Source organism: Shewanella colwelliana ATCC 39565 (assembly GCF_000518705.1).
GTDB lineage: Bacteria > Pseudomonadota > Gammaproteobacteria > Enterobacterales > Shewanellaceae > Shewanella > Shewanella colwelliana.
The window spans coordinates 115,343-230,685 of record NZ_JAEC01000006.1; the positions used below are offsets into that span (position 1 = coordinate 115,343).

General features: G+C 45.6%; 108 protein-coding genes and 1 pseudogene (1 of these 109 cut by a window edge). 64 read left to right on the top strand and 45 right to left on the bottom strand.

The features are described 5' to 3' along the window. Nucleotides 1–247: 247 nt before the first annotated feature. From L876_RS0103825 to L876_RS21035, 9 genes are all read left to right on the top strand, one after another. Entirely contained in the window at nucleotides 248–634 is a 387-nt protein-coding gene (locus L876_RS0103825) for a hypothetical protein (RefSeq protein WP_028762584.1), read from the top strand. A gap of 15 nt (nucleotides 635–649) precedes the next feature. Continuing rightward, nucleotides 650–1,024 (top strand): hypothetical protein, encoded by a 375-nt coding sequence (locus tag L876_RS0103830; RefSeq protein WP_028762585.1) that lies wholly within the window; start codon nucleotides 650–652, stop codon nucleotides 1,022–1,024. 532 nt (nucleotides 1,025–1,556) lie between these two features. Beyond that, nucleotides 1,557–3,299: a hypothetical protein gene (locus L876_RS0103840; RefSeq protein ID WP_081730624.1), complete on the top strand. Its 1,743-nt coding sequence runs from the start codon at nucleotides 1,557–1,559 to the stop codon at nucleotides 3,297–3,299. Between the two features lie 69 nt (nucleotides 3,300–3,368). Next, the gene (locus L876_RS0103845; RefSeq protein WP_028762587.1) at nucleotides 3,369–5,267 is read left to right on the top strand and encodes a S8 family peptidase; all 1,899 of its coding nucleotides are present in this window, start codon (nucleotides 3,369–3,371) and stop codon (nucleotides 5,265–5,267) included. Nucleotides 5,268–5,423: 156 nt separating this feature from the next. Continuing rightward, nucleotides 5,424–5,819, top strand: a complete 396-nt coding sequence (locus L876_RS0103850; RefSeq protein ID WP_028762588.1) for a hypothetical protein — start codon at nucleotides 5,424–5,426, stop codon at nucleotides 5,817–5,819. 427 nt (nucleotides 5,820–6,246) lie between these two features. Continuing rightward, complete coding sequence (locus L876_RS21030) at nucleotides 6,247–6,954, top strand: hypothetical protein (protein ID WP_156029372.1); 708 nt, start codon at nucleotides 6,247–6,249, stop codon at nucleotides 6,952–6,954. Between the two features lie 207 nt (nucleotides 6,955–7,161). Next, on the top strand, nucleotides 7,162–7,740 hold the full coding sequence (locus L876_RS0103860; RefSeq protein WP_028762589.1) for an LON peptidase substrate-binding domain-containing protein: 579 nt from the start codon (nucleotides 7,162–7,164) through the stop codon (nucleotides 7,738–7,740). A gap of 114 nt (nucleotides 7,741–7,854) precedes the next feature. Then, nucleotides 7,855–8,763: a pseudouridine synthase gene (locus L876_RS0103865; protein ID WP_028762590.1), complete on the top strand. Its 909-nt coding sequence runs from the start codon at nucleotides 7,855–7,857 to the stop codon at nucleotides 8,761–8,763. An 85-nt stretch (nucleotides 8,764–8,848) separates the two neighbouring features. Continuing rightward, nucleotides 8,849–9,268, top strand: coding sequence for a hypothetical protein (locus L876_RS21035; protein WP_037427931.1), 420 nt, complete (start codon nucleotides 8,849–8,851; stop codon nucleotides 9,266–9,268). Nucleotides 9,269–9,280: 12 nt separating this feature from the next. Here the strand turns inward: L876_RS21035 and L876_RS0103875 are convergent, their stop codons facing one another. Both L876_RS0103875 and L876_RS21040 read right to left on the bottom strand, forming a co-directional pair. After that, nucleotides 9,281–11,161 (bottom strand): alkaline phosphatase D family protein, encoded by a 1,881-nt coding sequence (locus tag L876_RS0103875; protein ID WP_028762591.1) that lies wholly within the window; start codon nucleotides 11,159–11,161, stop codon nucleotides 9,281–9,283. 31 nt (nucleotides 11,162–11,192) lie between these two features. Then, on the bottom strand, nucleotides 11,193–11,843 hold the full coding sequence (locus tag L876_RS21040) for an MliC family protein (protein WP_081730625.1): 651 nt from the start codon (nucleotides 11,841–11,843) through the stop codon (nucleotides 11,193–11,195). A gap of 144 nt (nucleotides 11,844–11,987) precedes the next feature. Here L876_RS21040 and yegS point away from each other — a divergent pair, with 144 nt between their 5' ends. The 5 genes and pseudogenes from yegS to L876_RS0103905 all read left to right on the top strand — a co-directional run bounded on the left by yegS (nucleotide 11,988) and on the right by L876_RS0103905 (nucleotide 16,880). Then, nucleotides 11,988–12,923, top strand: a complete 936-nt coding sequence (gene yegS, locus L876_RS0103885) for a lipid kinase YegS (protein WP_248674464.1) — start codon at nucleotides 11,988–11,990, stop codon at nucleotides 12,921–12,923. A 15-nt stretch (nucleotides 12,924–12,938) separates the two neighbouring features. Then, nucleotides 12,939–13,868 carry a dTDP-4-dehydrorhamnose reductase family protein gene (locus L876_RS0103890; protein ID WP_037427933.1) on the top strand — a complete coding sequence of 310 codons (930 nt, stop codon included), beginning with the start codon at nucleotides 12,939–12,941 and terminating at the stop codon, nucleotides 13,866–13,868. Nucleotides 13,869–13,877: 9 nt separating this feature from the next. Next, nucleotides 13,878–15,128: pseudogene (locus L876_RS21045) on the top strand (sensor histidine kinase). Further along, nucleotides 15,128–15,655, top strand: coding sequence for a response regulator transcription factor (locus L876_RS0103900; protein WP_028762594.1), 528 nt, complete (start codon nucleotides 15,128–15,130; stop codon nucleotides 15,653–15,655). Before L876_RS21045 ends, L876_RS0103900 begins: the two are co-directional and overlap by 1 nt. Before the next feature lie 247 nt (nucleotides 15,656–15,902). Beyond that, nucleotides 15,903–16,880, top strand: coding sequence for a sensor domain-containing diguanylate cyclase (locus L876_RS0103905; protein ID WP_028762595.1), 978 nt, complete (start codon nucleotides 15,903–15,905; stop codon nucleotides 16,878–16,880). A 93-nt stretch (nucleotides 16,881–16,973) separates the two neighbouring features. Here the strand turns inward: L876_RS0103905 and L876_RS0103910 are convergent, their stop codons facing one another. Continuing rightward, nucleotides 16,974–19,028, bottom strand: a complete 2,055-nt coding sequence (locus L876_RS0103910) for a TonB-dependent receptor (RefSeq protein ID WP_028762596.1) — start codon at nucleotides 19,026–19,028, stop codon at nucleotides 16,974–16,976. Between the two features lie 134 nt (nucleotides 19,029–19,162). Then, nucleotides 19,163–19,750 (bottom strand): response regulator transcription factor, encoded by a 588-nt coding sequence (locus L876_RS0103915; RefSeq protein WP_028762597.1) that lies wholly within the window; start codon nucleotides 19,748–19,750, stop codon nucleotides 19,163–19,165. Nucleotides 19,751–20,058: 308 nt separating this feature from the next. Between L876_RS0103915 and L876_RS0103925 the strand changes: the two genes are divergently transcribed. Then, nucleotides 20,059–21,795, top strand: coding sequence for a sensor histidine kinase (locus tag L876_RS0103925; RefSeq protein WP_156029376.1), 1,737 nt, complete (start codon nucleotides 20,059–20,061; stop codon nucleotides 21,793–21,795). Nucleotides 21,796–22,193: 398 nt separating this feature from the next. Continuing rightward, entirely contained in the window at nucleotides 22,194–22,355 is a 162-nt protein-coding gene (locus L876_RS22680; RefSeq protein ID WP_156029373.1) for a hypothetical protein, read from the top strand. A gap of 161 nt (nucleotides 22,356–22,516) precedes the next feature. On the opposite strand, the gene L876_RS0103935 is transcribed toward L876_RS22680, so the two are convergent. Next, nucleotides 22,517–23,407, bottom strand: coding sequence for a DMT family transporter (locus L876_RS0103935; protein ID WP_028762599.1), 891 nt, complete (start codon nucleotides 23,405–23,407; stop codon nucleotides 22,517–22,519). Between the two features lie 232 nt (nucleotides 23,408–23,639). Between L876_RS0103935 and L876_RS0103940 the strand changes: the two genes are divergently transcribed. Beyond that, a complete protein-coding gene (locus L876_RS0103940) occupies nucleotides 23,640–24,134 on the top strand; it encodes a MarR family winged helix-turn-helix transcriptional regulator (protein ID WP_028762600.1) in 495 nt (164 codons plus the stop codon). Nucleotides 24,135–24,226: 92 nt separating this feature from the next. Here the strand turns inward: L876_RS0103940 and L876_RS0103945 are convergent, their stop codons facing one another. Beyond that, nucleotides 24,227–25,318, bottom strand: coding sequence for a GGDEF domain-containing protein (locus tag L876_RS0103945; protein ID WP_248674466.1), 1,092 nt, complete (start codon nucleotides 25,316–25,318; stop codon nucleotides 24,227–24,229). Nucleotides 25,319–25,520: 202 nt separating this feature from the next. Then, nucleotides 25,521–27,455, bottom strand: coding sequence for a bifunctional diguanylate cyclase/phosphodiesterase (locus tag L876_RS0103950; RefSeq protein WP_028762602.1), 1,935 nt, complete (start codon nucleotides 27,453–27,455; stop codon nucleotides 25,521–25,523). Nucleotides 27,456–27,727: 272 nt separating this feature from the next. Here L876_RS0103950 and L876_RS0103955 point away from each other — a divergent pair, with 272 nt between their 5' ends. Both L876_RS0103955 and L876_RS0103960 read left to right on the top strand, forming a co-directional pair. Then, nucleotides 27,728–29,176, top strand: coding sequence for an MBL fold metallo-hydrolase RNA specificity domain-containing protein (locus L876_RS0103955; protein ID WP_028762603.1), 1,449 nt, complete (start codon nucleotides 27,728–27,730; stop codon nucleotides 29,174–29,176). 125 nt (nucleotides 29,177–29,301) lie between these two features. Continuing rightward, a complete protein-coding gene (locus L876_RS0103960) occupies nucleotides 29,302–30,525 on the top strand; it encodes a cation:proton antiporter (protein ID WP_028762604.1) in 1,224 nt (407 codons plus the stop codon). An 89-nt stretch (nucleotides 30,526–30,614) separates the two neighbouring features. Here the strand turns inward: L876_RS0103960 and L876_RS0103965 are convergent, their stop codons facing one another. Both L876_RS0103965 and L876_RS0103970 read right to left on the bottom strand, forming a co-directional pair. Continuing rightward, entirely contained in the window at nucleotides 30,615–31,784 is a 1,170-nt protein-coding gene (locus tag L876_RS0103965; RefSeq protein ID WP_028762605.1) for an MFS transporter, read from the bottom strand. 347 nt (nucleotides 31,785–32,131) lie between these two features. Continuing rightward, nucleotides 32,132–33,139, bottom strand: a complete 1,008-nt coding sequence (locus L876_RS0103970; protein WP_028762606.1) for a class I SAM-dependent rRNA methyltransferase — start codon at nucleotides 33,137–33,139, stop codon at nucleotides 32,132–32,134. Between the two features lie 115 nt (nucleotides 33,140–33,254). Here L876_RS0103970 and L876_RS21050 point away from each other — a divergent pair, with 115 nt between their 5' ends. Next, on the top strand, nucleotides 33,255–33,845 hold the full coding sequence (locus L876_RS21050) for an esterase/lipase family protein (RefSeq protein ID WP_037427936.1): 591 nt from the start codon (nucleotides 33,255–33,257) through the stop codon (nucleotides 33,843–33,845). On the opposite strand, the gene rarD is transcribed toward L876_RS21050, so the two are convergent. Next, a complete protein-coding gene (gene rarD, locus L876_RS21055; protein ID WP_037427938.1) occupies nucleotides 33,810–34,724 on the bottom strand; it encodes an EamA family transporter RarD in 915 nt (304 codons plus the stop codon). The genes L876_RS21050 and rarD overlap by 36 nt on opposite strands. 301 nt (nucleotides 34,725–35,025) lie before the next feature. Here rarD and L876_RS0103985 point away from each other — a divergent pair, with 301 nt between their 5' ends. Further along, on the top strand, nucleotides 35,026–36,567 hold the full coding sequence (locus tag L876_RS0103985) for an FG-GAP repeat domain-containing protein (RefSeq protein WP_028762607.1): 1,542 nt from the start codon (nucleotides 35,026–35,028) through the stop codon (nucleotides 36,565–36,567). A gap of 222 nt (nucleotides 36,568–36,789) precedes the next feature. Continuing rightward, a complete protein-coding gene (locus L876_RS0103990; protein ID WP_028762608.1) occupies nucleotides 36,790–37,002 on the top strand; it encodes a hypothetical protein in 213 nt (70 codons plus the stop codon). An 11-nt stretch (nucleotides 37,003–37,013) separates the two neighbouring features. Here the strand turns inward: L876_RS0103990 and L876_RS0103995 are convergent, their stop codons facing one another. From L876_RS0103995 to L876_RS22935, 14 genes are all read right to left on the bottom strand, one after another. Next, nucleotides 37,014–38,294, bottom strand: coding sequence for a sensor histidine kinase (locus L876_RS0103995; protein ID WP_248674468.1), 1,281 nt, complete (start codon nucleotides 38,292–38,294; stop codon nucleotides 37,014–37,016). After that, nucleotides 38,269–38,961, bottom strand: a complete 693-nt coding sequence (locus L876_RS0104000) for a response regulator transcription factor (protein WP_028762610.1) — start codon at nucleotides 38,959–38,961, stop codon at nucleotides 38,269–38,271. Before L876_RS0104000 ends, L876_RS0103995 begins: the two co-directional genes overlap by 26 nt. A gap of 141 nt (nucleotides 38,962–39,102) precedes the next feature. Further along, nucleotides 39,103–40,470, bottom strand: coding sequence for a magnesium transporter (gene mgtE / locus L876_RS0104005; protein ID WP_028762611.1), 1,368 nt, complete (start codon nucleotides 40,468–40,470; stop codon nucleotides 39,103–39,105). Between the two features lie 75 nt (nucleotides 40,471–40,545). Continuing rightward, nucleotides 40,546–40,821 (bottom strand): HPr family phosphocarrier protein, encoded by a 276-nt coding sequence (locus L876_RS0104010; RefSeq protein WP_028762612.1) that lies wholly within the window; start codon nucleotides 40,819–40,821, stop codon nucleotides 40,546–40,548. Then, entirely contained in the window at nucleotides 40,814–41,662 is an 849-nt protein-coding gene (gene rapZ, locus L876_RS0104015) for an RNase adapter RapZ (protein ID WP_028762613.1), read from the bottom strand. The genes L876_RS0104010 and rapZ overlap by 8 nt, the downstream gene beginning before the upstream one ends. After that, complete coding sequence (gene ptsN / locus L876_RS0104020) at nucleotides 41,659–42,102, bottom strand: PTS IIA-like nitrogen regulatory protein PtsN (protein WP_028762614.1); 444 nt, start codon at nucleotides 42,100–42,102, stop codon at nucleotides 41,659–41,661. The genes rapZ and ptsN overlap by 4 nt, the downstream gene beginning before the upstream one ends. 2 nt (nucleotides 42,103–42,104) lie before the next feature. Next, nucleotides 42,105–42,392, bottom strand: coding sequence for a ribosome hibernation promoting factor (gene hpf / locus L876_RS0104025; RefSeq protein ID WP_028762615.1), 288 nt, complete (start codon nucleotides 42,390–42,392; stop codon nucleotides 42,105–42,107). Nucleotides 42,393–42,422: 30 nt separating this feature from the next. Further along, nucleotides 42,423–43,907: an RNA polymerase factor sigma-54 gene (locus L876_RS0104030; protein WP_028762616.1), complete on the bottom strand. Its 1,485-nt coding sequence runs from the start codon at nucleotides 43,905–43,907 to the stop codon at nucleotides 42,423–42,425. Nucleotides 43,908–44,033: 126 nt separating this feature from the next. Continuing rightward, nucleotides 44,034–44,765, bottom strand: coding sequence for an LPS export ABC transporter ATP-binding protein (gene lptB, locus L876_RS0104035; protein ID WP_028762617.1), 732 nt, complete (start codon nucleotides 44,763–44,765; stop codon nucleotides 44,034–44,036). Further along, nucleotides 44,762–45,304: a lipopolysaccharide transport periplasmic protein LptA gene (lptA, locus tag L876_RS0104040; protein WP_028762618.1), complete on the bottom strand. Its 543-nt coding sequence runs from the start codon at nucleotides 45,302–45,304 to the stop codon at nucleotides 44,762–44,764. Before lptA ends, lptB begins: the two co-directional genes overlap by 4 nt. Continuing rightward, the gene (gene lptC / locus L876_RS0104045) at nucleotides 45,291–45,848 is read right to left on the bottom strand and encodes an LPS export ABC transporter periplasmic protein LptC (protein ID WP_028762619.1); all 558 of its coding nucleotides are present in this window, start codon (nucleotides 45,846–45,848) and stop codon (nucleotides 45,291–45,293) included. Before lptC ends, lptA begins: the two co-directional genes overlap by 14 nt. Continuing rightward, nucleotides 45,845–46,396: a 3-deoxy-manno-octulosonate-8-phosphatase KdsC gene (gene kdsC / locus L876_RS0104050; protein WP_028762620.1), complete on the bottom strand. Its 552-nt coding sequence runs from the start codon at nucleotides 46,394–46,396 to the stop codon at nucleotides 45,845–45,847. The genes lptC and kdsC overlap by 4 nt, the downstream gene beginning before the upstream one ends. 1 nt (nucleotide 46,397) lies before the next feature. After that, nucleotides 46,398–47,375, bottom strand: a complete 978-nt coding sequence (locus L876_RS22930) for a KpsF/GutQ family sugar-phosphate isomerase (protein ID WP_028762621.1) — start codon at nucleotides 47,373–47,375, stop codon at nucleotides 46,398–46,400. 39 nt (nucleotides 47,376–47,414) lie between these two features. Beyond that, nucleotides 47,415–48,374, bottom strand: a complete 960-nt coding sequence (locus tag L876_RS22935; RefSeq protein WP_028762622.1) for a calcium/sodium antiporter — start codon at nucleotides 48,372–48,374, stop codon at nucleotides 47,415–47,417. 181 nt (nucleotides 48,375–48,555) lie between these two features. On the opposite strand from L876_RS22935, the gene L876_RS0104065 reads away from it, so the two are divergent. The 11 genes from L876_RS0104065 (at nucleotide 48,556) to L876_RS22685 (ending at nucleotide 57,767) form a co-directional block, all read left to right on the top strand. After that, entirely contained in the window at nucleotides 48,556–49,368 is an 813-nt protein-coding gene (locus L876_RS0104065) for an ATP-binding cassette domain-containing protein (protein WP_028762623.1), read from the top strand. Beyond that, entirely contained in the window at nucleotides 49,355–50,140 is a 786-nt protein-coding gene (mlaE, locus tag L876_RS0104070) for a lipid asymmetry maintenance ABC transporter permease subunit MlaE (protein ID WP_028762624.1), read from the top strand. The genes L876_RS0104065 and mlaE overlap by 14 nt, the downstream gene beginning before the upstream one ends. 73 nt (nucleotides 50,141–50,213) lie before the next feature. After that, on the top strand, nucleotides 50,214–50,687 hold the full coding sequence (gene mlaD / locus L876_RS0104075) for an outer membrane lipid asymmetry maintenance protein MlaD (protein ID WP_028762625.1): 474 nt from the start codon (nucleotides 50,214–50,216) through the stop codon (nucleotides 50,685–50,687). 11 nt (nucleotides 50,688–50,698) lie between these two features. Next, nucleotides 50,699–51,355: an MlaC/ttg2D family ABC transporter substrate-binding protein gene (locus L876_RS0104080; RefSeq protein WP_028762626.1), complete on the top strand. Its 657-nt coding sequence runs from the start codon at nucleotides 50,699–50,701 to the stop codon at nucleotides 51,353–51,355. 38 nt (nucleotides 51,356–51,393) lie between these two features. Then, nucleotides 51,394–51,648 carry an STAS domain-containing protein gene (locus L876_RS0104085; protein ID WP_308444924.1) on the top strand — a complete coding sequence of 85 codons (255 nt, stop codon included), beginning with the start codon at nucleotides 51,394–51,396 and terminating at the stop codon, nucleotides 51,646–51,648. A gap of 13 nt (nucleotides 51,649–51,661) precedes the next feature. Beyond that, on the top strand, nucleotides 51,662–51,919 hold the full coding sequence (locus L876_RS0104090; protein ID WP_028762628.1) for a BolA family protein: 258 nt from the start codon (nucleotides 51,662–51,664) through the stop codon (nucleotides 51,917–51,919). 9 nt (nucleotides 51,920–51,928) lie between these two features. Then, nucleotides 51,929–53,188 (top strand): UDP-N-acetylglucosamine 1-carboxyvinyltransferase, encoded by a 1,260-nt coding sequence (murA, locus tag L876_RS0104095; protein WP_028762629.1) that lies wholly within the window; start codon nucleotides 51,929–51,931, stop codon nucleotides 53,186–53,188. 142 nt (nucleotides 53,189–53,330) lie between these two features. Then, nucleotides 53,331–54,734: a sensor histidine kinase gene (locus L876_RS0104100; RefSeq protein WP_028762630.1), complete on the top strand. Its 1,404-nt coding sequence runs from the start codon at nucleotides 53,331–53,333 to the stop codon at nucleotides 54,732–54,734. Then, complete coding sequence (locus L876_RS0104105; RefSeq protein ID WP_028762631.1) at nucleotides 54,712–55,359, top strand: response regulator; 648 nt, start codon at nucleotides 54,712–54,714, stop codon at nucleotides 55,357–55,359. Before L876_RS0104100 ends, L876_RS0104105 begins: the two co-directional genes overlap by 23 nt. 193 nt (nucleotides 55,360–55,552) lie before the next feature. Continuing rightward, on the top strand, nucleotides 55,553–57,232 hold the full coding sequence (locus L876_RS0104110; protein ID WP_028762632.1) for an Ig-like domain-containing protein: 1,680 nt from the start codon (nucleotides 55,553–55,555) through the stop codon (nucleotides 57,230–57,232). A gap of 361 nt (nucleotides 57,233–57,593) precedes the next feature. Further along, nucleotides 57,594–57,767 carry a hypothetical protein gene (locus tag L876_RS22685; protein ID WP_156029374.1) on the top strand — a complete coding sequence of 58 codons (174 nt, stop codon included), beginning with the start codon at nucleotides 57,594–57,596 and terminating at the stop codon, nucleotides 57,765–57,767. A gap of 82 nt (nucleotides 57,768–57,849) precedes the next feature. Here the strand turns inward: L876_RS22685 and degS are convergent, their stop codons facing one another. From degS to L876_RS21060, 3 genes are all read right to left on the bottom strand, one after another. Then, nucleotides 57,850–58,929, bottom strand: coding sequence for an outer membrane-stress sensor serine endopeptidase DegS (gene degS / locus L876_RS0104120; protein ID WP_028762633.1), 1,080 nt, complete (start codon nucleotides 58,927–58,929; stop codon nucleotides 57,850–57,852). 147 nt (nucleotides 58,930–59,076) lie between these two features. Continuing rightward, a complete protein-coding gene (gene degQ / locus L876_RS0104125; RefSeq protein WP_028762634.1) occupies nucleotides 59,077–60,429 on the bottom strand; it encodes a Do family serine endopeptidase DegQ in 1,353 nt (450 codons plus the stop codon). A 159-nt stretch (nucleotides 60,430–60,588) separates the two neighbouring features. Further along, entirely contained in the window at nucleotides 60,589–60,912 is a 324-nt protein-coding gene (locus tag L876_RS21060; RefSeq protein ID WP_037427943.1) for a ZapG family protein, read from the bottom strand. A gap of 114 nt (nucleotides 60,913–61,026) precedes the next feature. On the opposite strand from L876_RS21060, the gene zapE reads away from it, so the two are divergent. From zapE to L876_RS0104205, 14 genes are all read left to right on the top strand, one after another. Then, nucleotides 61,027–62,133 (top strand): cell division protein ZapE, encoded by a 1,107-nt coding sequence (zapE, locus tag L876_RS0104135; RefSeq protein WP_028762635.1) that lies wholly within the window; start codon nucleotides 61,027–61,029, stop codon nucleotides 62,131–62,133. Between the two features lie 274 nt (nucleotides 62,134–62,407). Continuing rightward, nucleotides 62,408–62,839 (top strand): 50S ribosomal protein L13, encoded by a 432-nt coding sequence (gene rplM, locus L876_RS0104140; protein WP_028762636.1) that lies wholly within the window; start codon nucleotides 62,408–62,410, stop codon nucleotides 62,837–62,839. A gap of 14 nt (nucleotides 62,840–62,853) precedes the next feature. Continuing rightward, complete coding sequence (gene rpsI, locus L876_RS0104145) at nucleotides 62,854–63,246, top strand: 30S ribosomal protein S9 (protein WP_028762637.1); 393 nt, start codon at nucleotides 62,854–62,856, stop codon at nucleotides 63,244–63,246. A gap of 245 nt (nucleotides 63,247–63,491) precedes the next feature. Continuing rightward, complete coding sequence (locus L876_RS0104150) at nucleotides 63,492–63,680, top strand: DUF2065 domain-containing protein (protein ID WP_028762638.1); 189 nt, start codon at nucleotides 63,492–63,494, stop codon at nucleotides 63,678–63,680. A 66-nt stretch (nucleotides 63,681–63,746) separates the two neighbouring features. After that, nucleotides 63,747–65,042 (top strand): adenylosuccinate synthase, encoded by a 1,296-nt coding sequence (locus tag L876_RS0104155; RefSeq protein ID WP_028762639.1) that lies wholly within the window; start codon nucleotides 63,747–63,749, stop codon nucleotides 65,040–65,042. A 187-nt stretch (nucleotides 65,043–65,229) separates the two neighbouring features. Next, a complete protein-coding gene (locus tag L876_RS0104165) occupies nucleotides 65,230–65,850 on the top strand; it encodes a tetratricopeptide repeat protein (RefSeq protein WP_028762640.1) in 621 nt (206 codons plus the stop codon). A gap of 43 nt (nucleotides 65,851–65,893) precedes the next feature. Then, the gene (gene rnr, locus L876_RS0104170) at nucleotides 65,894–68,356 is read left to right on the top strand and encodes a ribonuclease R (protein WP_028762641.1); all 2,463 of its coding nucleotides are present in this window, start codon (nucleotides 65,894–65,896) and stop codon (nucleotides 68,354–68,356) included. Between the two features lie 71 nt (nucleotides 68,357–68,427). Beyond that, the gene (gene rlmB / locus L876_RS0104175; protein WP_028762642.1) at nucleotides 68,428–69,168 is read left to right on the top strand and encodes a 23S rRNA (guanosine(2251)-2'-O)-methyltransferase RlmB; all 741 of its coding nucleotides are present in this window, start codon (nucleotides 68,428–68,430) and stop codon (nucleotides 69,166–69,168) included. 478 nt (nucleotides 69,169–69,646) lie between these two features. Beyond that, complete coding sequence (locus L876_RS0104180; RefSeq protein ID WP_028762643.1) at nucleotides 69,647–71,020, top strand: alanine/glycine:cation symporter family protein; 1,374 nt, start codon at nucleotides 69,647–69,649, stop codon at nucleotides 71,018–71,020. Nucleotides 71,021–71,793: 773 nt separating this feature from the next. After that, nucleotides 71,794–72,699, top strand: coding sequence for a hypothetical protein (locus tag L876_RS21065; RefSeq protein WP_037427946.1), 906 nt, complete (start codon nucleotides 71,794–71,796; stop codon nucleotides 72,697–72,699). A gap of 59 nt (nucleotides 72,700–72,758) precedes the next feature. Then, a complete protein-coding gene (locus tag L876_RS0104190; protein ID WP_248674473.1) occupies nucleotides 72,759–73,946 on the top strand; it encodes a DUF5692 family protein in 1,188 nt (395 codons plus the stop codon). 73 nt (nucleotides 73,947–74,019) lie between these two features. After that, nucleotides 74,020–74,880: a hypothetical protein gene (locus L876_RS0104195; RefSeq protein WP_028762645.1), complete on the top strand. Its 861-nt coding sequence runs from the start codon at nucleotides 74,020–74,022 to the stop codon at nucleotides 74,878–74,880. A 130-nt stretch (nucleotides 74,881–75,010) separates the two neighbouring features. After that, complete coding sequence (locus L876_RS0104200; protein WP_028762646.1) at nucleotides 75,011–75,574, top strand: chalcone isomerase family protein; 564 nt, start codon at nucleotides 75,011–75,013, stop codon at nucleotides 75,572–75,574. Nucleotides 75,575–75,799: 225 nt separating this feature from the next. After that, a complete protein-coding gene (locus L876_RS0104205) occupies nucleotides 75,800–77,257 on the top strand; it encodes a methyl-accepting chemotaxis protein (protein WP_028762647.1) in 1,458 nt (485 codons plus the stop codon). Between the two features lie 42 nt (nucleotides 77,258–77,299). Here L876_RS0104205 and L876_RS22885 read toward each other — a convergent pair whose 3' ends face one another. From L876_RS22885 to L876_RS0104230, 5 genes are all read right to left on the bottom strand, one after another. After that, nucleotides 77,300–77,473, bottom strand: coding sequence for a hypothetical protein (locus L876_RS22885; RefSeq protein ID WP_169731089.1), 174 nt, complete (start codon nucleotides 77,471–77,473; stop codon nucleotides 77,300–77,302). A 355-nt stretch (nucleotides 77,474–77,828) separates the two neighbouring features. After that, complete coding sequence (locus L876_RS0104215) at nucleotides 77,829–78,521, bottom strand: TorF family putative porin (RefSeq protein ID WP_028762648.1); 693 nt, start codon at nucleotides 78,519–78,521, stop codon at nucleotides 77,829–77,831. 241 nt (nucleotides 78,522–78,762) lie between these two features. Beyond that, a complete protein-coding gene (locus tag L876_RS0104220) occupies nucleotides 78,763–79,035 on the bottom strand; it encodes an HU family DNA-binding protein (RefSeq protein ID WP_028762649.1) in 273 nt (90 codons plus the stop codon). 147 nt (nucleotides 79,036–79,182) lie between these two features. Further along, the gene (locus L876_RS0104225) at nucleotides 79,183–79,980 is read right to left on the bottom strand and encodes a response regulator (protein WP_028762650.1); all 798 of its coding nucleotides are present in this window, start codon (nucleotides 79,978–79,980) and stop codon (nucleotides 79,183–79,185) included. Between the two features lie 88 nt (nucleotides 79,981–80,068). After that, entirely contained in the window at nucleotides 80,069–80,449 is a 381-nt protein-coding gene (locus tag L876_RS0104230; RefSeq protein WP_028762651.1) for a hypothetical protein, read from the bottom strand. Nucleotides 80,450–80,594: 145 nt separating this feature from the next. Between L876_RS0104230 and L876_RS0104235 the strand changes: the two genes are divergently transcribed. After that, entirely contained in the window at nucleotides 80,595–81,104 is a 510-nt protein-coding gene (locus L876_RS0104235) for a DUF4240 domain-containing protein (RefSeq protein WP_028762652.1), read from the top strand. 65 nt (nucleotides 81,105–81,169) lie between these two features. On the opposite strand, the gene L876_RS0104240 is transcribed toward L876_RS0104235, so the two are convergent. Together L876_RS0104240 and L876_RS0104245 are read right to left on the bottom strand one after the other, a co-directional pair. Continuing rightward, nucleotides 81,170–81,481, bottom strand: a complete 312-nt coding sequence (locus L876_RS0104240; RefSeq protein WP_028762653.1) for a hypothetical protein — start codon at nucleotides 81,479–81,481, stop codon at nucleotides 81,170–81,172. A gap of 263 nt (nucleotides 81,482–81,744) precedes the next feature. Then, nucleotides 81,745–82,050: a hypothetical protein gene (locus L876_RS0104245; protein ID WP_028762654.1), complete on the bottom strand. Its 306-nt coding sequence runs from the start codon at nucleotides 82,048–82,050 to the stop codon at nucleotides 81,745–81,747. A 228-nt stretch (nucleotides 82,051–82,278) separates the two neighbouring features. On the opposite strand from L876_RS0104245, the gene L876_RS0104250 reads away from it, so the two are divergent. After that, nucleotides 82,279–82,803, top strand: coding sequence for a DUF3016 domain-containing protein (locus L876_RS0104250; protein WP_028762655.1), 525 nt, complete (start codon nucleotides 82,279–82,281; stop codon nucleotides 82,801–82,803). Here the strand turns inward: L876_RS0104250 and L876_RS21070 are convergent. Together L876_RS21070 and L876_RS0104260 are read right to left on the bottom strand one after the other, a co-directional pair. Then, the gene (locus L876_RS21070; RefSeq protein WP_051412917.1) at nucleotides 82,800–84,566 is read right to left on the bottom strand and encodes a GGDEF domain-containing protein; all 1,767 of its coding nucleotides are present in this window, start codon (nucleotides 84,564–84,566) and stop codon (nucleotides 82,800–82,802) included. The genes L876_RS0104250 and L876_RS21070 overlap by 4 nt on opposite strands. Nucleotides 84,567–84,644: 78 nt before the next feature. Next, nucleotides 84,645–84,956, bottom strand: a complete 312-nt coding sequence (locus L876_RS0104260) for a hypothetical protein (protein WP_028762656.1) — start codon at nucleotides 84,954–84,956, stop codon at nucleotides 84,645–84,647. A gap of 48 nt (nucleotides 84,957–85,004) precedes the next feature. On the opposite strand from L876_RS0104260, the gene L876_RS0104265 reads away from it, so the two are divergent. Beyond that, nucleotides 85,005–85,886, top strand: coding sequence for a TraB/GumN family protein (locus L876_RS0104265; protein ID WP_028762657.1), 882 nt, complete (start codon nucleotides 85,005–85,007; stop codon nucleotides 85,884–85,886). Between the two features lie 10 nt (nucleotides 85,887–85,896). Here the strand turns inward: L876_RS0104265 and L876_RS0104270 are convergent, their stop codons facing one another. Continuing rightward, the gene (locus tag L876_RS0104270) at nucleotides 85,897–86,676 is read right to left on the bottom strand and encodes a methyltransferase domain-containing protein (protein WP_028762658.1); all 780 of its coding nucleotides are present in this window, start codon (nucleotides 86,674–86,676) and stop codon (nucleotides 85,897–85,899) included. A 192-nt stretch (nucleotides 86,677–86,868) separates the two neighbouring features. Between L876_RS0104270 and L876_RS0104275 the strand changes: the two genes are divergently transcribed. Continuing rightward, nucleotides 86,869–87,708: a MaoC/PaaZ C-terminal domain-containing protein gene (locus L876_RS0104275; protein WP_156029377.1), complete on the top strand. Its 840-nt coding sequence runs from the start codon at nucleotides 86,869–86,871 to the stop codon at nucleotides 87,706–87,708. Nucleotides 87,709–87,800: 92 nt separating this feature from the next. Here L876_RS0104275 and L876_RS0104280 read toward each other — a convergent pair whose 3' ends face one another. Continuing rightward, nucleotides 87,801–88,691, bottom strand: coding sequence for an aldo/keto reductase (locus tag L876_RS0104280; protein ID WP_028762660.1), 891 nt, complete (start codon nucleotides 88,689–88,691; stop codon nucleotides 87,801–87,803). A gap of 177 nt (nucleotides 88,692–88,868) precedes the next feature. On the opposite strand from L876_RS0104280, the gene L876_RS0104285 reads away from it, so the two are divergent. After that, nucleotides 88,869–90,575, top strand: coding sequence for a formate--tetrahydrofolate ligase (locus tag L876_RS0104285; RefSeq protein ID WP_028762661.1), 1,707 nt, complete (start codon nucleotides 88,869–88,871; stop codon nucleotides 90,573–90,575). A gap of 96 nt (nucleotides 90,576–90,671) precedes the next feature. On the opposite strand, the gene L876_RS0104290 is transcribed toward L876_RS0104285, so the two are convergent. After that, nucleotides 90,672–92,306, bottom strand: a complete 1,635-nt coding sequence (locus L876_RS0104290) for a mechanosensitive ion channel family protein (protein WP_028762662.1) — start codon at nucleotides 92,304–92,306, stop codon at nucleotides 90,672–90,674. Nucleotides 92,307–92,433: 127 nt separating this feature from the next. On the opposite strand from L876_RS0104290, the gene L876_RS0104295 reads away from it, so the two are divergent. After that, complete coding sequence (locus L876_RS0104295; protein WP_028762663.1) at nucleotides 92,434–92,772, top strand: hypothetical protein; 339 nt, start codon at nucleotides 92,434–92,436, stop codon at nucleotides 92,770–92,772. 64 nt (nucleotides 92,773–92,836) lie between these two features. Here the strand turns inward: L876_RS0104295 and L876_RS23150 are convergent, their stop codons facing one another. Beyond that, on the bottom strand, nucleotides 92,837–92,962 hold the full coding sequence (locus L876_RS23150) for a hypothetical protein (protein ID WP_259650931.1): 126 nt from the start codon (nucleotides 92,960–92,962) through the stop codon (nucleotides 92,837–92,839). A 790-nt stretch (nucleotides 92,963–93,752) separates the two neighbouring features. On the opposite strand from L876_RS23150, the gene L876_RS0104310 reads away from it, so the two are divergent. From L876_RS0104310 to rraB, 5 genes are all read left to right on the top strand, one after another. After that, nucleotides 93,753–94,949, top strand: a complete 1,197-nt coding sequence (locus L876_RS0104310; protein ID WP_028762665.1) for a hypothetical protein — start codon at nucleotides 93,753–93,755, stop codon at nucleotides 94,947–94,949. Next, entirely contained in the window at nucleotides 94,933–95,847 is a 915-nt protein-coding gene (locus tag L876_RS0104315; RefSeq protein ID WP_028762666.1) for a metal ABC transporter solute-binding protein, Zn/Mn family, read from the top strand. Before L876_RS0104310 ends, L876_RS0104315 begins: the two co-directional genes overlap by 17 nt. Nucleotides 95,848–95,909: 62 nt before the next feature. Beyond that, nucleotides 95,910–96,680: a metal ABC transporter permease gene (locus L876_RS0104320; protein WP_028762667.1), complete on the top strand. Its 771-nt coding sequence runs from the start codon at nucleotides 95,910–95,912 to the stop codon at nucleotides 96,678–96,680. Nucleotides 96,681–96,779: 99 nt separating this feature from the next. Next, entirely contained in the window at nucleotides 96,780–97,511 is a 732-nt protein-coding gene (locus L876_RS0104325) for a 1-acylglycerol-3-phosphate O-acyltransferase (protein WP_028762668.1), read from the top strand. A gap of 31 nt (nucleotides 97,512–97,542) precedes the next feature. Next, nucleotides 97,543–97,950: a ribonuclease E inhibitor RraB gene (gene rraB, locus L876_RS0104330; RefSeq protein ID WP_028762669.1), complete on the top strand. Its 408-nt coding sequence runs from the start codon at nucleotides 97,543–97,545 to the stop codon at nucleotides 97,948–97,950. A gap of 68 nt (nucleotides 97,951–98,018) precedes the next feature. On the opposite strand, the gene L876_RS0104335 is transcribed toward rraB, so the two are convergent. Both L876_RS0104335 and L876_RS0104340 read right to left on the bottom strand, forming a co-directional pair. Next, nucleotides 98,019–98,978: a GGDEF domain-containing protein gene (locus L876_RS0104335; protein ID WP_028762670.1), complete on the bottom strand. Its 960-nt coding sequence runs from the start codon at nucleotides 98,976–98,978 to the stop codon at nucleotides 98,019–98,021. Between the two features lie 13 nt (nucleotides 98,979–98,991). Further along, nucleotides 98,992–99,987 carry a response regulator gene (locus L876_RS0104340; RefSeq protein WP_028762671.1) on the bottom strand — a complete coding sequence of 332 codons (996 nt, stop codon included), beginning with the start codon at nucleotides 99,985–99,987 and terminating at the stop codon, nucleotides 98,992–98,994. A gap of 367 nt (nucleotides 99,988–100,354) precedes the next feature. On the opposite strand from L876_RS0104340, the gene L876_RS0104345 reads away from it, so the two are divergent. Continuing rightward, the gene (locus tag L876_RS0104345) at nucleotides 100,355–101,161 is read left to right on the top strand and encodes a crotonase/enoyl-CoA hydratase family protein (RefSeq protein WP_028762672.1); all 807 of its coding nucleotides are present in this window, start codon (nucleotides 100,355–100,357) and stop codon (nucleotides 101,159–101,161) included. A gap of 120 nt (nucleotides 101,162–101,281) precedes the next feature. Further along, nucleotides 101,282–101,779, top strand: a complete 498-nt coding sequence (locus L876_RS0104350; protein WP_028762673.1) for a YqhA family protein — start codon at nucleotides 101,282–101,284, stop codon at nucleotides 101,777–101,779. 26 nt (nucleotides 101,780–101,805) lie between these two features. Here L876_RS0104350 and L876_RS0104355 read toward each other — a convergent pair whose 3' ends face one another. Both L876_RS0104355 and rapA read right to left on the bottom strand, forming a co-directional pair. After that, nucleotides 101,806–102,663 carry a DUF3530 family protein gene (locus L876_RS0104355; protein WP_051412919.1) on the bottom strand — a complete coding sequence of 286 codons (858 nt, stop codon included), beginning with the start codon at nucleotides 102,661–102,663 and terminating at the stop codon, nucleotides 101,806–101,808. A gap of 135 nt (nucleotides 102,664–102,798) precedes the next feature. Then, complete coding sequence (rapA, locus tag L876_RS0104360) at nucleotides 102,799–105,705, bottom strand: RNA polymerase-associated protein RapA (protein WP_028762675.1); 2,907 nt, start codon at nucleotides 105,703–105,705, stop codon at nucleotides 102,799–102,801. Nucleotides 105,706–106,071: 366 nt separating this feature from the next. Here rapA and L876_RS0104370 point away from each other — a divergent pair, with 366 nt between their 5' ends. The 3 genes from L876_RS0104370 to L876_RS0104380 all read left to right on the top strand — a co-directional run bounded on the left by L876_RS0104370 (nucleotide 106,072) and on the right by L876_RS0104380 (nucleotide 114,202). Further along, a complete protein-coding gene (locus tag L876_RS0104370; protein WP_028762677.1) occupies nucleotides 106,072–107,466 on the top strand; it encodes a PhoH family protein in 1,395 nt (464 codons plus the stop codon). 304 nt (nucleotides 107,467–107,770) lie between these two features. After that, a complete protein-coding gene (locus tag L876_RS0104375) occupies nucleotides 107,771–111,478 on the top strand; it encodes a response regulator (protein WP_028762678.1) in 3,708 nt (1,235 codons plus the stop codon). Between the two features lie 321 nt (nucleotides 111,479–111,799). Continuing rightward, the gene (locus L876_RS0104380; RefSeq protein ID WP_028762679.1) at nucleotides 111,800–114,202 is read left to right on the top strand and encodes a zinc-dependent metalloprotease; all 2,403 of its coding nucleotides are present in this window, start codon (nucleotides 111,800–111,802) and stop codon (nucleotides 114,200–114,202) included. 58 nt (nucleotides 114,203–114,260) lie between these two features. Here the strand turns inward: L876_RS0104380 and L876_RS0104385 are convergent, their stop codons facing one another. Beyond that, nucleotides 114,261–114,908: a hypothetical protein gene (locus tag L876_RS0104385; protein ID WP_028762680.1), complete on the bottom strand. Its 648-nt coding sequence runs from the start codon at nucleotides 114,906–114,908 to the stop codon at nucleotides 114,261–114,263. 161 nt (nucleotides 114,909–115,069) lie between these two features. Here L876_RS0104385 and L876_RS0104390 point away from each other — a divergent pair, with 161 nt between their 5' ends. Then, on the top strand, nucleotides 115,070–115,343 hold the 5' portion of the coding sequence (locus L876_RS0104390) for a hypothetical protein (RefSeq protein ID WP_037427952.1). 32 nt of this gene lie beyond the right edge of the window; only the first 274 of its 306 coding nucleotides appear in the window; its start codon is at nucleotides 115,070–115,072; the stop codon falls past the right edge of the window.

The window sequence follows — 115,343 nt, forward strand, 5'->3', positions numbered from 1 at the left end:
ATACTGTGGTCATGTCAAATTTCTTTGATTTTCTGATATATATTTTACGAATTATTTCGATATTTACGTATCTTCTCTTCGTTAACTATTCATATAACCTAGCTTCAACCTTATGTAAAGGAGCCTAAGCATGAGGTATTCTAAAACAAGAACCGAATAGCTCTAAGCTAGGGCATTTTTTCGGGTTTACAGACAGAACTAAGGTAAATATGTATCTGCATACAGCAGGCTTTGAAGGAGATGAATCTTGAAGTTACCCAAATCAATCATATTGTTGTGCTTATTATCAATTGCTTTAGTTGGTTGCTCTGACTATGCGCCTACGACTGAGCAAATTTCTAAAATGACTGAACAAGAAGTAGGAGTCTTTTTTTGTGAGGCAGTTAAGGATGATATTAATTTAGACTTGTTAAAACCATTTTTAGAAGAAAAAAGTTATATATATCTACTTGAACGTAATCTTAGTCCACAGCAAGAGTTTTACTCTAAATCAGATTGTGAATTAGTGGATTATATTGTAGAGGAGGATATGGTTAAGTTTGTATTCAAGAAGTTTGCAAAAAAAAATGTGTTAGCCATGTCTAAAGTAAATGATAAATATACTGCAATCTACCCTTCTACATTCACTAAATAATTAAGCGGTGATTTCATGAGAAACTTATTTATAATATCCTTTATGTTTTTAGGTTTGACAGCGTGTTCCAAACCTGTTGACGAGGCAATTTATGTAGCAGTAGAAGTTTGCGAAAACATTAGAGATGCAGATTTTGATATGTTAGATATCGCAGATGCAGATTTAATACAACAATATAAAGATCTTCGTGAATACGATAAGAAGTTATTTAAGAGAACTGTTCAGGAAAAAATGGATTGCAAGGTCACAGATGTTGAGGCTGGTTCCAATGAAGATTCCTTTAGAGTCAATTTTGTCAACGCCAATTCGCTCAATGTTGCATTGGATCTTTCTAGCGATGATTTTAAGGTGAAATACGAATACAGAGACACATCTAACTTATTTTTTTAAACTGCGGTGTGTGGGGTTAACTGTCCCCCTATCTAGTCGATAGGTTTAACACTTGTGTCACTGCCGATCTTCACAGTTAGCAAGGCTTTACAATTGAAAGCTGCGAGTCACCAGAAAGTGCTTGCAAAGTAGCTAACATGTGACTTTGGCAACATTTTCAAGTTCTGACTTGATTTAAGCTATTGAACCTTATGGAAAGCATGACAATGTTTTTATCTGGACATTATATAAAGGACTAAATAATGAAGCTTAACCCCAGTGGATACAATACCTCCCTTGCAATCAAGCTCTTCGATTTTACTTCGTTCACAAGCCCATTTAACACAATGCTAAATGCACTTAATAGTAACGAACAAAGCGGCAAATCTACTTAGGCTAAAAATAGTAGGGCTAGCTCTCTTATTCTGTTTTTCCCTATGCAAGCTATAGATACTGACTTAAAAAAATGGGCTTTCAAAGAACTATTAAAACCCTTTACCTTAATATTTCATAAGCACAATACATTTGTGTTCTTAACTCGAGAAAAATAAACATGAACAATACTCGTGGATTGTTATCGGCAATTATTCTATCGGTGCTCCTTACTGCATGTGGCGGTGGTGGAGATGATGGTGGTACAACTCCAACAACTCCAACAACTCCAACAACTCCAACAACTCCAACAACTCCAACAACTCCAACAACTCCAGTTAATCATGCCCCCACTATATCTTTGGCTGAATCATCGATCTCTATGATGGGAAGTTCCACCACAGATGTCGCAATTACAGCTACTGATGAGGATGGTGATGAACTGACATACAGCTTTAGCTCCACCTCTCCTGTTCTTTCAGCCAGCGTCAGCGGTGATAGTCTGGTGATCACCGCTAGTGATGTGGAAGCTAGCACCAATGCAACATTGATCGTTACTGTCAGTGATGGCAAAGATAGTGTAGCTGAAGAAATCACAGTCATAGTCACCAAGTATGTTGCCTACTCAGTAACTTGGGTGGATGCGGAATCAGTCAACCTTTCAGTTGCTCAAGCAGCGAAAGCTCGTTTCCCATTTGTTTTAGAACTCGGTTCTCTCAGTGAAGAAAACATTACTTATAGTGTTAGCATGAATGTTGATTCAGGACTTAATCAATCTGCTATTTCCGCTTCTGTCAGCTCTGAGGGAAAGGAAGTTGTTGTTTCTCCATCTAAAGAAAACCAAGGTGATTACACTGGTGTTTTGACTGTCACTGACGGTATTACAACAGAAACATTGAACTTTTCTTTAAATGTTTATTATGCAAATCGTGCTCCTTTTATGGATAGTGAACGCTTTGTTTTCTTGGAAGAAGGTGAAACTAAGACTTTTGAAATGTCGTCTACAGAAATTCTTGATGCTGATAGTTTAGTCATTTTTGAAGATGAACCTTTTGAAGTTCTTGAAGGCGATGCTAGTAAAATTGCTTTCACTTATGACAACACAGCTAAAACTTATTCTTTCACGGCTCTTGAGGGTTCTAAGTTTTCAGGGTTTTTAGTAATGGTTAATACAACTGACTCTTTCAATGGTCGTGCTGGTGCAGGTTATGAAGTTTATGTAAAGGGTGCTACCACTTCTCAGGAACGTGAATTGGAAGAAAAAATTGTACTCGCTCAAAAGTTCGTTAAGCAATCACAAGAAATGGAACGACTTGGTGACTTTTTAATTGATGCTTTAGAAATGCAGGGTGTATTGACTCAACAAGAAGCACTAACTGAGCATTTGCTAATCGCTGATTCTCGCTACTTCTCTGATAATGAATCCACTACTGAGTTAACTTGTATGCTTGGTGCTGCTCAAACTGGCTTTGTTGTAAACAATAACTTTAAGGGTGGTTATATTGACGGTAAATATACTACTCAGCGTGGCTACATTTGTAATGTAGGAGAGGAAGAAACTTACAACAACCATACAGGCAAGGCGAGTTCTCAATTTTACGCTAACACTAAAAATTATGGTATAGCAGTAAGTAATATTCAGCGTATTCGTGCAATTCAAGATAATGATTACTACTCTGCTGCTGGTCAAAATATTATTGAACGCATTAACCGTTTAGCAAACATGCTAAAAGCCGAAGTTTCTGGTTTAGAACTAGGTCGCATTTATTGGGAACAAATGAATGAATTAGGAAATGGTTCTTATAGCAGATTTTTAGGAAATGCTACTTACGGTGCATATCAAGGCGACACTTGGGTATGGAAGCCAGAGTATAAAGTTTTAGGTCTTGCTGCTTCAATGGCAAACGGAACCGTTATTCATTAGCGCATAGAGTAATTGGTAACGCTTATAAAGCAATGACCTCCTTCAAATTCGAATTAAGAGTAAGAACAAATGAAAATTACTAATCTAGCGGCTTCTATCCTGATTACTATGACTTCCATTTCTGTACAATCAGCCGAGTTGATTATCAACTGGGAAGACAATGATCGTGTTCATAGCGTAGACGCTCTTGAACAAATTTCTGCACAAACTGGCTTAGATATTAAGCTGCTAAAACCTCTTCAAAATACTTTTGATTTGGTTGATGTTAGCGGAGATAGCGAAGCAGCTATTAACACTCTTCTAACCACTGGTTACTTCAAGTATGTTGAAAAAAATGGACTTGTTGTTTCACCGAAAGTGAATAGTGAATTGATTGAAGTAAATCGTTTTCAATCACAAGCTCCACAAAAAGGCACTATCGGTACTCGATCTCTTGTAATCAATAAATTTAATGACCCTCTGTATCTAGGTCAGGAATATTTAGATGAACAAGAAGAAACTCGTATGGGACTGTCTAGCATTGCTAAGGCTCGTGACTATGCAGTAAAAAATGCCAAGCTAGATCGCAAGGTTCGTGTTGCTGTACTGGACACAGGAAAATGGGAACATGAAGATGTTGTTTGGTCAGAAGATGAAGCATCTTTTGTGGATTCAGGAATGGGTTGTCTAACTGCTGATCATGAAAATACTGCCACTGATTTAACTTGTTCTTCTGAGAATGTAATTCCTCATTACAATAATAATGATGCAACTGACAAATCTTGGTGGGATCTAGACGGTGATGGTGTTTACAATGTTGTTATTGATGGTCACGGTTTGAGTGTTGCGAGTCAAATTGCAGCTACTGCAAACAATAATCTTGGTATGGTTGGCATTGTTCCAACTAACAGTCTTGAACTTGTTCCTGTACGTGTCCTTGGTGGTTATGGTGGTGGCTCTCACACCATTGCTAACGGTGTTTGGTGGGCTATTAAAAAATACAGCAATGGTTCTTTGAACGAAGGGGATCAAGGTTATGTTCGTCCTATCTCTGAGCCTGTTGATGTTATCAACTTGAGTTTAGGTGGATATTCTGAAATGAGCTGTGAGGCGAACAGCTACATGCAGGATGCAGTTAGCGAAGCGTACAAGATGAATATTAGTGTTGTTATTGCTGCGGGTAACGAAGCAGCAGACACCACGTATGTTACTCCTGCAAACTGCGAAGAAGCACTAGCAGTGGCATCTTCTAAGATGGGCGGTGAAATTAGTAATTTCTCTAACTTCGGACAATTTGCTGACCTTGCAATTCATGGTGAAGAAATCACTGGTGCAACAATTGGTACATTTTATTATGGCACTGGTCGCAATTGTGGTTCATCTGCAAGCTATGACGATTGTTACTCTGAAAAAACAGGTACTTCAATGTCTGCTCCTAATGTTTCAGGCATTCTAGCGTTGCTTAAGCTTACTCACCCTGATTTATCAGCTAAAGAACGTGAAGCAATGATGTTGAATACTGCTGTTCCTTATGAGTTAAATGGTCATGGTCAAGCATCAAGAGCGTCTAAAGTTGGATATGGTGCAGGTGTTGTTAATGCTTACAATGCAATTCGCAATGATGTACTAGCAATTGAAAAAGTAAATGTTCAACATCGTTACGAAGAGTTTGCTTCACCAGTTCAAGAAGCATATTTAACTCAGATGCTAGAAGTTGTCCCTACTGCGTGTTCTATGTATAACGTACAGTTTGGTACACTGCAACATGCTGTGGATGGTGTTAGCTACAAAGTTATGCAAACTAACGCTACTGGCAATATCGACTCTGTTAACTTTGATACAACTGTTGTTACTGATGTTCCTCGTGCTGTTGTAGATAGGTCCACATATTCAAGAGCAGCCGTACAATCTTGTAAAAATGGCACTTGTGGTGACATTGTTGAAGTCGATTTTAGCCATTCTTTATCACCTGGCGTATGTGAGGGCTAAGGTTTGCAATTATAAATACCCTTCCTTTTAAAGAAGGGTATTTATAGCTCAACCTCGTTGGTTTTGTTGTTGAGTTATCAACTCGGTTTAATACCTGAGCTAACATAATTGCGAAGTATCACAAGTCAAAAAATGCTCACAGCATTAAGGGTTCATATGTCATCCATTAAATTTAATATCATCGCTCTCACCCTGATATCTTTGCTGATATCTGGCTGTAGTCAATTTAACGATAAGCCCATTTCTGAATCTGCAGCAAATATTGTGAAAGAGAACAAGGTAACAGAAAGCCTAAATGCTGAAGCGCTGATGAGAAGAAAAGTCAGCATGACCTATATTGTCTACTGGAAAGAAGATCTGATTGAGAACGGATCCAGATTAGAAGCGCTTAGAAAAGCCACTGAATTGAACATTGAGAGTGTTAAAACTAGAAAAAGCATGGATGTCATTATGGTCCAAGACAATCTAAGTCCGCATGACATACTGATGAAAATAGATAGCTCAGGCATGGTTAATCAGGTAGTACAGGAGCAACTTCTTAAAGCGCAGTAGCTAGATTAGGCAGTCAAGTCATCAAGAGTTAAGGTTTTAGGTTCCCCCCTTTAAACCCATTCACCCCCTACTATTTCATATATCTTTATGAAAAACGCTAGATAATTTTAATGATATAAAACAAAAGGTTTGTATCTTATTGAATGTCTGTTTTTAAACATACAAATTTTTCGGTGTTTAGCCATTAAAAACAATAGGGCTTGCAGCCTTAGATCGCCTGCTATTTAGTGAGTTTTTTAAAGATAGAGAGGCGCCACTGCATACTCTAGGTGCCTCATCAGGGGCGTGGCGTTTAGCTTGTTTAGCACAAAATAACCCGCTCAGCGCTTATGATCGGCTTGAGCACGCCTATATTCAGCAGCGGTATGATGTTAAGCCTACGCCTCGTCAAGTTTCGGACCAAGTTAAGGGGATTATTGATGAGATATTGGGGGATAATGCAGGGCGAGACATTCTGGGTAACCCAATCATTAATAGTCACTTTATTGCGTGCAGAGCAAGGCATTTAAGCCGTGTGCCTAGCCGTGTGGCATTAGGGTTAGGGCTTGCAACCACGGCAATAAGTAACCTGTTAAGCCGTAAAACTTTAGGGCTGCATTTTCAACGCTATCTTTTTGGTCGTGATCTCACCCAATCTCCTTTTGCGTCATTGCAAGACCTACCCAGCCATTATGTGGATCTTGAGGCAAACAATATTAAGCAAGTTTTGCTCGCAACAGGATCTATTCCATGGATATTAGCCCCTGTTAAACAGATTTCTGGTGTACCAAAAGGTTATTACTATCATGGCGGCATTACCTATTATCACTTTGACTTGCCGATAGAAGGCAAAGATGGCTTGACCCTCTATCCGCACTTTAATAGCAATATATTACCTGGTTGGTTTGACAAATCACTGTCTTGGCGACGTGCTAAAGCTAACTATCATAACGCGTTAATTTTGGTGCCAAGCGATGAGTACACGGCGGCTTTACCTTATGAGAAATTGCCCGATCGACGGGATTTTTCATGTTTAAGCAGTGATGACAGAATTCGCTACTGGCAGCAAGCGGCAACCATGAGTCAGGCGTTAGCCGATGATTTTTACACGATTTGGCAAGGAGGAGAGATCGCACATTATCTAGAACCGTTTTAGCTGGCGTGCCCACCGCAACAAAAGACCATATTGCAGGGTCTAATAAGATAACGGAGTACAGTTTGATTGGCACGGGTAGCCTATCCAGTATTGAGTTTACAGCAGTAATTTTGCTAGCTGCTACACTTTACTATTATTGCTCCAGGTCAAAATTCAACCGATTTTGAGAGATGTATCAAGCGAGTGACCGCGGAGAAGGAGGTTGCTATGTTAACTCAAGAGATGGCGTTAATCACCCAGGATGACCTGCTTTTGCCTGGCGGCAGAATAGAGATCCGAGTCGCGGGCCCAACAGGCTTAAGCCTAGTAGCACAAGTGCTTAAAGGTCATTACCCTCTTGCATTTGGCATGTCGAAGTCTAATGCAAAACCTCCCTGTTACCCTCTGGCAACCCAATGTGAAATTATTGATTTTAATCAACTTGATGATGACTGCCTTGGCATTGTGTTAGAGGGGCAACAAAGAGTGAAAATTCTCTCTGCGGCGCAACGACGAGATGGTAACTGGATTGCCCGCACATTAGCCTGTAACAATTGGCAAAATGAACCCATTGAGGGGGAGTTTGAATTGATTAGTGCCGCGCTGGAACAGTTTTACCAAGTTAATCCAGCGTTGTTTGACCTCTATTCTGATCTGCATCTTGAAGATGCCACATGGGTGAGTCAGCGTTGGTTAGAGGTGTTGCCGCTGTATAACCGAGATAAACAAGTGCTCGTCAATCAACCCGATTGCCATAAGACAATGAACTTTGTACTCGACCTGATCAAGTCCCACGCAGGGAGCTAGGGCTCAGGCCATATTAAATATCGCCAAGCAGAGAAGTGCCGTCAAAGATAATCTGTTTGACGGCACTTCTCTGCTAACATGTCGCCCAAATTCAACGCTCATGGTTAGGCTTCTATGGTTCGTGCAGCGCAAGCATCTCATATCGTGTTACCAGAAAACCTTACTCAGCATAAAACGGTGCTGAGCTTTTTGGCTGCTCGCTTTCCTCAAATCCCATTGTCTACATGGAAAAGCCGTATGGCCCAGGGAAATGTACATTGGCAGGATGCTAGCCGAATCACCCCCGAATCTCCCTATGTCGGCAAACAGAAGGTGTTTTACTACCGTGAAGTGGTGCAGGAATCTAAGGTACCGTTCGATGAGGAAGTTTTATATGAAGATGCGCAGATCATTATTGCGTACAAGCCCCACTTTTTAGCGCTGCATCCCAGCGGTAATTTCGTCAATGAATGCTTGGTTAATCGCTTGCGGATCAAGACAGGTAACCCTAATCTAGTACCTGCACACCGCCTAGATCGTGCTACGGCAGGCATTGTCATCTTGATTAAAAACCAGTGTGATAGAGATGCTTATCATGCACTTTTTCGCGATGGACACATCACTAAAACTTATCAAGCTGTCGCCTCTTTGACCCCCGAACTTCAACAGCAGTTAGCGTTATCGACGCCAGCAGAGTGGCCTAACTGGACGGTAAAAAACCGTTTGGTTAAAGGCTCGCCTAGTTTAATGATGGCGATCGCGCCTGGCATAGCTAATGCTCATTCAGAAATTCGTCTTATCGGTATTGAAGGCACACTCGGACGATTTGAGCTCTCTCCCGTAACGGGTAAGACTCATCAACTGCGGGTGCACATGAATAGTCTGTCTATGCCAATTCTCAATGACACCTTGTACCCACAACTGTTGCCTAAGGCCGATGATAACTTTGAAAAGCCATTAAAATTGCTTGCTAAAGGTATCATTTTTCGCGACCCCGTTAGTCACCGCGATATCGATATTCAACTTGAAGACTTATCGTTCTAGTTAGCATTTGTTGTATAAAATATTCAAAAGTTGTGTTTTGTTGCACTTAACCTTATGCTGAAGCACTGACTACAGGAGGTGATAGATGAACAAAGCAGTAGGATTAATCGTTGTACTCGGACTCATTGGTGCGGTGTGGTTGATGACCTCAAATAAAGCGGATGAGACCACAGAAACCCAGCCGCTTGAGCAAAATGCAGAGGCTATGCCACAGGTCTCCTCATTGGCTACTGATTCATCGATTTCACAACCAACGACTGAGGCTAAACATCTGATGCAGCCCAGTGCTAACCACGCTGAAGTTTCCGAAAATGGTGATGCTGAGCCTGTTGCTGAGCCTGTTGCTGAGCTGGTGAATCAAGCTCAACCTATACAACAAGCGCCTAATGCACAACGTGCCCCCAGCGCGGGTGGAGTTGAGAGCAATGATCATCGTTTACCAGCTCCCAATGATGCGCCTATTTCCGCCCCGGTCAGTATGCCGTCACCCAAACCTGGTAACTAGTTGACGCCATCGTTAAGCAGTTCTTGGTGGCTTAAAATCGGTTTGCGACATGTCGGCGTGTAACACGGTGATCTGGTTCGGTGCGCCGTTGGCGTCTAATTTCACTAAACCTATGCCGCTGCGATTTATGAGTCGTTGGCTGCGATAACCATTAGGGCGACGACCACGAATTGACATACGTTTGCGCTTGGTGAAAAAGTTAAGCGGCGAAAAGTGCCCGTATAGCCACCCATTAAATTTATCGAAGATAGGCAGCAGTTTTTCAGGAAACTGGTTCTTAATACCGCTACAGGTGATTTGATAAATTTTGGGGCTCATTGACCGAAAACGAATGCCAATGTCGTAGGCAAATGAGTAGTGCACATCGCCCGATAAAATGACAAATTGTTGTGGGGTTTTTCTGTGCTGAAAGATGCTCAACAGAGTATTGGCCGTGCCTGGATGCGCCATCCAGTTTTCGGCATCGACCAATAAGGATGCACCGAAAAAGGTGGCGGTGCGTTGCACCGCTTCAATCATTTTCACCCCAAATATTGGCGCGGCAGAGACGATAATCACTTTGTCTTGTCCCACAAGCTGCTGCTGAAACTCCATCAAGGCTTCCCAGTCCATTAACCCTGAGGGTTTAGCGAGGTTTGATTCGCTTCGCCACCTTTGTGTGCGCGTATCTAACACCACCAATTTGGGACTCGTGTTGAGTGTATAGTGCCAATGATTGAACTCCAACAAGTTGTCGATGAGTTGGTCATGCATGGCTTCATCGGGTTTATCTAAGAACTGTTGCAGCTGGGGGGTGATCTCTGCAGCAAAGCGACTCGGTTGGTTGCCGAGCCCTTGAAACAGGGTGTAGCCGATGAGTGCATTGCCTATAATACGTTTTGAAAAAGGATGGCCATAGGCAGCTTGTTCCCATTTAGCGGTGAGGTTCCAATCATCGGTAATGTCGTGATCGTCAAAAATCATATAGGTTGGCAGATGCGCCATTAGCCGCCTGACTTGGGTTAATCCTGCCTTGAACTCCAGTAGATGAGTCCACTCCCTTTGCCAGCGCAGTGTATTGGCCTTGGATAAACCATTGACTTGTTTGGGGATGTCTATCTGTTGCCATAGCTCTGGCGACCAGTTCAGCAGATAGAGCGCGATGATTTCTGCCAAACTGGTTAGGTGGTTCTCTGCGATTGACGAGGTAAAGATAGGGTGATTAATGTACCAGCGTACTAAGCCTGTCGCGGCGGGATACTCAGTTCTGGGCAGGAGTTTTTTGTGACGCTGATACATTGCCGCAGGGTGGTAGCTGATCTGCTTGCTATGAGTCAAAGCGGTCTGCTGAAACTGTTCATCCCTTAGTCCCAGCAGTTCAATGGTTTTGCCTATGGCGTAGAGCATTGGGCCTGCGATATCGTCGACATAAACCTGATCGCCACTAAGCATTAAGAGTGCCGGTCGAGTGCTTGGCGCGGTATCTTGTGCCAGTAAAGTATCGGCTGCAACGAGTGCATCACCGCTGTGATGATGTGCGTTGCGACAAGAGCCATGCAACAGCTGGTCGATTTCAGTTTTTACCACAAAATGCGGTTGATGTTGCGGCGTGTAAGTGAGTTGCTCAACGTGATCAAACAGCGCGCCATGTTGGCTATCAATCAGTTGGTAACTGATTGCTTCACCCACTTTATTAAGTTGTGGCTCATTAACATGAATCAGGTACTGGAAAGCGCGCTCACCGAGGGCAAAACACTGTCGTTGTGCGCCTTCCAGTGGTGAAATTTTTCGCTCAGCGAGCATCAACGTTAACGAATTTAACGGTTCGCTGGTGACGATCCACAAAGTGAAGTTGTCTTGATCGCAGTGACGCAGTATGGGTCCTGCGAGGACCAATGGTAATGCTGAATTCATGGTGTCCTTAATTTCAACTGACTGCTGTGGCTTAGTCTAGCTTAATGCATTTCATCTGCGGTGCTTGGTATCCCCAGGTGATAAGGGCTTCGCCATGGTGTTCCCATAGCTGTTCATTTTGCCCTTGGTATTTGGCGCCGCTTGCACTGGGTTCACTGACCATTAACGAGACGCTGTCACCGTACTCGGCAATTAAACTTGTAGGGTCGGTGTCGAAATAGGTCACCACCACTTCATTTGCAGCTTGGTTGTCACAACGATAGGAGAAGGGGCCTGAACTCTCCACGAGTCGGTATCTGGCCTGCAGCTCAACTATTCTTGATTGGTAATTAAGTACGACACAGTTAGCTTTATCATCACTTTTCCAGCAATCATTGCGACCCTTGATCCAGCCCCGCTGCTCAGCTTTTAACACCGGAGGATGTTCATTATGGGCTTTTGCGGTGGCAAGGATGTATACGTCCGCAAGCTGTCTATCGAGCATCGCAAGTTGTGGCGTTTGGCAAATAAGGGATTCAATACTGCTTAGCGATGCACTGTTGCAGTGGTAACTTGGGGATGCGTCAGTTTGATTTGGTTGCGTGTTGTCGCGAGGCACATTAGCTTGAGAGGCGCTACTCAGCAATAGGCTGCTGGCGAACAGTAGTGATAGGTGATGAATGCTTGTTGTCGCTTCCAGCATAGGTAGAGCTTCCTTGTTTACGTAATCTAAGGAGCATATCGCGTCATTAATAATGCGGCAAATATTTGTCGCGAATATACCGGAATCGCTAGAGGTGATTTATCGGGGGAAATAGGCTTTAAAAGCGCAACTAAAAGCGGCATCATGAGCAAAATGACTGCCGGAACTGACATGAAAATTCGTCTCATATTAAATGGAAAAAAAGCAGCACTAGAAACGGTTAGGCAAGCAATTACCGCAGTGCGTGGCCTGCATGAGCTTGAGGTGAGGGTGACCTATGAAGCCGGTGATGTTGCTCGCTTGGTGACAGAAGCCATTGCTGAGTCATGTTCGCGTATTGTTGCTGGTGGTGGTGATGGCACGGTAAACGAAGTGGTCGATGCCCTGATGCAGCACCCCAAAGCCGATCGCCCTGAAGTGGCTATTTTTCCGTTGGGTACGGCCAATGATTTTGCTTCGGCTTGCGGCATTTCTGACGATTTAATAGAGGCGCTATCAATAGCGGTAACAGGTAAACCTTATTGGATTGATGTGATTAAGGCTAATGAACGGCATGTCATAAATGTCGCCAGTGGTGGCTTTGGCGCACAGGTGACAACCAATACACCCGTGGCATTGAAAAATTTTCTCGGCGGCGGTGCCTATACATTAACGGGGGTTATTCAAGCGATAAATTTTAAACCCTATGAGGGAGAGTTTATTGTAGAGGGCGAAAGCTCGTCGAGTCAGTTACTTGTGGGGGCAGTGTGTAATGGCCGTCAAGCGGGTGGTGGTCAAATATTGGCACCCAAGGCTTACATCAATGATGGCCTAATGGATCTGGTCGCCTTACATGATTTTCCGATAGAGGCGTTATCTCAAGTGATTAGCGAGTTTTCTGCCCCGAAATTTAGCAATGAATATATTGTTTACACTCAAAACAAATCAGCTACTTGGCGCAGCTCACCAGCGATGCCTATCAATTTGGATGGGGAACCCATTACTGCTAACGAAGTAAACTTTGATGTGATTGCTGAGGCGATAAAAATGATTTTGCCGCCGAGCTGTCCAATGTTAAAACCTGAAAGTAAACCGTTATAGCGAGACCCTCATAGAATGAAGATTAAGGTAATGGTGACTGGGGCGACAGGATTGCTTGGCCGCGCCGTGGTGAAGCAACTTAGGTTGCACAATGACTATCACGTTATTGCATGTGGTTTTTCGCGTGTGCAAGCTGATGTTTATTGTCTCGATCTAACCGATCTGGATGCCCTTGACGCGTTTATTGAAACCCATCGTCCAACAATGATTATTCATTGCGCCGCAGAACGTCGTCCTGATGTTTCAGAGCTTGTGCCCGAGGCGGCATTAGCACTCAATGTGAGTGCATCAAATGGTTTGGCGTTGGCCGCTAAGCGTCATGGCGCATGGCTGCTTTATATCTCTACTGATTATGTGTTTGATGGCACATCTCCTGACTATGCAGAGCAAGATCCCCCTAATCCGGTGAATTTTTATGGTGAATCTAAATGGTTGGGTGAACAAGCTGTATCAGGCTGCAGTGAGGAATTTGCCATACTGCGACTGCCAATACTTTATGGTGCGGTAGAGCGCATAGAAGAGTCAGCTATCTTGGTCATGTTGGCACAGTTGCAAGCAACGACCACTGTGCAGCAAGATGATTGGGCGATTCGTAGTCCAACCTCGACACTGGATATCGCTCAGGCGGTCAGTAAATTAATTGACCATCAGCGACAAAGTAACAATGTACGAGGGGTTTACCACTTTAGCGCAAGCGAGCGCATGACCAAGTATGAAGTGGTGCAAATCATGGCGGAGCTGCTTGGGGTCGCGGGGGATCATATTGAACCCGCTAGCCATCCGATAGATATGGCAAAGCGTCCCAAAGATTGCAGCTTAAGTTGTGGTCGGCTCACATCCTTGGGGATAATAAGTACTATCAAGTTTGAACAAGGCCTAAAATATAGCTTGGGTGAGTCGGCAGTAGCGCTTCAAGGCATTGGGCTGCATTATCAACAAAATTAAGGGGATGATGTGTCTTCTGTTGTCAATTTTAGGTACCAAGCATCTGATCAATTAGCCTTATTGCGCATGATGGGCCTAGTGCTCAAACTATGCCTCACCTTTGCGTTTGCCGAGACGTTTGGCCTTTCGCTGCATAGCCCTGCATTAAACATCGCTTTGATCATTGAAGCCATCTATTTAGGCTTTACCTTTTGGCTAAGAAAACCGCTATTTAACAGTGATAGTGGGCTTTTTATTGCACTATTACTCGATACGCTGTTGTGGATCACTTGGCTCTATTTTTCTGGTGGCGCGACCAATGCGTTTATCTCTTTGTTGCTATTACCCATAGCGATTGCTGCGGTACTCCTGCCTAAGTGGGCGCCTTGGTCGTTAGCGTTGTTATCAAATTTAGCCTACAGCGTGATGCTCTTTACTGTGCCGGATAATGAGATGCAGCATCATGGTATGGATATGCGTTCACATTATCTAGGTATGTGGCTTAACTTTGTTATTTCGTCGCTGGTGTTAACCACGAGTGTTGCCCTAATCGCTAAGCGACTGCGTCGCCAAGAGGCGGAGCTAGGCTATATGCGTGAAGCACAGTTACGACAAGAGAAGTTACTCGCACTCGGCACAGCCTCGGCGCAAATGGCACATCAAATGGCGACGCCTTTAGCCAGCTTACGCTTATTAGTTGATGAGTTAAAAGAGGACGAGGGAGCGCAAAATATCACCCTCGACGAAATGCTATTGGCCTTGAGTGTCTGCGATACCCGCCTTGCTGAGTTACGCTTAGCAACAGAGTCGATTAGAGCCGGTGAGTTTAAGTTTGTCACTCTCACACAACTGCTTGATACCCTAACGCAGCAGGTTAGCCTACTGATGCCCGATATCTCGCTGGAGCTTAAACCAAGTCAACAAGAAGGTGAATTGTGCATAAAATATGATGCTAGCTTACTGCCCGCTTTAGTGGCGTTAATTGAAAATGGTGCTCGAGCGAGTGGTGAGGCGACGGGAGAGCAAAAGGTGACGCTCTCTTTACGACAGGGGTAATACGGTGATGAAATTATCATCGCTGTGCGTGATTATGGCCATGGAATTCCTGACAGCTTGTTGACGCAGCTTGGGCATAAAATTGTCGAAAGCCCTAAAGGGATGGGCGTGGCGCTGATGTTAAGTCATGCGAGTTTTGAACGCCTTGGTGGCAAGTTGATTTTGGGTAGCGATTTAGCGGGAGGCACAGTGGCTCAAGTGCATCTGCCGCTATTGACGTCATGATGAAGCGTTTATTGATTATTGAAGATGATCGCAGTTTTGCGGCGATTGTCATGAGGCGGATGATTAAACATGGTTTTGAATGTCAACTTGCCCATGATGCTACTGAGGCGCTGCTGAGAGCAAGACAATTTAAGCCGACCCACATTTTACTGGATATGAAGTTGGATCAGGACAATGGCCTATTGCTTATTCCACCATTACGGCGTTCGCTACCCGACGTCACCATGGTATTGCTGACGGGATATGCCAGTATAGCGACAGCCGTCGAGGCGATAAGGCTTGGCGCTGATAATTACCTAGCAAAACCTGCCGATACTCAGACATTACTCAATGTATTGAGCGATAGGCCGATTGATTTATCTCAAACGCCGTTGGACGATGCGCCACTGTCTCCTAAGCGGGTAGAGTGGGAACATATTCAGCAGGTATTAATCGCCAATAACGGCAACGTATCAGCCACAGCCAGGCAGCTTGGTATGCATCGGCGAACTCTACAGCGTAAATTGTTAAAAAAACCCATTAAATAAGCGTTCGCTTACTCTTTTGTCTTTTTTAGGCCGCATCCACTCGTTATGAATGACTCTCTGTGGCGGGTCGGTTAGTGTAATCTGCTGTTTAAGTCGATTTATTGTTTGAACTGTCGTCCACACAAACCTATTATGAAGTTAACAAAATGTTAGTCACATCATTATGCTGATTGGTATTGAGTGATTGCCCTAAATATGTCGTTTCTCTAGGAAGGCGAAACAATCTCTTGTTGTACTGGAGGATTCGATGGCTAGCCAAAAACTTTATCATACCAATCGCTTCTTGCTAGATAATCCCAACGACCTAATCTCGATTGATAAATGGCAGAAAACGGTGAATCTACTTGCTCAGTTGTTTGAAGCTCCAGCAGGCTTTTTAGTGCAGCATACCGATAAAGGATTTCAAGTCACCATTGCCAGCCAGCAGGCGTCAAACCCTTATCCTGCCGGTGTGTTCATAGAGCCAGAGGTCAATATCTTTTGCCGAAAAATTGTCGAAACTGGCAAAGAGCTTTATGTTGCTAATGCACATGTTGAACCGTGCTGGGACACCAACCCTGAAGTGAAAAATGATGGCTTTTCTTCCTATTTAGGTGTGCCAGTGTTTTGGCCCGATGGTCGTTGTTTTGGAACATTCTGCGTGATGGATTATCGCAAAACCGATTATCAAAATAGTTATCTAGAGCTGATCCGTCACCTTAAGGAGATTCTTGAGGCAGACTTAAGTTTGCTTGGGCTCTATAGCGAAATGATGCAGCTTGCTAGGCTCGATGACCTATGTGGTATTAATAATCGTCGTGGATTCAGAGCGCTTGCCGAGCAAAGGATAAAGCTGTCACTTCGCAATGGCAGTAACTTGGTGATGCTCTACGTTGATGTTGATGAGTTCAAACGTATCAATGACGAGCATGGGCACTCGCTGGGGGATGAGGTATTAAAACTACTGGCTAAGGTGCTAAAGCAATGCATTCGCGTCACGGATGTGGTGGGTCGAATTGGTGGCGATGAGTTTGTATTGCTGACGTTGTGTCATGCCGAACAAGACTTAATGGTGTTAAAGGCGCGTATTATGCAAGCGCTCAGTGATGCCATCGCTGCAAGTGACCTGCCTCACTTCTCTATTACCATTGGCCATGAAACGGTTAAGCCTAGTGATAGTTTAGAGCGAGTGTTGGCCTGTGCCGATCAGGATATGTTAGCGCGAAAGCCACGGCGAGAGTCCTAGCCACCGGCAAAAAAAATCCCCGAGTACAGAGGTGTTCTCGGGGAAGGGGAAGCGCAGTGGAGTGTTCCCATAAACTGGTTTAGACGCTAGAAATTAGAAACGGTATTCTCCAGTGACCCAGGCATTTAGGCCTGTACCTGGCATACGCTGACCAGGCGCTAGGTCTGTATTCGATACTCGGTTGTAGCCCGCTAAATGGTCTTCGTAGTTGGTATCAAATAGGTTATTTACCCCAGTTTTTACCATCCAGGTATCGGCGTCATAACTCAAGGATAGGTTGACCAAGCCATAACCTGAACTGGCTTGTTCGAGTTGGGTTGTAGAGACTTTATCTTGTGCGGCGACGGCAACGCTTTCTATTCTGGCTAGCCAATTGCCACGCTGATAGTTAAGCCCTAAGTTAAGTTTAGGTGGAGCGATGCGGTAGAGGTTGTCATCAATATCTCGGCGTTCGCCACTGACATAGCTGGCCATCATGTCTAGTTGCCAGTGCGCGCTTAGTTGGTAGGAGGCAGTAATATCCATGCCGAGTAACTGCGCATCCACATTGGCAAACTCCATCGGATTGTCATCGCCCATCATCTTCGCAGCCATTATCACCACGGGATCCGTTGCGGTGACGCCTTGGATATAGTCATCGATGCGGTGCACAAAGATACGAGGGCTCAGGCTAAAGTTGTCTTGGTGGTAATCGGCGCCGAGTTCAAGCTGATAGGCGGTTTCTAACGCTAAATCCATTTTGCCGACATAGGTGCGTCCGTCTGCCAAACCTCCGGTCGATTGCATTGGCACCCACAGATAACGTTGCTGGTAACTGGCACTATCTTGTTTACGAGCCAAGCCGATAACCCAACTTAAGGATGGTGTCACTTGATAGCGGCCATTCATAACTAGATCGACACCAGTTTGTGATTGACTGCGATCGGCGCTGTTGTATCTGTCCATTAAGGTTTTGATTGCAGGCATGCTGCCCGCCATCGAGTGGTTAACTTCGCCAGCATCGGTTTGATAGTGCTTTACGCGCAGACCCAATTGCCAGTTCCAATGGTCTATATCTTGCTGCCACTGAGCGAAGGCACTCAAGGTATTGTCGGTGACATCATTAAAGTTATCGACACGGAACATAGGTTTAGTCGGATCTGTGATGACTGAGTTGTGCTCGCTAAACTGTGCGTTGAGCCCCAACAACCATGCATCTTGCTCAATGGTTATCGCGCTATCGTAGCTCTGGCTCTCGGCATTGTTATAGCGGGCGTTGGCGTTATCATTCTTAACTCGTTCACTAAAATTATCCATGCCATGGCGAGCGTCACTGTAGGCTAAGTGCCAGTTAAGATCCCAATTGCTGAGCTGGTGTTGTCCTTCAAGTTTTACCCTGTCGGTACGAATGAAATCAATATCCATCGGCAATACAGGTGTGCCAGCATTAGTGGTTTCTAGATGCTGATAGCTGATGGCAATCGACGCGTCCTCACTGCTGGTATCACTTAAGTTAAGGAGGTACTGCCCACCAACCATAGATTTGTCGTAGGTGGTCGGTGCTATCGCTTGGCTCGCCCCTGACTCCATATTGCTATTGGCTTGCATCAGATCGCCATAAAGTAACAAGGCATGCTGGTCATTGGCTAGGTTGGTTTGTGCGCCAATGTGAGCCTGATCGCCGTTGCCTTGGTATTGCGCTGCGACTGTTCCACTCACTTCATCAAAACGGGCCTGAGATTCAATCACTTTCAAACTGCCGCCTAGGGTATTCGTGCCCGCAGACACCGGGGCGATACCGCGTGTCATTTCTAATCGCTCTGTGTTGATAAGGCTGGCGTAACTGAGCGGTGTATCCATGGCGTTAGGACCTGCGCCTGCAAGCGACAGACCATTAACTTGGGTGTTCACTCTATCGCCAAATAAACCTCGATATTGGGCGATGCCAGTGAGCGGGCCATTACCGTTCACTGCGGTGCCGGGCAGGTTTGCGAGCAGGGCACTAATGTCGGCGACGGCGGCGCTGGATTCCGTGGTGATAGCACTGTAACTACCTTGGTGCTGGCCGGTGACTTCAATCACCTCAAAGGCTGATTCTTGTGCCAGAATCGTAGAAGACCAGAGAATCGCGGCAATAGAAACGGTTAAATAGGAAAGGCTTAATTTCATGATTAGGTTGTAGTTATGTTTTTGTTTGGTTAATTGTGTCAGCGCAAGGATAGGCTGACAAAGCAAAAGGGTCAGAGTGCGACAAGGTGTCGCAGGGGGAGGTGATTTTACCCTTGGTGTGATTAACGCTTGAGCTAAATATGACTATATTTAGCTAGTTCCGCCATATTGTGTACCTGTAGCTTTTTCATCACGTTGGAGCGATGCACTTCAATGGTTCTTAAAGACAGGAACAGTGCCTCCGATATCTGTTTGTTGGTTTTACCCTGTACCAGCAAGTGTAAGACTTGTCGTTCCCTTTCGCTTAATTTGTTTAAATTAAATCGTAATTGTGTTGATTCATATGCCTGTTGACTGTGAAGCATGCTTTTTTCAATGGCTTCGGCGAGAGCTTTTCCTGATACCGGTTTTTGGAAAAAGTCACAAGCGCCTTGTCTAAAGGCATTAACGGCCATGGGCAGATCACCGTGTCCGGTGAGAAATATTACTCCTAATGGACTGTCGGCATCTAACAAACGTTGCTGGATCTCTTGCCCTGTAACGATAGGCATACGACTGTCTAAAATAACGCAGCCTGGTAGGGTGAGGTTGACCTGATCCAAAAATGTTAGCCCACAGGAAAATGGTTGGAGTGAATAGCCAAACTGACGCAGCATAAAGGTGAGTGAGTCTAAAATGGCGGCATCGTCATCGACCAAGAAAAGGGGCAGTGTTTGCTTCATGCTGTCATGGTGCTCTGCGATTTAACTGATGAGACTAGATTAGGTGTTAGTGGCAATTGGAGCAATCTGTGTGCAATAGCCTTTGAGGCAGATCACCAATCTATCATCTTGTTCGATGATAATGAGGAGAGTTTGTTGCCTCTCACAACAAAAAAAACCACGTTAGCATAATTTAAGTTGAATAGTTTTTAATCGAGTTGACTATGTTGTATCGGGCGTTTTTTTACGTGTGCGTTATCTTGTGTGTCGGGTATTTAACCTTATTACCAGTAGCGGCTTGGGCGGTGGACGATAATGCCCAAAAGGCTATGCCGAGCTCGCAGCCTGTAAGCGAGTTTAAAGTCGGTGTGCTTGCTAACCACGGCGTACAAAAAGGGATTGTTCGCTGGAAGCCGATGATGGACTATCTCACAGCTGCTGTGCCAGGGACCCATTTTGAGGTGGTGCCGTTAGACTTTAATGAAATGAGCCGTCAGCTGTTATCCCATGAAATTCAATTTATTGTGACCAATCCAGGTCAATATCTAAACCTAAGCAGTAATTTCCCACTCTCTTGGTTGGCAACCATGAAGAGCCATCAACATGGCGGTGCCACATTTGCCATTGGTTCAACTATCATAGTGCGGGCCGATAGCGATATTTATACGCTCAAAGACTTAGAAGGCAAACATCTAGTGGCTAGCGATCCTCAAGCTCTTGGGGGCTATCAAGCCGCCATCGGGTTGCTGCATAAAATGGGTTATAACCCTGAAAACTACTTTGGGTCATTGCGGTTTCTTGGTTTTCCATTAGAGCCTATCGTTTACCAAGTTCGAGACGGTACCGTGGATGCCGCGATCACCCCTTTTTGTACCTTAGAGGAGATGATTGAAGATGGATTAGTCCGTAAAGCGGATTTTAGGGTGATTCACCCGACTATGCCGATGGGTTATGACTGTCTAGTGAGCACACAACTTTACCCTAACTGGTCTTTTGCGGCGGCGGAAACCGTACCGCCAGCCATTACTCAAAAAATCACTCAAGCGCTTTATGCGCTCCCCGCTGATCACCCGGCCGCGATTCAGGCGAAAACGCTTGGTTGGACAGCTCCTATTAGCCAGCTAAAGGTGATTAAGCTGTTTAAAGAGTTGCAATTAAAAGCGCCGCAACCTCCTTTGCATCAAACCGTTCTAAAGTGGATCGAGCGTAATAAGGAGTGGGGGCTGGCCTTGATGCTACTGTTTTTGGTATCGACCGTCTACCACCTGTGGTTAGAGTACAAATTTCGCGAGAAAAGCGAATTTCTAGTTGATACAGAGCGGCAACTGAAAGATAAGGCGTTGCAGCTTGAGCGTATGCAAAGTGCCACGATTTTAGGTGAAATAGGCTCAGGTCTTGCCCACGAACTTAATCAGCCGATTGCGGCAATCACTCAATACAGTGAAGGCGGTATGATGCAGTTAAATCATCGTGGTGAAACTGACCCCGAGCTGTATGAGCTACTTGCTAAAATTAATGCACAGTCAGTGAGAGCTGGGGCGGTAGTGCATCGTATAAGAAGTTTACTTAAACGACGTAAAGGCTCTTATGAGCAGGTTAATTTGGATGAGGTTATTAACAATACTTTGGTGTTGTTTAGACGTGAATTTAGCCGTAATGATATTAGCCTTAGTCATCAATTAGGTGGCGAGCCTTATCCAATTATGGCGGATGAAGTGGGATTGAGTCAGGTATTGGCCAATTTGCTAAAAAACAGCCTAGATGCCTTAGCCGAATCTAATGCTGTAACGGAAAAACGGATCATGGTGACCATAGATTACACACCTCAAGGTGTGTGTATTAAGGTTATCGATAATGGCCCCGGCCTGCAGCGCAAGGCGCAAGAGTTGATGGCCTCATTTTGTTCCACAAAAGATGATGGCTTAGGTTTAGGTTTAGCGATTTGTCGTGATGTCATTGGCCAACATGATGGTAGTTTTGGGATTGAAAATTGTAGTGATCAGTTAAATGCACCTTGGAGCAAAGGGTGTATGGTGACGATAAGCATTCCCAATGTGCGAGATTAAGCTTGTGATAGAAGGAGGCTAAATCATCCACAATTTTCGGAAATTCAAACGTCTGTTTGTTTTTCGTACCAGTGGTGGGTGGTCTGTTTTAAGGGGGGGTGATAATTATTTTTAGGGATAATTTGTCTGTGGTTTATTTTTAAATGATATTGAATACAAAATAAAGGCTTTGCAATTTATTGTTTTTATTTGTTTTGTTTGTTTTTCTGTTCATGGTTTTTCTTTGGGCTGGTCTAGTTGTATGACCAATAAAACTTATTGACTTAATTAAGCATGCAGCTTTTAATCAGTATCGGGTGTCGAATAAATCGAACGCCACGTGAGTTTTACTGTGCTGCCAAATGCTTAATTAGCGTTAGGCATATTAATTATTAATAAATGAACATTTGGTATGTATTATGGAAAACAATTTCAATCATGGACACGCGCCATCAGACAGCGAGTCAGACACCTTTAATGCGCACAAGCAACGTCGTATGTTTTTAAAATGGATGCTTGATGGCAATGAGACAGACCTGAAAGATGAGGAGCCTGATTGCTACGTGCTGGGTTACAACTGATTGACCGCATTAGGCACTAACCCACTCTCGACTGAGTCAATAAATTAGCGGCTGATGCATAAGCCGCTAATTTTTTATCTGGCGTTATGGATTTATGGCTTAAGACCTCAGACTTGAAGTTGCTGAAATAGGGAGCTGATGCTCCCTATTTTTTTGCGCTATTAAGAGGTTGTTGCTAGCTGACGCCTTCTCATCAATAAGCTAATTATTTGTGGCATGAGCGAGGCTAATATCATTCCGGCCATTAATAGATATTGGTGGGCAGTGAAACTCTCTCCTAGCAGTATCATTCCAGCCGCGATCCCTGCGACGGGGTTGGCGATGCCACCGAAGGTAAAGTCGACCACGCTCATACGTTGCAGTAACCACACATACATGATGTAACCTAACACGGTATTGAGCAACATTATCCATAGCAGGCCAATGACGTTGCCAAGACTCAACTGCGCGAAAACCTCTTGATACATCACAGGTTCAAATATCGACTGAATGACGGCTGCAATTGCCAGCAGTGCACCGCCAATGATGAGCTGCCAAGTGAGGACTGTCCACCAGGCTATACGGCTACCTGAAGCTTTGGTGATGGTGCTACCAACAATAATGCAGCTGATCGCAGCTAACATGGCCAGCATTCCTATTGGATTGAGACTAATGGCAGTTGGATCGAATAACAGCCAAGCTAAGCCAATCAGTAACGCACCAAAAAAAGCTTGTAACTTAGCTGGTTTTTGTTTGCTAAATAGCCAGTGAAATAGCATAGCAAATACAGGGACTGAGACCATACCTACACCAGAAATTGCCGAAGGTAGGGTTAATGCCATGACAAAGATTAGTGTAAAGAAAGCTGCAATGTTGATACCGCCGAGTTTAAACAGGGTTGGCCACTCTTGAGATGCTGGACGGCTCGGCTTTATGGCCAATAGGATCAGTCCCGCAGGCAGGGCCCTTAGTGCACCAAGTAATAGTGGTGGCCACTCTGGCAAGGTGTATTGGGTGACCGCATAGGTCGTTCCCCAAAAAAATGCAGGGATCATTGCTAGTAAAATATTCATAACATCTCTTAGTACTAAATATCTTTATGTGAAGATAGTTTTGCAGTGTGCACTGTTAGTTTTGGCTTGTAAAGTACCTTTGTGTTAATTATCTTTATGTGAAGTTATATTGCATGTATCATCCAATGCTTAAGTTCAAGAGCCCTAATCGCTGTCGTGCTAGTGATGGCCCGAGTTCGTACTGATACCGCTTTCTATATGCGTATAGTGCAAAAGAGATAGAGATAAAAACATGAAAAATTCAGATGGCGTCGATAAAGTCGTTGCTCAATGGAATAGTGAGAAACCCCATTTAGAGACATTGCCCATGGCGTTATTGGGTCGCATGATGCGCTTATCTAAACATGTGGAAGCTGAGATCGCCGTGTACCATAAAAGCGTTGGACTCACCATGGGAGAGTTTGATGTACTGGCGACATTGCGGCGCAGTGGTGGAGACTTTTGTCTTACACCTTCTGCACTGTTGGCATCAATGATGCTGACCTCTGGTGCCATGACAAATCGCTTGGATAGGTTAACGAGCAAGGGACTTATCAGCAGGCAACATAGTACTGAAGATCGCCGTAGCGTGTCTGTCGCGCTAACTAAGGCTGGTGTCGAGTTGATTGATGTTGCCATAGATAAACATGTTAATGTTCAGCAAGGACTACTCGCTAGCCTTTCTGATGAAGAGCAAAAGAGGATGAATGGGCTATTTAAACAATGGTTACAGCAGTTCGAGGCTTAACCTGAATTCATGACATTAGATGCAAAACAGACCACTAGCAGTTGGCGGGTTAATCGGGAGAGGCTGATGTAGTCTATTCATTTGCTTTGTCATTATGCCGATGATGTGCGGATATTATTTCGTCCAGTTTGCTTGGCTTGGTACATGGCATTATCGGCTCGAGAGAGCAGCGCTTCTAGATTGTCCTCATGCCTGATCGTCGCAATACCGAAACTCGCACTGACGTCTATTGTTTCTCCCTGCCAAGTGAGCGTTGATGCTTGCAACGTTTCTCGAAGTTTTTCGGCGATGATGACAGCAGACTTAGTGTCGGTCACTGGCAGTACGACTAAAAACTCTTCACCGCCAAACCGGCTAAAAATATCTGTGGTTCGCAATACTTTACTCAGGGTGCTAGCGGTATTAACCAGTACTTTGTCACCCGCCTGATGGCCATAGCTATCGTTGATCTGTTTGAAAAAGTCTAGATCAAACAAAATGAGGCTGAACTCTTTGCCTTCTCGTAACCAGAAATGGTGCAATTGCGTCAACTGTTGATGAACCGAACGGCGGTTCCAAAGACCTGTTAGGTAGTCTTTATCGGCTTGCAGGCGAATTTTTTGTACCAAACGAGTTAAGGCATTCCCCATCATAATGACATTGATAAATAATGTGATGATAAGGAAAAACCACAGCATAGGAATCGCTTCGGGCGTCTGAATCGTCGCCAAATGTGTGCCAATCGATGGGATCATCAATAGTGCAACCGCACGGAACAGAAACGTAATACCCAAGATGGCGATAGGGCTGAGTAAAACAATGGCAACATATTTGTTGGCACTGGTACGTAATGCGACAAAGTTGTCTTTTGCTAATAGCAGAAATGTCGCGGATGCCATAAGGGAGAACAGTATACCCAGTGTTGTACTAGACTCGGCACTGGGTGGTGTTGTTAGCATTAGTAGAGCGGTGACTGTGAGCAAGGAGACATCTGATTTTAAGCTGCTTGCGAGGCGAAATAAACGTTGCGTGCCGCGTCTCAACAGGATAAAGCCAGATAGCATGCAGAGATCAGCAATAAACCAGCTGAGATAACTGATCTCATTAGTGCGCAATGAGGTCAAATAGACACCAAATAGCACCAATAAATTAGCGATAGAAAAATAGCTGCAGGCTTTTGGCGCAATCCGTAAAGGATAGGCCATAACACCCCAAGCCACAGTAGCTGTGACGGCGATAAGGCAAATAAAGCGAATAAGAATTTCTGTGTGAAGGTCTATTGGCATGGTCGTGTTTTTATTTTTTCACCAACTATAGAAGAGATCGACAACTGAGGGAATACAAATGTTGCTTTTTTGTGAATCTGATGATTTTAGGCGGCAGTGATTGATGCCGATATCATGGTCATTAATGCGATGCGTTTCGGCTAATATAACGCTGCTCAAACATATCGGCGTCAGCGGGTTTACCATATAGGTAGCCCTGACCATAATCGCAATCTTCATCTCGGATAAACAGATCTTGCGCCTCAGACTCCACACCTTCGGCTATCACATTCATGTTGAGCTTTTTACTCATGGCGATAATGGCCTTAGTTAACTCTCTGTCTTGAATGTTTTTTTCAAGGTTTGTGATAAAACAACGATCAATTTTTAAGGTATTGAAAGCGTATTTTTGTAGGTAACTTAATGAAGAGTAGCCAGTACCAAAATCATCCAGAGAGATGCGAATCCCCAGTCTTTGCAGTTGCGAAATGGTGCGTTTAGCGATCTCTTCATCTTGCAGTAAGATCCCTTCGGTAATTTCTAGCTCTAAGCAGTTAGCTGGTAAGCGATAAAGTGCCAGCAGGTTTGAGATATGCTCGGCAAAATTAGTATCTCTAAATTGCAGCGGTGAGATATTAATGGCAATACGAAAATTACTATTGCATTGCAATCGCCACTGAGCCGCTTGAGAGAGTGCTGTATGCAGTACAAAATTGCCAATATCGATTATTTGACCATTATGCTCGGCTAAACTGATGAACTTGTCTGGCGGCACGCTACCTAGAATTGGGTTATTCCAGCGCAGTAATGCTTCGGCACCAATGATCTCTTTGCTTCTTAGGCTGACTAAGGGTTGATATTGCAGGCTTAACTCTTTGTTTTTGAGTGCATCGACGAGGTGTGACTCTAACAGGTAGCGTTTTTCGATCGTCGACTGTGTTTGCTTAGTGAAAAAACTGTAGGGCGTGCCCTCTGCTTTACTGATACTCATCGCTGCACCAGCCTTTTGAACTAACTCTGAGGGATCATCAGTATCTGTGGGTGCCTGGGCGATACCGATACAGCAGGGGATATTAATTGTAAATTGGCCAATGGTGAAAGGAGTGTTACTGCAACTATTGATTTGATTTATCAGGCTCAAATCACTGTTATTTTCGACTGTCTGCGCGACGATAAACTCGGCCCCCGCTATGCGGGCAAATAAAGTGGTCTTATTTAACAGCCTTTTGATTCGCTGACTGAAAAGCTGCAGAATTTTATCGCCAACCACATAACCATAACTATCATTGACAGATTTAAAGTTACGCAAGCCAAAGTAGATGACATTGATTTCTTGCGGAGTAGGCTGGCTAAGTTGTTGAGTAAGCGAACTAATAAAACCTAATCTATTGGGTAAACCCGTTAAGGCGTCGAAGCTTTTGTGGTATTCGAGTGAGTGCTCAATAGCGGCTCTGCTCTCTATTTCATGAATTAGTTTCTTACTCAATTTGGCAAGATCAGAAGTACGTTGTTGCACATTGTTTTCAAGCACGACATTGAGGTGCTGAAGTTTGGCGTGTTCATAGAGACTAGCTAGATTGGCATTGAGGGCACTTTGGAATCGCTCTAACAGGTGGCGGAATGCTTTACTGTATTCTCGCTCTTTATTGTCGAGCATACATAAGGTGCCAAATGAGCTGTTATCGGGCCAGGTAAGCGGCAGTCCACAGTAGGCAATCATCCCAAGTTTAATATCAGGGTTGTTATCCCAGTCTTTATCTTTTAGGGCATTAGGAACGTGTAGTTCTCGCTGCTCACTGATCACCGTTTCGCAATAGAGGCCGTGGCCTAAGTTTTCGCTGTCGTATTGTTTATAAGGGTTGCCCTGGCTTTGACTACTGGTAAAGACGGAGATCTGTTTGTCGGTGACTCTCATGATTAAAACAGCGGGGGTGTCTACAATTTCAGATAATAAATCAAGGGTTTGCTGCCAACCGTTAAACATCTCTTTAGGCACATCGATTTGAGCCGTATCGATATGGATATGGCTAAACAGGTGCTCATGTTGTAACTGCTGGAGCGTATTACGGTATGGCATGGCGGATCAATCCTTTGAATCGCAGTGATAGTACAATCTACCAACTATAGCGCGTATCTGGCAATAGTGTTATCTAGCTGGCGGGTGGCATTTTGTGTTGGTTGAATATACAAGTTCTCTTTTTGCTGGTTTTGCGCTGACGTTGAACCTTATCATTAAATAATTATTTAATTTTTATACAGATGGTTATTGGGTGGTTTGTGGCCATTAACAAGACTATCTTTTAAGAAGAACCTTTCCACATCTTCCCTCAAGTATTAAGGATGCTTGCCATGCGAATGACGCTTACATTTCTCGGTGCAACCCAAGAGGTGACTGGGTCTTGTCATCTACTTGATATCGATGGGCGGCAGTTGTTACTCGATTGCGGCATGATTCAAGGTGGTAAAGCCGACGCGCTGCGAAATCATGAGCCGTTTGAGTTTGATCCTAAATCTATTCACGCCGTCGTACTTAGCCATGCGCATATCGATCACTCTGGCCGCTTGCCCCTATTGGTTAAGTCGGGTTTTACTGGTCCTATTTATAGCCATAAAGCAACGGTTGAACTGTGTGCGGTTATGCTCAAAGATGCGGCAATGCTGCAGGTTAGAGAGGTGGAGCGGCTTAATAAAAAGCGCATTAAAAACCAATTAGATCCGTTAGAACCACTATTTGATGATGCCGATGTGGATCGGGTGATGCAGCAGTTTGTTGCGCTCGATTATGGGCAGCATTGCCAAGTTGTTCCCAATGTAACCGCATGCCTTAGCGATGCTGGTCATATTTTAGGATCGGCTATCGTTGAGCTATGGCTGGGTGAAAAGGGAGCGACTAAGAAAGTTGTATTTAGTGGTGATCTAGGCCGAGCCGGTATGCCTATTTTGGATGACCCGACTTTTATAGAAGAAGCTGATTTAGTCTTGATGGAGAGTACCTATGGCGATCGCTTACACCGCAGTTGGGAGGATACCTTAACGGAACTCAAATCGATTTTTGCCAGTACCATTAAACAAAGTCGTGGCAATATATTACTACCAGCTTTTTCGGTGGGGCGGGCTCAAGAGTTGCTTTATCTATTTCATCTGTATGCCAAAGAGTGGGATCTCGGTCGCTGGCGTATCTGTCTCGACAGCCCCATGGCGATTAAAGCTACCGCCATCTATGCTGAAAACTACAGTTTAATGGATGAAGACTTTAAGCGATTTACTCGTTTATCACCGGGACAGCACCCATTGCTGTCCAATGTGGATTTTATCGATACCACTGATGAGTCGATGGCGCTTAATCATATCCATCAAGGTTTGATAGTGATTGCGGGTAGCGGCATGTGTAATGGTGGCCGTATTCGCTGCCATTTAGAGCACAATCTAGCTAACCCATTGTCTGATGTGATCATATGTGGCTACCAAGCCATGGGGACCCCAGGGCGTTTGTTAGTCGATGGTGCCGACAGCCTGACTATTCGTGGGAATCCTATTCCAGTCAAGGCTAAGTTGCATACCGTTGGCGGATTGTCAGCGCACGCGGATCAGGCCGAACTGCTGCGTTGGTACCAGCATTTCAACGACTCGCCACCCGTGATCTTGGTGCATGGTGAAGTAGAGGCGCAAAAAACCTTGTTAGCCCAGTTGCAAAACGATGGGGAGGATAGCGGTTGTCATGGTGTGATTGCCGAGCACGGTGATAGGTTGGACTTAAGCGCATTGCCTCACTTAGTGTGGCTGCCAGCGCCAAGTTAATCTGGGGGGGGCGCTACAGTGGCGCATCACCACTAGGACCTAGGGTGATTAAAGGCGAGCCAAATCGAGCGATATTTGCTAGCTTGTGGGTTAAGTTACGTTTTTAACCCAAGGACAAGTTAGGCATGGATGAGCATATCGTCATTTTAGTTATCGCATTGATAGTATTGTTGTATGGCTACATATCAAAAGGCTTATCACGTCTAAATATCTCTGGACCTATGGTGTTTACTGGATTGGGGTTGCTGCTCTCGCCATTAGGTATCAATGTCACACAGGTAGAGGTCGATGCTGAGTTTGTCACTGTGATTGTTGAGATTGCCTTAGTGTTAGTGCTATTTGCTGATGCAGCCTTGCTCGACCTTAAATTGTTGCGTAGCTCTTGGTTAATCCCCGCAAGGTTATTGTTTATCGGCTTACCCATCACTGTGGTAGCAGGCACATTAGCGGCGCAATGGATATTTCCCAATGAGCCTCTGACCTCACTTATCTTATTGGCATTGCTGTTAACGCCCACTGATGCTGCGTTGGGGAAGGCGGTGGTGTCAGATCCAAAAGTCCCAAAATGGGTCCGCTCTAGTATCAATGTGGAAAGTGGCCTCAATGACGGTATTATTTTCCCCATGTTGTTGACGGTCATTGCTCTGATTTTAAGCGATACAGGCAACAGCCAAGACCAACATTGGGTGGTCTATGTTGGCCAGCAGATTGTTTTTGGTGCCATCGTGGGCGCAGTCGTGGGTTATCTTGGTACCAAATTACTGGTATGGGCAGACAGTAAGAACTTGGCTGAAACCAGTTATCAAAACCTCATTCCAATCGCACTGGCTATTTTGGCCTTTTATTTGGCTGAAACACTGTCGGGCAATGGCTTTATCGCTGCCTTTTTTGCCGGTTTGTACGCGGGAAATACCTATGAGAAAACCCGCAGTCATATTGAAGATTTTGCTGAGAGTGAAGGGGAGCTTTTTGTATTGATTAGCTTCTTTGTTTTCGGTCTCGCGTTTGTACCGATAACCTTAGCCTACGTAACTTGGGATGTGGTGCTGTATTCGCTATTGAGTTTAACTGTGCTGCGAATGATTCCCGTTGTTATTTCACTGACGGGTAGCAAACTCGATCTGTCCACTAAACTGTTTATTGCTTGGTTTGGACCTCGTGGCATCGCCTCCATTTTATATGTGTTGATTGTGGTGCATGAGATGGGCAGCATGGCGGGGTTTGAAACTGTTTATGCGGTGGTGACCGTTACTGTTTTGATGAGCATCTTGACCCATGGTCTCAGTGCACAACCATTGGCTAACCGTTATGCGCGTCAGCACAGTGAACAGCCCGCTGATAATGGTTAAGAGTCAACTGTGTAGGTCCATAACCCTATTGTGTTACCGCATGTCATGGGCCATGAATACTCTGCGACTCATGGCCTAGTCGTGAACGATTAGCCTGCAATAGGGTTTTGTCCCGAATGTATCTTGGCAGAGCTACTCATTAACATGTACAAACACGTCGTGAGAAAGCAAAAACCTAAGTACAGAATCACCTGATTAGGTGAGTCAAATAAGTTAACCGCTAGCTGAGGGCCGACCACGGAGCCAACACTATAACTGAGTAGCATAATCTCTGTTGCTGACACTATTTTTGCTATCGGTAGCGTTTCACAGGCCAAGGTGATGGCGATAGGGTACAGCGCAAAACTTGCCGCTCCGATAGTAAAGTAGCTGATGCTTTGCAGTGCAAAAGTTTGCGATTCCAGTATGCCAACAATACCCACTAGACCTAGCAAACAAAATAGTGCCATCAATAGATGTTTACCCATGCGTGTTGAGAGGTAGCTGACTAAGGGCTGCACTAGCATACCGCCCAAAATGATGGTTGCCATCAAGGTGCCCGTTTGTTCAGGGCTACCGATTTTCGCACTAATGTAACTTGGCATAATGCCGTAAATTGGCCCGAGTAATAGCCCTGACACTAGACAGCCGAGAACAGCAGGCTTACTGAGTTTGCTTAACTCATGGATATTAAACTTTTGATGTTTAATCATCACGGGTTGGCCACGTTTGATAAGTAGCGGGGGCATCATGGCTAAGATTAGAAATGCCATCACCGAAAAATAAGGTAACATCCCCACGACGCCCAGTGGTGCAATAGCAAGCTGGCCAATGGCGCTGCCGCCATAGAGCGATGCCATATATAAGCCTAAGCGTTTAGCACGTGCTTTAGCCGTGTCAGCCATCAATAACCATGACTCCACCACAACAAACACGCCTGCCACAGCAATGCCTGCGATAAATCGCATGGCTAACCACATGCCAGCATTTGGCCAAATTAACATGCCTATGATAGTCAGGGTGAGTAGCGCAAGAAAGGCCACTAAAGCCATTCTATGTCCACAGCGTGACACCACCGACTCAACGGTTAAGGTGCCACATAAAATGCCGAGGTAGAAGACACTCGCAAGCCAAGAAACTAAAGATAGTTCAAGTCCAAATGAAGATAATGATAGCGGGATCAAGCTCATTAAAAATCCTGATGCCACAGCAAAAAATGACAATCCTGCGACAGGTGTCAGTGTGCTGTTTTTAGTATCATTAGTGGCGGCTATTTCCACCTTTGTCTCCTAGATAAGTTAACTTTTTAATAGTTTGGTAGTGAATTTTGGAGAGCGGATTTTAAGGCAAAATATTAAAGAGTAAAGTAGATTTTTTATGCAGCAGACTAATTTTAATGTAATTGTGATTTAAGTATCTAATATAAAAGAGGCTTTAATGGTTGGTGATGCAGTGATTATTAAGGTGAGATACTTTTTATACTGACGTTTTAGCGGGTTTGAATTCTCAGGTAAGTATCGACTTAATGATGATATATAGCTTTTATGTTTATTATTTTGGTGGGTTTTGTTTGTATTTGCCATCAAAGTTGATTTTTGTGATGGCAAATACTGATGTGAAAGATGGCTTACCCCAATGTTAAGGCTACCATTTTCAGCGGGTGATTGCCGTCGAATGAGGGAAAGTCTTCATGACACTCTAGCCACTCATAAGCGCTGATACTGCGCCCCTGTTTTGCTACACAACGAGATAAGGCATCATACCAAGTTTGCTTGTCTACCTTTGCCACATTGTTACAACAGACAATGGTTCCGCTGCTTTTAGTCGATAGCATGGCGGGCTTAAAAAGGCTCTGGTAATCGTTAATTAAGTCGACCGTGCCAAAAGGGCTTTTTGCAAATCGAGGTGGGTCGAGAAACACCAAGTCAAATTGGGTGGCGCTCAACTTCGGGTAGCTTGGAAGTTTTTGATTACGACGTCCGCCCACCTTCATACCCGCAAGCTGACGCATGGCTGGAAAAGCGTCGCTTTGGACAAATTCGCAGACAGATTCAACACCGTTAAGTTGGGCATTCTTTTTGCCTGCAGCCAGTGCAAAGGATGAAAAATCTACATTGATCACCTTTTGTGCTCCGCCAACCGCCGCTGCAGTGCCGATACCACAGGTATAGGAGAAGAGATTAAGTACGGTTTTGTCTTGGCTATTGGCACGCACATACTCTCGGCCAACACGCATGTCGAGAAACAGTAGTGGATCTTGCCCCTCATGACGTAGCTGACTCGTAAATTTGATACCATTCTCTTGCATCACTTGTTCAGATTTTGCGAAGCCTTCCAGTTCGTCATCGAGTTGGTTGAGGATACGTGAATTTTTATTGGAACGATCGTTGTATACCACTGGCAGTGTGCATACCGCTTTAAGCGCTTGTTCAATTTCATTGCGCTCATCTTGGGTTAATGTGTGATGGAAGGTTTGCACTAACCAAGCATCGCCATATCGGTCAATATTGAGTCCATTAATCCCTTCAACCGTTCCATGAAATACACGAAAACAGTCGGTATTGTTGGCGTGTACCTGCGCGATGAGCGACGCACGTGCGGTTAATGCGCTAGCTAACAAAGTGGTGATCGACATAGTTTAAGTGTCCGTATTGAATGGTAAGCTGAAATTAAGGGCGCAATCATAGCAAATATTGCCGATGAATTTGCTAAATTTAGATTAGCGTCAAACGCAGACCCATGAGGTGTCGATGAAGCTAGTACTGGTGCACGGTATATTTAACACAGGCCATGTGATGGCGTGGATGAAGAAACGTTTTGAACAACAAGGGCATGAATGTTTCAATCCAACCATAGCACCATTCGATGGACGTCACGGTATAGAGTATGCGGCCAGCGTGTTGAAAAGCGCGATTGACCAACGTTTTGGTAATCATGCTGAGATCGTTTTGGTGGGTTTTAGCATGGGCGGTATCGTAGCGCGCTATTATCTGCAGATGCTTGGCGGCGCTGAGCGTACTCGTTCACTCTACTCAATATCTAGCCCCCACAATGGGAGTTACTTGGCGTATTTGCCCTATCCCTCAAAGGGGGTTAAACAGTTGCGCCCCAATAGCGCGTTATTGCAGGTACTCGATCGCCATGTGGATGGCCTATCTAAGGTTCAGCTTTACTCATTTCGTACACCGATGGACCTCACCATAGTGCCAAGTCGTAGTTCCCATTGGCCTCTGGCTAGCAATAAAGTGTTCATGGTACCACTGCATCTTTCGATGATCTTTAGTCGCCGGATCGTCGATGAAATATCAGTGAGCGCTATGGGTTATCCATCGCTGCCGTAGGCGAGGTAAGGCTTCCAATGAGCAAAATAGCAAGCCGGTCCAGATGAAGCCGAAGCTGACGGCTTTGACTTGATCAAACTGCTCATTAAACAGTGTCACAGCCAAAATAAAGTGAATGCTTGGCTCAATATATTGCATTAATCCAACCATCGAGAGGCTGGTGGCACGGATAGCCAATGCAAAAAAGATCAGTGGCAGTAGCGTCACAGGCGCAGACCCCATATAGAGCAGGATCTGTGTGTTTGAACCTGACAGGGCGACACTTTGGTCGGTAAGAGCAAGCCAAAGCAGGTAACACATGGCCATGGGCGTCAACAACGCCGCTTCTATGGTGACAGAGGTGAGCGAGTCGAACTGAATATACTTTTTACACAGACCATACAGGGCAAAGAACCCGCCCATTAGTAGGGCTAACCAAGGTAAGGCTTGGTATTGATAAATCATGTAACCAATACCTATGGCACCTAAAAACACCGCTAATTTTTGCGCTAAAGTGAGTTTGTCGCCTAAGCACACAACCCCTAATGCGATGGCAAACAGTGGATTGATGAAAAAACCTAAGCTGGCGGCGAGAACCTGACCATGGGTCAGCGCCCAAGTAAAGCTATACCAAGACACGCACATGATGATTGACGCTAAGCCGCATAATGCAACGGAGCGCTTATTGGCACGTAACTGTGCGATAGAGGGTAGTGGTTTGCCCATGACAAAAAACACTAACAACATAAAAGGTACCGAGCATAATAGTCGAAATGCCAACAGTTCATTGATACTGGCATTGGGTAAAAACTGGTAATACAGCGGCATGAGTCCCCAGAGTAAAAATGAGACCGCTGCAAGGGCATTACCTTGAAATGTTGAACGTGCTGAGCTTGGCATAAGGATCCGAAAAAGAAAACTGACGTTGGTATGCTTGATAAAAAGGAGCGCAATTCTCTCACCGAATAAGTGGTGTGACTGTGAGATTAATCACCGAATGATGAAGTTAACCGCTTCTCTGAATGAGGAAAAGTAAGCTGCATTTTGGCTCTAGTTTGCTTTAAGTCATATGAAATGATTAGTGGCATAAAGTGTAATTAGTTTGTAACAATGCATTAACCGAACTTTTCTTTTCGGCAGGAGTCGATAGATTAGACAAAGATAATTTCCCAGTGTGGGAGGTTGAAGGAGATATTTGCAGATGGAAAATGCCAAATTGGCTGTGAGTTCCTTAGTATTAGTACTGACGATGTTGCTGGGATCGGCGCACGCACTGGCTAAGCAAAGTAGTGAACAGATTGAGTTGTTGTCGCATACTGTTGAAACAGAGTTTCGTCTTACGCACCCAATTTTATCTGTTGATCTCACTGCCAGTCCAGGTAAAGAGCTCGTCGCCATTGGTGTTGATGACAATCAGTCTCGTTGGCTGTCGCTGTATGAGTTCAATCAAACCAGTGGTCAATATGGGCAGAAGTTTAAACAGCGCCTCCCCAATGCTTTCTTCTCATTTGATTTAACCAAGCCAAGTGAGCGATTTCCTCAGCAAGCTGCTGCGCTGTACTTTCAATCAAGCGAACAGCTTTTTCAGTTGGTGGTTAGCGATGAGGGACTTGAGTTTGAGCCTAAGCAGAGCATTGCACCGCTCATATTAAAATCAAGAGTCGACTTTATTTCTCGCGGTGACTTTGTCCACGATCTTAATCAAGATGGTCTAGATGACTTTGTTATTAATAGTTTTTCTCAGACGGAATTGTTGCTCGCCCAAGCTGAGGGGGACGTTATCCGACAAATATTGCCGATTAAGCCTCAAGTATTGTTGTACCGTGATGGCGCTCGATATACCCAAGCCATTCTCTATTTTGCCGATATGGATCTCGATGGGCGCAACGATATTGTTAAAATCGCCGAAGGGGAGTTTGAGGTGTATGCACAGCAGGAAAACGGCCAGTTTGATACTGTGGCGCGCTTTGTCCCTGTGAGTCTGGCTATCAGTGGTGTCAATTGGTGGAATAAACGAGATGCCTACGGTGAAGAACTTGATCAAAGCGATCTTATCTATCGCAAAGTCGAACAGCTTAAAGACATTAACAATGATGGTTTAGTCGACATGATAGTGCGTTATACCAAAAGCTCAGGTGTACTGGATAGAGTCAATGACTATGAGATCTACTTGGGTCAGAACACCTTAGCCAAGTTACAGTTCCCCAAAAAACCTGACAGTGTTATTCGAGCCGATGGCACATTAACTGGCTTTGAGTTAGTGGATATAGATGGTGATAAGCGCGATGAAGTGATGGTGTCAGGGTTTGATATTGGCTTATCACAAATTATCGGTGCATTAGTCTCTGGTGGCATAGATCAGGATGTTCACCTGTTTAAGATGAACGCTGAAAGTGGCTATGCTAACAAAGCCAATGTCAGCAAAGAGGTGGAGTTGAGCTTTAGTTTAACCTCAGGCCAGAGTGGTAGCCCAGTGGTTAAGTTAGCCGACTTAAATGGTGATGGTTTACAAGATCTGATGCTTTCTGACGGTGAACAGGCGTTGCGTCTTTATTTAGGTGATGGTAGCAAAGGGTTATTTGATGATGACAGTGATGGCTTTAAGCTACAACTCCCTCAAGAGGGCAGCGCGTTGGTGAGCGATGATCTGAACGCAGACGGAAAAGACGATCTGATTATTAAATATGGCCGACAAGACAGTAAAGCGCTGCAATATAAATTTGTGGTGATCATGGCGCAGTAATGCGTGTTAGTTATGCCTGATACATAGTGTTTCAATAAAGTTTGCCACTAGCCGCCTTAAAAAATATCTATTTTTCAGGCGGCTACAAAAGAATCAGCAAGATTGTCGTTTTGTATCATTGTTCATCACGCTAGCTTAAGATTCAGTTCATCTTCTGTGGATATATTTTGCGCATTGACGGCGGTTTTGCCATCAGGCAATAAAAGGTATTCAGGGGGATTTATGATTGGTATGGGCAGTGCGTCGGCCATGGGGAGTGCGCAAACTGCGATAAATATCGTGACCTATCTTGGCGCGACTTGCTTGACCATAGTGGCTATCGGTTTTGCCATTGCTCTGTATCAAGAGTGGAAAATAGTTCGTGAATACAAGCGACGTAAACAAGATTGCAAATTCTTCGAAAGTCTCGCCGATATATCGCACAAATATCGCTAGTTTGCTTAGCGCTATGCGTGTGGAAAGTGAAGCATGGCAATACAGCCGGGTTCAGTGTCTTGCAGGCTAAACTTCCACTGATAGCGTTGGCATAGCGCGTCCACAATGAGCAGCCCTAATCCATGACCTTGCTGGTCGCGTTCATTGCGAGTTAAACCTCGGCCATGATCAACAACCCAAATAGCTTCTTGATTGACCTTCAATTCAATTTCTCCCCCTTCGCTAGCGTTAATTGCATTACTCAGCAGATTAATCAGTAGCATGCGTAGTACGGCTTCTGATGGGGTAATTAATGGTTCGGCTTGAATGTCTACGTCGATAACAACCGCTTTACTGTCCGCGAGTGGCTGCACGTAACGAATCACCTTGGAGAGTTCGGCCTGGGTCAAGACACGTTGCTGCTCACTGTAGTATTCATCTTCATGGCGTACTAGGCTGAGCAAGGCATCGATTGTATGCTGCATATCGTTGGCAGCATTGACTATTCTATCTCTTTGACGGATTTTAAACGCTTCATTACCTTGTTGTTGCAGCAGCCGGCCTGCGCCTTGAATGACGGTCAAAGGGGTTCTGAGTTCATGGCTGGCGTAGCGCGAGAACGCTTGTTCCTGTTTGATCAACTTATCTATTTGCCGTTGGTATTGATTTAAACTGGCTGCGAGCTCACTAAACTCCAGTGCGGCGCCGCTGGAAACCTTAAATTCACTCGGGGCTTGGACTAATTTCAATTGATCACTGAGTTGACGGACTGGTGACACCAATCGCCGGATTAGCTTTGAGATGGCAAAACCAAACAGAATGAATAGTAGAAAAGTCACCGCCAAGATAGTGATATTGATATTGCGCCATTCTTGGTTACTCAGCTCCACCTGAGCGGCGTTCATGATGATGATAAGCGGTTTAGTCTCGCCCTCTTGCTGATATTCACTGCGCAGAACAAATAGGTCATCCGCAAAAGTGTCATGCAGTTCATCAATAAAGCCCAAGGGGAGCTGCTTGATGAACTGATCTTGCTGCGGGATAGCATTGAGATCGTTATAGGCCTTGATGTTGGTGTTGAGCTGCAAAGGTGATTCGGCCCCAGCGCGAAAGGCATTGATAGCCATGGGCGATGTTTGCACTAAGGTGCGCCGATTTAATTCATCCTCTAACCAATAGAGTGTCGTTAGGCTTAAGCCATATAAAATAGCGCCGACCAAGACTGCAATGGCACTAAAATAGAGGCTCATTTTCCGGGTTAAACTCTTCGCGCTGTGTTGCACCTTGTCACTCACTCTGGATTGGTGATTCAAGCTTAAACCCTATTTTGGGGACGGTAACGATTAATGGGTAATCAAAAGGCTTATCAATCTGGTTGCGCAATTGGTACATGTGGCTACGCAGAATATCGGCACTGGGGGCTTCTTCCCCCCAAAGTTGCTGAATGATCTCTTCGCGCTTTACCACATTAGGCGCGCGAGTCATTAGTAGTTGGATTATTCGATAGCAGGTTGGCGTCACAAACAACTTGATTCCATTGCGATAGACACTATGTTCGGCGCTATTGAGTGTGAGAGGGCCATAGCTAAGACAGGCTTTTGCAACCTTGCCTTGATGACGTTTAATTAGCGCGGCTAGGCGTGCTTGCAGTTCATCGAGATCGAAAGGCTTAGCCAAATAATCATCAGCCCCAGAGTTGAAACCTGCGAGCAGATCTTTTTTTTCGTCCAGCGCGGTTAGCATCAGAATCGGTGTGCTACAGCCATATTCTCGTAGTTGTTTGGCGACAGAGAGTCCATCCAATTTAGGCAGCATGATATCGAGAATGATTGCATCGAAGTTACCGGCCTTGGCGAGGTTATACCCATGTTCGCCATTGGTGGCAAAATCAACGCTAGCCCCTTCTGACTCAAGAAAGTCAGCCAATATCCCAGCAACATCGGGGTTATCTTCGACGATTAATATTTGGGTATTGTGCATAGCCACTCTCTTTATGTAATCGTTGGTATTATGCCTATTTCACGTGAAAAATTTGTCGATGATGCGTTGCGTTAGTCATTCCAAGTTTTGCACTGTGAGCGCTTGCTACCAGTATCGAAAATCATGAACTATTGGCTGTTCTTATTGCAATAAGAACAGGGTCGCTAACCCGAGAAAAGCAAATAAACCTATCACATCTGTGACGGTCGTTAGCACCATACCACCTGCCAGTGCTGGGTCAATATTGAGTTTTTTTAGTAGCAGCGGAATACTGGCGCCTGCGAAGCCTGCAACAGTCATATTGATCAACATGGCACCGCCAATGAGTGCCCCTAATGCAATATCTCCTTTCCACAACCATACCGCAAGGAAGACGAGTATCGACCAGAGTACGCCATTGAGAAAGCCGATCGCCAGCTCCTTACCAATAAGCCAGCGCGAGTTACTTTGACCTATTTGCCCTAAGGCAATACCACGAATAACCAAGGCTAAGGTTTGGTTGCCAGCGACGCCTCCCATGCTGGGGACTATGGTCATTAAAATGGCAATGGTGGCAAATTGCTCCAAAGTGCCTTCGAACATATTACTGACTGAGGCGGCAAGCAGTGCAGCAAAGAGGTTGATGGTTAACCACAGAGAACGCCTAAAGGTACTTTTAAGTACTGGTCCAAAGGTATCGGTATCGTCGTCCATCCCCGCCATACCCATCATAGAGTGCTCAGCGTCTTCACGAATTATATCGACCACATCATCGATGGTGATACGGCCCAGAAGTCTGTTGGTGTCATCATCGACAACAGGGGCTGACAACCAGTCATGGCGTTCGAATAGCTGCGCCACTTCGCCGTCATCCATGCCGACCGGGATCCCCTCTAAGTCGTCATTCATGATCTCACGAATCGAGGCATTTGGGTCGCAGGTCAGCAGATCGGCAATACGCACACCACCGAGTAAACAGTCACTTTTATCGACGACATAGAGCATATCTGTTGCTTGTGGTAGCTCGCCACGAATACGCAGGTAGCGCAGAATTACATCTATGTTGACATCCGGGCGTAGTGTCACCGTATCAGTGTTCATGATACTGCCTGCGGTGTCGTCGGGATAGGAGAGGGCTTGTTCTACTCTGGCTCTATCTTGGGACCTCATTGACTGCAATACTTGGTTAAATACACTGTCTGGCAGGCTACGCAGAATATACGCTAGATCATCGGTATCCATCCCTTCGGCGGCTTTAGCTACGCGCTCGGGACTCATCTGCCTAATCAGATTATCTTTGAGCTCTTCGCCTAATTCGTCAAGGATCTCACCAGTATGCTCTTGGTCAATCAGCTGCCATAACACTTGTCGTGTTCTCGGTGGTGATGACTCTAAGATGAAAGCAATATCTGAGGCTGCCATGTCGTGCAACATACTGCGCACATGGACAAACATCCCACTGCTTAGGGCTTGAGTAAGCTGATTTAGACGTTGATCACTTGTATCACTGTCTAACACTTCGATCGGCATAGCTCCTCCCTAGATGAATGGGGTATTTGATTCTAGCTAATGGTAATGGCTACTGTGGGTTTTATTGGGTGATGATTATACAGCTTCATCAAATTTGGCATCGATAAGCGAGCTGATGGCATCCAATGCCGCTTGGGCATCTTTGCCTTCGCTAATCAGGGTGATGGTTTTACCCATGCCGGTTTCAAGCATCAGCAAGCCTAAAACACTCGCCGCTGACGCTGTTTTATCGCCCTGAATCAGAGTCACTTGCGCATCAAATTTTGCGGCAAGTACCGCCAGTTTCGTGGCGGCACGGGCATGAAGCCCCAACTTATTACAGATTGTCAGCTGACGCTCAAGTTTAGCCATTTTTTAATTCTCGATGGCGCGCCTGAACCTTGTGTTTACTCTTGCTGAAAAGTTTCGCTAATTGATCGGTGACATAGACCGAGCGATGTTGACCGCCAGTACAACCAATGGCAATTGTGAGGTAACTGCGATTGTTGCGTTCAAGATGAGGCAACCAAGTTTCTAACAGATTTTCTATCTGCCAAATAAACTTACTCACTAAGGGTTGTTGGCTTAAAAACAGTTGCACGGGTTCGTCTAGACCTGTGAGTGGTCTTAACTCTGCTTCCCAATGTGGATTAGGTAAGAAGCGCGCATCAAACATGAAGTCAGCTTCACTGGGCATTCCGTATTTGAAGCCGAATGACTCAAAATTGATCACTAACTCTTTATCTACGGTGCCAAGTAAGATCTCGCGTACTTTGTCGCTGAGATCATAAATATTGAGCGTAGAGGTATCAATGTAATGGTCAACGAGCTTAGCGATAGGTTCAAGCATCTTACCTTCAAGCTGAATAGCCTCTTTAAGAGAAACTTTTGAGCGAGAAAGCGGATGAAGACGCCGAGTTTCACTGTAACGCTTGAGCAACACATCGTCAGATGAGTTGAGAAAAAAGCTCAGTAGTTCGGTGTCTTTAGGCAAGTTAGCCAACTGCTTTTCGAGTTGAATATCACCGCTCGGCATATTACGAACATCGACGCTAATGGCGACTAACTCATTGCTGCCTTTTAGCTGGTTTAGTAATGACTCCACCATCTGCAAAGGTAAATTATCAACACAGTAATACCCAAGATCTTCAAGGACCCTTAGTGCAACTGACTTTCCCGAGCCTGATCGGCCGGACACCATAACCAACTTCATTGAGTGATCACCTGATAGAGTTCTGCCTCATCCTGGGTTTTTCTTAGCTGCTTCATGATGGCTTTATCATTGAGCTTTTCAGCCATGGCGGCCAAAGTACTAAGATGTTGCTCGCATTGATCTGCGGGCACCAGTAATGCAAAAAGGATATCGACTGGCTGATTATCTATTGCATCAAATGCAATAGGTTCAGCACACTTTACGAGAACAGCCACTGGTTGCTCTATACTTGAGAGTCGCCCATGGGGAATCGCGATACCATTACCTATACCTGTGCTGCCCATTTTTTCTCTCGCCAGAAGGCTTTCAAATATCTCTTGAGAGGAGAGGGTCGGGTACTGGACAGCGGCTAAGTCGCTGATAAGTTCCAGTACCTTTTTCTTACTGCCCGGGGTCGCGCAGGTAGTGCACTCCGGCTGCAGGATGGTACTAAGTTCCATCGTTAATGTTTAGTAAGCTTCTCTTTGTGTTTAATGACCTGACGATCTAACTTGTCTATCAGGGAGTCTATTGCGGCGTACATATCCGAATGTTCTGATGTTGCGAAGACTTCTCCACCACGGAGACGTAACTTAGCTTCAACTTTTTGCTGCATTTTTTCGACATTTAATACAACGTGGACATTATTGATCTGATCGAAATGTCGTTCAAGTTTTGTAAATTTTTCTTCAACATAGTTCCGTAGAGATTGGGTTATCTCGATGTGGTGCCCAGTCAGGTTTATTTGCATAAATTTACTCCTCCGGTTTCCAGTTGTTGATTATAAACTTTTGCGCTGATTCGACGGCGGGATCAACATCGCCTCTCGATACTTAGCAATGGTGCGTCGAGCGACCTTAATCCCTTGTTCAGCCAATAATTGTGCCATTTTGCTATCGCTTAATGGTTTCTTCTGGTTTTCAGCAGCAACAAGCTTCTTAATAAAGGCGCGTATCGCTGTTGATGAGCATTCTCCACCATCATCGGTACCAACGTGGCTGGAGAAGAAATATTTTAGTTCAAAAATACCGCGTGGGGTGTGCATATATTTTTGGGTGGTCACACGCGAGATAGTGGATTCATGCATTTCAACCGCTTCGGCGATATCATTGAGCACCATGGGCTTCATCGCTTCTTCACCAAATTCAAAGAAACCCTGTTGGAAATCAACGATGCAGTTGGTGACTTTAAGTAGTGTGTCGTTACGGCTTTCTAGACTCTTTAAAAACCACTTTGCTTCTTGAAGGTGACCACGGATAAATTGTCCGTCAGCTTGGCTCTTGGTACTTCGTGCCATTGCCGCATAATGCTGGTTAACATTAATTTTAGGCATACTATCTGGATTTAGCTCAACCACCCAGCGGCCTTTTTTCTTGGTCACTGTAACATCTGGGATCACGTACTCATCACGACTGGCTGTAATGGCTAATCCTGGGCGTGGATTCAGAGTCTGAATCAGCGCAATTGCATCACGCAGATCATCTTCTTTTAGCTTAGTTTTGCGCATCAATAAGCGGAAATCACGCCCTGCGATCAGGTCTAAGTGTTCGCTGATAAGCATTCTTGCATTGTCGATGTGTGGCGTGTCATTACTGTATTGTGTTAGCTGAATCGTGAGGCATTCACTTAAGTCCCTAGCGGCTACGCCTATGGGGTCGAAGTGTTGCACACGTTTTAAAACTGCTTCAACTTCATCGAGCTCTATTTCAGGGTCGCCCATAGCTTCAAGAATATCATCACAGTTTTGGGTGAGATATCCACGCTCATCAATAGCGTCAATAATTGCGGTGGCGATGGCCAAGTCATTGTCTGAAAAAGGGGTGAGATTTTTTTGCCACTCTAAGTGTTCGTAGAGGCCCTCGGTAGTTTCACCTTGGAAAGGCATATCGTCATCACGCATTGCGCCAGAACTTGAGTTGGGGGAAGCGGTATACATCTCATCCCAAGTGGTATCTACGGGCAACTCATCGGGCATGGAATCTTGAGTCAGGGCGTCAGACGTCTCTAAACTCGAATTATCTTGGCTGGAATCAACTTCAATCTTGTTATCGTAGTTAGTATCAAAGTTATCGCCGTCATCTTGCTGTGATTCGGTGTTGGCACCCTCTTGCTCTTCATCTAACTCGAGTAACGGATTAGATTCTAATGCTTGTTGGATCTCTTGTTGCAGTTCCAGTGACGACAATTGCAACAGACGAATCGCCTGCTGTAACTGTGGAGTCATGGTTAAATGCTGACCCATTTTGAGCTGAAGTGACGCTTTCATCGTACTGCTATTCCCTTGATTGTAATTTTTTAAATGAGAAAGCTTGATTATTCCTTGAGGTAAGCGGGTAACCCATACTCCGCTTTGGTCAAGGAGATACGCTTTGTTATAGCGCTTCTAAATTAACTATAGCTTGAATTGTTCGCCTAAGTACACCGCTCGCACTTGTTGGTTATCCAAGATCTCTGCAGGTGTGCCTTCAGCGATTAAGTTGCCATGGCTAACGATATAGGCCTTTTCACACACATCTAATGTTTCTCGTACATTATGGTCGGTGATTAACACACCCAGTCCACGGTTTTTGAGCTGTTCAATGATTTTTTTGATGTCGATAACCGAGATTGGGTCAACCCCCGCAAACGGCTCATCTAGCAAAATAAATTTAGGGTTAGCGGCCAGAGCGCGTGCAATTTCAACTCGGCGACGTTCGCCTCCAGACAGGGCCATGCCTAAGCTGTCTCTGATATGGGTAATATGAAACTCTTCAAGCAGGTGCTCTAGTTGCTCTTCGCGCTCATCATTATTGAGCTCGCTGCGCGTTTGCAGCACCGCCATGATGTTGTCACGCACGGTAAGCTTGCGGAAAATACTGGCTTCCTGTGGTAGGTAACCAATGCCTTTGCGCGCACGTAGGTGCATAGGGTCAAGAGTGAGGTCATCCTCATCAATAAAAATCCGCCCTTTATCACTTTGGACTAAACCAACCACCATATAAAATGTGGTGGTTTTGCCTGCACCATTAGGTCCGAGTAGGCCGACAATTTGGCCGGTTTTAACGGTTAAACTGACATCTTGAACCACGGCACGGCTTTTATAACTCTTGGCTAAGTTAACCGCTTTTAAGGTTTTTTCGCTCATTGCTTTTCCTGCTTTTCAGGCTGCTGTTCATTGCCTGAATCTATCTCTTCTTGGTAATTTTCCGGTTGAATGATGGTGATCACTCGGTCATTGCCAGTACTTTCTGCGATAAGTTGCTGTTGTTCAATGTTGTAACGAATTTGATTGCCTGTGACCTGGCTACCTTCCTGTTCTAGTGTTGCATCGCCTACCAACGTCAAGGTGCGAGTCGATAGCTCATAGCGGATCTCTTTGGCGCTAGCTGAAGCTGGGCGGCCATCTTCCATCACTTGAGAGTAGGTGGCAGGATTACCTGTGGCGACTAAGATTCGGCCAGTGCTATTTTCTTTGCTAAAGGCGCGCAGTTCATCGGCTTTGATCTTGATTGAACCTTGGGTGACTTCAACTGGACCATTAAAAATAATCTGATTGTTTTTGATGTCAGCTTCTTGGCTAGCGGCAGAGATCTTAACTTCTTGCATGAGGTCGTTGACCTTGGCGGCACTGCTGAAGCTAATGAGTGTCAGCATGCTGGCAAGAATAAGGTTATTTAGTTTCATATGTTCCTTCTACCTGACTCGTCAGTCTTACATTTTGTGCATTAAGGTCGGCATATAAGCCTTTGCCCGTAATGAGAAAGTCATTACCAGTGATCCGAATGGTGCGATCAGAGGTCATTATCATGGTGTTGAGATCTAACTCTAGATAGGTTGTTTCTATCGTTTGGATAGGCTCTTCAGGGCTAATGGCATCAATGATAACATTATTTTCTAATTTCACTCGTCCACTGGCTTTATCTAAGGTGCCTTTTGTCGAACGTAGACGCCACTGTGCATTGCCTTCGTCAGGATAGACCAAGTATACCGGTTGGGTAAAATAGGTCATATTCTTATCAGAATAGTGTTCCATGTGGCTGGCTGATACGCGGCTGTTGAGCTGGCCCAGTTCATTGTACTGCACACTTTTTAAATCATTGATGACATAATCTGGGCGATCCGTGACATCTATGTTCAGCGCTTCATTGCCACGCTTGGTTTGCACCTGCCAATAGAGAATTAAGGCCGTACCAAAAAACGCTATAATTGCCAGCGTGACTCTGTTCATATACTCATACCGTGAGCCGATTCAAATTTGCCCTGGCTGACTAAGATGAGGTCGGTCAGTTCTCTGAGGGCACCGTGACCGCCATTGATATGAGTCACCATGTCTGCATGCTGTTTGACATAGGGATGGCCATCGGCCACACACACGGATAAGCCAACTTGCTGCATAACAGGAAGATCGACCATATCATCACCAATATAAGCTACCTGCTCAGGGTTGACTTGATAAAGCTCTAATAGCGCTTCATAAGGCACCATCTTATTATCAACGCCTTGGTAGATATGAGTGATGCCGAGTGCGGTCATGCGATCTTCGACAATTTGTGATTTACGCCCTGTGATGATAGCTACGGGAATATCACTGGTGAGCAGAGACCTCACACCATAGCCATCGCGGGTATGGAAAGTTTTGAGCTCATCACCACTGTTACTCATGTAAACCAAACCATCGGAAAACACACCGTCTACATCGCAAATAAGCAGTTTTATCTGTTTGGCTTTTTGCCATACGGTATCACTAACAGGACCATATAAACCTTGATGCGACATATTAAATCACTCCTGCTTTAACCATATCGAGCATATTTAATGCACCGATGGGCTGTTGTTGCTTGTTAGTCACAATTAGGCCGTTAATCTCTTTCTCATCCATCACTTTCAGTGCTTCGGCGGCCAAGATGCCATCGCTGACAGTAACACAGCCATGGGTCATGACTTCACTGATAGAGGTGGTTCTAAGATTAACTTCGGCATCGATAACGCGGCGTAGATCGCCATCGGTAAAGATACCCGCCAATTGGCCATCATCATTAACGACAGCCGTCATGCCTAAGCCTTTTTTGGATATTTCATAAAGTGCATCGGTGATGCAGATATTTTGCGATACCTGCGGTAGTTCATCACCTTTATGCATCACATCACTAACCTTTAATAATAACTTGCGTCCTAAACTACCGCCTGGATGTGAAAGGGCAAAGTCATCTTTAGTAAAACCTCGAGCCTGCAACAAAGCAACAGCTAGGGCATCACCCATCACTAATGTTGCGGTGGTGCTAGAGGTGGGGGCTAACCCAAGTGGACAGGCTTCTTCAGGCACTTCGATACATAGATGCACCACAGCGTGGTTAGCCATGCTTGATTCGGGTTTGCCTGTGACGGCAATGACGGGTAATCCCATGCGCTTTATTACTGGCATCAAGGTGAGAATTTCACTGGCTTCACCAGAGTTAGAGATTGCCAGGACAATATCATTTTCACTGAGCACGCCGAGATCGCCATGACTGGCTTCACCTGGATGAACAAAGAAGGCTGGCGTACCTGTACTCGCAAGCGTTGCTGATATTTTGTTGCCAATGTGGCCAGATTTCCCCATGCCCATCACAATCACTTTGCCTGTGCACGAGAGGATAAGTTGGCAGGCTTTGACAAATTCTAGCGAATCGACATATTGATACAGGTTATCAAGGGCATTACGCTCAATGTCGATAACATTGCGTCCCCATTGGCGTAATTGATTTGCATCTACCATAGTGTTCTCTCTGTTTAGTCAGTTCGCGTAGTCGAAAAATTAAGATTGAAAAAGTACCACTTGATACGCGATAAATGTCACTAATAACAAGCCGCCATGCCAAGGTTTAAGTTGGCGAGCTTTGCCTGTTAGTAAAATGAGTATGGCTAAGGCACTACTTGTTGCCATTACCATATAGAAATCTCTGCTGCTAGCGGCGGCATCGACAGCGCCGGGCGCAATTAACGCGGGCAGCGCGAGCACAGCAAGAATGTTAAATAAGTTTGAGCCAACAATATTACCTATGGCCAGGTCATCCTCTTTTTTGAGAACGCCAGCGACGCAGGCGGCCAGTTCAGGCAAGCTAGTCCCCACAGCAATAATGGTTAATCCAATCACAAGGTCCGACAGATGGTAAGCTTTGGCGATGCCAACTGCACCCTGTACCATCCAGTCTGCTGACATGGGTAACAGAATGATACCAACTACTAACCACAGCATAGCCTTTAACGTTGGCACATCTTTAGGAATTTCACTGTCAGCATCATCGGCAAGCTTATCGACCTCTTTATTGGTCACGGCATGCCAAATTAGGTAGCCCATTAAGCCAAAAAACAGCGTCATGAGCATCACACCTTCGATACGTGTGAGTTGGCCATCATGCAGGAAATAGCCTGCAATCGCGGTGGCGGCTAACATCATGGGTATTTCACGTTTGAGCGTTTGAGAGCTTACTGAAATGGCACCTAACAATGCAGTGATACCTAAAATCAGGGTGATGTTGGCAACATTTGAGCCCAATACATTACCGATAGCCGTGTCGGTCATCCCCTCCATTGATGCTGTGGCGGCAACAAACATTTCAGGTGCTGAACTGCCCATGGCCACAATGGTTAAGCCAATGAGCATTGGAGGAAGCCCAAGGTTGCGCGCAAAAGCAGCGGCACCATAGACAAACTTGTCGGCGCTCCATACCAAAGCACCCAAACCAGCAATCAGTAGAAATATATTAAATAGCATCAAAGTTCATTTTTGTTTTAGAGTCTGCCGCGCATTTTCGCTGGATTTGAGCAAAATTGAAAGTATTGCGGCAAGATAGTGTCGATTCAGTTGTGCACAATAGGTCAATTACGTACAATTTGTCTCTTTTTCTGTCGCTTTATCATGGATCCGATGAGGTCACGCAATGAGCCACAAACCGATGAATGATGCATCTAAGCCTTTAGTCGAGGTGAATAATCTCGGGTTTAGCCGGGGTAAACATGTCATTTATGAAGATGTTAGTCTGTCTATTCCTCGCGGCAAGGTGACAGCCATCATGGGGCCTAGTGGTATTGGTAAGACAACACTGCTTAAATTAATTGGCGGTCAACTCGTGCCTGATGCGGGTTGGGTCAAGGTGGACGGCGTCAACGTGCACCAGTGTAATCGCACTGAACTATACGCGCTGCGAAAACGTATGAGTATGTTGTTTCAAAGTGGTGCACTGTTTACCGATATGAATGTCTTCGATAATGTCGCGTTTGCTTTGCGCGAACACTCCGGGCTGCCAGAGCCAATTATTAAGCGTATTGTATTGATGAAGCTTGAAGCTGTTGGATTGCGAGGAGCCGCTCAAATGATGCCCAGTGAGTTATCGGGTGGCATGCAACGCCGTGCGGCGTTGGCCAGAGCCATCGCTTTAGAGCCTGAATTGGTGCTTTATGATGAGCCGTTTGCTGGCCAGGACCCAATTTCTATGGGTGTGCTGGTTAAGCTGATTCGTGATCTCAGCGATGCGCTCAATTTAACCTCGGTTGTAGTGTCTCATGATGTACAAGAGGTATTAGGCATTGCCGATTATGTGTATGTATTAGCAGATAAGCGCGTGATCGCCCACGGCACACCAGCCGAATTAAGATTAGCCGATAACCCAAAGCTGAAACAGTTTATTGGTGGCGAGCCTGATGGCCCTGTACCGTTTCATTTTCCGGCGCAAGACTATCAAAAGGAGATGTTAGGTGAGCGTGACTGATTCTATAGCCAGCATCGGCCGCAGTGCCATTGCCACGGTGACGGGACTGGGGCGTGCGGGGCTAATGTTATGGGGCGCGATTGCAAAGGTGCCCAATGTGGCCAAAGGTACGCCGTTACTGATTAAGCAGCTCTATGTGATTGGTGTGCAGTCCATGGTGATAATCTTGGTCTCAGGTCTGTTTATTGGCATGGTGTTGGCGCTGCAGGGCTATAATATTTTGGTGGGTTTTGGCACTGAAGATAGTCTAGGTCCCATGGTGGCGCTGAGTTTACTTCGTGAACTTGGCCCCGTTGTTACGGCATTATTGTTTGCTGGACGGGCGGGATCGGCATTAACCGCTGAGATAGGTTTGATGAAAAGTACTGAGCAGTTGTCGAGTCTAGAGATGATGGCGATTGATCCACTGCGTCAGATCATTGCGCCGCGTTTTTGGGCTGGGGTGATTAGCCTGCCGCTATTGGCGTTGATGTTTACTGCGATCGGTATTTATGGCGGTCATATTGTGGGTGTCGAGTGGAAAGGGATTGATAGCGGTAGCTTTTGGTCGATTTTACAGGCATCGGTTGAGTGGCGACAAGATATCGTCAACTGCTTAATTAAGAGCGTAGTGTTTGCTATCGTGGTGACTTGGATAGCCCTCTATCGTGGCTATCATGTGATCCCGAACCCTGAGGGGATAAGCCGAGCGACGACACAGACCGTGGTGCAATCGAGCTTAGCGGTATTAGCACTAGATTTTCTGCTAACGGCGATGATGTTTGGCCGTTAATTAAATTTTGTTTATGGATGAACTGATACATCACACTTCGTGATATGTATACAACAGAGTGGTAATAGAGCGTATGTTGACTCGAAAAATTGAACTGTTAGTGGGCGTTTTCATTCTGTCTGGATTGGCAGCGTTTCTGATTTTGGTGTTTAACGTTGCCAATGTTGATGTTAAGCCTGGCCAGAGCCATTACACTTTGTACGCCAAATTTACCAATGTCGGCGGCTTAAAAGTACGCTCACCAGTAAAGGTGGGGGGGGTTGTTGTTGGGCGTGTGACTCGCATCAGCTTGGATCCAACAGAGTTGGTGGCGGTAGTCGAGTTAGCCATGGATAAGCAATACGATCAGTTCCCAGAAACCAGTAGCCTGTCGATTCTAACATCTGGGTTGTTGGGCGAGCAGTTTCTTGGGCTTACTCCAGGGTTTGTGCTTGACGATATTGGCATGTTGGCCGATGGAGACAGAATTGATGATACGCACTCGGCACTAGTGCTGGAAGATCTTATTGGTCAGTTTTTATATAGCGTGCAGTCTAAAGACAATTAGTAGTAGGGATGATTATGAAGTATTTATGGAAAGTCTTATTGGTATCATGGGTTATGTCTATCAGTACTATGGCCAGAGCGGCAGAGTCTGATGTCAACGTTACCGATCCCTATGTGATGGTCGAAACTGTGGCCAATAATACTTTTGCCCGTTTTCATCAGGATATTGACACAATTAAGCGCGATCCCGACCATCTTAAGGTGATAGTCTCTCAAGAGTTGATGCCCTACATCGATTATAAGTACGCTTCTTATAAGGTGATGGGCACCTATTTAAGGCAAAGCACGCCAGAACAACGCGAGCGTTTTTCTGAAGCATTTAAAAACTATTTGATTGCAACGTATGCCCAAGCATTTACCGAGTATACCAATCAAGCTGTGGAATTTGCGCCAGCAAAAAGTTTTGCCCAAGAAAAGATGGTTGATGTCAACGTACAGATTATTGAGCAAGGTAGGCCACCGATCAAACTGCAGTTTCGTGTCCGCCGGCTCAAAGATGACACCTGGAAAGCGTTTGATTTAGTGGCTGAAGGCGTTAGCTTACTCTCTTCTAAGGGCGCTGAAATCTCTAACTTAATTCGCCAAAATGGCATTGATTCGGTCATTGAAGAGTTAGAGAACCATATCAGCAGCCACATTAGTTTAGAGAGCCAAGGAACTAAGCGCTAATGTTAGAATTTGTCACGCAGGGTGATAGGTGCAAATTAGTGGGCGAATTATCACAACAGGCGGTCGTACAACATTGGCCAAAGGTTGATGGGCTGATAGGCAATCAGGTTAATAACCTAGATTTATCAGGACTTATTTATAGCGATACCGCAGGGATCGCTTTATTGATACATCTGTGTGGCTTAGCCACGCAAGCTGGCCGCACATTGACACTGCACAGCGCACCAGCGCAATTACAGAAACTTATCGGTTTATATGATTTACAAGACTTCTTCGTCGAAGAAGCCCAATAAAGGTTACAGATCCATGGAATGTAATGAAATTGAACAGCTGCTTAGCGAAGCGTTGTCACTAGAAGAAGTTCATGTGAGCCAAGATGGCACGCATTATAAAATTGTTGCGGTCGGCGAGTGTTTCGATGGCGTAAGCCGTGTGAAGCAGCAACAGATGATATACGCGCCATTGATGGAGCAGGTGACCAGCGGTGCGCTGCATGCCATCACGATTAATGCATTTACTCCAACGCAATGGAAGCGTGAGAAAATTTTCAACATGCCAGGTTAGAGACTCATTGTGGATAAATTAAAAATTCAGGCAAGCGGTAAACTCAGTGGCGAAGTCGTCATTTCTGGTGCTAAAAATGCGGCACTGCCCATTCTTATGGCGGGTGTGTTAGCGGATTCAGATTTTGTGGTCAGTAATGTTCCTAATCTCAGAGACGTGAATACCAGCTGCGAGCTGTTACGTTGTTTAGGCGCTGATGTTCAACGTCATGATGACGGTCAGATCACCATTTCGACCACGCATTTAAACGAATTCTGCGCGCCCTATGAATTGGTTAAAACCATGCGTGCATCAATTCTGATCTTAGGACCATTGCTTGCACGTTACGGTACGGCTGATGTATCACTGCCCGGTGGCTGTGCGATTGGTGCTCGTCCAGTTAACTTGCATCTGCATGGGTTAGAGCAGATGGGCGCAAAGATAGAGGTTAAAGAGGGGTATATCAAGGCGCGAGTCGATGGACGTCTTAAAGGTGCACATATCTTTATGGATATGATCAGCGTTGGCGCCACCGAAAACCTTATTATGGCCGCGGCATTAGCTGATGGTGAAACTGTGATTGAAAACGCCGCGCGTGAACCTGAGGTTATCGATTTAGCCAACTGTTTGATTGCGATGGGGGCAAACATTAAAGGTGCGGGCACCGATACCATTCGTATTCAAGGTGTAGAAAAGCTGAGTGGTTGTCACTATCGCGTCATGCCTGACCGTATTGAAACTGGCAGCTTTTTAGTAGCTGCCGCGGTTACTCGCGGTAAGATTCGTTGTACAGCTGCGGATCCGTCAACGTTAGAGTCAGTGCTAGCTAAGTTAGAAGATGCAGGCGCGCAGATCACAACAGGCGAAGATTGGATTGAGCTTGATATGCAAGATAAGCAGCCCAATGCCGTTAATATCAAAACCATGCCTTATCCAGGTTTTCCTACGGATATGCAGGCACAGTTTTGTGTGCTTAATGCACTAGCGCAAGGGACGGCAACCATTACTGAAACGATTTTTGAAAATCGTTTTATGCATGTGCCTGAGTTGATCCGTATGGGCGCCACAATGGAGCTTGAGGGGAATACTTGCATTATTCAAGGCATCGAAAAATTAAATGGTGCACAGGTGATGGCAACCGATCTGCGTGCGTCAGCGAGTTTGGTTATCGCTGGCCTTGTTGCCGACGGTGTGACGACGGTTGATCGTATCTACCATCTTGATCGTGGATATGAGCATATCGAAGATAAATTTAAAGGCCTAGGCGGAGAAGTTGTTCGTACTCGCTAGCCTTTGAGACGATGATAAAAGCCACTGCACTAGAGTAGTGGCTTTTTTTTTGTGTGTATCAAAAGTCACTTATGCAATTGGAGTGAGGTAAATTGTTGTCGGGGTCACTGTTAACCTAACTTGAACCTGTTACGCTGGTTTTATGTCCACGTTTATTGTGTTTAACATCTATCTCTTCTACGGCTTGGTGTTCTTCTCCATCGGCTGCGTCGTGGTGTTTCGGAATTTCAAGTACAGTCAGCTGTCTATCTCACCGACCCTATGGGCGCTCGCCTTATTTGGTTTCTCCCATGCGTTCCATGAATGGTCAGAACTATATGTCATTCTGTTTGAAGCGGATATTCAGCCTCAATACCAAGTTTTAGTCGAGTGGCTTAGGCTGCTTAAATTGGCGCTCTCTTTTGCCAGCTTAATGATTTTTGCATGGCTGCTATTTGGCATTGTCCCTAACACTGTGGCAAAAGTAGGGCGAGGGTTGGTTGTCACTATTTTGCTGGTTTACTGCATGGCAGTGGTGCATTTTTCTAGCTCGTTCAATCTATCAGAAGATCTGTTTAGAGAAGCGGCTCATTACACGCGGTTGTTACTGGGTTTTGGTAGTGCGTTTCTTGCCGGCTGTGGTATTGCAATTTATGGCTACAGTTTAATGAAGGCTGAGCATGAATACGGGCATTATTTCATCGCTACTGGCATAGGCTTGTGGATTTACGGTGTCATGGCTGGATTGGTCGCAACGGAGCTGCACGTTGGGGTTCCAGTGCTGCGGACACTCGCCAGCGGGCTGGTTTTGTTTACTCTGTTTAAAGCCCTAAAAGTCTTTGACATTGAGCGAGAGAAGCTGACTGAGGCAAAGCTAAAGCGTGCGTTAGAAGCTGATAAATTTAAGGCGATTGGCCGGCTGGCGACTGGGGTGGCTCATGAAATTAATAATCCATTAGCTTCATCTTCATTGGCGTTAGAGCTGCTTGAACGTAAATATCCCATTACCGATAGTGCGCAGCAAGAGTATGTTAACCGAGTGAGAATGGGCATTAGTCGCGCTGCAGACATTAGTAAAGAGCTGTTGGCTTATGCAAGACCTAGGTCGGAGTCATTTTCTACTGTTAATTTTGCTGAGGTTGCACAAGCGGCAATAAGACTCTTGTCTCACAAGCGTCGGGATTATCAAGTTGTGGTTGATTGTGAATCCAATATCCAGATAAATGGGCAGAAGATAAAGCTCGAAGAGTTATTGATAAACCTTTTATCTAATGCGATGGATGCCAGCGACGCTGGCGGGAAGATCCTACTGACCATTAAAAGCCATGCTGGGCAGATCTGCTTATCGCTACAAGACTTTGGCCAAGGTATGGATAGCGAGACCCTCAATCGAGCGACTGAGCTGTTTTTCTCAACTAAACCCATAGGGCAGGGCACGGGCTTGGGCTTGGCTATTTGCGATGCAATTGTGCGCGCTCATCATGGTGAGATGGCAATACGCAGTGAGTTGGGTAAGGGCACACAAATTGATATCCACTTTCCAATTGATAAGGACAGTTACGATTAATATTTTAATTGCTGAAGATGATGCTGACTTACGTATCAATATGGTGGATATATTAGAGTTAGAAGGTCATAAGGTGACGGCGGTTGATTGCGCGGAATTAGCGATAAGTGCCTGTGAGCAAGAGACATTCGACATCGCTTTAATGGATCTACTGATGCCTGGTATGACAGGTGTCGAGGCGATATCAAACTTGCGTCAATTGAACCCATTTTTAGCTATAGTCATCATCACGGCTTATGCAACCGTTGATACGGCGGTCGATGCCATGAAGAAAGGTGCTGACAGTGTGATGACCAAGCCCTTTAATGCGGGTGAACTGTTGATGACGATAAAGCGCAGTATTGCTGAAAAGCAGCTTTTAAAATCGGCCTCAGATATAGACCCTGACAGTGTGTATGCTGCATTGGCTAATCCTTTACGCCGGCGAACCCTTAAACAGTTGGGCACGCATAAACAGTTAAAATTTATGGATCTTTGCCGTTTAGTTGACGTGGAAGACCACACCAAATTTAACTTTCATCTGCGTCAGCTGAAAAAAGCGGGTTTGGTGCAACAAAATGAGAACAAGATCTACCTTTTGACAACGACTGGTCAATTTGTACTACAAAATCATAATTTGTCATAACTCTTAATTGTATGATTATATAGATATTAAATTAAATCTGATAACTAAAGTTCACAAAGTCTGAGTTGTTGTGAAATCGCCTCATCTATCCCTTTAGTGGTAAAGCGCAAATACTGTGAGTATGTCCAAAGAGACATATCAATCGCCCTCCCTGCAAAGTTGGTGATTGTCATAGCCACGAGAGGATGAACAAATGAGCACTCAAATTCCATGTAAAAAGCTACTGCTTGCTAGTATGATTTCTATGCTAGTGGCATGTGGTAGTGATAATGACGAAACCGTAACTCCGCCACCTGTTGATGAGAATAATGCACCGATAGCCGTTGCTGATACGGCAAAAGTGACTGTCTCTGAAATGGTGACAATTGATGTGTTAGCCAATGATACTGATGCTGATGGCGACACCTTAACGCTTGTTTCCGTTGACTCCACAAGCGCCGTAATAAAAGAGGGAAAAGTCGATTTTACTGCAGGAACATCGGCTGGTGAAGTGAAGTTTGGCTACACGATCACAGATGGCACCGATGAGGCGACAGGTGAAGTGACTGTGACGGTTGAGGCGGCCGTGATCCCAGAGCCTGATGTGCTCGCTTATGTTGGTTCAGCGGCATGTGCAGGTTGTCACGCTGATCAGCATGCAACGTTCTCTAAGACGGGTCACAACTTCAAAATTCAGAAAATTAGTGCAGGTGAACAACCAAGCTTCCCTTATACGCCTGAAGCAACCATTACAGGTGCAATAGACTTACTTGTGGATTCGACGCCAAATAACGACCTAGGTGCGCCTACAAGCTATGACGATGTGACTTACGTTGTGGGTGGTTACCACTGGAAAATGCGTTGGTTGGATAAAGATGGATACATAGTTACGGGTAAGAACGTACAGTACAATATTCGTAACGGTAAAGGCGAGCTCAATATTCCTGATAACCATCCTGCCGATGCAAGCGTGATGGGTGATTATAAATCTACAGAGTTTAACTATAAGTATAGCTGCGGTAACTGTCATACTACGGGTTGGAAACGCACAACAGATGTGGCGGGTGGCGATGAGCGTAATCCTAACCGTCAAGACGATCTGCCCGGTATGAACGGTACGTTTGCCGAGCAAGGTATTCAATGTGAGTCTTGCCATGGTGCCGGTAGCTTCCACGTTAAAGCCCCTTCTAAGGACAATATCACTAAAATCGCTGTTGCCCGTACTACTGATCAGTTCTTAGCCGATGATATGGCTTACGGTAAAGCGGTAACTTGTGCCGAGTGTCATACCCGTGATGGCGAGAAAGATTACCCATCCTTTGTGAGTAAATATAATACTTCGTATCCAAATGGCTCTAAAGTCGGTGGTCGTATTATCGCGAAAGGTGGGTTGGCACAGCATCACCAAACCGCTGATGAAATGTTAGGTGTTGTTCCTCAAGATTACGGTATTTATAAAGCCGGTGATGAGATTGGTGCCAAGAAGAGTATGACCTGTATCGATTGCCATGATTCTCATAAGTCGACGAAGAACCAAGATAGCACTGATGGCCTACACATGAATGCAGTGAAAGCGTGTACCGACTGTCACACTATGGCGTTCACGGATGGTGGCGGTTCATACGGACACGGCACATTAGCTGAATGTACAGATTGTCATATGCCTAAACTTGCTAAGAGCGCGGTAACGACAGCACCTAAGATGGGTGGCGCAGATGTGGTGTTTGGTGACATCAAGTCTCATCTATTCACCTTAGACTTGTCAGCAGATGCGAAGCAGTTCAGCGATGATGGCAAGTATCAAATGCCATGGGGTACCGCTAAGTTTACCTGTGGTAACTGTCATGGAGATTATGCGCAGAAGGCGGCAGCGCTCTCCAAGGTACATAAATAACCATCACTAACTGTTAAAAGTGAAAAAGTAATTTGACCCCTAGAAAAGACCATCTCGGACATCGCCAGAGGTGGTCTTTTTTTGTCGCGGCACTGGTGCTTAGGCATGACAATAGTTTATACCAATCCCTTTAAATCCTGTTGCAGCGTTCAGGTTTGCATAGGTCTCTTACGCAAGTGTTATAGGGGCCGAGCGCTATTTTTCCCCCAAACTTGTGATGATTTTATCATCGGGTAACAATTGTTGGCGTATGCCGACGAATATAAGATGAAAAATGTTTAATTGACTTCATTTATTATAAGTAGCGCAACGCTGCTAAGATTAATAACATCAGTGGTTTAAGTTTCTTAAGGGAGGTTTTATGGAACATGGAAAGCGACTCGTTGCTTTGTTCGTTTTACTGCTTGCTGCGCTTGTGTTTTATGGCATAGGGATGCATTACAGTGCGCTGGCGTTTATCTTGGTGGGGGCGTTACTCGAATGCGGTTTCTGGTTGAAACTATTTAAAGGCGGTGAATCACCCAAGCATAAATAGTCGGCAATATAAAAAGCCAGCGTCGATGCTGGCTTTTTGCGGTTAGGAGTGGACGACACAAGTGGCGGCATATCCTTTATGGTTATTCTTCGCCGAAGTTTTCACCAATGGTCACAGGCACATCGTAATATTTCCCCAAGCGAATGATGGTCATAGTGACCACTGTGCCAGGTTGTGCTTCGGCAATTCTATCCATTAGCATTTCGACACCAGGTACGATTTCACCATCAAATTTAGTGATCACATCGCGAGGCCTAAGTTTAGCTTGCGCCGCAGGGCCTTGGGGATCGATACCTGTCACCATGACTCCCGTTAAATCTGGCAAGTTTAAAATTTGCGCCATAACAGGATTGATGGGTTCGCCTGTGATGCCTAATGCCCCTCGGATCACCCGACCATCTTTGATCAGTTTCCCCATGATGCTGTGTGCCAGTTTGATAGGAATGGCAAAGTTGATCCCATGACCACCGCCTTCACCACCAATTTGGAAGGCGGCTGTATTAATACCTATGAGTTGACCACTGGTATCAATGAGGGCCCCGCCAGAGTTGCCCGCATTAATCGCTGCATCAGTTTGTAAGAAGTCTAAGTAACCTGAGCTGAGGCCATTACGACCGGTTGCGCTGATAATGCCTTGAGTAATGGTTTGGCCAAGGTTGTAGGGATTGCCGATGGCTAATACCACGTCACCAACCTGCGCAGGAATCTCAATATTAATGGGTACTATTGGTAGCGCATCACCCTCAATTTTCAGCACCGCAAGATCGGTTACAGAGTCAGAACCCACGACTTCAGAGGTAAATTTACGCCCATCCTGCAGAGCAACAACTATCTCGTCAGCTTTTTTAATGACATGGTAATTGGTAAGAATATAGCCTTCTTTACTCATGATCACGCCTGAGCCAAGTCCTTGCAACGATCCTGAATTAAGCGGTTGGTTTTGATTGATACTCAAGCTGTAGATGTTAACGACTGCTGGTGCTGCGCGCCTAACGGCTTGGGAAAAGGAGAGCTCTATGCCGTTTTGCCCTCTTTGCTGGAAAAAGGTGGAGTGATTACCTTGGCCTGTTATGAGTGGCGTTACGATTAGGAACACTGCAGCCATAATAAGACCAAAAAGGATCGCTTTGCCAATATAGAGTGCAGTGTCTTTTAAAGTCATGAGTCAGAAAAATATGAGAAAAGTTGCGTTAGATTAACATGTTTATTTATGCGGCACTATTGGCTATTTGTTTGTGCTCTTATCCAATGAGGGGCATCAAATAAAAGAGGCCATGCGGTGGCATGGCCTCAATAGGTAAGCGCGGTGCTATCTCAAAACAAGGTATAAACTTGTTTTGCCGCGTAAGATTTTAAGTGCTACTGCGCCTTGTTGCTCTTTAAGTTCAGCTTTTAGCTCTTTAAGATCATCAATGCGTGTGCGGTTAACGCCGACAATGATGTCACCTTTTTGCAGGCCACTCGCTGCTGCAGGAGAGCTCTGGGCAATATCGGTAATTTCTACGCCCTTTTTATCGTTCTCTAGCTTTGCACCATCGAGCATTGGGTGTACTGCACCTGCTGAGGTTTCAGTTGATTGACTGGCTTCACCTAAGGTTACAGTGACCGTTTCTTTATCACCATCACGGATGAGTCCAAGTTTTACCTTAGCTCCAGCGCCCATGGTGGCGACTTTGGCACGCAGTTCTTGGAATGATTTAATGGCACGATCATTCACACTCACAATGATGTCACCAGCTTTGAGGCCCGCTTTATCGGCGGCGCTATCGGGCATGACTTCATTTACGAAACCGCCGTGCTGGGTATCGAGGCCAAAACCTTGGGCTAGTTCGCTGTCGAGATCGCGGCCACTGACACCAAGTACGCCACGGCGCACCTCGCCATGCTCGATGATTTGATCAATCAAGTTATTGACCATATTGGCAGGAATTGCAAAGCCGATACCCACGTTACCACCACCTGGTGCAACGATTGCGGTATTAATACCAATCAGCTCACCATTTAGATTAACTAGCGCACCACCAGAGTTACCGCTATTGATCGCGGCATCAGTTTGAATGAAGTTTTCTAACATCTCGATGCCCAGTCCACTGCGTCCCATGGCACTAACAATACCGGAGGTCACGGTTTGGCCTAATCCAAAGGGATTGCCGATAGCGACGGCGAAATCGCCAACACGTAATTCGTCAGAGTCGGCACGTTTTAATGCGGTGAGGTTTTTAGCCTTAATTTGCAGTAAGGCGATATCGGACTCCGCATCACTGCCTATTAATTTGGCTTCAATCTCTCTGCCATCGTGTAGGCCGATCAAGATCTCGTCAGCACCTTCGATAACATGATTGTTGGTGACGATATAGCCCTCTTCGGCGTTGATAATGACCCCAGAACCCAATCCTTTAAATGGACGCTCCTGCACTTGCTCTCTTGGGGCGTTTGGGCCAAAGAAGTAGCGAAATGCATCAGGTACGCGCTGTTTAGATACATGGGTTCCCGATACCGCAACAGCGACGACGGCTGGCGTGGTCTTCTCTAGCATCGGCGCAAGGCTAGGGACTTGCTGTCCATCTACAGCGAGCGGAATTGCTGCGTGTGATATGGCAGGCATTACCATAAGGCTGGCGCTTAAAACGGCGGCTGAAAGTAGTGATAGTTTTGTTTTCATCAATTCATGACTCCAATGCTGGGATAATGGACTTATGATCGCTTTAGATATAGGGCTGCTTTGCCATAAATCAAGTCGTTAATCTTAAATCTGTTATCCAATCGGACTGTATGCAGCAAAGGAAAGTTCACCTGATTAACAAAGGTTAATATTTTGCTGCTAAACCGGTTTATCTTCCAAGGTTGATGCGGACATCTCTGCAGCCGCTAATGGCTTGTTACTATTTTGTGGTGCGATAATGGCCGAAGAGTCATTCCACTGGCTAGATAGCTTACTGATGGTTTGAGTTAATTCGGCAAGCTGGCGGTGATGCTCTTCAACATGATCGTTAACCTCCTGCTTATATTGGCTTAATTCTAGTTTTGCTTGTTCGGCTAATTTACTACTGCTGGCAGAATTTCCATTGCGACTCAATAATGTGCGTCCGACATAACCTAGCAATAACCCAATAACGAAAGCGGCGACAACTAATGCCCACTCCATAGTAACTCCTTAAACATCTATAAAAACTGATTAACTAAGCTGGCAATATACCCTGTAGAAGTGAGCCATGATACCATCGCCAGGTTGATTTAAGGATAGAAGAGAATAATTCACGTGTCGTACCTCACCCCATGGCAACATTACCAACAAGACTTGCAGCGCGAAGAGTTTTCACATGATCTTGCGCAGGAGCAGGCGGTTAAATCTCTACAAAGAGTGTTTGAAGAACTTATTACTGCGCAGCAAAAGCCTAGCGGAATCGCCAAGCTGTTTAGTTTTATGGGGAAGGGCACGTCACCAGTGAAAGGCTTGTACTTATGGGGAGGGGTAGGTAGAGGTAAAACCTATCTAATGGATACCTTCTTTGATGCACTACCAGGTGAGCGAAAACTCAGGGCGCACTTTCACCGTTTCATGCATCAAATTCATATTGATTTGGATGGGCTCAAAGGTCAAAGAGACCCATTACTGGTTATTGCAAAGCGTATGGCTGAGCGTTATCAGGTGATCTGTTTCGATGAGTTCTTTGTCTCAGATATCACTGACGCCATGTTACTGGGTACGCTTTTTGAAGCCTTATTTGCCGAAGGCGTTGCGCTGGTGGCCACTTCTAATATTATTCCTGACGAGTTATATCGCAATGGCTTGCAGCGAGCGCGCTTTCTGCCGGCAATTGCACTGATTAATAAACATTGTGAAATCCTCAACGTAGATAGTGGTATCGATTATCGTCTGCGCACCCTAGAGCAAGCCGAAATCTACCATTATCCCTTAGATCCTCAAGCTGATGAGAATCTATTAAGCTATTTCGACAAATTGGCACCAGAATCAGAGGTATCAATAGCCGCCATCGATATCGATGGGCGCGATATTGAGATACGTAAGCAGGCTCAAGGTGTACTGCTCATCAATTTTAGAGACCTCTGCGATGGTCCACGTAGTCAACGAGACTATATGGAGATGGCCTGTTTGTACCATACTGTGCTGCTCAGTAATGTGGAGCAGATGGGCAGTCAAACCACTGGTGATGATATCGCACGTCGCTTCTTGGCCATGGTCGATGAGTTCTACGAGCGTAACGTGAAACTCATCATCTCCGCTGACGTCGCATTAGAGGATATTTATACCGATGGCTTACTGTCGTTTGAGTTCAAACGCTGCCGCTCAAGGTTGACTGAGATGCAGTCACATGACTACCTCGCGTTAGAGCATCTGCCTTAATACAAAATGCCAAATGGATAATTGTTGCTTTTGTCTATTTGGCGACTAAAGGAAAGTAAAGCGAAAGAATTCCTGTAAATTAGCTAAAAAATTAGATGATTTTTAACTCAGCTTTGTCTATAATTCGCGACCTGCCCTCGTTACTCCGCTAATAAGGCGGAAGATGTAAAGCCTTATTCTTTGCTCGAAGGGGTAGAGAATGGCACTTTTTGTGTTGTTATTTAATGATGAATGACGGCATGTGAGACAGAATTTTAACATTGGGTTTTTGTAAATGAAGACTACTTTTACTGCTACACCAGAAACCGTTACTCGCGACTGGTATGTTGTTGATGCTGAAGGTAAAACTTTAGGTCGTATCGCGACTGAGATTGCTGCTCGCCTACGTGGTAAGCACAAGCCTGAGTATACTCCTCATGTAGATACTGGCGATTACATCATCGTTATCAACGCTGAGAAAGTTACTGTTACTGGTAATAAAGCGAAAGGCAAAGTGTACTACTCGCACTCTGGTTTCATTGGTGGCATTAAGCAGATCACCTTTGAAAAGCTGCAAGATCATAAGCCTGAAATGATCATCGAGAAAGCAGTTAAGGGTATGTTACCTAAAGGTCCTTTAGGACGTGCCATGTTCCGTAAACTTAAAGTTTACGCTGGTACAGAACATAACCACGCTGCACAACAACCTCAAGTTCTTGATATCTAAACAGGATTAAGCAAATGGCTGCAACTCAGTACTACGGCACTGGCCGTCGCAAAACATCTACTGCTCGCGTATTCGCTAAAGCAGGTAGTGGTAACATCGTCGTGAACCAACGTCCACTTGACGAATACTTTGGTCGTGAAACTGCTCGTATGGTTGTTCGTCAACCACTAGAGCTAGTTGAAATGACTGATAAGCTAGACATCTATGTAACTGTTAAGGGCGGTGGAACCACTGGCCAAGCAGGTGCAATCCGTCACGGTATCACTCGTGCACTGATGGAACTTGATGAAGCTCTACGTCCATCTCTACGCGCTGCTGGTTTTGTTACCCGTGATGCTCGTAAAGTTGAGCGTAAGAAAGTGGGTCTACGTAAAGCACGTCGTAAGCCACAATTCTCAAAGCGTTAATATTTCGCTTCGAAAATTCAAAAACCCAGCTATATGCTGGGTTTTTTTATGGCTGTCATAAAGTGACTCCGAGCTTCAAGAGCGGTAAGCTTGTCGATTTCGCTTAAGTGATTGGTATAATATCAGGGTTATATCCAGTGCATGGGTTACCCAAATATTAGCGATAGCGCCATTTTGGTTTATAGTGGTTTTACTTTGATTTAGCCATTTTTGAACTTAACTGTTCTGGATAGGGAACAATAGATATGTCATTTCAACTAATCATGCTCGCGTTGGCGTTAGTGCTTATTATTGAAGGTGTCGGGCCACTTTTATTTCCCAATCGATGGCAGGCGTATTTGAAAGAAATTTCCAATCAAAATCAGCGGGTTTTACAAAGATTAGGCGGTGCTTTAGTGACGGCTGGCGTGGTCATATTGATTATTTTTTCATAAATTACTTGCAACTTCCCCCCTAAGATCTGCTAAAATCCCGTTTTAACCACTACCTTGCAGCAAATAATGGGCAAAAACGTCGTAGTTCTCGGCACCCAATGGGGTGACGAAGGAAAGGGTAAGATAGTCGATCTACTTACCGAACAGGCCAAATATGTCGTTCGTTATCAAGGTGGCCACAATGCGGGTCACACTCTTGTTATCGATGGTGACAAAACCGTTCTTCATCTAATTCCATCAGGGATCTTACGTGATAATGTAAAATGCATTATCGGTAACGGTGTGGTGCTTGCACCAGATGCGCTGATGAAAGAGATCAACATGCTTAAAGAGCGTGGCGTACCTGTAGAGGAACGTCTACTAATCTCTGAAGCATGTCCTTTGATCCTTCCCTTCCATTGCGCCTTAGATATTGCTCGTGAAAAAGCACGCGGCAATAATGCTATTGGTACAACTGGTCGTGGTATTGGTCCTGCATACGAAGATAAGGTTTCACGCCGTGGTCTTCGTGTTGGTGATCTGTTTGATGCAGAGCTATTTGCAGAGAAACTGAAAGATGTGATGGCTTATCACAACTTCATGTTGACTGAATACTACAAGTGCGAAGCAGTTGATTACGAAGAGACATTGAAAGATGCTCTCGCAATCGCTGATTACCTTAAGAGTATGTGCACCGATGTGACTGAGCTTCTTGATCAGGCACGTAAAGCTGGTGAGCCTATTCTGTTTGAAGGCGCACAAGGTACATTGTTGGATATCGACCACGGTACTTATCCTTTTGTAACCTCTTCTAACACAACCGCTGGTGGTGTTGCGACAGGTTCAGGATTTGGTCCTCGCCATTTAGATTACGTTCTAGGGATCATGAAAGCTTACACCACACGTGTTGGTGCAGGTCCTTTCCCTACAGAGCTTGATTGTGAAATTGGTGATCATCTAGGTACTAAAGGACATGAGTTCGGTGCGACCACTGGTCGTAAGCGTCGTCCTGGTTGGCTAGATATCGTTGCGATGAAGCGTGCAGTACAGATTAACAGCATCAGCGGTTTCTGCTTAACTAAGCTTGACGTATTAGACGGCTTAGAAGAAGTGAAAATCTGTGTTGGTTATGAGTATCCAGATGGCTCAGTTGCAACGGTTACACCGCTTGCAGCAGAAGGTTATGAGCAGGTAACTCCTGTGCTTGAAACCATGCCTGGTTGGAGCGAAACCACATTTGGTGCTACCTCTGTAGCGCAACTGCCACAAGCAGCTTTGGACTACATCAAGCGTATCGAAGAGCTACTAGAAACGCCGGTAGATATTATCTCAACGGGTCCCGATAGAAACGAGACCATGATTCTGGTGAATCCGTTTAGTTAATAGAAAGGGCCGCGTTAAGCGGCCTTTTTATTGAGTGAAGTAAAATAAACAGCTATAACTATGACCGGAGCCTTTAAGGTATCGTCAATACTGCCGATAAGATAAGTTATACCGCCCCTTTTAGATGTGTAATGCGGCTTAGGTAGCGCTGTTACCCTGGGCATAGAACAGATATAGAGAATTTTTTATGTTACGTCTCCTATTCTTTATTGCTTTGCTCTGCTTATCTTCCATTACGTCGGCAGAGCCCAAAGCAGTTGATATTTATAGCCAAGAGCAGTTAATTGACATGATCCGTGATAAGTCTTACCTCACAAGGGTTAAAGGCGATGATTGTCAATTAGTACAAGATATTGAGGCGCGAGCCGAAGTATTGAAACAACCCTTATATCAATACCTTTGGGCAGAAATGCTCAATTATGGAATTTGCGTAAAGGCCAATCCTCCCAGAGGTATCTCTTTGCTACGCAACGCAGCCGAACAAGGTGGCGCTGAAGCGATGGTTCGGATTGCAGAGTATTACCATGATGGTAAGTTTGTGATCCAAGATAAAGAGCGCGCAGTACAATACACGCTGCCCGCGGCCGCCAATGGTGACTTACCCGCACGCATGATGTTGGTAAGACTCTTTGGAGAAGGTTATGGTAGCCCACGAGATTACGAGATGGGTTATCACTGGCTTTATAATGATGTATTTAGTGATGAGGCAACTAAGCAACAAGCCTTAAAATTGTTGAAGGTGCTAGAAGCAAAAATGCCCCCCAGTGCAGTGGACAGGGCGAAGCAGGAGCATCTGAGATCCCTGTAATAGCCCCAAGCGATAGCGCTGGGGTCGACATTTTGGATATTGAATGATCAAAGATCCGCATATAAAGCGTGAACAAGAGAAGTATGAAAACCCCATTCCTAGCCGTGAGTATATTTTAGATTACTTACGTTCAGAGAAATCACCCCTAAATCGTGAAAAAATCGCTAATGCTCTCAAAATAGTTGATGAAGATCAGCTAGAAGCATTGCGTCGCCGCTTACGAGCCATGGAGCGAGACGGTGAGCTAGTTTTCACTCGTGGGCAAGCCTATGGCCTGCCAGAGCGTATGGACTTGCTTAGCGGCACCGTTATCGGTCATCGTGACGGTTTTGGTTTTCTCAAACTCGATGAAGGTGGCGACGACCTCTATATCAATAACCGTGACATGCAGATGTATTTCCACGGTGATAAGGTCCTTGCTCAAAAAGCGGGTGTCGACCGTAAGGGTCGCCGTGAAGCACGTATTGTGCGCTTAACCCATCAACGAACAGCGCCGCTAGTGGGTCGCTTCCATTTAGATTCAGGCATGGCATTTGTTATTGCCGACGATCGCCGCATTACGCAGGAGATCCTGATCCCTGATGAAGACCGCGCTGGTGCACGCCAAGGCGATGTGGTCGTCGTTGAGCTGACTCGCCGTCCTGGTCGATATGTGAAAGCGGCAGGTAAAGTCACCGAAGTCTTAGGGAAAGAGTTAGCACCTGGGATGGAGATTGAGATTGCGCTGCGTAACTACGATCTGCCCCACACTTGGTCAAGCATGATCGAGAAGAAGCTGCGTAAGATCCCTGACGAAGTCACTGAGACTGACAAGCAAGGGCGTGTCGATCTGCGACATTTGCCTCTAGTGACCATTGATGGCGAAGATGCTCGCGATTTTGATGATGCCGTGTATGCAGAAACTAAAAAGAGTGGTGGTTGGCGTTTATGGGTGGCGATTGCCGATGTGAGCCATTATGTGCGCACCGAATCGGCCTTAGATACTGAAGCGCGAGCTCGTGGTAACTCTGTCTATTTCCCATCGCAAGTGATCCCAATGCTGCCAGAGAAGATCTCTAATGGTTTGTGTTCCTTGATGCCAGAGGTTGATCGTCTGTGTATGGTGGCTGAGATGACAATTTCTGCCGCAGGTAAACTATCTGGCTATAAATTTTACCCAGCGGTGATGCATTCTCATGCACGACTAACCTATACCCAAGTTGCCGATATGCTAGAAGGTGGTGAGGTGAGCGATAAGCTCAAACCGATATTCCCGCATCTGCAGACCTTGCAATCCTTGTATCTCACTTTAGATGAGACCCGTGCCCAGCGTGGTGCCATTGCCTTTGAAACCACTGAAACGCAGTTTATCTTTAATGCCGATCGCAAAATTGATCGCATCGAACCAAGGCATCGTAATCAGGCTCATAAGATCATCGAAGAATGTATGATCTTGGCCAACGTTGCGTCAGCAAAATTTGTGCAAAAACATAAAGGCGAAGTGCTGTACCGCGTACATGAGGCACCATCAGAGCAAAAATTAACTAACTTTAAGGATTTTCTTAAAGAACGTGGCCTAACGATGAGTGGTGGTCTAGAACCAACCCCTGCTGATTACCAGGCGATAATGGAAAAGATCGCTGATAGGCCAGACGCTGAATTGATTCAAGTAATGCTACTGCGCTCAATGCGGCAAGCCACCTATACGCCTGATAACGAAGGTCATTTTGGCCTAGCCTTGGAAGAGTACTCCCACTTTACATCGCCAATTCGTCGTTATCCCGATCTGGTATTGCATCGAGTGATTCGTTATTTGTTGGCCAAAGAGCGTGGGGAAAGCGTTGATAAGTGGACCCCAGATGGAGGGTATCACTACAAGATTGAAGAGTTAGATCAACTTGGTGAAGAATGTTCTACGACAGAGCGCCGCGCCGATGAGGCTACCCGCGATGTGAATGACTGGCTTAAGTGCGAGTTTATGCAAGATCATGTCGGCGACACCTTCGAAGCCGTTATCGCTTCAGTGACGCACTTTGGCATGTTTGTACGCCTAAATGATCTATTTATCGATGGATTAGTGCATATTTCAAGCCTAGGCAGTGACTACTATCAATACGATAATATGCGTCAGCGCTTGGTGGGTGAGGCTTCTGGTCAGATTTATCAGTTAGGAGATGCGGTAACCGTAAAGGTTGCGGGCGTAAACCTCGATGATCGCCAAATAGATTTGATGATGGTGGGTGATGATGCTGGCTCCCCAAGACGCACAAAAGGTAAGAAACCTTTAACGGCTCGTGAGCGGGTTAACCTAGAAGGTGCCAAGCAGGGTAAGAGCGACAGTGATAAATCCGGGCGAAAACCACGACGTAGCAGCAGTAAAAGCGGCAGCAGAAAACCCAGTACGGCTAAATCGGGTGTGGCCAAACCGGGCGCTGATAAAGGTAAGTCTGCATCAGCTAAAAGTAGTGCGAGCAAAGCCAAGACTGGTGCTAAAAAGCGTAAGCCGGTTAAGCGTAAAACCAAATAGTAAAGCCCATAGCATTCAGCAATCGATGATTGAGTGCGGTAGGTTGAAGCAGAAATAAGAGAAATCAATAAATGAAAAAACAAGATATCACCTTCGGGATTCATGCACTTGAAGCTGTGTTAAACCATAGTCCAGAGCGTGTGATTGAAATGTGGGTGCTACAGGGGCGTGATGATCAACGTCTTACGCCACTACTTGAGATTGCCGCCCAATATGGCGTATCTATCCAAAAAACGTCCCGCAAAGCTCTCGATGAGAAAGCGGGCAGCACACAACACCAAGGTGTGCTAGCGCGTGTTAAAGCCGTTAAGCAGCTTAACGACAATGACTTGTTAGCGTTATTAGAGAAAACAGAAATGCCATTTTTGTTGATCCTTGACGGCGTTACCGATCCGCATAATCTTGGTGCCTGTTTACGTAACGCCGATGCAGCAGGTGTTCATGGCGTCATTGTACCTCGAGACAACTCTGTAGGCTTAACACCTGTCGTCAGCAAGGTTGCTTGTGGCGCTGCCGAAGTGGTCCCCTTGTTTCAGGTGACCAACCTTGCGCGCACGATGAAAGCACTGCAAGAGAAGGGTGTTTGGATTATCGGTGCAGCGGGTGAAGCAGAGCACGATCTCTACAAAGCCGATTTAAAAGGCCCGATTGCTATTGCTATGGGGGCTGAAGATAAAGGCTTGCGTCGTTTAACGCGTGAGAGTTGTGACTCGCTAGCATCGATTCCTATGTCGGGTAGTGTTTCAAGCTTAAATGTTTCGGTAGCGACCGGGATTTGTTTGTTTGAAGCGGTTCGCCAAAGAATTAGCTAATCGCCAATTCGATTGTTGAATTTGTGTGTTGGCCTTTAGTAAGCCGATAGCTTTTGAGAAATGTCGATGAAGTGTAAATTTCGTCGGCATTTTTGTTTTTGGCGTTTGATCAAGTTATCGACTTAGACTAGAGTCTCGCAGCCTTTACCTTCTTTGTTATCAATCGTCAGCCCGGCGAGTTAAAGCCTAAAGTGTTTTGTTTACTTGGATTGAGAGCTGTGCTCGTACAATTTGTTATTCATACCATTTGAGCAAATTTTCCTCGTCTGTCTAATCGAGGATAAGGCGCTAACCTTAGTCCACTTAGTGCCTCAAGAGCAATACAGTATTTAAGCATCATCGCGAAATCTCCTTTTTTGTTTCAATTCGTTAACAATACTCGCTTTCATTTTGAGCACTTTTCGTTGTACTCTGAGGAGCAATCAACAAATAGTGGCGTAGATCACAAAATTATAAAGATAAAAATGGCGAGGTTTTAATGGAAGGAATCACTGAGTTTGTCAGTATGATCAATGGATTTGTATGGGGCACGCCCATGTTAGTCATGATCTTAGGCGTAGGATTATTTCTCTCTCTTGGTTTGAGATTGATGCCCATTTTAAAATTGGGGACGGGATTTAAGTTACTTTGGTCTGGACGAATTCCTGACAAAGATAAATCAATGAAGGGTGAGATCAGCCCTTTTAATGCCTTAATGACCTCGCTTTCAGCCACTATTGGTACGGGTAACATAGCGGGGGTGGCAACGGCTATCTTTATCGGTGGTCCAGGTGCACTGTTTTGGATGTGGTGTACGGCACTTGTTGGTATGGCCACTAAGTTTGCCGAGGCCGTATTGGCGGTAAAATATCGAGAAGTGGATGACAACGGTAACCACATTGGTGGACCGATGTACTACATTAAAAATGGTTTAGGCAGCAAGTGGGCTTGGCTCGGTACGGCATTTGCTCTATTTGGTTCTTTTGCTGGTTTCGGTATTGGTAATACTGTGCAGGCCAACTCTGTTGCCGATGCACTGAGCAGTAATTTCGGTGTTCCGACTTGGGTGACTGGTGTGGTATTGATGCTGCTGGTTGGCGCGGTATTAATGGGTGGTATCAAGCGTATCGCCGATGTTGCAGGTAAGCTAGTGCCATTGATGACGGTTTTCTATATTGCTGCTGGTCTTGCGGTACTTGTCGTTAATGCTGCAGCGATTCCTGATGCGATAGTGCTTATTGTGCACAGTGCATTTAATCCGGTTGCGGCACAAGGTGGATTTGCTGGTGCAGCGGTGTGGGCTGCGATTCGTTTTGGTGTGGCACGTGGTGTGTTTTCTAACGAAGCGGGTCTAGGTAGTGCGCCAATAGCCCATGCTTCAGCGCAAACCAACAACCCTGTGGCTCAAGGCTTAGTTGCTATGCTTGGCACATTTATCGATACCCTAATTGTTTGTACTATCACAGGCTTAGCTATTGTGGTTTCTGGAGCGTGGACATCGGGTGAAAATGGTGCGGCGTTAACCTCTTATGCCTTCGCCACAGCACTGCCTATGGGTAACTATATCGTAGCGGTGGCACTGTCAGTGTTTGCCTTTACTACCATCTTAGGCTGGAGTGTCTACAGTGAGAAATGTGTGCAGTATCTTTTAGGTGTGCGCGCAGTTAAGCCGTTTAGACTGGTTTGGATTCTAGTGGTGCCACTCGGTGCGATAAGTTCTCTGGACTTTATCTGGTTACTGGCCGATACCTTAAATGCCATGATGGCGATACCGAACTTGATAGCATTGGCACTACTAAGCCCAGTGGTATTTAGCCTAACTCGTGAGTATTTTATTAAGAAACGTCAGCAAGAAGCAGAAGCTAATGCATAACGTGATTTGATGAAAAGCGCCGCAAGGCGCTTTTTTTTATAGCTGTGATTTTACCTGATTGGCCTCACCTTTTAGGCTTCGTTACTTAAGTCTGTTTTCTATTTAGAACAGTTTTCGTGTTAGCTCATCTTTATTCAGGGCATAAGTTTAAGGAAGTTTCGAACCAGCTAAATGGCTGGTTTTACAATTATCTTCAACCTTGACAGACACTGCTGTAAGCCATTTCAATTTTGCCTGTTGTTAACATTCTGCCTAACCACTAAGAGATTTTCATCTCTTTGGCTGCATTGTCGATCGGGTTATTTCATTTAATCTGGTACAGGCAACGATTTTATGTGAGGCAATTGTTAATGCGGGTGTAGCGAATAAGATTCTCTCTTTTTGGTAGAAATATGTTAGACCATATAACAATGGCTAAGTTAAGCTTTTGATTTTAATGCTATTTGTTTTGTTGTTATGTGAGGCGATACTTACCGGCTATTCAAGGTTCTGGCCTTCCCCCTTTCTCAGCTTTACTCAACGCTTGTTTTTGTTACATCTGCTTATCATCAATTAATTATATCTCATCAACTTTGTTACCCAGATCACAATCACTTCCTAAATGTTCACATTTGAGTGGCTCAACTTTATCGCAATGTGACGTGTCTCACATTAAGTGCCTAAAAGAAAAAATAGAGTAAAGACTCTAGATTAGAGTAATTGCTCTATCAATAATTGTTCAGGTCAACGTCAATTTTGTCGCCAACCTGAATTTTGTAAACTCAGGAGGCGTTATGGACATACCTGTCTGGCAATATATTGTTTCGATGAGCGGATATATTGTGTTCTTGCTTGTTTTGGTGGAAGGCATGCGCCGTACACCTCGTTTAACTGCAGCATTTTGGCTGTTGTCACTACTTACTGCTCCATTATGGGCCGACAACTTAGATGGTTGGTTCCGTTGGGTGAAAACGGTGAGCGTATTAATCCCTACAGCGATTGTTGTGGGTGGTGCGCGAATCGCATATCTGTATTACGACAATCCCAACCGAGTATTGGCGTTTTTTAGGGGCGATTGGGTACTTAAAGTCTTGTACGCTGTGCTGTTCCTCAATATTGCGGAAGCCACTGCCAAAGATTTTGCGACGGCTAACTACTTCAATGCGATTTGTGGTGTGATTCTATGTATCACTATTCCATTCCCTCGCTATAAGAATGGTCAGCGCATGTATTGGGTGATTGGTCGTGATAAGCCAAATGACCTGTTGTTCTATTCAACTGCAGCGTGGAACTTTCTGTATACCACATGGAACCTCGCCTTCGTCTTTGGCGAAAACCCAGGATTCTTCGCAAGTTCATTCTGTATCTTAATCGCGGCTGAACTTTACCCCATCATTAAGGGAAGACCTGAGCTCTATATTATCGCTCGAGTGTACACCTTGGCCTTCCACATCTTGGTTCGTGCCAACGCTGATATCTTCACGCCAGTGATGGATTCATCTAGCTGGGCGAATGACACAGTGCTGTGGTACTGGGGGGCGATTAACCTTGCACTGCATATCCCATTTGCAATCTGGTACTTCAATAAGAAACGCACCAGCCCAACAGGCGAGCCACCGACCGGTGACAATGAACCGCCAATGCTGAATGACTACTACAAAGATACGCCGGAAAAACAGCAACAGCTAACTACGGCTTAGTAACAAAGGGGCACCGCGAAGGTGGTGCCCATCACTTAAGCGGCACGATTGAGAGAGTAATGAATATGAAACTCAGGGTGAGAAACATAATCAGCACAATGTTTGCCATGTTACTGATGCTTTGCAGCGCAGCGACTTATGCAGACACACCGCTAGATTCATCGCAGAATCTAGAAAAAATTCAAGGCCAAATTTGGCAAGGCACACGAGATGGTAAACCAGGTGAAGGTAGTCTCTTTTATCGCCTCGAATTTGGTACCGATGACACGGTTGAAGTCACCAAACAGTCTGGTGGTTTTAACCACAGCGAAATTCAGCACTGGGCGTTGGCCGGCAATGAGCTGACAATCACCAGTCAACCAAGCTCGCTAATCAAAGACTTTGATGGCGCTAAAATGAGCTTTGTCGAAGCAGAGACCATGCGTTTTAGCTTAGATGGTGATGGCTTTAATGTTCACAAGTGGTATCAAAACCGTGCCTTTGGCCACGTGCTTTTGGTATTGATTGGTTTGATGATCTTAAACGAGATCTGCCGTCGCTTTAAGTACAGCAACTACCTGCTGTGGTTTATCTTGCCTATCGTATTGATCCCATTGTGGTCTAGCTATGGTGTGACGTACTGGTTTAAGTGGGTCAAGCTCTACTCGGTGGTCGGTGCTGCCGCACTATTTACCCTGATCCGTTTTACCAAAGTCGGTGATATGAAATGGGCCAAATTTGGTGCCGCCGCCTTCTTAGCGATTAATATCTCTGAAGCGGTGATGCAAGATTTCAGTATGGGTAACCTTGCCAACGTGCTGAATGCGATTGGTGGTGTACTGTCAATTATTACCTTGGCGGGTTGGGCACAGATCTTCGCCGACAAATCTAAGCAACAAGATATGATTTGGCCTGCCATGACCACCTTCTGGATCATTGCTTACGATGTGTGGAATATCGTCTTCGTTTACCTCAACTTCCCAGGGTCCGCGACCGCGCAAATGATGGTGCTGATCGCGGCAACATTACCTGCATTATTTATCAAAAAAGGTACCTGGTTACAGGCTCGCGCATTCACGTTAGCGGGTTCATTCATGTACTACTTCAGCTGCCCATTTATGTACGAAAGCAACGTGGTGCCTTTACCACGTAATGATGAACTGATGCTCGCCGCTGGCGCAGCAAGTTTTGTGATTAACAGTGCTTATGCCTATGTGTTCTTCACGGGTAAATGGAAGCGTCGTCAAGCACTGACCACGGCAAGTTAACCGCCGTAAATCGACAAGTGATTTTAATTGGTATTTAAAACAAATAGATAAAATTATGATGATGGAGTCAATTATGAAAAAGCATCTTTTAAGTGTAGCGGTTTTAGCGTCAATGACTTGTGGTTTCAATGCGATGGCGGCTGATGATGCCGATATCGATATGTCCAATCCAACGGATGTGTACACCTCCCTTGGTGCTTCTTATGGTAGCGAAGGCGCTAACATCAAGGGGCAGTTGATGCTGTCAGAGAAAACAGCTACTTCAGGGCAAAAAACGGGGATCATTTTTGAAGCAAAAAACCTGTTTAACGAAGGTGATAAAACGCCACAGTTTACCGGCATGGTTGCTCACCCTGACTACGGCATGGTGCCAACGTTTAATGATGAAACCAGCAAGCGCTCTTTCCGTTTGCGTTACGGCACCATTAACACGACCAACGGCACAGGCTGGTCTGTTGATGCCATATTGGCTGATCACCCCTTCTACGGCAATATGGCTGTGGTTCAAGCGGGTCCGGTGATGACGATTCCGGTTTCAGATAACTTCTATATCTGGCCAATTCTTTATGCAGGTGCGGTTGTCGTTGAAGACAACATGTCGCAAATTTTGCCACCAAATATGGCGGGCAGCACAGCAGTATCGAGCAGTGGTATCGATGTGCCATCGCTTATTATGACGGGTATGGTTTACGCGCGTTATGCCTTTAATGATAACTGGTGGACACTGGTGAGTGCCTCATATACCGAAGAGCTACAAGGTAAAGGCTGGAGCGATGACATCATGGATGGTGGTCTCCAGATGGCCAGCTTCTCTGGCGAAATATCAGTGGCTTATCAGATGAATAAACGTCAAAACGTTCGTGTTAACTATAAAACAGATAACAGCGACAGCACTGATGACAGTTATTGGATTGAATACAACCACGCTTTCTAGGTTGTGATCCTTGCACTAGCGTTTGCTCCCCAGTTCGGCGCTAGTGCTTTTTTATTTGATCTATGTGGCTATGACTAAGGTGCAGTAGTGAGTCACACAGGTCTGCATGTTGATATCGACGGAGTGAAAGATGAAAAAGAATATATTGTTATTAGCCAGCGCGCTGCTGTTGAGTACGTCTACCGCCTCTGCTGCTGAAGTCGGGGGGGTCGACTTGCTCGATACTCTGAATTCGCAAGACCAAGTGCTACAGCTTAATGGCGCAGGGGTGCGTAGTAAGTTTTTTATGGATCTGTATGTTGGCTCTCTCTATACCGTAGAGCAGGCTGAACAAGCATCTAAAGTGGTTAATGGAGATCAAGTGGCGGCGATCAGGCTCAATATTACCTCGGGTATGATCACTTCTGAAAAAATGACTGAAGCGATGCATGATGGCTTTAATCGCGCGACAGATGGCAATACCACGCCGATTGCTGACAGTATTAAATCGTTTATTGCGACGTTTGCAGAGCCGATTCAAGAGGGTGACCAATTCACCTTAGTGAGCATTCCGGGTAAAGGTATTATCAGCTACAAGAACGGCAAAGAATTGTCGATGACCAGTGGTGAAACTTTCCGTAAAGCGGTATTGGCTATCTGGCTTGGCAATAACCCAACCGATAAAGGCCTTAAAAAAGAGATGCTAAAAGGCTAAGCGTTAAGTCAGCTTGTTGGCCTGCAACCAGGTGCGAAGGTCGTCGTGAATGGACTCATTTAGGTCTATCAGCGTGGCCTGATAACGTTTGCTATTTTTGCTCACCCGTTAGTGTACGTTGATGCTCACCAGCGCTGCGGGAAACAGGCTGACTTAATTACTCGGCGTTGTAGTTTGAATGATGAATGCCAAATTTCCGATTGATGTCGGATGGGATAAAAGCCAATGACCCCCTTAGCATTGTGGCGCTATCTGTTTTTCCCGCGAGACCATGTCTGGACGACAGATCAAGTCAGAATGGTCGATACGGTATTGTTTTTTACCTTACTGTGTTTGTTTACCGGACTCTATAGCTTATTTAAATGGACACAACAGGCTCATACCTTGTTGATGATCACCTCAGTCTTTTTGATTGCCATTGAAATTATTGCTGCTGCTTCCATTCGCTTCTTCAAACAGATCACTTTAGCCTTGAATCTTGGCTTTTTAGGCATGGTGTTGCATGCGCTCAATGTGATTTATCAAGGCGGAGGGATCTTACAATCGAGTCAGAGTTTGTGGGTTGCCGTGCTGATAATTGCCTTTTTTCTTACGGCTTCATTAACACTAGCTACGATTTGGAGTGTTGGGGTGATTTTGCTCTCAGCGGTAATGGTGCAGCAAGGCCTAAGTGGTCTAATTGTTGCCACTATTGTGCTGTCCGATACTGGTGCTGCCGTCGAAGCATGGAGTGGTATGGTATTACCTTTAGTGGTGATTGTCGTGGCTCAAGGTTTTACGAGTGCAGCAAGGCAGAAGGCCAACAAGGCGCAAGCGGACGCGCAGCAAGCGATTGAGCAAGGTGCGACTAAGGCATTGGCGGGTGAACAGCGTTTAGGGCAAGTCTTAACCCAAGCTAATCAAGATGCGACAGAACTCAGTGACGTGGCTGTCGACCTTGATATGCAAGCGGTTGCCTTACATAGCCAAGTGAATCAACTCAATGTTAACTGCGAGTCCCAAGCCAGTGCGGCAGAGGAGATGAGTCAGCAGGTTTATCGCATGACGCAAGATATGGCGCAATCGGAGCAGTTTATGGCGGAGTTAAAGCAGCGCTGCCAAACTATTGATAGCCAAGCGCAGGCGAGCGCTCAGTCGTTAGTTGCCTCTACTGATGCGATTGCAGCGATATTACACAGTAATCAGAAAATCGTATCGGTGGCCGATCTCATCACGTCGGTCGCCGATCAGACGAATTTGCTAGCATTGAACGCCGCTATCGAGGCAGCGAGAGCGGGGCAATATGGTCGTGGTTTTGCTGTGGTGGCTGAACAAGTCAGGGAGTTGTCGGCTAAGAGTAATCAGTCTGCGATAGAGATCCGCTTATTGCTGTCAAGCAGTCGCAGTGAAGTGTTACAGGGTCAGCAGACGATAGAACACACCGCGGGCGAACTGACTCAAATCATTGAGCAGGTGGCGAGTGTTGTGCACGATGTTAATCAGCTAGCAGACTTAATGGCCCTGCAAGGGGAAGCATTAGCGCAGCTTAATTGTGCCAGCAGTGAAGTCGCGACCAGTGTAGTAAACACTAATCAAGTTTCTGAGTCGGTGGCGGTAGAGGGCGAGCAACTAGCAAAGCGCGTTGAAAGTTTAAAGGCGCTTGCTAGTAGTTTAACCGCCGTCGTCGCGTGCCAGACAGTTTAAACATATGGGTCGGCTTTATCAGCGACCCTATATGCTTATTGCTTAATAGAAATCACCACCCATTGCACGTTTTAGTGCCGCCGCTTCGAGTCGTTCTTCGAGGCGTTTTTTTACTTCTCGCCTGTGTTGTAATTCACAGGCGGCTTTGGCATTTTTTGGCGCTGTCATCGCTTCGATTTCATAATCATTAGGAATAAAATCAATTAATTGAGCCATAGTGGACTCCTCTTATCTCAAATACAGTGCCCGGTAGCACAGCTTTGGTGCTGGTTGGCACGACAGGCTTTGACAAAAGATAGGTGGTCAAAGCGTTACTGGTGGCGCTACGGAAAATGCTTTCAATTAATCTTCAATTAGTTAGTTTCACATTAGTGAGCGCTAATGAGGAAAATAGCAGGGAGTTAGCAACAAAAGTGAGAGGAGGTTAACAAAATCGAATTTACCCAAATTAGCAGATTAATTGAGGATAAAATGTCGAGAGTTACAGGGTATATTATTGAATATAATGGGTTTTGATTGTCTTGAAAATAGAACTGCCACCTAATTTAGTGGCAGCTCATTTAGATGATGATCACAAATCGAAACTATAGCTATAACCTATAACCACCTTAGGGTCATCATCTTCTAAGTCTGTGTCACTCACCATGAAAGAGATGGTACCAAAATCGGTATCTTTACTGACAGATACTGAGTAGTCCGTATAGTTGTCGGTATCAAACCATGCATTGACCACATCACCAGTGGAGTAACCATAATGAGCTGAAAGTGAAAGGGTGTCGGACAGTGGAAAACTCACTCCTGCATCGATGTAGCTCAAATCTTTATTGTCGTATGGATCGCTGGCGACGTCGCTGCCTGCGTTGACTATGGTTGAGTAACTTAAACTTAGCCACTTCCAACTTACGGCTGCTTTCACTTCGCCAAGGTCGATACTGCCCTCACTATCAGGATAGGCGTAATAGAGGTAACTGACATCGTAGCCAAAGTCATCGCCTATGCTGCCAGCATAACCACCATAGAAATCTATCTCGTAGCTGGTTCCATCACCAAAATCTACATTCGAAGCCCAAGTACCAAGATAGAATCCACTATCGTGTTCGTAATCTAACCCACCTTGAACAGCAACAGCATCGTTGGTTTGGGTGGTGCCGCGCCATAGGTAGTTAGAGGTGGCACCGATGTTACCTGAGACGTTAGCGCTCGCCGGTAAGGCAATCATCATGGTACCTGCAAGAGTGCTAAGGGTGCGAAGTGCTTGTTTCATACTCATTCCTTATGTTGGTCTAGGGGAGCAACCGTACTTTGCTTTTATTAAAATTGCATGGTTGCTTACCAGATAACATAGCGAAGAGTATGCCAACTATTTTATTTATGTTTTTCAGTATCTTATTTATTTGTGTTCGTAAGTGGGTCGTGTGTTTGATTCGTTATGATGCAGTGGTGCACATAATTAGTGCATAAAAAAACCTCCACAGAGGAGGTTTTTTTACGACTTAGGGCAGTGTTTAGTTAACGCTGTCTTTAAGTGTTTTACCTGCTTTAAACTTAGGTACTGTTGCAGCTGGGATTTGGATCTCTTTACCCGTTTGTGGGTTACGACCAGTGCGGGCTGCGCGGCTTGAAGTTTCGAAAGAGCCAAAACCTACAATAGAGATTTTTTCGCCGTTCTTCATCGCTTCAGCTACTGTTTGTTCGAAAGATTTTAATGCACGAGCAGCTTCTGCTTTAGTGAGTTCAGCGCTTTCAGCCATTTTTGCAACAAGTTCAGTTTTATTCATTTGGATAGTCTCTTCTTTCCGTAGATTTAGTAATACCAATTACATTAGATACTTGCAATTGCTGGACTTAACATGCCACAAGCCTCCCTGTTTGGAAAGTGGTTTTATGCGGATAAATGGCGGTTTAAGTCAAAAATCCGCAAAATGTTAGTCATCTAGTAGGGAATAGAGCAGTTGTTTAACCAATTGGGGCTCAAAAGGCTTGTCGCACAGCGCATTAACACCCGCTTGAGAGACGTTACTTAGATGAGCATCATTGGCTTCTGATGAGACCATTAAGATCGGAATATGGGATTGTTGACTGTCTTGACGAATAAACTGGGTTAACGCCAATCCATCTGCATTGGGCATGTTGTAGTCAGTGATAACTAGGTCGTACATGTTAGATTTCATCAGCTCAATCGCCTCGGCACCATCGGTCGCCTCAGTGATCAACTTCAACCCTAAGTTGGTGATGGTGCGACGAATAATATTTCGTGCCATCCGGCTATCATCGACCACTAATACGCGAATGTTGTGCACATCGAAATGATCGAGATCCAGCTCATCATGGCTGAGTAGATCGATCGTTGCGTTAAGTGCGGCACCTAAGTGCTCAGACGAAAAGGGTTTGGGCAAAATTGAAACCACACCAGATTGTCGATATACCTCAAGCTGCTCACGGCGACATTCGCTAGAGACCAACATGAATTGGATGTCGCTGTAGGCTTCGGTCTCTTTCAAGGTTTTAAGCAGATCGAGTGCGGTACCATCATCGAAATGCATGGCGCTGGCAACTAGGTCTGGGTGGTGACGCGAGATAATCGCTAGTGCTTGGGTGAGATTAGCAGCGGTTTGAATATTGCTAATTCCTTCTTGGGCAAGGCGAGCGGAAATAATTTTTCTTTGAGTATCAGAGGGCTCAACGAGCAAAATAGAGAGTTCACTGGGAGATAGATTACCCATAATCATGGTTCTCATATAGTTATTGTTATGATTAAGGTTAGCCAAACTACCCCATGGTTAGTAGTTTGGCAATATCAGTCTTGTCGGATCACTCGCTAAGATAGCGTTTGGTTGAGGCCGTAAATGCCACCCACCATTGAAAGGCTAATAGGCTAACTACCAGTACTGCTATCAATGGCAAGGGGAGTTCTTGGCCATTGAAAACCACTTTTACATCTTCTGGGGTAATTTGGTAAGCGATGATGCCTGTGGTGGCGAGTGCAGTAAAACCTAACGTCTGTATTGCGATATACACTTTTAACACCACACCAGCCCAAGAGGCACGTAGATATAAACCAATGAGCACGGGGATAACGCCCAGCGAAAAGAGATCCATCGCTTGGGTATCAATGGTGCGCCACAGGGCAATCACCGCAATAACTAAGTAGAGTGCGATAAGCAAGCTCAAGGCGAGAGTGGGTCGTTTCATAAACAAGACTCATGATTAATTTGCTAGCGAGTGTAGAAAAATGGCTTCTGTTAGTCCATTGCTTTGCACAAAATCATGCAATTTTACTGTGTCACAAGCTTGTCTAAGGTAATATGTCGCGGTTATTACATTGTCCGAGAGTATGATGACTGAAATAGAGTTTTGGCAACTGGTGACCCGCAGCCATGCCGATCAAAGCCAAGAAACCTTAGCTGAAGCGTTAAAGCAAAAGCTTGAACCGCTGAGCAACGAAGAGTTGGCGGCATTTGATAAGCTATTTTCTCAGCAGATGCGTCGCTGTTATCTTTGGTCTATTTGGGGAGCGGCTTATATTGTTACTGGCTGCGACAGTGAATATGCATTTGCTGAGTTTCGCTGTTTTTTGATCTCTCTAGGGCAGGAGTGGTTTGAAAAAGTCTTGTTAGATCCTGACTGTCTGGGGGCGTTAGTGACCTGGCCAGAGAAAGATGGCTACGCTTATCCTTTTATCGAAGATTACGATCTGATTGCTGGACAAATTTTTGAAGACCGCTGTGGTGATGAGTTGCCATTCGTACCTTCAGGGCAAGCAACGCCTCAGGGGAAGAAGTTTTCTCATAAGAAAAAACAGCTTAAATCGACTTATCCACAGCTCAGTCAGCGTTTTCCTTTCTAATTTTGCTAAAAATAGCAGCAAAAAAAGCGGACACTAGGTCCGCTTTTTATTGATGGATTGGTTTGTTATTCGTAGCAGACTTGCGTCTCGCTATCGTATTGTCTGTCGTGTTCAGCACATGTGGTTTCCATAAACTGCGTTTCGGCCTGCTCCATTTGCTGATCGAGGTTGGCTTGAATATCGTCGATGATCTGCGCTTCACTCGCTTGCTGATGCTGGTCGAGGATCTCAAAGTGCTGTTGAACAGCGGCCTGCTCTGATGGGGTGAGTTCATTGGCTTTTGCTTGAGTGGAGATAGCAAAAGCAACAATAACTGCTGCAATGAGTGCCATCTTTCCTGAGAAATTTACCCGTGTCCTTGTGATTGAGTTGCTCATAATACTTGCTCCAATTTTAATCAATTAGACCTACTATCAGGAACCGTTTGCTTCAACTTGAGCAGACGCGGCTGTCAAATTGAGGGTGTCATCCTCAGGGTCACTAAGCCGTTATCGACTGTATATTCGAGGTGGTGCAGAACTTGTCGGTGCATCGAGTCTCGTTAACTTGGGGGATATAATAGCGGTGATAAACTGAATCCGAGCTGAACAAAAAAGCATCAGTTAAGTTGTGTATATAGGTAAACAATAAATCGGCTTATTTAATGATTTTGCATCGCTTCACATTGGAATCCCTGACGGCTAGCGTCAAATCGACAGCGAAGACCACATTCCCACACGACATTGCCTAATTGCTGGGCCTGCTCTGTTGCAAATGTTTTGCAGCGTAAATAGTCATCAAAGTCATCGGTCTTTTTATAGCGACCAGAGTTATATCCATTGGCGTAAACAAATGCCGACCAAGTTTCTGGTTCATCATGCTGTTGTCCTTGGTTGATCCAAATGATGACTGCGCCAACCACTGAAAATAGCAAGGCAACAAAGAGAATAGGCATAAATTTTTGCATGTATATTTGTCTTAGATGGAGTAAACCTAGAGTCTAACTCAGCAACAAGCAATCAGGATACAGGTGGGAGCGAAAAGGGTGTGATGGAGGTAAAAGGTTAATGAGTTTTTTCAAAAAAGTACCCTAGACAGAGTGCTAGCCAATTAACTTTGCATTAAGCGAATATTCAGGTTAGCTTTTGTACAGTAAGGATGTTGAGTGAAAGTTGTACAGCCGAAGGAGGCTAAGATGAAGTTTAAATCTCTACTAGTAGTGGGGGCGCTAGTTTCCCTAAATGTGGTTGCTGCCGATGAACCCAAAGTCGACCCTGTCACCGAAACTGGTATTGTTAAAATCACCTGGCAGGATGTTGATAGCTATCGGGACGTTAAAGCGGTGAGCGATATTCAATCTCGCTATGAAAAACGTACTTTTGAGACACTCACTAAAAACCTTAATAAAGAAGCGGCCAAACACTTCAAGCCAAATCAAACGTTAGAAATGGTGGTGACCGACGTCGACCTTGCTGGTGATGTCCGCCCGACATTTGGTGCCACCACTAATGATCTTCGCGTGATCAAAGACCTTTATCCGCCTCGTATGACCTTTAGCTACAAGGTCCTTGATGGCGATCAGGTGATTGTGGCTGGCGATGAGAAGCTCACTGACATGAGTTTTATGCACACCACTGGCATCAGAAGCGATAAGCCACTTAGCTACGAGTCAAAAATGCTGGCCGACTGGCTAAAAAAGAGTATTACTCCGCAGCTTTAAGCACGCTTTAATGGATGCGCTTGTATCGGATAGCATTTTGGTAGTTTGAACAGGCTAAAGGCGTTTTCAGCGTCTTTAGCCTGTTTTTTTGCTGCAGCACTATAAGCTGATAGCGCTTGCTCGCTGCAGCTATGAGTGATCTCTGGTGGCAATAATCCAACGCATAGACTGATGAGTGGATGTTCTTTACATACGCCTTGCCTATCTTCAGCAATCATTTTCTGTGCTTGCCAATGCTCCGCGCTATAAAATAGCTGCTTGCTAGCGTTGAACTGAGATAAAACCTGAAAACACTGCTCGATGATGTTGTCATCGGTACTGATAATAACAAAGTCATCCCCGCCAATATGGCCAACAAAATTATCGCCACACAGCTGCAACTGCAGCAGTTTAGCCACCGATTGAATCACTTCATCCCCACGACAAAAGCCGTAGATATCGTTGTAAGGTTTGAAGTTACACAGATCGAAATAGGCTAAGTAGTAGGCGCGGTTATGATCACGTAATCGCTTTAGCTCCTCCTGTATCGGAATATTCCCAGGTAAGCCAGTCAGTGGGTTGGCATGGCGAGCTATTTTGATCCGTTGTTCGGTGATCTGCTGCAGTAGATCTTTGGTGTGGCCGATACCGAGAAAGTGCTTATCGCGCATGATAATAAATTGCTGGGCCACAACGCCGTGATCTGATGCTGTTAATCGCTGGCTTACTTTAGAGATTGGGTCGCTGGCTTGCACTATCAATACCTTATTATCCATCACTTCACTGACGGCTTTATTCTCATGCAGGGCGCGTCCATATGGGGTGCTAAACAGCTCCATCAATTGGGCTCTATCTACAATAGCTAATGGTTTCTTATTGTCGACCACTGCAATGGCTTGCAACGACTGTTGGGTAATAAAGAGTTCACTTAATGCTTTCAGTTTGGTTTGTGGATTGACGGTAATAGCCCGGGCACAGAGTGACTCGGCTGATTCAGCATAGCGTGCTTGTAACGCGATAGGTTCGGCACTGGGCGCATGAGTACAGTGCTGCTTGGGCTCACTTTCTGGGCGGCCAAGCAGATAGCCTTGGCAGTAGATTATCCCCAACTGTTTTAACAGTGCTAGCTCCGCTTGGGTTTCTATCCCCTCGGCAATGACTTTACAGGTGAGGCTTTGGCACAAATCGATAATCGAGCGGACAAACTCCTGTTTGACTGGTGAACTGTCGATATTGTGAATAAAGTGGCGATCAATTTTGACATAATCGGGTGCCAATTCTGACCATAGTCTTAACCCAGAATAACCTGTGCCCAGATCATCAATGGCGGTAAGAAAACCTTGGCTGCGGTAGTGGTTTAGGCAATCTTTCAGTAGATCGATATCATCGGCGGGATATTGCTCAGAGAGCTCTATGACGATTTGGTTGGGCGAAAGCCCTAGCTCTTGCACTAGGCTGAGGGTGAGCCCCTTAGCATGGCTGGGTTCCAACAAGGCTTTGGGCGAAATATTGATAAATAGCTTGCCGGGTAACTCGCTCGTATTAAATCGATGGATGGAGTGACGACGACATATCTCTTCGAGCTCAGCTAGACGGCCTTCATGCTCCGCAGTTTGGAAGAGCGGCACTGGGGAGTGAAGGGCGCTGTGCTGTGGTCCGCGACTCAGGGCTTCAAAGCCATGGATTCTTTGGGTGCTTATATTGAAAATGGGCTGAAACAGGACATGGATCTTTTCCTGAATGATGATCTTATCCAATGTATCGCGCAGATCGATTGCCGTCATATCTAAATCGCCTCAACTAGTAGTGAAGCGATTCTATGACCATCCTATGACAGCTTTATGACGATTAAGCCAGAATGACTATTTTGCTTGGCTCTTAAAGGCTTGTAAGGTTTGTAATAGTACACCCAGTTTCCGCACAAATTTTTCTAATGCGGCAGGCATGCTACTGGCGTCATTGGGGAGTTGAGTTAACTCCAGTGCCAACTCTTGTACGTATGGGCCAAAGCGATTGCTGCGGGCATCAAAGCCTTCATCTTGGGTGAAAATCGTGCTGAACTTGCCATGTCCCGCTTTTTTAAGCTCATCGAGCTTCGCATCTGCATCGATCGCTTGGCGGTAAGCTACTTGAAGATTCTCTTTCAGTTGCTCTACTAGGTGTGTATGTGGCATAACAGCCTCTTATCATAAAATTTAGCCGAATTATAAGGGGCTAGTCTGATGGCAACAAGTCGTGGTTCACTTTTACTGGCGTTGGTGGGGTTATTTTATTTCTTCAGTGGGACTGATGCGAAAGCGGCAGTTACCGACAAACCACCCTTTTATCAGTTAGAGTATCGCGGTAAGACCGCCTATCTTTTGGGGTCCATTCATGTTGGACGTGATGATTTCTATCCGATGGCGCCACAAATTGAGCGTGCTTTCGCTAAGGCGGGGGCCTTAGTGGTTGAAGCGGATATCGACAATGTCGATGTGATGGCGCTTATCCGTCAATATGGGCTGCCCTCCACACCTCAAGGTGCGAATGTCGAACAACGCATGGCGCAATATTGCCAATATCGTGGCACGTTATGTGATTCATTACGGCCCTATTCGGCATGGATGCAAGCGATGCAGCTGAGTGTGATGCGCTTCGATGAGCTGGGTTATCAAGCACAGTTTGGTGTTGACCAGGTGTTGGTACAAAAAAATCGCCCACGGCCATTAATTGAATTAGAAAGCACTGAGTTTCAGTTTAAGTTGCTAGCGTCATTTTCAGCTAAAACCCAATGGGATATGGTGATTGAAGCGATTGATGCGCCCGATGATGAGATGCTTAATTTAATTTACGCTTGGCGTGATGGTGATGAAGAAGCGCTTGATAAGTTAATGCAGGCGCAGATGCCGGGAGAAGATACCGAGTTACTTGAAAAACTACTTTGGCAGCGCAATGTCAACATGAGCAACAAAATAGCTCAGCTGATGGCTGATGATAGCACGCCAGAGCCGTTATTTATTGTTGTTGGCGCTGGGCATGTGGTGGGGGACAAGAGTATCCCCGCAAAGATGCAGCAGTTATTTGATGTTAAAGCCACTAATTGCTGGCAACAGCGTTGTCAGTAACCCGTCGTGGTTAGCGCCATTGACAGATAAAATGCACATAGCGACCCAGCGGCAGATAAGCTGGATGCTGCGAATAACATAGCTCCATCTCAATGAGCTGGTTAAAACTGGAGTTGGCAGGCTGTTGCTGCTTTAAATAGTCGTGGATCACCCGCACTCCTGACTCAGCAATGGTGGTCATGTTCCAGTTATCTAACCAGCCGCGAACTTGTTCGATATAGAGTGGGTGTGTCGGCGTCAAACCCACTTTCTTTTTCACCTTTAATCCTGCGGCAACATAGTCAAAATTACCTGAAACTAGGTTGAAGAAACACATAGCTTCTTTGTTGTAAAACATCAGTGAAAAAAGCCCCCTTGGTTTGACCAAGGTTGTCAGCACGCCCAGAGTTTGCTCGGCATCGCTGAGCCATTCGGCTACCGCATGGCAGAGTATGAGATCAAAATAGCCATGCTCTGCCACATTGAGTGCTTGGATAGGGGCATGGATAAAGTTGATGTCGAGCATCTTTTGATGCTGGTGCTCATAGTCTTTGATTTGGCTTTTGGCGATAGCGAGCATCTCACTCGATATATCACATAGGATCACTTGATGGCCCATCTTCGCGAGCTTTTGGCTGAAAAAGCCAAAGCCGCCGCCAGCATCGAGTATGCGCAGCGGTTTATCACCAAGATGAGTTAAGGCGAGATTAAGATCGCGCCATACTACGGCAGCCCTGACTTCGCCTTTGGGCGTGCCATAGATATTTTTAGCAAATTTTTTGGCCAATGGATCGAAATTTTTATCTTGCACTGAGGCTCAATCCTACAACGTTATCTAAGGGGAAATAGACGATATTTTGCCATAGGCAAGGGCGTGGCACTAAGGATTTTAGGCACAATTGTGCATTTTGAGGTATACTCGCGGGCTTGAAATTTTTTGGCTTGGTAATTTTTGAAGGGTTCCAATAGCGTGAATAAAGAAATTTGTGTTGATTTAAAGGCGATGCCGTCGCTGTTGTCGCTTTATCGCAAGATCTTTTTTGGCCGTAAACCCGGCTGGGATCAGCAGCCATTGCCGCATATTCATGTAAGCTGCCCTAATGTTACCTTGTCTGAGGATAAAGTGCGTCAATACGCTAAGGTCTGCGACTTTGACTTTGATGGACAAATGCTGCCGATCACCTACCTGTATGTGATGGCGTTTAGATTGCACGCATGCATTTTTACCCATAATGCGATCACGTTTCCGTTACTGGGGATGATTCATCTTAAAAACAGCATTAGTCAATATCGACAGGTACGAATTAGTGAGCAGTTTCACATTGAATGTGCTTTGACCAGCAGCCAAGAGACTGACTCAGGGTTAGAGTTTGAGCTAGTGTCGAAAGTCTTTGTTGGTGATGAGCTGGTGTGGGAGTCATTATCAACATACCTGTACCGTATCGAAGGCGCTGGTCGTCGTGTTCGTCCCCCTAAGGCGAGCCAAATGAATTGGGAAAATCCCGTTAATTGGCAGTTAAATGAAGATCTTGGCCGTCGTTACGCTAAGGCATCGGGTGACTATAATTTAATTCACCTGCATCCTGTCTTATCTAAGCGTTTTGGTTTCGATAGAGTTTTGGCTCATGGCATGTGGTCTAAAGCTCGCAGCGTGGCGCAATTGATGCCGCAGATCGGTACTCGTCCCTGTACGGTAGAGGTCGCTTTTAAGCTGCCACTGTTAATGCCAGCAGAAGTGAGCTTTGGTATCGATAGCGAGCATGAAAGTGGATTGGTCTTTGAGCTTAGAGATATTAAGGGGCGTCGTCCTCACTTGAGCGGCAACGTCATCTTCCTCGATTGATTGTTGTGGCTAATCGGTTTCTCTGCTTGAAAAGCCAGCATTATTGCTGGCTTTTTTGATTTTTGGTGGCATGGACTATCAGTACTATAGGGTTAAGGCACGCAGTGTCCGCTAGAGGCTTGCCATATACTAAACCACTGCTGTCTATCTAAATCGATATGTTGAGACGCAACCGCTGACGTTATCCTCGCCAGATCACCACTGCCAATAATCGGTTTTGGCCGGCTAGGAAGGGCAAGCACCCAAGCATAAATGATCTGACTAATATCATCAGTATTGTGCTGCGCGGCAATCTTGTTGAGAGTCGCACGCAGTCGTTTAGCCTTAGCTGATGTGTCTGTAAATATCTCTCCACCGCCAAGGCATGACCACGCCATGGGGGCGCATCGAAACTGCTGGCACTGATCTAAGCTACCATCATGCAGCGCTGACAGTTGCATTGGCGAGATCTCTAATTGATTGGTCGCCAATGGACGATCTAGCCGAGATTGCAGCAGCTCAAACTGCGACGGTGTAAAGTTTGATACGCCAAAGTGCCGTACTTTGCCTGTTTGATATAGTTGCTCGAAAGCACTCGCCACCTCATCGGCATTCAGTAATGGATCGGGACGATGTATCAGTAATAGATCTAAATAGTCGGTTTGTAATGCGCGCAGTGATTGTTCTGCACTGGCAATAATGTGGTTGTAGCTAGTGTCATAATGGTTAACGTAGCGTTTGGGTGTCGATGCAAAAGCGGGTTTGATGCCACATTTACTCACGAGCTGCATCTGTTGTCTCAGTGACGGCTTGAGTGCGAGGGCTTTGCCGAATAGGGCTTCGCAACGATGTTCGCCATAGATATCGGCGTGATCCATGCTGGTGACGCCTAGGCTTAGGTAGTGCTCAATCAAGGCTAACGTCTGCTGCGGTGTATGTTGCCAATCGCAGAGCCGCCAAAATCCGGCGATAAAGGGGGAAAGTTGCAGTTTATGGACACTCATCTTTTTCTCCAATCTCGCTATTTTTTTACCTGGGTCGGTGGTTTTTTTGATTTAGATTCATAAAAGCTTAATTAAAGGCGTTGCCGCAAATGAATAGGTTTGTCTTGGCTGGATTTTCCCCTACTATGCAACACAGCTCATGTTTTCTTTTTCTTTTATGTTTTAGGAGCATTGCCTATGCTGTCTGATATTGAAATCTCCCGCCAAGCGCAGTTGCAGCCCATTGAGACGATTGCTCAAGAATTTGGCATTATCCCTGCCGAACTCACCCTATTTGGTTCGACCAAAGCCAAAATCAACTTATCTATCAAACAACGACTAAAAGATAACAGAGATGGTAAGTTAGTTATAGTCACAGCGGTAACGCCCACGCCTTTTGGTGAGGGAAAAACGGTTACGACTATTGGTTTGACTCAAGGATTACAAGCCATAGGTAAGCAAGCTTGCGCCTGTATTCGTCAGCCAAGTATGGGGCCTGTATTTGGTATTAAGGGCGGGGCTGCTGGAGGGGGGCTCGCACAAGTGGTACCGATGGAGGCGTTAAACCTGCACCTGACCGGTGATATTCATGCCGTGACCAGCGCCCATAATCTCGCTGCCGCTGCCCTCGATGCGCGTCTTTATCATGAAACGCGGCTTGGCGCCGAAGTGTTTACGCAGGAGTCTCTGCTACCAGCGCTAGATATTGACCCTAATAAGATCATGTGGCGTAGGGTGGTGGACCAAAATGAGCGCAGCCTGCGCCAAATTACCTTGGCACAAGGTGCTAGTAATGGCCCTATTCATGACGGCGGGTTTGATATCACCGCCGCGTCTGAGTTGATGGCTATCTTAGCGTTAAGTCGAGATCTGCAAGATATGCGAGCGCGTATCGGTCAGATAGTGTTGGCACTGAGCAAAAGCGGTGAATTCATCACCGCAGAGCAACTTGGTGTTGCGGGTGCAATGACAGTGATCATGAGTGAGGCCATTGAACCGACGCTGATGCAAACCCTGACGGGGGCGCCTTGTCTTATTCATGCTGGCCCATTTGCCAACATTGCTCACGGTAACTCCTCTATCATTGCCGATGATATAGCCCTGAAACTGGCCGATATTGTGGTGACCGAGGGTGGATTTGGCTCTGATATGGGGTTTGAGAAGTTTTGCAATATTAAGGCGAGGCAATCGGGAAAAGCCCCTGATGCAGCGGTCATTGTTGTGACGGTAAAAGCCCTAAAAGCCAACGCCGAGCTTGCCGATGGCGAGGCAAGGGATGAGATGAGCAAGTTACAAGCGGGTTTTGTCAATCTAGCTTGGCATATGCGCAATGTGGCGCAATATGGTGTGCCGGTGGTGGTTGCCATTAATCGTTTTGAGTCTGACTCTTTTGAAGAGTTGGCTTGGCTTAAAGCAGAGGTACTTGAGTTGGGGGCATTTGGTTGTGAGGTGTCAGAAGCTTTCACTCAAGGTAGCCAAGGGGCGACCCAGCTCGCACAAACTGTGGTCCATGCCACTGAAGCAGGTGGTCAGTTCAAGTATCTATATGAATTGGAAGCGAGCATTGAAGCTAAGCTGATGACGATTGCCGAAATTGGCTATGGTGCTTCTGGGGTTAACTTGTCTCCTTTAGCCTGTGCGCAACTGGAAATGCTAAAACAGAAAGGCTTTGAGCATTTACCTTTATGTGTAGCCAAAACACCGTTATCAATTAGCCATGATCCTAAGGTTAAGGGCGCTCCTAGTGGATTTGAGTTGCCGATCACTGAGTTAAAACTCAATGCTGGTGCAGGCTTTATTACGGCGTTAGTGGGGAAAGTCATGACAATGCCTGGGCTCGGGGTTCGCCCTGGTTACCTTAATGTCGATATCAATGAGCATGGCGAAATAGTCGGCTTGGCGTGATCATTTAGCGTTATTGACCTGTAAAAAAATCAAAAGCGCCAAAGGTAATACACCCTTGGCGCTTTTTTCTATCTCAACGATGAAACCGAACTCAGGTTACTTAGTCTGATAGATGTGCACATCGCGTTGTGGGAATGGGATAGAGATATTTTCCTGATCGAAGCGCATTTTCACCTCACGGGTGATATCCCAATATACATCCCAATAATCCGCAGGCTTAGCCCATGGGCGTACCACAAAGTCTACCGATGACTCGCCCAATAGGTGTAGTTTCACTGTTGGCTCAGGGTCTTTGAGTACCTTAGGATGGTTTTCGACGATCGCTTTTAATACTTTCTCTGCTTTTTCAATATCATCACCATAACCGATACCAAATGTCATATCGACGCGGCGCTGATGCTCGACGGTGATGTTGTTGATTGTATCGCCCCATATTTTATTGTTAGGGATGATCAGGCGTTGGTTGTCTAAGGTTTTGATGGTGGTGGAAACCAAACTCATCTGGCTGACTTTACCGGTGACCCCTGCAGCATTGATCAGATCGCCCACATCGTAAGGACGATAAATTAAGATCATCATGCCTGAGGCGAAGTTAGATAAGGTATCTTGCAGCGCGAAACCAATAATCACACCGGCAACACCGAAACCAGCCAACAGTGGGCCAAGTTCAAATCCGAGTTGTGACAGGGCTATCATTAACCCCAGGGCAAAGACAATCTTGCCCGACAAAGAGATAAAGAATTCTTGTAATAGTTTGCTGAATTTTAGTTTTGAGTTACTGACGGTTTTCTTGATCAAACGTTGAGTCGCTTTACCTGCAAGGCTAGCTAGAAAAAGGATTAAAACGAAAATAAACACTTTAAAGGTTAGCCCTGGACCATTGTCGATGGCTTGGTTTTTGGCGGTATCCCACCACTGTTCTAACAGGTTGCTGGCTACATCAATATTAAGTACATCTTGGGTAATATCGCCTGAGATACTAAACAGGGTTTGTTTTAATGCGGAGGTATCTTGCTCTAACTGATCCAGGAGATTGATAGCAACCGTCAAACTGCTGCTCGTCAGATCTAATCGCTCTTTCAAATGCGTGATCAATGCGGTTTGTTCACCAGTGACATCCTTGCCAGCGGTAGCGGCATCAGCGACAGCGGTTTTGAGTTTATCTTGTGTGAAATGCACTAGGCTATTGAGTACATTTGAGCGTTTTAACAAGGCTGCAAGTAGCGTTTGCTTCTGGGCTGTAATGTCGCCGCCGAGTTTCTCTAACCAAGTTAAGGTTTCATATTTTGCCTGTAGCATCTCATCGCGTTCTCGCTCTCGATTGGCAAGATTTAGCATCACTGCAGTATCATTATCTTTACCCAGCTCAGATTTGAAGCTTTCTATATCTTCTGCATAATAGGCCGCGACTTGGTTGATAAAGGCTAGATGGTCATTAACCAGTGGTAGCAAGGTTGCGCTGTCAAGTTGATCTTGGCCCATTAAGGCCTTTAACTGGTCGTGGTATTGGTTAGCGTGTTCTTTGATGCGATACTCAACAAACTGCTTCATTTCGCCATTGGATTTGGCCAGCTTATCGATATCACTAGTAATGCTTGTTTGCAGTTGTTTTAGCGCGCTGACTGCCGTGCTTGTTTCTGCATCTATTGGAGTGGGTGCCGTTTCAGCAAAAGCGGGCGCTCCGCTTAATCCTATAACGGTGATAAATCCCAAAATGAGTGTGCGCAACATTTATGAAAGTCCTTGGTAATGTAATGCCTTGAATCATAATCCCTCTGCGAGATACTGTAAAATCACATCTGCGAAAATTGCACGCTATCTGTTAAACTGCCTGCCAATATCATTAGAGAGTTTTATTGTGCTGTGTACTCATTGTCATAAATCATTTGGAGTGGGTGGTGTGAATGCCCAACGGGGGAAGGGACTCAATGCGCAAATACAGTGCCCTCACTGTCTGGCGTGGCTAGGTAAAAATCCACTATTATCACGTTTGAAAATCTTAGGTTTTTATATTGGTGCTGCGGCGTTAGGCTATGGTTATTTTGCCCCTGAACTTAGGCACATCACCACGCCAATCGCTATTTTTTCTATCATGCTGCTGTTAGTTAGCCATATGATGGATCACCTTAAGGTGATTGAGGCGCCTGAGGTTGAAGTTGTCGATGACAGTGAGCAGCGACGCAAGTATCGCGACTGAGGTAAACGTTGGTGCTTGATGAAGGTGAGAGGGTGGCTCCGATTGTTGGCCACCCATAGGTCTGTTAGTTGACCACTTGAACCTGAGCTTCTAATGCTGCTTCAACGTAATAGATGCCGCCAAGAATGGCGATAAAGAAAACCGATGTCCAAAAGATCATCTTAAAATTTTCGCGGAAAAATTCCTTCATACTTATTGTTTCCTTTAGCGTTGAGTCGTTGACATCATGTTAGTTGTTAATGTCACTATATGGCATTATTTTAGCGTTTGGAACTTAAGTCAGACTTAATTAGCCGATCCTTCTGCGTGACTCAGTTCAAGCTTTGGTTAGTGTTTGTTCCCCTCTCATATGCCGTGTTGTTGAAATTAAATATTTCGAATTTGATGCTCTCTGTTGCTCTGTATACTTGATACTGCTGGCTGGGTGAAGATAAGATTCAAGTTTCGATATAACAACAGCATAAGGTTACCGCACGGCTGCTACAGGTAGACGCTTGTTGCTGACAAATTGTTACACAAGCGCTAAATTTTAGCCTATTTGTTGCTTGACTTAGTCATGGTAATCCCTAAACTTGGTCGCAATTTGAATCATCAATTATAGAGTCTATGGCATATAAGACTAAGGGTTTGGCAAGAGGAGTAGCGATATGGCTTAGTGCGATATTGTTTTGCTTGTCTGTTGCTGCGCCAGCTCATAGCCTAGAACATGTTGATGACGGTGCGAAAAATCACTGCACCCTCTGTATTCAAAAAGTCCAACTTAATAGTTTACTGCCTGTTGGCGATTTCATTTTTACCCTTCCTTCACCCATATATGAAAAGTTTGAGTCAAAGTTAACAGTTAGCTTTGCAACTCATGTTGATTATTTTCATAGCCGAGCACCACCCAAAAACTCGTAATATTTGCCTGTATTAACAATAAATTACTATTTCTCTCAGTCATTTGGCTAGAGAGGGCTTTACCTGTTTTTGGAGAAAATATGACTCGTTTAAATACCCGCATTTCAGCGGTAGCCGCTGCGTGTGCGCTTGTTTCTCATGTGTCTTTTGCGGAAGATTCTAGCCTAACTAACCCTGCAATCAGCGCAGTACTCGATGGCTATTATCAAAATACTGAACGACCGATGGCCGAGCGTGAAGAAGGCTTCGGTTTAGGGCATACGGAAGTGGCGATTAGTGCCAATATTGACGATATGTTTTACGGTAAGTTGACGGCAGTATTAGAAGTTCATGAGGGGGAGACTGAGCTAGGGTTAGAGGAAGCCTTTATTCAAACAACCGCAATGCCAGCTGGGTTCTCTGTGCGTGCGGGGCGATTTTTGTCAGACGTGGGTTACCTAAATAATCAGCACGTTCATACCGACGCGTTTTCTGATAGGCCAGCAGCCTATCGTGCTTTTTTAGGTAGTCACTATTTTGATGACGGTGTGCGTCTCGATTATGTCGCGCCAACCGATCTATTTTGGGCCATGGGTATTGAAGCCTTTAAGGGGGACAGTATGCGCGCCGAAGATGAGCATGGTGAGCGTGATTTTACAAATCTTGGTGTGTATACCGCCTATACTAAAATCGGTGGCGATATTGGGGTAAGCAGCTCGTGGCAGGTAGGCTTAAGTTATTTGCGTAACGAAAATGGTCGCCTAACAGCCCATGAAGAGCATGGCATTGAGCCTGCAGCCGATGACGGTCATGACCATGATCATGCCCATGCGGCAAAGTATACTGGTGAAAATACTTATGTGGCAGATTTTGTCTATAAGTGGGCACCTAATGGTAACTATAAGTACCAACATTTAACGGTCAGTGGTGAGTACTTTAAAGTGACAGATTTTGCACCGCTTGATGAACATGATGATGGTCACCTTCATGGCAATGAACATGAACCAGATGATCAGACGGGCTGGTATTTAAGCTCTGTGTATCAAATTAGCCCTAATTGGTCAGCAGGGCTTCGTTATGGTCAGGTCAATACGCAAGAGTTACATGACGACCACTTTGATAGCCAAAAGTTAAAAGAAACCGAAGTGAGCCTTGCTTGGCATCATAGTCATTTTTCGACGGTACGTTTACAGTATACCAATCAACAAGGCACTAACTTCGATGGTTTTACCGACGATAATATCATTACTCTTCAATATGTTATGACTCTGGGGGCTCACGGTGCACATCAATTCTAAAGTCATTAAAGCCAGTTTTGCGGCTCTTGCACTGACGTTTGCCAGCGGTGCTCAGGCACAGTTGAATATCTTTGCTTGTGAACCTGAATATGCCGCCTTGGCACAGGAATTGGCACCCGATGCCAAAATCTACTCGGCGACGACTGCAATGCAAGATCCACATCAGGTTCAGGCGCGACCGAGTTTGATTGCTAAGATGCGCCAAGCGGATCTGGCTATTTGCGCCGGTGCCGATCTCGAAGTGGGTTGGTTGCCTATGCTGCAGATGAAATCATCTAACGCAAAGGTACGCTCTACAGAGCAGGGATTATTTTTTGCCGCTGAGCATATCGATACTTTAGATAGGCTTGCGAGTGTCGATCGCAGCATGGGTGATGTGCATGCGAAAGGTAACCCTCATTTGCACTTTGATCCCGACCGCTTGTTGCAAGTGGCACAGGCTCTGACCGTTAAGTTAGTGCAACTCGACCCTGACTCGAAAGGCAAATATGATGCCGCATTGGCTGACTTTAGCCAACGCTGGCAGGTTGCGATAGCTGAGTGGCAGCAGCTAGCAAAGCCATTAAAAGGCAAAAAAGTGATCGCGTATCATAGTAGCTTTCGATACCTGTTTAACTGGATAGGCATGGAGCAAGTTGGCGACCTTGAACCCAAACCTGGTATCCCGCCTAGTACTAGCCATCTGGCCAGTTTACAAAGTCGAGCACAAGAGGGCGATGTCATGGCCATTATCGTCGCCTCATATCAAGATGAACGTGGCGCACACTGGCTAGGGGAGCGTACCAACCTACCTGTACAAGTACTTCCTATGTCTGTTGGTGGTAATGATGACAGCGAAGATCTGTTTTCCTTGTACCGTAGCGTGATCGGTCTGCTGTTAAGTTTGTCTCAACAGTAATCGATAGCCGTAGCGCTGTGACTAAGCAGCGCTGCGGCTTCTACTCAATTAGGCGTAAGACTATGTTTGATCTCGATCTGCTTTCTATATTATTGCCAGCCTTCGCCGCTGGCATTCTCGTTTTATCAACCCATGTGTTGCTTGGTAGTCAAGTGCTCAAGCGTGGGATTATTTTCATCGATCTCGCGATTGCTCAAGTGGCCGCTTTGGGTGCGATTATTGCGCATACTAACCATGATATTGAGCATCTACCATTTTCGGGTGTTTGGATGCCCGCATTGTTTGCCCTGCTTGGTGCCGGCTTTATTGCCTGGCTATCAAAACGTATGGCAGAGGAACTAGAAGCCATTATTGGTTGTTTCTACGTATTGTCGGCCGTGGCTGCTATGTTGCTGCTATCAAATGATCCTCATGGTGCAGAGATGCTGAAGCAGCTAATGTCTGGACAGATTTTGTGGGTCAACTGGTCACAATTGCTGTTTCCAGCCATCGTATCCTTTTTGGTTTTACTGACCATTGCATGGAAACCTAGCCTACTCGAGGGGGCTGGATTTTATCTGTTATTTGCCTTAGTCATCACACTGTCGGTTGAGCTGGTTGGGGTTTATTTAGTGTTCAGTTCGCTTATCTTACCCGCGCTGGCAGTGAACAAATATCTAGGGAAAGCTAAGTGGGCGATCGCTTATCTCGTCGGTATTGTGGGTTATGGGGTTGGGCTTGTGCTCTCCGCGAGCTTTGATCTACCCAGTGGCGCTGCCATTGTTGCAACCTTGGCTTTGACTGCCGTGGCATTTAGATTACTGCAACCCAAACTTGCTAAGGTATTGGCGTAAAAGGTATTGAGTGATTAACAGTGCAAGAGTCTCTCGTACAGGTGTAAGTCGAATACCCTTGCTGGTATACTAGCGCCACTGAAATCACAGGAGTATGTTGTGCTGTTAATCTTCAGATCACTGATCTTGGCAGTTATGTTGTTGTTGGCATTTGTTTTTGGTGGACTTTATTGTTTGCTTAGACCGCGCCATCGAGACAATGTACATTTGTTTGCTAAAATCTTTTCATGGGCAGCGCCTGTATTAGGCGTGAAAGTGGTGGTGCGCAAGCCGCAGATACAACGTGCCGAACCTTGTATCTTCTTGGCTAACCATCAAAATAACTTTGATATGTTTACCCATACTGCTGCAGTGCCTAAAGGTACGGTGAGCTTGGGTAAAAAGAGTTTAGCTTGGATCCCATTTTTTGGTCAGATTTACTGGTTGTCGGGTAATATTCTCATTGACCGTAAAAACCGTAATCGCGCCTTTGAAACCATGGCTGAAACGGCAAAAAAGATTAAAGAAAAGTGTCTTTCTATCTGGATTTTCCCAGAGGGAACACGTTCTCGGGGAAAGGGGCTATTGCCATTTAAGTCTGGCGCATTTCATACCGCCATTGAGGCTGGTGTGGCTATGGTTCCAGTGCTTGCCTCTAACCAAGAACATATAAAGTTAAACCGTTGGAATAATGGTGTGGTGATCATCGAGATGATGGAGCCGATCGAAACCAAGGGGTTAGCTAAATCACAAGTCAAAGAGCTGTCTGCCCGTATTCATAGTATGATGGCTGAAAAGTTAGCGCAGTTAAATTTAGAGGCTTCTGCTTTAATGGCAAAGCAAGCTATTTAACCTGTTTTTATTGTTTATTTCGGAGTGATCCATGTCTACAGAACGTCAGTTACAGGAACAGAAGCAAGAGAACCAAGAGATTGTTGAAGCGATCCTTGCCGATGGCTCTGAGCCAGATGCTGAATATACCATTGAACATCATTTTTCAGCAGCCAACTTCGATCGTTTAGAAAAAGCGGCTGTTGAGGCGTTTAAAATGGGTTTTGAAGTCAATGATGCTGAAGAGATGGAACTCGATGATGGATCGGTGATTTTCTGCTTTGATGCCATTGCTTACCACAAGCTCGAAGTTGAGTTATTGGACAAGGCCTGTGAAGATCTGATTCTATTAGCGGCTAAGTTAAAAGTGGATTACGACGGCTGGGGCACCTACTTCATTGGCGAAGGTGCCGAAGATGAAGATGATGACGAGTTCGAAGAAGAAGCCCGCTTTCATTAATCGGTTTGAAAAAAAGCCCTTGTTAGTCAATAACAAGGGCTTTTTTATTAATGCTGATACAGATGGTATTAGCCTTCAAAAATCCTACAGCAGTTGCGGCCCGCTTGCTTGGCTTCGTAAAGCGCATGGTCGGCATTGGCTAACCATTTACCGCTATTTTCTAATTCTTCTTCAATATCACAGATACCAATACTTACCGTTACACTGATTTTTGCGCTTTCATAGAGCATCTCTGAGGCTGCAATTTTTTCTCGTAAACGATCGGCAAAGTTAAGTGCCGATTTTGCATCGGTATTGGCTAGTACTACCGAGAACTCTTCACCTCCGTAACGTCCGGCGCAATCAGTTTCACGCAAAGACTGTTTTAGAATGTGTGACACATGCTGAATCACCTTATCGCCTGCTATATGCCCATAGGTGTCATTGATACGTTTAAAGTGATCGATATCGAACATCACAAGCGTGGTTGGTTCACCATAACGGGCATGGCGATCGAACTCGCGCTGCATGCATATCTGCCAGTGGCGGCGATTGTGTAGTTGTGTCAAACCATCTGTTTGGCTGAGATGTTCAAGGCGTTCGTTGGCAGCCTTGAGTTGTAGCTTGTTGATCGCGACATCGGTAACGTCATAAATGATCATACTGATGTGAGTGATTTCGCCAGTTAACGAGGAGAGTGGCAGCAAGGTAACATTTTGGTACATGAAATCGGCACGACCCGTGATAGGGCGATAATTACCAAATTGGAACACATAGGGGCGTTGCTCCCAGCTAATGAACGCTCGGTTTTTCAACAGAAACACCGATTCCATTTTTTGCTTCAACCAGGTTGCTGGTAGGTAATCAAACTGCTCAAACAGGTTAGAGCCTTTTATGGAGTTAGGTGAGACACCGCTATGGTTCTCCATAAAACCATTCCAGAGCTGAATATCGTAGTTACGATCAAGCACAACCAAGCCCACCTCTATGGTTTGCACCATATCGATTAGCCAGTGTAACTCGTTCATTGCGCTTTGGTCATACGCCATCTAATTGTCCAATTTAATCTAGCAAGTAACCGAGCTTAAAGTTCAGCGTCGGTAGTGATTCTTCTGTAAATAGTAGCAACAGATCGCACTGAATATCGTGGCCTTCGATGCGGTAGTTGATCTCCATTGCCAACGTGCGAGCCCATTTCTCTGAATTGTCGTGGATCAGTTCATTCACGGTGCAGTGTCTGCCTAAGACCACTGGGTGGCTTTGGCTAAATTTCATATGCAGCTGTTCAGATATGCCGTTGAGGAAAGCGCCAATCAGTACGTTGCCAGTATCGATCATCACCTCAATTTCTGTGTTGGCATCCTCTGGATTGGTCAGCCCCATGAGTTGCGCCATATCTTGAAAGGAGGAGTCATGGAATAACAATAAAGCCTCACCCGCAACGCCTGCTCCAATAAAACCTTGGCAGAGTGCCGATACGGTCTGACTTTCTTCAGTTGCTTTGAGTGCCATGGTGAGTTCGCTCACCTCTAACACATTGACATTTGGGATAGGGAGTAACACAAACACATCGAGGAGTTTAGCTAAGAGATCCGCCGCGCGGCCCATAGCAACGTTGGCGATCTCTTGACAGGCATCGCGCAGATCAACTTCGATCATCGGGTTGTCACTGTCACTCTCGCCCAGTGCAATCGTCAAAATGCCATATTCTTGCAAAATATTGCTAATGGCATCAGCGCTAACTGGCTTTTGAATAAAATCGAGGGCGCCCATGGCTTTTACGCGCTCATGAGCCTTTATTTGAATATCACCAGAAACCACAATAACCAGTGCGGGGAGATCTTCTTGTTGAATGGTTTTTAGGACTTCATAACCATCCATGACAGGCATATTGAGATCGAGAAAAACCACTTCCCCTTTGCCAGCGCGTATCGCATCGATACCCTCCGCGCCATTATTGGCGAAGGTAATTTCGACATCCCACTCCTTTGGAAGCGTTCTAGCCATCTGCTTTCGAGCGAGTGCAGAATCATCACATATTAGTACTGGGATCGACATTCTAGTTATAACATCCTAATCTGCCCTTCTATTGAAGATAACACTTATTAATGATTTTGGGGCAGTTGTTGTTTATTCATTGTCGTTTTCAATGATGAAAACGTATTTAGCTAACAGTAAGTAGGTACGGTTACCGTGCCGCTAATTATAAGATCTTGTGTAAGGTTTTTTATTGCAATTGTAAAAAAAACATCACTCGCAACCTAGTTTCAAGCATTATCTATCAGATTGATTAACTAAGGTAAATATTAGTGGCAATATTTTGACGTTAGTCAAAAATTCGCTACATGTTATATGTTTTAGGTAAATATGCCAAATGTGTTAAAGTTTCGTCTGGACTGACCAGATGAACTGTGGGAGTAAAGGAATGCAACATCCATTGGTAACTTTGACGATTGAAGCCGGCATTGCTTATGTCGAGCTAAATCGGCCTGATAAATATAATGCGCTTAATTATACGCTATTCACCTCAATTCGTCGGGTGCAACGGAAGCTAGCTAAAAATCGAGGTGTACGTTGCGTTATTTTACAGGGAAGCGGAGGCAATTTTTGCTCTGGGCTTGATGTCAGTAGTGTGATGAAGTCGCCCATGCAAGCAGTAAAACTGCTATTTAAATGGTTACCTGGTAATGCGAACTTAGCCCAACAGGTGTCTATTGGTTGGCGACGTCTGCCAGTGCCTGTGATCTGTGCCATTGAAGGGATCTGTTATGGCGGTGGCACCCAAATTGCGCTGGGTGCAGATTTTCGTATTGTTGCTGATGATTGCAAAATGTCGATCATGGAAGCTAAGTGGGGATTAGTCCCTGACATGGCAGGGCTTGTAGGGCTTAGAGAGTTAGTGGGTAAAGATGTCGCCATGCTATTAACCATGACTGCGGAAGTGATCTCTGCTCAACAAGCATTAACATATGGTTTGGTGACAGAGGTGTCAGAGCAACCACGAGTACGGGCACAAGCCTTGGCTGAGAAGCTGCTGGCGACCTCTCCCGATGCTAATGCTGCGATTAAGGCGAGTATCAATAAGAGTTGGCGAGCAACGGAGCGTAGTTTGCTGAGGCGTGAATCATTTAGTCAAATCCGCCTGTTGTTAGGCAAGAATCGTGTTAATGCTGCGATTCGTCAGACCAAAGATCCTAAGCGGGCGTATCAAGAGCGACAGCGCGGCTGGTAGTTAATCTACTTTGCAAACGGCGCCTAAGTGATAACGATCACACTCTGATATCGTCGCTATGACGTATGGTAAGCGAAACTCTATTATCGCCCGCAAATATTAGCGGTAGAGATATTATTGATGCGTGAATTGTTTGAACGGTTTTTATGGAGTAGCCGACTCTCGGTAATGTTAGGTGTATTTGCCTGTGTCGTCGCGGCATTTGTGGTGTTTATTATGGGTGTCAAAGATGTGATGCATATGATGGCACTGATTTGGGATTATCTCATCACGGGCAGTCATGACGTCCGCAATGACTTAGTGATGGTTGTCGTTGAGATTTTAGATACCTTCCTACTGGGCGCAGTGTTGCTGATTTTTGCTTTTGGTCTGTATGAGCTCTTTATTAGTAACCTAAAGGCGGCCGATGACAGTGTTGCTGGTGGGAAAATCTTAGTGATCAGCAGTATCGACTCGCTCAAGAGCAAGCTAGGTAAAGTGATATTGATGATGCTCATCATCAAGGTGTTTTCCTATTTTACCGAGATGAAACCAACCTCCATGCTAGAGCTGCTCTACATGGGGGTGATAGTGGTATTAATTGCTTTGGCGTTGATGCTCAGTAAAGATAAAAAGTAGCTCCTCGCAAAAATGGCCTATCTTCGTTAGGGGTAGGCCTTCATGATCCGTTTAGCAAAGCCTTGTACTAGCACTAAAATTTCTTGCCAGGCACTCGGTTGATCTAAGTTAAGTGCTAATACTTGCTGTTCATACCTAAGGGGCTGGTTTTGCGGTGCTAGAGCTTTGCGCTCTAACAGGGTTGCCAGTGCCTCAGGTGAGGCATCTGGTGATTGAATATCTAATACGGGAATGGTTAACTCGGCAATCTGTTGTGCTAGTTTTTGATTCTCTTCGCTGCGGTCTAAATAGGGATTAATGATCACTAAGATATCGGGCTTAGGGAGTGAGCCAGCATTTAATAGGGTAATAGCCAAGCCTGCGCCTTTTTGCGATGCAATTAGAATACGCTTTCCTGGGTAGGGTTGACCTAATGCATCCAATTGATTCATTGTCTGAATCAGCTGTTCATGCTGTTTTTCTCTGAGTTTTTGCCACGCTTCTTCACTGTATTTGGGCAGCGACTTGCTGGCTTTTAGTGCCAGTTGTTTTTCACCAGATTTGCTCACTTCGCTCGCGTCGGTAGTATGGTTAACCTGTGGGCCGTTATCGGGGGCGCTAAGGCTGATGGTTGCCCAACCTTTATCATTTAAATGACGCCTTAGAAAGGTGATCACATCGCTGGGGTCGGCATTGGTGCCAAAGTCAGAAAATAAGATAGCAGCACCATACTGGTGTTTACCACGCCATGAGCGGACCAACGCATGACTCTGTTTTTCGCCAATGGTGATTGTGGCTACTTCGTTTTCGGGGAGGTAGTCATAAGCCGGTGCGGTGGCAGCGTAGAGTGGCGATAGACTGAAGCAAAACGACAGTGCTGCAAAATATAGGGCTAGTGATTTCATTACGGGCTTAAAGCAGAGTGTTATTGGCTGAGTATAATTGGTTTTATCTTAAGGCTGTGAGAAATTTTCTGGTGGCAATAAAAATGCAGGAGTCATTAACTCCTGCATTTTTTTGCAATCATTATGCAGTAAATATTAAGCGTGACTCACCAAGACTAAACGGACGGCATCGAGTTGCAACAAACAACCATCTAAGTAGGTATTGAGCTCACTCATTTGTGACTTAATGTGCGCTAACTCTTCGTCACGAATGTTAGGGTTAACGGCTTTTAACGCTTCTAAACGCTCAAGCTCACCCGTCAATTGCGTGGTCATTTTCGCTCTAGCGGTCTCAGTAAGCAGCTGTAACTCGGCTTCGGCAAAGGTTTCGGCCTTAGCAAATAGCGGGTGCAGTAAAGTTTGTGATGCATTGACTAACTTACTGGCGATATGGCGATTAACCGCACTTAACTGCTTATCAAAACTCTCATAACTGACATTGTCTGATAGGTTATTACCATTCTTGTCGAGCAAAACTCGTACTGGTGTCGGCGGCATATAGCGATACAACTGGCTTGACTTAGGTGCAGAGGCATCAGCCATATAGATAAGCTCTAAGAAGATTGTGCCTGCAGGTAACGCCTTGTTCTTCAAAATGGCGACACTAGTGGTGCCGGTTTCAGATGAAGTGATTAAATCGAGTCCAGTCTGTACCAGCGGGTGTTCCTGGGTGATGAGCGCAATATCATCACGAGACAGCGCCATCTCACGGTCAAAAGTAACAGTGACGCCATCTTCAGGCAGCCCCGGGTAGGTGGGGAACATCATGTGCTCGCTTGGGTGCAGCACAATAGCGTTTTCGCCGCTATCTTCCTGTTCGACACCTATGATGTCCCACAAACGAATCACTGAGCCAATGAGCTGGGTATCTTCATCGCGTGCGGCGAGGCTCTCTACCAGCTTGTTGGCTTTGTCACCACCATGAGAGTTGATTTCTAGCAGTTTGTCGCGTCCCTGTTCCATCGCTTTCTTTAACGCTTTGTAACGTGTCTGCGTATGGTTCAGTAGCTGGGTAAATTGGTCTTCATCGCGGTACACCAACTGTGTCAGTAGCTCTTCGCTGAATTCATTGAACAGAATATGGCCAGTTGGACAGGTTTGCTCAAAGGCGTTAAGACCTTTGTGATACCAGTTCATGAGATTTTCTTGCGCCGTCTGCTCAAGGTAAGGTAGGTGAATTTCGACATCATTGGCCTGACCGATACGGTCGAGACGACCGATACGTTGCTCCAACAGATCTGGGTTCAGCGGTAGATCGAACAGCACTAAATGGCTAGCAAACTGGAAGTTACGTCCCTCTGAGCCAATCTCGCTGCAGATAAGTGCCTGAGCACCGCCAGTTTCTTGAGCAAAGTACGCACCCGCTTTATCGCGTTCAATAATCGACATGCCTTCGTGGAATACGGTTGCTTGAATCCCTTCACGGGTACGCAGCGCTTCTTCCAGGCTGAGTGCAGTTTCCGCTTGGCTGGCAATGATTAGCACTTTTTTACTGCGATGACTCTTTAGGAAATCAATCAGCCAGTCGACTCGTGGGTCGAACTTCCACCAACTGGCGCTATCACTTTCAAACGCTTGGTAAAGCTTCTCAGGGCTTAATGCCTGCTTCACTTTAGCTTGCAGATCGCTTTGACCACCCATCATGGCCGATACTTTCGCCGCCGTAACATATTGTGTTGGCATCGCTTGGGGATGTGCGTTGAATATACGGGTTGGGAAGCCTTTTACTGAGGCTCGGCTATTACGGTAGAGTACGCGGCCAGTGCCGTGACGATCCAGTAGCTCCTGTAATAGCTCTTCTCGTGCATTTTGTCGTACATCGGCATCAACACTCTCATCTTCGATAAGACGCAGCGAAGGGGTGATATCTTTTTCGTTTAATAGTTCGGTTAAGCTCGCAACTGCATCGTCAGAAAGCTTAACGCCTTTACTGAGCTGGTCGGCCGCGGTCGCCACCTCTTTGTAGCTGTCTTCCTCTTTGAGGAAGGCTTGGTAATCGTAAAAACGGTCTGGGTCTAAGAGGCGTAGACGGGCAAAGTGGCTTTGGTGACCAAGTTGATCTGGGGTGGCGGTTAGTAGTAATACGCCAGGTACCACTTCACTTAACGCTTCAACCACACGGTAAGCGCGGCTTGGGGCATCTTCTGTCCATTCAAGGTGATGCGCTTCATCGACCACCATTAAGTCCCAATCAGCATCCAGGGCTTGCTCAAGACGCTTTTTCTTGCGCAGTAATTCAAGCGAACAGATGACTAACTGCTCGGTATAAAAAGGGTTGTCGTGATCGGCATAGGCTTCGACACATCTGTCTTCATCAAATACCGAAAAGCGCAGGTTAAAGCGGCGTAGCATCTCGACTAACCACTGATGGCGCAATGTGTCTGGCACAATCACGAGGATACGTTCAGCGCGGCCCGTCAACAGTTGTTGATGGATGATAAGGCCTGCTTCGATCGTTTTACCTAGTCCCACTTCATCGGCCAGCAATACGCGCGGTGCAAAACGCTGTCCCACTTCATGGGCAATCCACTGCTGGTGCGGGATGAGTCCGACACGCGGGCCTTGTAGACCCAATAGGTCTGAGGTCGCCAACTTGTGACGCAGCAGTTGGCATTGGTAACGTACGCCAAATCTATCTAAGCGATCGATTTGACCAGCAAACAGTCTATCCTGCGGCTTGTTAAAGCGAATATTGTGGTTGAGAAGCGTCTCTCTAAGGCTGACTTGTTCGCCAGTTTCACTATGCACACCGTGGTAGATAATGAGTTGGTTTTTTTCTTCCAGTTCGCTAACCGTTAAACTCCACCCTTCGTGACTCTCAATGGTATCGCCTGGATTATAAATAACGCGTGTTAATGGCGCGTCGTTGCGCGAAAACATGCGGTTCTCATCAGTCGCTGGAAACATCACAGTGACCATGCGGTCTTCTATTCCAACTACAGTACCTAAACCAAGTTCTGATTCGGTATCACTAATCCAACGTTGACCTAAGGAAAAGGGCATTACAATTTCTCATCTACAGGGTGAATCACGAAAGGGCGCGTATGTTATCCAATCGAGGCTATGATGTCGAACACAAATACCGCGCCGCTGCTCAGCTTAAAAGCCTAATGGCTAACGGGATAGATTACAAATTATCCAATTGTAAATTGGTGGGGTGGCTTGTCATCTTTTTGTCATGCTGGGCTGTGAGTCTCAAAGTGGCTGCCTATACTCTAAGTAACAAGTTTCCGATTGAAGCAAAATCGGTTTGGTGTCAGTATGGATTTGAACATAATGTTGGTTCAATTTTGATTTGATCCGTCACCCTTAATAGTTGGAGTCATAACCTAAGCCAAAAAATCAACCCTACGCACAAGTGGAGGCGCCATGGAACAAGACGACAAGAAGTTGTTTGTACTGGATACCAATGTGTTACTGCATGAACCTTTAGCTATCTATTCGTTTAAAGAGCATGATGTAGTTGTCCCCATGACCGTTCTGGAAGAGCTCGACCAGATAAAAGATAGAAAGCGAGACGTAAGCCGAGATGCCAGAGTCGCTATTAGAGCGTTGGAGGATATCCTCGGTGGCAAAACCACTCCAGAAGAGATTATTAATGGAGTGAAGTTGCCTAAACGTGAAGGCCACGGCGACGCTGTTGGTTCCCTCTCAATATTCCCCGATCACCAACTCGAATTTACTCAAGCATCGCTTCCCGGCGATAACAATGACAACCGTATTATCAATACTGCACTGCACCTGCAAACCTTGCATGCGCCCCGTAAAGTGGTGCTCGTCACCAAAGATATCAATATGCGCCTCAAGGCCAAAGGTGCTGGTATCACTCAAGTAGAAGATTACCGTACCGATCAGCTTATCGATGACATTCGCTTTCTTGCTAAAGGTTTCCATCAGTTTGGTGGTGATTTTTGGGCACGCAAAGAGCACGTTGCGACCGAGGGGCAGGGCCGGCATACGGTGCACAAAATCCCCCTTGCCGAAGTCGGTAATGAAAACTTCTATACCAATCAGTACCTCATCGATGAAGACTCAAACTTTTGTGGCCGAGTGTTAAGCAATGATACTCAAGAACTTGAGATACTCGATCTCGGCCGCGATCGACTGCTGCATTTGGATGCTTGGGGGATTCGGCCGAAGAATATCTATCAAGGGATGGCGCTGCAGGCGTTACTTGATCCCGATATCGATTTGGTCATTCTCACCGGCCCTGCTGGTTGCGGTAAAACATTGCTAGCAATGGCCGCAGCCTTGGAGATGGTGGTTGAACGGGGGCTATATGACAAAGTGATTGTTACCCGTAACACGCCTGAAATTGCCGAGTCTATTGGTTTCCTACCGGGCACAGAAGAGGAGAAGATGGCGCCATGGTTGGCTGCAATTACCGATACCTTAGAGGTGTTACATAAAAACGATGTTAACCCCACTGGCAGCATGAATTACATCATGGATAAAGCCAATATCCAGTTTAAGTCGATTAACTTTATGCGTGGCCGTTCGATTCAAAATTCTGTGGTGTTACTCGATGAGTGTCAAAATCTAACGGCATCACAAATCAAAACCATGATCACCCGTATGGGAGAGGGTACTAAACTTATCTGTAGCGGTAACTTAGCGCAGATAGACTCTAACTACCTCACTGCGGTGACCTCGGGGTTAACTTACATTGTGGAGCGATTTAAGAACTTTGAGGGCAGTGCTAATGTTTATCTCAATGGGGTCGTACGTTCTCGTTTAGCCGAGTTTGCCGAGGAGAACTTGTAATAACCATCTGCTGACATCAATTCAGGGGTATCCAGATGTTGTCAGTTGTGGATGTTCTAAAAAAGTGTCATTGAGCCGTTTATGTTAGCGATTTAATGCGGCGCATTATCAATCTAAGCGCCTGGTGTTAAAGACTCCATCAATTGGAGTCTTTTTGCGTTGTAGTGCTCACAAATTATTTAAGTTTTACTCAAGCCGGTTGTAGTTTGTATTCCAAAGCTCTGGCTTCCTGATACTATAAGAGCAATATGTTGTGCCATGATATGGATTGATGGTGGCAGGCACTTGTTCTCAAAGGTAATGAATGAAATCGACAGAGCCGGACTTACAGCTTAAGTCTCCCATACAAAAAAACTATAACCGCGCCGTATTTTACACTTACATAGGTGTAATTATTATGGCCTTGCTGACGGCGTGGATGTTTTTTGAACGGCAAAAGACCCAGATGATGAGCCAGCGTGAAGAGCTGGTTGAGCGTCATGTATTGCAGATTGATTTGTTACTTGAGTCCAGTATTCGCGCGGTAAAGAGTTTACGAAATGTGGCGGTTGACCATTTAAAACTCGGTGAGTTGGTGCGTACTGAACGACTGCCGCAATATGAGAAATTTAATGAAAGTGGCCAGTTCTTTACCTTAGAACCTAGCTACGCTACCAGTGGTAAGCCCTTTACCAATATGGGGCGCATCACAGGTGCGGGTTCACTCAACGGCCGCAGTGATAAGTTTTACCAAGAGCTTGAAATGCTGTTCGAATTATCACTCTCATTCCCTGTCGCGACTGAAGCAGCCCCTAAAGCGTCATCTATCTACTATATCTCCAAACACCGCATGATGTCCTACTACCCATGGCCATCGGATGAACAACGATTTCGTGAAGAACTGCTCAACAAAAACCAATTTCAGTTAGCCACACCAGCTATGAACCCGCAGCGCAGTGTGTTTTGGAGCCCCGCCTATGTTGAGCCGACAGACAAAGGCTTACTGACCACCTTAGGTGTTCCCATCTACCTTGAAGATGAGTTTATTGGTTCAATCAATTTAGATATGACGCTCTCTTCCCTGGCAAAACAGATCCGTCTCTACTTTAAGATGCCGGGCACAGTGATTCTGCTTGATCAGCAAAACAACATATTGTCTCACAGTGATATCGACACTGGTGACTTTAACCGGGTGTATCACATTAGTCAGAAGATCCCGTCAGCGCTGCACTCAGTGCCGGAGTCGGAATTGTTTGATGCCCATGAAGGCATTATGCGCAACGGTTACTATATTCACTCAGTGGCGCTGCAAAATGCGCCATGGCGTTTGTTGTATCTGCAAGACGAAAATGAACTGTTTAAAGATTCTTGGGAGAAACTCGAGCTGACCTTCTTGCTGGTGGTTATCGCCCTGTCAGTCTTGGTGACCATCGTTCATTGGCAGACACGCCGCTCATTTGTGAGCCCTGCTTCGCGACTACTCACTCACTTAGAGGGCTGTTCTCAAGAGCCGCGCAAACCGCCAGAGAAGATCACTCAAGGATGGGAGCCTTGGTTCCAGTTGGTCAGTCGAATTTTTGAAGAGAACCAGCAATATACCCGTCATCTTGCGGAGCAGAACCGTCGATTAGACAAGTTGGTGGCCCGCCGTACCGAGCGTTTGAAAGAGACCACCGAGCGGCGCGAGAGAGAGTATGCATTGCTACGTTCGCTGCTGGACTCTATACCAGAGGCGATTGTCTTTAAGGACAAAGAGGGTAAATATTTAGGGTGTAACAAGTCAGCAGAGCGGATGCTGGGCTATACCGAAAGCGAGATGATAGGTCAGGACTCTAAAACCATGACCAGCAACGAGCAGTCAGTGCGTATTCGCGCTGAAGATGAGCGCGTATTGTCTGAGCGCACGCCACTTCGTTATCAAGAGAAAGTTGAGTTGGCGGGTAAACCTGTATTGCTCGATACTCTCAAAATTCCTTTCTATAACCGTCGTGGCGAGCTACTGGGTTTGATTGCTGTGTGGCGTGATGTAACCCGAGAATATGAGTCAGCTGAACAGCTACGTTTAAGTGAAGAGCGTTATCACTTGGCCATGGATGCGGTAGAAGATGGTCTATGGGATTGGTATTTAGACTCAGAGCAGATCATCTGTAATCCGGCTTACTACTCGATGCTCGGCTATAAGAGTAATGAGTTCCCCCCCTTGGTCTCTACTATCGATGATCTGATTCATCCAGACGATCGCATTCGGGTCGAAGAGTACCGCGAGCAGTATCTTGCCGATCCTATTGGTGCCTACGATATCGAGTTTAGAATGCGCGGCAAGAGTGGCTTGTATCACTGGGTGCTTAGTCGGGGCCGGGTGGTGGAATTCACCAGTGATAATCAGCCTAAACGTATGGTGGGAACTCACAAAGATATTACTCGACATAAGAGTAACGAAGTGGCGCTACTTGAGGCTAAACAGGATGCGGAATCCGCTAACCTGTATAAGAGTGAGTTTTTGGCCTACATGAGCCATGAAATCCGTACCCCCATGAATGCCATTATCGGTATGGTGCAGTTGGCACAGCGTACCTCGCTGACACCACAGCAAGCCGATTATCTCGATAAAGCGGGATTCTCTGCGCAATCACTGCTACGCATTATCAACGATATCCTTGATTTCTCTAAAATCGAGGCGGGCAAGCTAGAGCTTGAGCGAGTCGCCTTCCCACTAGACAAAGTCTTAGACCACGCGCTTGACCTCAATGCGCTTAAGGCGCAAGAAAAAGGGGTTGAACTGCTTTTGTATGCGCCAGTGACTGCAGGATTGATCCTCGAAGGCGATCCGCTGCGTTTAGGGCAAGTGCTGATTAATATGCTCAGCAATGCGGTGAAGTTCACCAAGACGGGTGAGATTGAACTAGGTTGTGAAGACGTGGGAGAGCGAGATCATCGTATCACTCTCAAGTTCTGGGTACGCGACACTGGAATCGGTATCAGTAAAGAGCAGCAAGAGAGTTTATTTGATGCCTTTGCACAGGCCGACGGCTCCACCACGCGCAACTATGGTGGCACGGGACTTGGGCTGTCAATCAGTAAGCATCTCGTCTCGATGATGGGTGGCACCATGCAGGTAGAGAGTGAAATGGGCGTTGGTAGTACGTTCAGTTTCACCATCAGTTTTGAAATTGCCGAAGAAGCGAAGGTGAAGCCTTTAGTTGTACCAGAAGGCATGGGTAACCTGAGCACTTTAGTGGTTGACGATAATCCCACGGCGTTACAGATATATTCGACCGCAATGCGTGACTTCCACTTCGATGTGGATACGGCGTCAACTGGCGCCGAAGCCCTCTATAAGCTTGAGCGTCGTCCGGTTGATCTACTCTTGCTTGACTGGATGATGCCAGAGATGGATGGGGTTGAGGTGATAAAGCAGCTGGATCTGATGGTGGCCGATGGCCGTATCAGTAAGCGGCCGGTGATCATTATGATGACAGCCTATGCATCTGAGCCGCTAAAAGAAGATCTCGATGATTTAGCCATTTATGCCATGTTGCAAAAACCATTTAAAGCATCGGCCCTGTTCGATGAGATTATCTCTGCCTTTGTCGACCAACCTAAGCTTAATCCTGCTATTGAGCTGGCAAAAGAGCCGGTTAAAGAGCGTGATAGTCAAGTATCGGGTTTGATTCTACTGGTTGAAGATAACTTTATTAATCAGCAAGTAGCGACAGAGTTGCTCAAGAGTGCTGGCTATGAAGTTGACGTGGCGGAAAATGGTCAAATTGCGTTAGATATGGTCGACAGCAAACCTTATGACGCGGTATTGATGGATATTCAGATGCCAGTGATGGACGGATTAACCGCCACCAAAGCGCTGCGAGAACGATACTCACAGCAGGAGCTTCCTGTCATTGCCATGACAGCGCATGCCATGTCCGGCGACAGAGAAAAGAGCCTAGCGGCAGGTATGAATGCCCATATTACTAAACCAATAGTACTTAATGAGTTGTTCGATACACTGACGCATTGGATTAATCAAAACCCATAGTCAACAGCTCACTATTTAAGGGAGCTTTGGCTCCCTTTTGTTATCCACTCCTCTGCAACAAGTATCCCTTGATCACCTGCTAATGTGGCGGGTTTGGCATTGCACCCAAAGCATCATACTCACACCTTTATACTGATGCGTATAAGCCAAAGCCTCTTAAATGCAGGCTTTGAGCGTTATCCAACCGAACAAATATACTTTCTACAATAGAGGGTAATGCTTGAAATATTTGCACTTGAGGCAAGGAAAATAACTGTTAAGCTAGGCATTGCACACAGGCAAATAAAAATTCACAACTAAATGCCAAGATTAGGAGCATGCATGAAACCCTCTACGATAGCGCTGGCCATCGCATTAGCCATCACTCCAGCCGTCAACGCCGTGGCTGCCACCGATAACAGTAGCAAAATCGTCAAAGCCAGCCAGATCGCCGAAGGGTTTATCAATCTCTTTTATGAAAAACAGTCTGGTGACTTGTACCTCGAAGCCAATCGTTTAAATCAGCCTTTTTTGCTACTGACCAGTTTGCCCCATGGCGTGGGCTCTAATGATATCGGGCTAGACCGTGGCCAATTGGGGTTCACCCGTATGGTGCAGTTTGAACGCCATGGTCCATACCTCATTTTAAAGCAGCTTAATACCGATTATCGGGCCAGCACAGATAATGCTGCCGAACAGCGCGCCGTCAAAGAGGCCTTTGCCGAGTCCGTGTTGTGGCGGGGAAAAATCACTCCTGGTAAGCGCGCGTTGGTATCCATTAATGATTTAGTCGTCAATGATCTGCACGGCATTAGTGATGTGCTCGAACAAACCAAGCAGGGCAGCTATCGTCTCGATAAAGAGAAGTCATTGATTCTGCCTGAAGGAGTAAAGTCGTTTGAGCGCAATAGCGATGTCGATGTGTTACTCACCTTCAACGCCGCGAAATCGGGTGAGCAAGTGGCGCAAGTCACCCCCGATGGTAAACATCTGTCACTGCGGTTGCGTTACTCCTTTATTGCCCTGCCAGACACAGATTTTAAAGCACGGCCTTATCACCCCATGAGTGGTTACCTGTCCGATGACTATCTCGATTATGGCACTGAGGTGAATCAAGATATCGTTAAGCGACACCTGCTGCGTCATCGTCTCGAGAAAGTCACTCCGGAGGACGCGCCATCAGAGGTGGTTAAGCCCATTATCTATTACCTCGATCCCGGTGTGCCAGAGCCTATTCGCACTGCACTACTCGAAGGGGCTCGTTGGTGGGAAGCAGCCTTTACTGAGGCGGGCTTCATCAATGGTTTCAAGGTGGAGTTATTACCTGAAGACGCCGACCCACAAGATATTCGCTATAACGTGATTCAGTGGGTGCATCGTGCGACTCGTGGCTGGTCTTATGGCAGTGCCATTGCAGACCCGCGAACCGGTGAAATTATCAAAGGTCACGTGACTTTAGGTAGTCAACGCGTTCGGCAAGATCACCTTATTGCTCGCGGCCTTACCGCAGGTTGGGAAGATAGAGCTGCCGCTGAGGAGGCGTCAATGGCTTTATCATTAGCGCGAATTCGTCAGTTATCGGCCCACGAGGTCGGGCACACCTTAGGTTTAGATCATAATTTTGCCGCATCAAGCAATCAAAATTCATCGGTGATGGATTACCCTCACCCTAAAGTGACACTCAATGGCGATAACATCGATATCTCAGTGCCTTATGATGAAGGTATCGGGGTGTGGGATAAGTTCGCCGTCGCCTATGGTTATGGCCAGTGGAGTGAAACGAGCCAAGCGGTAAAACAGGCTCAACTGATGCAAGAGGCCGAAGCTCAGGGGTTACGCTTTATTGGTGAAGCCGACTCGCGCTCTCCGGGAGCTAGCCATGCCTACGCCAGCCTGTGGGATAACGGTAGCGATCCCGTGGTAGAGCTTAATCGTTTAGCGCAAGTGCGCGGAGTCGCGATTAGCCAGTTTTCAGCCCGTGCACTGCTTGCCGATCAACCCGTTGCTGAACTCAGTGATGCCTTTGTGCCTATCTATCTGCTCAATCGCTATCAAATTACCGCTGCGGCGAAGTTTATCGGTGGTACCGATTATAGTTATGCTGAGGGTGTCGCAGGGCATAGCTGGCATTATCTGGCACCCGAGTTACAACAGGGCGCGCTAGACAGTTTGTTGGCCACCTTAGCGCCCAGTGCCCTGACAATCCCTACTGAGCTACTCGACGCCTTAGTGCCTAAAGCGGGTAATTATCAGGCAACGCGTGAAAGCTTCGATTCATCATTGGGGGTGATCACCGACCCACTAGGCATGGCTGAGGTGTTAAGTCGTCACACCGTTAAACAGCTACTGACTCCACAGCGGCTCAACCGAGTTAATCAAGGTTTCTTGTTCGATAAGGAGCAGCTTTCTGTGGTGAGCTTAGTGAACAAGTTGATGGCTGCGACACTCTATAGTGATATTCCCAATGGCAGTGAGCTTGGTGTGTGGATGCGGGTTAATGCTGTAGTGCTTGATGAGTTACTGGCTAGCTATCACAGTGACACGGTGACGTCTGAAGTTAAGGCGCAGCTGTTTGACCGTATCAACTACGCGCAGAAACAGTTGAGCCGCAAAGTTAAACGCAGCAGCGCCTATGAAGCGGCGCATTTTGAATGGCTCAGGCATTCACTAGAGAAGGGGCTTAGTGACAGCAAGGTTAAGCTGATTCAAACACCGTTAACCATGCCGCCAGGTTCACCTATTTAACCCATTAAAGCCCCTGTGATACGGTTAGTTATTACAGGGGCTTTTCAATGTTTTTCTCTTAGAGAAACTGCACCGAATTAAGAAAGTTCTTCGCGGTCTTCTCTTCACGTTCAGATTGATAACCCGCCATAAGTACCAATAGATGCTCATCAACGATATAGATATGCTGGATAAGATTTATCTGTTGTGGTTCTAGCTTCATGACTAGCTGATAACCGCGCATGCCATCGGTGTTGATGTAGCCGCGGTCGATGATGCTCTCTTCTGTCATCGCATTTAGGCCGCCAAATGTGTTTCCTACTGGGCTGTATTTCTCAATCTCATAGGGAAGGAACTCTAAATCCTCCGCTTCGAAACGATCCATGCTTGAGTGGTATGACATAACAAGCATGGTCAGCGAGTTATCTCGGTGGTGCTGACTATCGAGTAGCTCAAAATCAACTTGATTATTCTGAGTTCGTGATACCTTAGGCGCTGGCAAAATATCGAGTCTCACAGGGACAGAGGTGAGTCGATATTCCTCTAACGGGAATGCGGCGAACCAATGTTGGTAGCCAAAATAGCAGGCGATCATTATCACGCCGAGTTTAAACAGGTTAGCCATATCAATTTCCTTATTTAATCCCTCTTTATGAGTTGAGAGGGACTCATCCTTAAGTGTGCCACGGTCTAAACAGTCCGCGATGTTGCCATTGGTATTACCCATGGGCGTCTGATTTATCAATTACTGATTACAGTTACCAAAGCCAATGCCGTCGGTCGAAAATGTATCAATTTGCATAGATTTGTGTGATCGCGTTCATAAAAATGGGTGGTTAAGGTAATATACTTGTTAACTTAATGTGGTCAATAAGATTGGAGTACATGATGAAATTGTTAGCCAGCGCGACCCTAGTGATAGCCTCTCTGTTATTATCCCCTGCAGCCCTTGCCGAAAGGCCTGATTTTTCTAAAACCGTTGCAGCACAATCCGATTATCGATTTGCCGATAATCAACCGATAAAGAAAAATTATATTGTGCAGCGCACCACCCGCCATGATTTCTCTAAGACAACCGCTGCTAATCGCCAGTATGACTTTAGCTACAATAACGCTAGTCCCCATTGTTCAGACAATGCCGTTTCAACTCAGCATGATTTTT

Coding starts and splice junctions, on each gene's coding strand:
- L876_RS0104265 (WP_028762657.1), top strand. CDS start 85,005: ATGGCAACAAGTCGTGGTTCACTTTTACTGGCGTTGGTGGGGTTATTT.
- L876_RS0104320 (WP_028762667.1), top strand. CDS start 95,910: ATGTTTGATCTCGATCTGCTTTCTATATTATTGCCAGCCTTCGCCGCT.
- L876_RS0103925 (WP_156029376.1), top strand. CDS start 20,059: ATGCCGAGCTCGCAGCCTGTAAGCGAGTTTAAAGTCGGTGTGCTTGCT.
- L876_RS0104110 (WP_028762632.1), top strand. CDS start 55,553: ATGAGCACTCAAATTCCATGTAAAAAGCTACTGCTTGCTAGTATGATT.
- L876_RS21050 (WP_037427936.1), top strand. CDS start 33,255: ATGAAGCTAGTACTGGTGCACGGTATATTTAACACAGGCCATGTGATG.
- mlaD (WP_028762625.1), top strand. CDS start 50,214: ATGTTGACTCGAAAAATTGAACTGTTAGTGGGCGTTTTCATTCTGTCT.
- L876_RS0104245 (WP_028762654.1), bottom strand. CDS start 82,050: ATGCAAAAATTTATGCCTATTCTCTTTGTTGCCTTGCTATTTTCAGTG.
- L876_RS0104000 (WP_028762610.1), bottom strand. CDS start 38,961: ATGCACAATACCCAAATATTAATCGTCGAAGATAACCCCGATGTTGCT.
- L876_RS0104165 (WP_028762640.1), top strand. CDS start 65,230: ATGTTACGTCTCCTATTCTTTATTGCTTTGCTCTGCTTATCTTCCATT.
- L876_RS0104190 (WP_248674473.1), top strand. CDS start 72,759: ATGAATATGAAACTCAGGGTGAGAAACATAATCAGCACAATGTTTGCC.
- mgtE (WP_028762611.1), bottom strand. CDS start 40,470: ATGCCGATCGAAGTGTTAGACAGTGATACAAGTGATCAACGTCTAAAT.
- L876_RS0104310 (WP_028762665.1), top strand. CDS start 93,753: ATGACTCGTTTAAATACCCGCATTTCAGCGGTAGCCGCTGCGTGTGCG.
- L876_RS22685 (WP_156029374.1), top strand. CDS start 57,594: ATGGAACATGGAAAGCGACTCGTTGCTTTGTTCGTTTTACTGCTTGCT.
- L876_RS0104280 (WP_028762660.1), bottom strand. CDS start 88,691: ATGAGTGTCCATAAACTGCAACTTTCCCCCTTTATCGCCGGATTTTGG.
- L876_RS0103985 (WP_028762607.1), top strand. CDS start 35,026: ATGGAAAATGCCAAATTGGCTGTGAGTTCCTTAGTATTAGTACTGACG.
- L876_RS0104385 (WP_028762680.1), bottom strand. CDS start 114,908: ATGGGTAATACCAATGGCAACATCGCGGACTGTTTAGACCGTGGCACA.
- L876_RS21065 (WP_037427946.1), top strand. CDS start 71,794: ATGGACATACCTGTCTGGCAATATATTGTTTCGATGAGCGGATATATT.
- L876_RS21035 (WP_037427931.1), top strand. CDS start 8,849: ATGAACAAAGCAGTAGGATTAATCGTTGTACTCGGACTCATTGGTGCG.
- lptC (WP_028762619.1), bottom strand. CDS start 45,848: ATGAACAGAGTCACGCTGGCAATTATAGCGTTTTTTGGTACGGCCTTA.
- L876_RS22930 (WP_028762621.1), bottom strand. CDS start 47,375: ATGGTAGATGCAAATCAATTACGCCAATGGGGACGCAATGTTATCGAC.
- L876_RS0103945 (WP_248674466.1), bottom strand. CDS start 25,318: ATGGCCTATCCTTTACGGATTGCGCCAAAAGCCTGCAGCTATTTTTCT.
- L876_RS0104335 (WP_028762670.1), bottom strand. CDS start 98,978: ATGGCGTATGACCAAAGCGCAATGAACGAGTTACACTGGCTAATCGAT.
- L876_RS0103905 (WP_028762595.1), top strand. CDS start 15,903: ATGGCTAGCCAAAAACTTTATCATACCAATCGCTTCTTGCTAGATAAT.
- L876_RS0104030 (WP_028762616.1), bottom strand. CDS start 43,907: ATGAAAGCGTCACTTCAGCTCAAAATGGGTCAGCATTTAACCATGACT.
- yegS (WP_248674464.1), top strand. CDS start 11,988: ATGAGCAAAATGACTGCCGGAACTGACATGAAAATTCGTCTCATATTA.
- L876_RS0104370 (WP_028762677.1), top strand. CDS start 106,072: ATGGAACAAGACGACAAGAAGTTGTTTGTACTGGATACCAATGTGTTA.
- kdsC (WP_028762620.1), bottom strand. CDS start 46,396: ATGTCGCATCAAGGTTTATATGGTCCTGTTAGTGATACCGTATGGCAA.
- L876_RS22885 (WP_169731089.1), bottom strand. CDS start 77,473: ATGGCTCAATTAATTGATTTTATTCCTAATGATTATGAAATCGAAGCG.
- L876_RS0104090 (WP_028762628.1), top strand. CDS start 51,662: ATGGAATGTAATGAAATTGAACAGCTGCTTAGCGAAGCGTTGTCACTA.
- L876_RS0104285 (WP_028762661.1), top strand. CDS start 88,869: ATGCTGTCTGATATTGAAATCTCCCGCCAAGCGCAGTTGCAGCCCATT.
- rnr (WP_028762641.1), top strand. CDS start 65,894: ATGATCAAAGATCCGCATATAAAGCGTGAACAAGAGAAGTATGAAAAC.
- L876_RS0103890 (WP_037427933.1), top strand. CDS start 12,939: ATGAAGATTAAGGTAATGGTGACTGGGGCGACAGGATTGCTTGGCCGC.
- L876_RS0103990 (WP_028762608.1), top strand. CDS start 36,790: ATGATTGGTATGGGCAGTGCGTCGGCCATGGGGAGTGCGCAAACTGCG.
- hpf (WP_028762615.1), bottom strand. CDS start 42,392: ATGCAAATAAACCTGACTGGGCACCACATCGAGATAACCCAATCTCTA.
- L876_RS0103935 (WP_028762599.1), bottom strand. CDS start 23,407: ATGAATATTTTACTAGCAATGATCCCTGCATTTTTTTGGGGAACGACC.
- L876_RS0104225 (WP_028762650.1), bottom strand. CDS start 79,980: ATGGGTAATCTATCTCCCAGTGAACTCTCTATTTTGCTCGTTGAGCCC.
- L876_RS0104355 (WP_051412919.1), bottom strand. CDS start 102,663: ATGAAATCACTAGCCCTATATTTTGCAGCACTGTCGTTTTGCTTCAGT.
- ptsN (WP_028762614.1), bottom strand. CDS start 42,102: ATGGAACTTAGTACCATCCTGCAGCCGGAGTGCACTACCTGCGCGACC.
- L876_RS21040 (WP_081730625.1), bottom strand. CDS start 11,843: ATGCTGGAAGCGACAACAAGCATTCATCACCTATCACTACTGTTCGCC.
- L876_RS0104250 (WP_028762655.1), top strand. CDS start 82,279: ATGAAGTTTAAATCTCTACTAGTAGTGGGGGCGCTAGTTTCCCTAAAT.
- L876_RS0103910 (WP_028762596.1), bottom strand. CDS start 19,028: ATGAAATTAAGCCTTTCCTATTTAACCGTTTCTATTGCCGCGATTCTC.
- L876_RS0103860 (WP_028762589.1), top strand. CDS start 7,162: ATGTTAACTCAAGAGATGGCGTTAATCACCCAGGATGACCTGCTTTTG.
- rraB (WP_028762669.1), top strand. CDS start 97,543: ATGTCTACAGAACGTCAGTTACAGGAACAGAAGCAAGAGAACCAAGAG.
- L876_RS0103850 (WP_028762588.1), top strand. CDS start 5,424: ATGTCATCCATTAAATTTAATATCATCGCTCTCACCCTGATATCTTTG.
- L876_RS0103940 (WP_028762600.1), top strand. CDS start 23,640: ATGAAAAATTCAGATGGCGTCGATAAAGTCGTTGCTCAATGGAATAGT.
- L876_RS0104010 (WP_028762612.1), bottom strand. CDS start 40,821: ATGGCTAAACTTGAGCGTCAGCTGACAATCTGTAATAAGTTGGGGCTT.
- L876_RS22935 (WP_028762622.1), bottom strand. CDS start 48,374: ATGCTATTTAATATATTTCTACTGATTGCTGGTTTGGGTGCTTTGGTA.
- lptB (WP_028762617.1), bottom strand. CDS start 44,765: ATGAGCGAAAAAACCTTAAAAGCGGTTAACTTAGCCAAGAGTTATAAA.
- L876_RS0104180 (WP_028762643.1), top strand. CDS start 69,647: ATGGAAGGAATCACTGAGTTTGTCAGTATGATCAATGGATTTGTATGG.
- L876_RS0104345 (WP_028762672.1), top strand. CDS start 100,355: ATGCAACATCCATTGGTAACTTTGACGATTGAAGCCGGCATTGCTTAT.
- L876_RS0103950 (WP_028762602.1), bottom strand. CDS start 27,455: ATGCCATACCGTAATACGCTCCAGCAGTTACAACATGAGCACCTGTTT.
- L876_RS0104215 (WP_028762648.1), bottom strand. CDS start 78,521: ATGAAACAAGCACTTCGCACCCTTAGCACTCTTGCAGGTACCATGATG.
- L876_RS0104340 (WP_028762671.1), bottom strand. CDS start 99,987: ATGTCGATCCCAGTACTAATATGTGATGATTCTGCACTCGCTCGAAAG.
- L876_RS21060 (WP_037427943.1), bottom strand. CDS start 60,912: ATGGAGTGGGCATTAGTTGTCGCCGCTTTCGTTATTGGGTTATTGCTA.
- rlmB (WP_028762642.1), top strand. CDS start 68,428: ATGAAAAAACAAGATATCACCTTCGGGATTCATGCACTTGAAGCTGTG.
- degQ (WP_028762634.1), bottom strand. CDS start 60,429: ATGAAAACAAAACTATCACTACTTTCAGCCGCCGTTTTAAGCGCCAGC.
- L876_RS0104155 (WP_028762639.1), top strand. CDS start 63,747: ATGGGCAAAAACGTCGTAGTTCTCGGCACCCAATGGGGTGACGAAGGA.
- degS (WP_028762633.1), bottom strand. CDS start 58,929: ATGACTTTAAAAGACACTGCACTCTATATTGGCAAAGCGATCCTTTTT.
- L876_RS0104235 (WP_028762652.1), top strand. CDS start 80,595: ATGACTGAAATAGAGTTTTGGCAACTGGTGACCCGCAGCCATGCCGAT.
- L876_RS0103875 (WP_028762591.1), bottom strand. CDS start 11,161: ATGAATTCAGCATTACCATTGGTCCTCGCAGGACCCATACTGCGTCAC.
- L876_RS0104375 (WP_028762678.1), top strand. CDS start 107,771: ATGAAATCGACAGAGCCGGACTTACAGCTTAAGTCTCCCATACAAAAA.
- L876_RS0103970 (WP_028762606.1), bottom strand. CDS start 33,139: ATGTCGATCACCACTTTGTTAGCTAGCGCATTAACCGCACGTGCGTCG.
- L876_RS22680 (WP_156029373.1), top strand. CDS start 22,194: ATGGAAAACAATTTCAATCATGGACACGCGCCATCAGACAGCGAGTCA.
- L876_RS0103865 (WP_028762590.1), top strand. CDS start 7,855: ATGGTTCGTGCAGCGCAAGCATCTCATATCGTGTTACCAGAAAACCTT.
- rapZ (WP_028762613.1), bottom strand. CDS start 41,662: ATGAAGTTGGTTATGGTGTCCGGCCGATCAGGCTCGGGAAAGTCAGTT.
- L876_RS0103840 (WP_081730624.1), top strand. CDS start 1,557: ATGAACAATACTCGTGGATTGTTATCGGCAATTATTCTATCGGTGCTC.
- L876_RS0104380 (WP_028762679.1), top strand. CDS start 111,800: ATGAAACCCTCTACGATAGCGCTGGCCATCGCATTAGCCATCACTCCA.
- L876_RS0104150 (WP_028762638.1), top strand. CDS start 63,492: ATGTCATTTCAACTAATCATGCTCGCGTTGGCGTTAGTGCTTATTATT.
- L876_RS0104275 (WP_156029377.1), top strand. CDS start 86,869: ATGCCGTCGCTGTTGTCGCTTTATCGCAAGATCTTTTTTGGCCGTAAA.
- rarD (WP_037427938.1), bottom strand. CDS start 34,724: ATGCCAAGCTCAGCACGTTCAACATTTCAAGGTAATGCCCTTGCAGCG.
- L876_RS0103830 (WP_028762585.1), top strand. CDS start 650: ATGAGAAACTTATTTATAATATCCTTTATGTTTTTAGGTTTGACAGCG.
- L876_RS0103955 (WP_028762603.1), top strand. CDS start 27,728: ATGCGAATGACGCTTACATTTCTCGGTGCAACCCAAGAGGTGACTGGG.
- L876_RS0104065 (WP_028762623.1), top strand. CDS start 48,556: ATGAATGATGCATCTAAGCCTTTAGTCGAGGTGAATAATCTCGGGTTT.
- L876_RS0104220 (WP_028762649.1), bottom strand. CDS start 79,035: ATGAATAAAACTGAACTTGTTGCAAAAATGGCTGAAAGCGCTGAACTC.
- L876_RS0104290 (WP_028762662.1), bottom strand. CDS start 92,306: ATGTTGCGCACACTCATTTTGGGATTTATCACCGTTATAGGATTAAGC.
- L876_RS0104240 (WP_028762653.1), bottom strand. CDS start 81,481: ATGAGCAACTCAATCACAAGGACACGGGTAAATTTCTCAGGAAAGATG.
- L876_RS0104205 (WP_028762647.1), top strand. CDS start 75,800: ATGACCCCCTTAGCATTGTGGCGCTATCTGTTTTTCCCGCGAGACCAT.
- rpsI (WP_028762637.1), top strand. CDS start 62,854: ATGGCTGCAACTCAGTACTACGGCACTGGCCGTCGCAAAACATCTACT.
- L876_RS0103900 (WP_028762594.1), top strand. CDS start 15,128: ATGAAGCGTTTATTGATTATTGAAGATGATCGCAGTTTTGCGGCGATT.
- L876_RS23150 (WP_259650931.1), bottom strand. CDS start 92,962: ATGAAGGAATTTTTCCGCGAAAATTTTAAGATGATCTTTTGGACATCG.
- L876_RS0104200 (WP_028762646.1), top strand. CDS start 75,011: ATGAAAAAGAATATATTGTTATTAGCCAGCGCGCTGCTGTTGAGTACG.
- L876_RS0103845 (WP_028762587.1), top strand. CDS start 3,369: ATGAAAATTACTAATCTAGCGGCTTCTATCCTGATTACTATGACTTCC.
- L876_RS0104195 (WP_028762645.1), top strand. CDS start 74,020: ATGAAAAAGCATCTTTTAAGTGTAGCGGTTTTAGCGTCAATGACTTGT.
- L876_RS0103915 (WP_028762597.1), bottom strand. CDS start 19,750: ATGAAGCAAACACTGCCCCTTTTCTTGGTCGATGACGATGCCGCCATT.
- L876_RS0103960 (WP_028762604.1), top strand. CDS start 29,302: ATGGATGAGCATATCGTCATTTTAGTTATCGCATTGATAGTATTGTTG.
- L876_RS0104100 (WP_028762630.1), top strand. CDS start 53,331: ATGTCCACGTTTATTGTGTTTAACATCTATCTCTTCTACGGCTTGGTG.
- lptA (WP_028762618.1), bottom strand. CDS start 45,304: ATGAAACTAAATAACCTTATTCTTGCCAGCATGCTGACACTCATTAGC.
- L876_RS0104260 (WP_028762656.1), bottom strand. CDS start 84,956: ATGCCACATACACACCTAGTAGAGCAACTGAAAGAGAATCTTCAAGTA.
- L876_RS21070 (WP_051412917.1), bottom strand. CDS start 84,566: ATGACGGCAATCGATCTGCGCGATACATTGGATAAGATCATCATTCAG.
- L876_RS0104350 (WP_028762673.1), top strand. CDS start 101,282: ATGCGTGAATTGTTTGAACGGTTTTTATGGAGTAGCCGACTCTCGGTA.
- rapA (WP_028762675.1), bottom strand. CDS start 105,705: ATGCCCTTTTCCTTAGGTCAACGTTGGATTAGTGATACCGAATCAGAA.
- L876_RS0104230 (WP_028762651.1), bottom strand. CDS start 80,449: ATGAAACGACCCACTCTCGCCTTGAGCTTGCTTATCGCACTCTACTTA.
- rplM (WP_028762636.1), top strand. CDS start 62,408: ATGAAGACTACTTTTACTGCTACACCAGAAACCGTTACTCGCGACTGG.